This window comes from Bacillota bacterium, assembly GCA_012839765.1.
In the GTDB taxonomy this organism is placed as follows: Bacteria; Bacillota; Limnochordia; order DUMW01; family DUMW01; genus DUMW01.
Window position 1 is genome coordinate 1 of record DUMW01000088.1, and the last position, 103363, is coordinate 103363.

Below are 103363 nucleotides of genomic sequence, written 5' to 3' on the forward strand. Positions count from 1 at the left end.
TACGCAGGCAGGACTTCTTCCGGGGGGATGTCGAACTTCTTCAACAGACTGCTGACCGAGGGTAGCAGTTTCTGACTTCCAAATATTGGAGATGGAGCTCTCCCCCACTTATGCTTGACTCACTCGGCGTCCTAACATTGTTTGCATGCTGATCTCCTTTGTGGTATCATGCTCATATAAACTTTTCAGGAAGCCTTACGTCCAGTGCAGAGGTGATATGCTGTGGATAACCCGGCGGTTTTTGACGAGTATGTGGTGATTAAGGCGCTGGAAGACGGAGTGACGATCATCGGCCTTACTCGGGGCAAAGATACGAAGTTTCATCATACGGAGAAGCTGGACAAAGGTGAAGTAATGATCGCTCAGTTTACGGAGCATACCTCGGCCATCAAGATTCGCGGCCGCGCCGAAGTTTTGACCAGGCATGGTAAGGTGCAGTCGGATTGACGCTGCCGAATTCCATGGTTATGGCAAACCTCGACTAGTTTCCTAGATGCTGGTGAGCGAGGTGTGGTAATGTTGAAAGACCTGTTTCGGAGCCGGCCCAGGTACGTTACGGTTAGAAGCCAAGCGAATTCCCAACCGAAGGAGCTGGAACGGAAGAATAACGAACAGTCCCTTTGGGTGCGCTGTGACGACTGTGGTGAGCTGCTTTACCAAAAGGAAGTCGCGAAGAATCTGTACGTGTGTCCGAAGTGTGGTTATCATTTTCGGATCAGCGCGGCCATGCGCATCGAGCAGTTGCTAGATCCCGATACCTTCCAGGAGATCAACGCGGATATCGTTTCTGGTGATCCCCTCAGCTTTCCCTTTTACAAAGAGAAGTTGACCAAATCCCGCGAGCGCACCAAGCTCAACGAGGCGGTGGTAACCGGTGAAGCCAAGATTGGTGGTTACCCGGTGATGTTTGGTGTGATCGACTTTGAGTTTATGGGTGGATCCATGGGTTCTGCGGTGGGGGAGAAGATTTGTCGTCTGTTTGAACGGGCCTTGGAGACCCGTTACCCCGTTGTCATGGTTTCCGCAGGCGGCGGTGGAGCGCGGATGCAGGAAGGTATCTTGTCCCTGATGCAGATGGCCAAGACGAGCCAAGCCGTCGGCAAAGTCCTCGATGCCGGCATTCCCTATTTCTCTGTTCTTACACATCCCACCATGGGAGGTATTTACGCCTCTTTTGCATCCCTTGCGGATATTATTATCGCTGAACCGAAGGCCTTAATTGGGTTTGCAGGTCCGCGGGTGGTGGAGGAGACCATCCGCCAGAAGTTGCCCCCGGGTTTTCAGACGGCGGAGTTTGCCATGGAAAACGGGATGATCGATCTCATCGTCGAACGTAAGGACCTGCGTGAAACATTGATCAAGCTGCTGGGGATGCATCAGTGTCGGGAGGTTTGAAGTGATTGATAAACGGTATCTTCGAGTGGGAAAAACCCCTTGTGGAGCTGGAAGAGAGAATCCAAGAGTTGCGGACGTTCACGAAGGAAAGAGAAATTGACTTCTCCCGGGAGATTGAGTCCCTGGAACAGAAGGCCGATGCCTTAAGGCGGGAGATCTTCGCCGATCTGAAACCCTGGCAGCGGGTGTTAATCGCTCGGCATAACAGGCGTCCCACAACGTTGGATTATATAGAGTATATGATTGACGATTTTGTCGAATTGCATGGGGACCGGGTCTATCGGGATGATCAGGCCATCGTTGGTGGTGTTGGTTATCTGGATGGGATCCCGGTGACCGTAATTGGCCCCCAAAAGGGGCGGAATACCAAAGAGAACATTCAGCGCAATTTCGGTTTACCCCATCCTGAGGGGTATCGGAAGGCCCTGCGCCTGATGAAGCAGGCGGCTAAGTTCCGCAGGCCCATCCTGAGCCTTATTGATGTGGTGGGTGCCTATCCTGGCATTGAGGCGGAAAGGCGGGGCCAAGGGGTGATCATTGCGGAGAATATTCGGCAGATGTCGGTGCTACCCACCCCCATCATCTGTGTGATTACCGGGGAAGGGGGCAGCGGTGGTGCCTTGGCCATCGGAGTGGGAGACCGCTTACTTATGCAGGAGTACGCCTGGTATTCCGTATGTTCTCCAGAAATGTGCGCTACCATCCTCTGGAAGGACGCAGGCCGGGCTGCGGAGGCTGCCGAGTCCCTCTGTTTGACTTCCCATGATCTGAAAAGACTGGGCATTATTGATCAGATTGTACCGGAGCCCTTGGGGGGTGCCCACAAGGATCCGAAGGCAGCCAGTGACCTGTTGAAGGCAGTAATTAAAGAACAATTGGAAGGATTAATGAAGCTGGATCCGGAGACACTGGTAGAGCAACGGCTAAACAAGTTCCGGCGGATCGGTAAGTTCTACTTGGAAGGTAAGGATGTGGAATAACCGGAGGGACCAGGAAAGAAGGATAGCGGGTGCTACTGCGCTTAGCACTGGTATTCATCACGGTTCCCCTCGTGGAGCTTGCGCTCTTGGTTCAGCTGGGGCGATACATTGGCCTAGGTCATACCCTGGGTTTGGTGATTATTACGGGTATTGTCGGTGGTTATGTGGCTAAACAGCAAGGGCTACAGACCATCGCCAGGATAAGACGGGAGATTGCCGCCGGTCACGTGCCTACAGCCCAGCTTTGGGATGGTTTGTTTATCCTAATTGGTGGGCTTTTGCTAATAACTCCGGGGATTTTGACCGATTTGCTTGGTTTCCTGCTGCTCATGCCCAATATACGCCAGAAAGTCAAGGAAGTGGTGTTCCGTCGGATCCAAAGGTGGATAGGGGACCGATGGTGGGTGATTCTCCACTAGGGGGCAGTGTTGGATTTAAGAAATTGTTGAGGCGGAGCCTTGTTTCTGGAGGTGTTGAACAAGTCGATCGGAGAGCCCGTGAGTATTGGATAGTAACCACGGGACTGATGCCGATCATCCCAAGTGAAGTAAAGATTTGCTTACAAAAAACGACGGATTGGTCTTGCGGTACTCGTACATTTGTGGTAATATTACAACGTGACGTGCCGAAGTGGCGGAATTGGCAGACGCGCGCGACTCAAAATCGCGTGAGGCGACCCCTCGTGAGGGTTCGACTCCCTCCTTCGGCACCATTTTTTTGCCCTTTTCCTGCCCTTGAGGTGGGCATCTGTACATCACTCCCCCTTCCTATCACCAATGGTTGTTTCCTTGATTACCTTAAATACCAATCTCTAAACTTCGATCGGGGTAATCGACCTGCGCCATTCTGTTCGAGCGGTGCCATCTCGCCAGTATCCTTCCGCTTTTGCATCTCCTGTCTAATTTTGTCCGGGTGGTTCTCAACAGTGTAAGTAAGTCGCCGGTGATCGAATACTGGGCGAACAACGGGCGATTCAGCGATGCTGGAGCATCAGCATGACTTTTCGGATAAGGTACCGGCACCGAAAGAAGCCGATCGCCTGGAATGGGTCGGACCCGCTACATCATTGTCCTATCTTCCAATTTCTGGGTATACTATGGACGAAGCCCCTACGATGGGCACTGGACGAAATTGATGATTGTCGTCTAGGCCCACTTTGTTTGTGTATACCCATAGACCTCATCCTGGGCCCACGGGAAAACGGACAGCGCCTTCTCGCCGTTGTCAAACCATTTGGTGAGGGATGGACCTTGAACCATCGGGAGATCTGGCCGATATGGGAGATGAGACCAATAGTGTGTATCCCACCAATCTCCCAAGGACTAGTCTCTTGCCCGCCGCTGTGCGCAAGTGGCAGCTGCTAGCTTTGGTGCCTTCCAGGTATAGGCATCCAGGAACGGTTCTTCGTAGATCAAGGCTTTTTGCAATCAATAGATGTGGTCCTTTCAATTACTTCAAAAGGCTAGGAATAGAGGGCGGAGGCATACCAGGAGGAAGGTAACTCGGACAGTGGACGGGGTTCCGGATCCTAGGATAGAACTGTCAGCTCCCCTTAGAAAACCTGGTTAAGGGCAAATGTTGAAGAGAGCCATCGGTAGAGAAACACGAGGGTGAGGAGTCTGCGGACTCCTCTTTTTTGTTTTCGAGACAGCCGGGGGGTTCCCATAGCGCTGACCTCTTGTTGGGCTTAGGTGGCTATAAGAGTAATCCCTTATGTTCAGGGCTTTTGGTTGCAACGAGTTTTGGCCTGGCTACGAGCGCACGGAAGCGAGGGTCTCAAACAGGCTCTTAGCAAGTAATCTACCTTTTGAACCATATCCCTTTGCTGGGGTCCTAAGTATTGAGCTGCCCCCCCTACCTGTCAGTTTCGACTTCGAACTGTGGATGGATAACTACGAATTGTTCGCCGCCTGCGCGGAGGACTACATCCCTGTCCGCCCCATTTCCGAACGACTGAACACTCTCTTTGAGCAGGAGGAGGGGCTGATGTGCCTCAGTCCCGCCGGGGAGTTATTCCACCAGCATTTCTATGTGAATTACACCCAACAAAGACATGTTCTACTTCCCGAAGCGGCGGAAAAGAAGCTGGGGATCAGCTACGAGGACAAGAATTCGGGCAAGCATCGGGGGCTGGAAGACTATCTGAATCGCATCCTGGAAGTGCCCTATGTGAAAAAGATCTATACCCATTATTACAATCCCGATCTACCATCGAGGAACAGTTTTCGCCGGTCCACTAAGGAACCCATCTCCCAGGTGGAAGGCACCTATTCCGACGGTAAGGCCACTACGGTCTTTGATGTGGTGACTACCGCCACCACCGAAGCCCACCTGCGGGCGATCATGATCGATCTGTATTCCCGCTTCGTGGAGGGGGCCTAGGATGTCTTTGTCGAAGGAGTTGGAGGAAGGACTGGCCAAGTTTACCTTCGCCCGCTTGCAGTTTACCCTGGTTTTCCTGGAGGAGGCTAGTCTTCCGCCGTTCAAGGGGAATGTGTTTCGCAGTGGCCTGGGGATGATTTTGCGCCGCCTTGCCTGTCTGAAACCAAGACAGGAAGAGTGCCACAGTTGCAGTCGCAACCAGGATTGCATCTACTGTTACATCTTTAACACCCTACCGCCGGAGGACAGTGAGATCTTCACCGGTTGCAATGAGATCCCCCGGCCCTTCGTGATCTCCGTTACCGATTCCCGCACTGTCATTCCCAAAGACGGGATCCTGCAATTTGATTTGACCCTCATCGGGAAGGCCACCGAAAGCCTGCCCTATTTCATCATCGCGTTTCAGCAGCTGGGGGAGCTGGGGATTGGAAAAGGACGGAGCAAGTATAAGATCCGGAGAGTGTCTGACAAGACGGGGGATGTTTACACCGACGAATCTCCCTTCCTGCGAAAACCGGTGATAGGGGGAATCACCATGGGGCCAAAGACGTGCACGGGCCTCCAATTGGCGTTTGAAACACCCCTGCGGCTGCGGTACCAGGGGGAGATTGTCCGGGTGCCGGAATTCCATATCATTCTCCGCAATCTCCTGCGGCGGTTATCCCTGCTTACTTACTTCCACCTGGGTTACCAGCTGGACGTGGACTTCTCCCGGTTGATTGAACGGGCACAGGAAGTAAGGTTGGTCCGCGATGACACCAGTTGGTGTACCTTGCAGCGCTACTCCAGAAGACAAAACCAGTCTGTATCTCTCAGTGGCTTTACGGGACGGGCGGAATACCTAGGGGAGCTGGGGCAGTTTTTGCCCGTCTTGGCTTTGGGCCAGGAGGTCCATGTGGGCAAATCCACGGTGATCGGCCTTGGCAAATACCGAATGGGCCTTGTGGGATAAAAAAGGGCACCTGTGGGCCTGGGAATCTTCCGTTTAAGTGGTTCTATCCTGGGTAGACTATGAAAGGATAGACCCTCGGTTGGAGGCCTGAAGGAGGTGCCAAGGTGGCAATCTGGAGATGCACCAGTTGTGGTTGTGAACGGTCTGGCAAAAAACCGGCTAAATGCCCAGACTGTAATCTAAGGGATACGTTCATCCGCACGAAGAACAAGTAGCTAGCGACCTCCTCCGCCCCTTTTGGGGTGGAGGAGGTCAACTTTTCACAGGCTGCACCTAAGCGGCTCCGTTGAAGAAAAAAGAAGCCCCTTTCGGTATTTCTATCCTATTCTGCCCAGTCTCCAGTGGACATACCACATATAGTGTTCTAAAATGGGACTGTATACTACATATTGTGTGTTTGGGGGCGTTGTTGCTGTGCTACAGTTGTCGGGAAATGCCATCAGAGTATTGGAACGGCGTTATTTGAAGAAGGTGGACAACGAAGTGGTGGAGACACCGGAGGAGCTTTTCCGCCGGGTGGCGGATAATATCGCCGGTGTGGAACAGACTGTATATGGAGCCAGCCCAGAAGAGACCAAGCAGTTGAGCCAGCGGTTTTATGACTTGATGAGCTCCCTGGATTTTCTGCCTAACTCACCTACACTGATGAACGCGGGCAGGGAGTTGCAGCAGCTTTCCGCCTGTTTTGTTTTGCCTATAGAAGACTCCATGGAGAGCATCTTCGAGACGCTGAAGAACACTGCTTTGGTCCACAAAACCGGTGGAGGGACGGGTTTTAGCTTTTCGCGGCTGCGCCCCCGCAATGATATCGTGGCCACCACTGGCGGTGTGGCCAGCGGTCCTGTTTCATTCTTGAAGGTCTTTGATGCTAGCACCCAGGCGGTAAAGCAGGGCGGCACCCGCCGGGGAGCTAACATGGGAATCCTGCGCTGTGATCATCCGGACATTATGGAGTTTATCACCTGCAAACGGGATAATGAGGATATTACCAACTTCAACCTTTCCGTCGGTATCACCGAAAAGTTCATGGAAGCGGTGAAGGCCGATGAAGAATATCCCCTGATCAATCCCCGCAGCGGCAACGTGGTTAGAATGGTTCGGGCCCGGGAGGTCTTCGACCTTATCGTGGAAATGGCCTGGAATAACGGGGAACCGGGGATCGTCTTTTTGGACCGGATCAATAGGGATAACCCTACCCCCCATCTCGGTGAGATCGAAAGTACCAATCCCTGTGGCGAGCAGCCCTTGTTGCCTAACGAATCCTGTAACCTGGGTTCCATTAACCTCTCCCACATGGTGAAGGATGGCGCCATCGATTGGGACAAACTCCGGGAAACGGTGCATCTAGCGGTTCACTTCTTGGATAACGTCATCGATGCCAACAAGTATCCCTTGGAGCAGATCGAAAAGATGACCAAGGGCAATCGCAAGATTGGCCTTGGGGTAATGGGTTTTGCGGAGATGTTGATTTACCTGGGGATCCCCTATGATTCCGAGGAGTCTGTAAAGACCGCTCGGGAGGTGATGCGGTTTATCCGGGAGGAGGGGCGGAAGGCCTCCTGTGCTTTGGCGGAAAAGCGCGGTGTCTTCCCCAACTTCAAGGGCAGTATCTATGATACCGCCGGTGGCCCGCGCCTGCGCAATGCTACCATTACCACCATCGCCCCCACGGGGACCATCAGCATCATCGCCAATACCTCCAGCGGCATCGAACCTTTGTTTGCCCTGGCCTTCACTCGACATGTGATGGACAACGAACAACTGACGGAAGTCAACGATGTCTTTGCCGAGTACATGAAACAGGCGGGGCTTTACAGCAAGGAACTCATTGAAGAGGTGGCCAAGACGGGATCTCTTAAGGGCATCGACGGGGTTCCCGAAGAGATTAAGCGGCTGTTTGTCACCGCCCATGACATTTCTCCCGAGTGGCATATCCGGGTGCAGGCTGCTTTCCAGGAGTTTACCGATAATGCGGTCAGTAAGACTGTGAACTTCGCCAACGAAGCCACCCGGGAGGATATCCGGAAGGCCTTTGTTTTAGCCTATGAACTGGGATGCAAAGGAGTGACGGTGTACCGCAGTGGCAGCCGAGAATCGGAGGTCCTGGTTAAGGGAAAGGGTAAGAAGGAGGAGCCAAAACCCGCGACCACCACAACCAAGGCCCGGCCCCGGAAACGGCCCAGCGTGACTGTGGGACGGACGGAGAAGATCCGTACCGGTTGTGGGAATCTGTATGTGACCATCAACCGGGATGAGGAGGGGATCTGCGAAGTCTTTACCGCCATTGGAAAGGCCGGTGGTTGTGCGGCTGCCCTGTCGGAGGCGGTGGCCCGGTTGGTGTCCTTGGCCTTGCGGGCCGGGGTGGAGCCTCGGGAGATTTACGCGCAGCTGCGGAGTATTCGCTGTCCCAATCCGGCCTGGGAGGGTTCCACGCCGGTGCTATCCTGTCCCGATGCCATTGCCATTGTGCTCCATCACTACTTAGAGGACTGTGGCGCCGAGGAGGCTGCTGCCAGTAACATGCAGGACGTGGATAACCGTATGGGGGCCTGCCCCGAATGCGGCGGCCATGTAAAACATGAAAGTGGTTGTGTAAGCTGCATGACCTGCGGCTACACCAAATGTGGATGAGAAAAAGGGCCAGGGAACTATCCCTGGCCTTCCCTTTAGATAACTCCCAGACGGGACAGGAGGGCGGTGGCCAAGTGTAGCTTGGCGAAGTCACCGACGGCCTCCCAGTCCTGGTTTACCGCGGCCTTTACCATCTCTTCGGGAAGTTCAAGCTGTTCACCTAAGTGGGTGTAGATTTCTGTGCGGGCGGCCTGTTCCAGGCTTTCCCAGTCTTGGTTCCGTAGATGCTGTACCTCTTCGTCGGAGAAACCCAGCCCCGCCAGTTCATTGAAGAGATTCTGGGATAGATTACTGGCCATGCCCGTCAAAGCTTTGTCCCAATTCCCCTGGACCAGTTCGTTAAGCTGGGTGGGAGTTAATACTCCACGGGTCATGCCCGAGACCCGGCTCAAAAGATCCTGGGGAGTGATGATCCCGAAGGCCTTGATGACTTTCGTCTGTCCAAACAGATCCTCGATAATGTAGATCTTGTCTTGGTTGCGCAGGTTCTGGACATCGGTCTGCACGTTGTTGCGGTAGATCACCGTCTTGGGAGAAAGCTGCACCTGGATCTCCTCATTTTGCCGGGTGAGCACTGTCATTAAGCCTTGGTCCTGGTCCATGGCGATGATCTCACCATAGATGGGCCGCAGATGCATGATGCCACTGAGCATTGCGGCGGCTTCCGCCCTGGTGAGCACCTGGTCCGGAGCAAAGCGACCGACGAAGGTCGGGGGAAGGTACCCCAACACATCGGCGATGCGCGCCTGGCGGTAGACGGGATCCTCCGGCTTAAGATCGATGAATAGGGGGATATCCTGCGCGGTGTCCGTCTCCTCCGCCAGACCCAGTCGGAAACATTCATTGATCATGGTTACCGCTTCCTTTCGGGTTACCGGATCGAAGGGACGAAACTGGGGCTCATCGGCACTGAGCAGCTCCTCTTGGACCAAACCACCAATTAGGTAATGTGCCTGGTGTTCCTTTGTGTCGGTGAAGCTGCTGGTGTTAGCCGGTGCCACCTGCAAAACCCGGGCAATGGCTCCCGCCAGATCCCCCCGGTTTATGGGTGCATCGGGCTGGAAATTCCCTTGGGCATCGGTGGTTAAGATCTCCGCCTCAAGGACCTGGGTGATATACATCCTAGCCCAATGATCCTGATAGTCCCCCCACGGGCCAGGCGCAGCCTGGGCTAAGGGACTGGCTAACAGGAACAATATACAAAAAAGAAACAGGGTCCGCTTGCGCACTCCTGAACACTCCCTCTTTTCGGATTCAAACTAATCACATAATTCAGTATAGCATAGCAAAATCCTTCGAGTACATTCCGTCAGGCTAGTGCCTTTGTGCCAGGACCACCAGCTTCGGGAGGTGTTACCTTTCTTAGGTAAGCCCCGGTTCTATCAAGGGAAGGGGATGTTTGGTATAATAGGTACAAACAACAGAGAGGATTAATATATATGGCGGAAGCAAGAACCAAGAAGCGTCTCATGCTCATTGATGGACATAGCCTGATCCACCGGGCCTATTACGCCCTGCCGCCCCTTACCACCAGTCAAGGGGTGCCCACTAACGCAGTCTATGGCTTTACGCGGATGTTGTGGCGCCTTTTGGAGGAACACAAGCCCGATGCCATTGCCGTGGCCTTCGATCACCATGGACCCACCTTCCGGCACGAGGCCTTTGAGGATTATAAGGCCCAGCGGAAACCCATGCCCGACGATCTCAAACCCCAGATCGAGCTTACCAAGGAAGTGGTGACCAACTTCGGGATTCCCATTTTCGAGCTCAGTGGATACGAAGCCGACGATCTTATCGGCACCATGGCCAAAAGGGCCAGTGCCGAGGATTTTGAAGTCTTCGTGGTGACCGGGGATCGGGACTGTCTGCAGTTAGTGAACGAACAGGTGACCGCCCTTCTAACCCGCCGAGGGATCACCGATCTGGAAACCCTAGACCCCGAGGGGGTTAAGGAGAAGACCGGAGTCTACCCCAAACAGATACCGGATCTGAAAGGCCTCATGGGGGATCCCAGTGATAATATCCCCGGGGTGCGGGGGATCGGGGAGAAGACCGCGGTTACATTGCTCCAGCAGTACCCTTGTATCGAGGAAATCCTGGAGCACCGGGAGGAGTTTTCGCCCCGGGTGGCCAAGGCCTTAGCGGAGCAGGGGGATCTAGCTCGGTTGAGCAAGGAACTTGCCACCATCGATACCGATGTGCCCTTGGATTTGGACCTCCAAGCTTGCTGCTGGCAAGGTGAACCGGATTATGAGCGCCTGCGGACCTTGTTTACGCGTCTTGAGTTCAAGGGCTTATTGGAGCAGTTGCCTCCACTGCCCACAGCTTCCCAGACCAGTTTGTTTGTCGCCACCCCCACCCCTACGATCCAGGTCCTCACTTCCCCCGCAGAGAAGGCCCAGGCGGCAGTAGACCTCCTGAAGGCGGAGGAACTTTGCCTAGATCTCCTCTGGCAGCCCTGGCCCCAAAGGGCCCTGTGGGATAGTTACGTGGCGGGGATCTCCTTGGGCACCGACAACACCGCCTATTTCTGTCCCCTGGATACTAACCAGGCGTTGGAAGCACAGCTGGGGCCCTTGGGCGAGGTTCTAGCCCGGCACCAGGGGGTGAAATATTGCCATGACCTTAAGAGCATTTTACTCATCACCCACGAACAGGGGATAGGACTGGCCGGAGATTTTTGGGACTTAATGGTGGCCGGATATCTCTGTAACCCAGGGACCAACGATTACGACCTTTTCCAGTTGGGCGACCGGTTCTGCGGGCAGTATCACGTGCCGCCCCAGGCTCCCCTGTGGGAGTTATCTTCTGAGGCTTTAGCCACCTATGCCGGAGAGCGGATGGCCACCATCCAGGCGTTGGCTCAGTGCTTGCCCAAGGAGTTGGACCGCCTGGAGATGACCGGGCTTTTCCAAGAGATTGAGATGCCCCTCGTGGAGGTTTTGGGGAAGATGGAACGGGCGGGTATTCGTTTGGATGTGGATTTCCTCGGGGAGCTCTCCCGCCAGATGGAGGGACAGCTTGCACAATTGACGGAGGAGATCTATGCCCTGTCCGGAGGGCCCTTCAACTTAAACTCACCGAAGCAGTTGGCGGAGGTCCTCTTTGAACGATTAGGTCTGCCGGTCTTAAAGAAGACCAAGACAGGTCCCTCTACCAGCCATGAGGTCTTAGTGGAGTTGGCCCAGCACCACAAAATCGCGGAGCTGTTGGTGGAATACCGGAAGCTGGCGAAACTAAAGTCGACATATATAGACGCTTTGCCCCAGCTGGTGGATCCTAAAACCCAGCGGGTGCACACCAGTTTCAACCAGGTGGTGACGGCCACCGGCAGGCTAAGCAGTGCTAATCCCAATCTGCAGAACATCCCGGTGCGCACCCCCGAGGGGCGGGAAATCCGGCGGGCTTTTGTGCCCCAGGGTCCCGGGAGAGTATTCCTTACCGCGGACTATTCCCAGATTGAACTGCGGGTCTTAGCCCATATGTCCCAGGATGAAACCCTAATCCACGCTTTCCAGGAGGACCAGGACATCCACCGGCGTACCGCGGCGGAGATCTGGGAAGTGCCGTTGGAGGCGGTGACCTCCGTGATGCGGGAACAGGCCAAGGCGATCAATTTCGGGATTGTATATGGGATCTCCAGTTTTGGTCTGGCCCAGAATACGGGTCTTTCCCGCAAGGAGGCGGGAGAATTCATCGAGCGCTATTTCGCCAAATACCCGGGAGTGAAGCAGTACATGGACCGGACCATTGAAGGGGCCAGGGAAAGGGGATTTGTGCGGACCCTCTTCGGACGGATCCGTTTCCTGGAGGGGATCAAGAGCCGCAATTACACCACCCGCTCCTTTGCGGAGCGCATGGCCATGAACACTCCCATCCAAGGCTCCGCGGCGGATATCATCAAACTGGCGATGATTGAGCTATCCCGGGCTCTTGAGTCCGTAAGTCTACCTGCAGAGATGCTGTTGCAGGTCCACGACGAGCTGGTCTTTGATGTGGAGGCAGAGGCGGTGGGGGAGCTGGCCCGGCTGGTGAAGAGAATCATGGAGAATGTGGTCTCTTTGGCGGTGCCCTTGAAGGTGGAACTTCAGGTGGGTACCAGCTGGGCCGATACCGAGCCCTTTGCGATCTAGGAAGGTGGGGGAACGTGCCGGAATTACCAGAAGTGGAGACCATAGTGCGGGGAATCCGGCCCCGGTTAGTGGGTCGGCGGATCACTGGGGTAGCGGTCCTGGATCCGAAGATCCTGCAGAATATATCACCTGACAAGCTGGAAGAAAAGATAACGGGGCGGGTCTTCTGCAATGTGGCCCGTCGGGGAAAATATCTGATCTTTGGCTTTGCCCAAGGGGGCTGTTTGATCCTACACCTGCGGATGACCGGACAGGCTATCGTCTCCGATCCCGATGTGCCCAGAGAGAAGCATTTGCGGTTTTGTCTGAGACTGTCTGACGGAAAGGAACTACGTTTAGTGGATCTGCGGCGTTTTGCTACTTTACACTGGGTTCCTGCGGGGATGCGGGCCCGGGATTGTGCCACTGGGGGATTTGTGGACCTAGGCTGTGAGCCTTTGAGTCGGTCCTTCACCCTCGACAGGCTTAAAGCCTTGTTGGGGCGGCGGACCACCCAGATCAAGGCCTTCCTGCTGGACCAACGTCATCTGGCGGGACTGGGGAATATCTATGCCGATGAAGTGTTGCATCGGGCTGGGATCCACCCCCAGACCCGGGTCTGTGACCTATCGGAGGAATCCATCGAAGCTCTCTATCGTTCCATCCAGACAGTATTAAATGAAGGGATCCTCCACCGCGGGACGAGCGTCTCCGATTACGTGGATGGATCGGGACAACCGGGGGAGTATCAGAAGCTATTGCGGGTTTACGGCCGGGAGGGAGAGCCGTGCCGAAGTTGCGGGACGCTGATTGCCCGGACCAAAGTGGGGGGGCGGGGTACCTATTTCTGTCCCCAATGTCAGCGGGAAAGATCCTAGGCAGGAATTTTGAGGATGTTGGTGGAATAAGAATGCAACAGCAGGGGGTAAGCTCATGCTTGTGGTCGGGTTGACCGGGGGTATCGCGTCAGGCAAAAGCACAGTGGCAAATCACTTGAGGAGCCTGGGCGCATACGTCGTGGATTGTGATCGCATTGCCCGCCAGGTGGTGGAACCGGGGAAGCCAGCCCTCGCGGCCATCGTGGAGGAATTTGGTCCGGAGATGTTGCAGGGGGACGGTAGTCTGAATAGAAGAAGGCTCGGTGAGCTAGTGTTTCGGGAGCCGGACCTTCGACGGCGGTTGGAGGAGATCACCCACCCTTACATCCTAGCTCGGATGGATCAGGAGATCGCCAAGCATGCCGATGGGTCGGATGTCCCGGTGATCGTGGATGTCCCCTTGCTTTATGAGCAGAATCTGGCCGGTCGGTTTGACCGAGTAATTGTGGTTTATGCTCCGGAATCCCTGCAGCTTGAGCGTTTGATGCGGCGGGATGGACTGAGTCGGGATGAGGCCTGGCGGCGGATCCGGGCCCAGATGCCCATGGAGGAAAAGCGACAGCTTGCTGATTATGTCCTCGACAACCGCGGGGGACTGGAGGCTTTGAAAACCCAGGTAGAAACTCTATGGAAGGAGTTAAAGCTCATTGCGCATCGCACTCATTGCCCACGATCGAAAGAAGGATGAAATGGTTGCCTTTGTACAGGCCCATCAGAAAGTATTTGCCCAGTGTCAGTTGGTGGCCACCGGGACCACCGGTCGGATCATTCAGGAGAAAACGGGACTGATGGTGGAACGGATGTGTTCCGGTCCTTTGGGAGGGGACCAGCAGATTGGCGCGGGGGTAGCCAGCGGAACCATCCAGGCGGTGATCTTTCTGCGGGATCCCCTCACCGCCCAGCCCCACGAACCGGATATCACCGCACTGTTAAGGGTTTGTGACGTACATAATGTGCCCTTGGCCACTAACCGGGCCACCGCGGATTTGGTGGTGGATGCTATCCGGGTACGTCTGCAGATCCAATAGGGGGGCTGGTCCTTGGCAGAGGGACGACGTTCCCGGGCGGGATGGTTTCTGCTTATTTTCTTGATCCTGGTGCTGGTTTTGGGTCAAGTCCGGTGGTTTTTACAGAAGCTTTATCCCATCACTTATGTGGACGAGATCGGTTATCATGCTTGGCAGAGGGGCGTAGATCCCTTCTTGGTCTATGCGGTGATGTATGTGGAAAGCCGCCTCATCCCCCAGGCGGTCTCCCACCGGGGAGCCCGGGGGCTGATGCAGATTATGCCCGATACGGCCCGCTGGATCGCCAAGGAGATGGGTATAGAGGATTTCCATGAGGATATGTTGTCCGATCCCGGCATAAACATTTCTATGGGGACATGGTACTTGGGGAGTTTGTACCGGGAGTTTGGGGCCGACGATGTGATCGTGCTTGCCGCGTACAACGCCGGTCGGGGGAACGTGGCCCGGTGGCTAGAGGAGGCGGTCTGGTCGGGGAAGGTGACCGACGTGGAACAGATTCCCTTCCCGGAGACCAGGGAGTATGTCCAGCGGGTGCTGCGGATCCGGGATTGGTACCGGTATATCTACGGCGGCCAGTGGCCCAGGCGCAACGGGGGAGGGGAAATGGCGACATGGGGGTTTTGAGACGCGGAAAAAAAAGGTCGTTCCGTTTGAAACGGTGCCTGTTCAGCCTGGGGATTCCCCTCTTGGTCCTTTTCCCTTGGTCGGTGGTAGCCCAAAATGTGGTGAAGGTGGGAATGGAGCAGATCCCCAGTTCCTTTGATCCCTTTGGCGCATATACTGGTGCAGAAGCGGCTTTTTTTGAACTCTTTTTCGACAGTCTCTACCGCTTAGGGCCCGGCGGGAGTCTGATTCCCTGGTTAGCTGCGGAGGAACCGCACATTTTGGAGGTGGGGAATCAGCTGCAGATGGTGATCCCCTTGCGATCCGGAGTGCGTTGGCATGATGGGAATAGCTTTACTGTCGAAGATGTGTTGTATACCTTCCAGGAGATCTATTTGAACCCCCAGCATCCCCGCAGCAGTCTGTGGCGGACGGCGGTGTTGGGGGCGGAAGCCACAGGAACCGATGAAATCTCGCTGGTGATCAACGGAGAACGGATGTTGTATGTCTTCGAACTGTTGTGTCGGCCCCTTTTCCCCCAGGGTTTTGCCCAAGGGGGCCCCGTGCCGGTCCAGGATTTGGTGGGCACCGGACCATTCCTTTTCAATGACCGGTTGGGCGACGGTTACTTGACGGTCCGGCGGAACTGGTGGTATCATGCCCAAGGTTGGCAGATCGAGGGAGGCAGCGTGGGGCCACATCTATCAGGACTGTTGTTCAAGGCGGTACCAGCGGCTGGTGTCGAGGAAGCCTTCCAACGGAAGGACATTGATCTTTTCCTGGGTACCGCCCAGTTGGATCCGGCGAGAGCCTATTGGATCAGTTGTGCCGATGGGATACGGCTGCTTGCCTTCAACCTGCGGCGCAACCCGGGAGGGGATCGTGCCTTTCGGCGGGCAATTGCAGCCGTGACCGGCCAGTTACTGGCGGAATTGGGGGACTTAGGTCCATCCCCGATTCCCTTTGCCAGGCCCGAAGAGCCGGCCCGGAACATTTTAGCCCAGGCCGGTTACACCTGGGATGAAGCAGGTTCCCTGATCTTTCCCAACGGAAGCCCCTTGCCGGAGTTGCGACTGGTGGTGCTGGCCGGTGAGAAGGACTTTTGGCGTCGGTTTTTTGCCCAAGGCTTGCGGGAGAAGCTGGCGGAACTGGGTGTAAAGGTGGAACTTACGGAGGGCGATACGGCCTCTTTACTAGAGACCGTCTTTTTGCATTATGACTATGATTTGTTAATATATGGATGGCAGATTTCACAAGGGTTTCCTGTTCACTTGGTCGAATTACTTTATTCAGGGACAGCAGGGCAGTTTGGACCTAACATCAGTGGTTTCGCCCATCCAGAGTATGATTTTCACGTTGCAAAGCTCCTTGCGGCGGATTCCTTAGGGGAGATCTCAGCCCAAGCCGGGGAGCTTGTGCGGATTGTAGCGGAGGAATTGCCTTTGCTCCCTTTGTTCTTTAATGAGGACGGGTTCATACATAGCAAGGATTCGTCTGTCCGCAGGTATTTCAATTTTGCAGGAGGCTTTTGGTCCTTTGCCGGCTTTCATTTTGCCCCCTAGGGGGCGATGAATAAACCCCTGGCAAAGATGGCATCCTAGGTAAGAATGTGTGAGGAGTTAAATTCCGGTAAGTGGCTGCCTGACTTGAGGACCATGACCTCGTAGGGAGGATGAAATTTTTGGCCTGGCGAAAAGCACAGCTGACCCCCCTGGTGGGGTTGATGCTGGTTTTTGGTTTGCTTGTAGGGATTGCTTATGGAGTTGATGGTCGTGTCTTGGAACGGGGCATGAAGGGTTCCGATGTCTTGGAGCTGCAAAGGCAGTTGGCGGAACTGGGCTATGGGGTGAAACCCGACGGCGTTTTCGGCCCTGAGACCGAGCGGGCAGTGAAGCAGTTTCAAGCGGATTTCAATTTGACCGTTGATGGGATCGTCGGACCCAAGACCTTTGCGGTCTTGGGAGAAGTACAAAGATATATCGAATATGTGGTGAAGCCGGGAGATACCCTCTGGGATTTGGCCCGGGAGTTTCAGACCACGGTGGAGGCCATCAAGGCCCGGAACAACCTGAGAAGTGACCGGATCGTGGTGGGTCAGGTGTTGAAGATCGATCGCTCCTTTGCCGGTGGCGAGGTCTCCGATTTGGTCTATGTGGTCAGTCGCGGCGATAATCTTTATAACATCGCTAAGCAGTACAATACCACCGTCGATGCCCTGATCTCAGTGAATAACATTAAGAACCCCAATGTGCTGCCGGTGGGGAAGACCTTGATCATTCCGGGCATTGCCAGCGGGGGAACGCGGAAGCTGCAGATGATCTGGCCGGTGACCGGGAGGATCTCGTCGGACTTTGGGCGGCGGATTCACCCCATCCGCAAGGTGGAGGACTTCCACAGCGGAATCGATATCGCGGTTCCCACGGGAACCCGGGTGCGGGCCGCAGCCGATGGTGTGGTGACCTTCAGCGGCTGGATGGGTGGCTTTGGGTATACGGTGGTGATCGATCACGGTGATGGGGTCGAGACCCTCTATGCCCACAACTCTCAGCTGCAGGTTTCGGTGGGCACCAAAGTGAAACAGGGGGATACCATTGCCCTCAGTGGCAACACCGGCACCAGCACCGGTCCCCATTTACACTTTTCCATCAAGGTGGACGGGGAATATGTGGACCCGGCCAACTGGTTGATGAATTAGGTAAAGAGAGCTTGCGTTGTTTTCTCGGGCTCCGGGTTTGATGAGTTTGCTTCTTCGGAGCCCTAAAGGTTGACAATATTATATCTTGGCTGTATAATCAGTGTTGTAACGCCCGGGTGGCGGAATTGGCAGACGCGCACGGTTGAGGGCCGTGTGGTTCACACCGTACGAGTTCAAATCTCGTCCCGGGCACCATTTTTTCATAGGGAGTGGCGCCGGCGATGAAACAAGGACACGTGAGAACATTAGTTGGTTCGCTGGTCGACGACTTCGCCCCTAGTTGCGGCAAGTGTCATGCCTCTTGCCAATCGGCATGCAAGACCTCCTGCACTGTAGGAAATCAGGTGTGCCGGCGGAAGGAAGAACGGATTCGTCGTTCTACCGGGCGACGGAGTCTGGCGGGGTAAGTCGCTAAAGTACTTAGATTCTTACGAAGAAGAGGGATTGACCCTCTTTTTTTTATGCCAAATTGGGAGGAAGTACGATGAGAAATGTCCACCTGTTTCAATTGGGGGCCGGTCAGTTTAAACGGCAAGTGGCCGTAGATGGTACCACCGGGGCCATCCATCTGCTAGATGAAAAGGCCTACGCCTTGGCTCAGGATTGGCTGCAAGGGAAGCCCTTGCCCGACTCCCCCGCAGGCAGGGAATTGCAGACCCTTGTGGCCGAAGGGGTGCTGGGTGCACCGGTGGACCCCGTGGACACAAGATTGCAGCAGCTTTTGACCACACAGGCCCAGGGCGGGATCAAGGCCTTGTGTTTGAATGTGGCCCACGATTGTAACTTGGCGTGCCGCTATTGTTTTGCCAATCGGGGCCATCTTACCCCTGGTAAGCGCCTGATGGATGAAAGGACCGCCCAGGAGGCGGTGGAGTTTCTCCTGGCCCACAGCAAAGACCGGAACCCGGTGGAGGTGGATTTCTTCGGGGGTGAGCCCTTACTCAACTGGGATGTGGTGGCGAAGACCATCCTCTTCGGGGAAAGGGCCGCCGCAAAGGCCGGGAAAGAGCTCTTGTTTACCTTGACCACCAATGGCTGGGATCTGGATGCGGAACGTATTGCCTTCCTAAAGGATCATCGGGTGGCCTTAGTGTTGAGTCTTGACGGGCGGAGGGAAGTGAACGACCGGATGCGGCGCCGGGGCCAGGAGTCGGTCTATGACCGGGTGGTGCCGCGGTTTAGGCAGTTGGCCGCGGCGGTGGGGGAAGAGAACTACTATCTGCGGGGTACCTATACGGCACAGAACCTGGATTTTCTCGAAGACGTCAAACATTTGCTGGAGCTTGGCTTTCGGAACCTCTCCCTGGAGCCGGTGGTGTTGCCCGAGGACCATCCGGTGGCCTTAACCGAAGAACACCTGGCCCAGGTGCGGGATGAGTACCAACGGCTGGCAGAACACTATCTGGAACACGCGCTCAAAGGCGAGCCTTACCGCTTTTTCCACTTTGAGCTGGATCTGGAGGGGGGAAGCTGCGTGAGCAAGCGGGTGAGCGGTTGTGCCGCGGGCACCGAATATTTTGCTGTAGCGCCCGCAGGAGAGCTTTACCCCTGTCACCAATTGGTGGGCCAGCGGGAATTCCTCCTGGGCAGTGTGACCCAAGGGATTACCCGGCCCGATATCGGAGGATCGATGGCGGCCTGCAACATTCTTACCAAGGAAGAATGCAAGCAGTGTTGGGCCCGGTTCTATTGCGGCGGTGGCTGTCATGCTAGCGCGTGGAATTATAACAGGAATTTGGAACGGCCCCATGGATTGAGCTGTAAGCTACAGCAGCTGCGGCTGGAATATGCCATCTATGTACAGGCCATCTTGGCCGAGGCGGGGATTGTCGGTCACGGAGACCGATTCCGTTAAAAAGAAGGGCATAGGCGAAAGCCTATGCCCTTCATCGATCCCCGGGGTTTAGTAGTCCATCTCCGGGGTGCTATTGTTCTTCTCCTTCTCAGGGATGTCAGAGACCAAAGCCTCGGTGGTTAGTACCATGCTGGCGATGGACGCCGCATTCTGCAGAGCGCTCCGGGTTACCTTCACCGGATCGACGATACCCGCCTTCATGAGATCCTCATAGGTCTCCTTTAAAGCATTGAACCCAATGTTGCCCTGGGCCTTCTTCACTTCCTCCACCACTAAGGAGCCTTCGAGGCCGGCATTGGTGGCAATCATGCGCAAAGGTTCGGTCAGGGCCTTCTTCACGATGTTGGCGCCAACCAGCTCATCTCCGGACAGCTGCAAGGTGTCGATGACGTCCATAGCCCGGATGAGGGCAGTGCCTCCACCTGCGACGATTCCTTCTTCTACCGCCGCGCGGGTCGCGTTGACCGCGTCCTCGATCCGATGCTTCTTCTCCTTCAGCTCAGTTTCGGTGGCCGCACCCACGTTGATTACCGCCACACCACCGGCCAGCTTGGCCAGGCGCTCCTGGAGCTTCTCCCGATCGTAGTCGGAGTCGGTTTCCTCAATCTGCCGCTTGATCTGCTCGATCCGGCCGGCTACGGCTTCGCTGGAACCCTTACCTTCCACGATGGTGGTGTTTTCCTTCTCCACGACTACCCGACGGCACTGGCCCAGCATGTCGAGGGTGACATTCTCCAGCTTGGTGCCGAGATCCTCGGAGATGAAGACGCCGCCGGTCAGGATGGCGATGTCTTCCATCATGGCTTTGCGCCGATCACCGAAGCCCGGAGCCTTCACCGCGCAGACGTTGAGGGTACCCCGGAGCTTGTTGACCACTAGGGTAGCCAAGGCTTCCCCTTCCACGTCCTCGGCAATGATGAGCAACGGACGGCCCGCCTGGACCACTTTCTCCAGTACCGGCAACAGTTCGGTGACATTGGAGATCTTCTTCTCAAACAGGAGGATATAGGGTTCCTCCAAGACCGCTTCCATGGCCTCAGTGTTGGTGACGAAGTAGGGGGAGATATATCCCTTGTCGAACTCCATACCTTCGACGAATTCCACGGTGGTCTCGGTGCCCTTGGCCTCTTCCACGGTGATGACGCCGTCTTTGCCCACCTTGTCCATGGCCTCGGCAATCAGTTTTCCGATTTCAGGATCGTTACCCGAGATACCAGCCACATGCTCGATATCCTGCTTGGTCTCCACGGCCACCGCGGCTTTCCTCATCTGGTCCACCACAGCCTCCACGGCCTTGTCGATACCCCGCTTGATCTCAATGGGGTTCGCACCGGCAGCCACGTTCTTCAGACCTTCCAGGACCATGGCCTGGGCCAATACCGTCGCGGTGGTGGTACCGTCGCCGGCCACATCATTGGTCTTGGAAGCCACTTCTTTACAGAGCTGGGCACCCATGTTGGCGTAGGGATCCTTCAGTTCGATTTCCTTCGCGACGGTCACGCCATCCTTGGTGATCAGGGGAGTGCTGTACTTCTTGTCGATGACTACGTTCCGTCCCTTGGGACCGAGGGTAACCTTCACCGCGTTGGCGACAGCATTTACTCCCTCCTCCAAAGCTTTGCGTGCCTCTATGTTAAAAGCCAGTTGCTTTGCCATCAATTCCGACCTCCCTTTTAGCCTTCACATCATTAGTTAGTCTTTACTGCCAGGATGTCACTTTCCTTAAGGATGAGGTATTCCTCACCGTCGATCTTTACCTCAGTTCCGCCGTACTTGGCGTAGATAACGACGTCGTTCACCTTGACGTCAATGGGGATCACTTTGCCGGAATCGGTTACGCGTCCGGGTCCAACGGCGATAACCGTTCCCTGTTGGGGCTTTTCCTTAGCCGTATCGGGAATGACAATGCCGCCTACAGTCTTCTCTTCTTGCTCTAGGGGTTTCACAACCACCCTGTCGGCTAAAGGTTTGATCATGAAGTTCCCTCCTTAAGTGATGTGGATCATACGCCGATGATTATTAGCACTCACGGCCTGTGAGTGCTACCAAGTTTAATATAACCAATTTTCCCAGAATGTCAAGGGGTTAACAGCCAAAAACTCCTATGGAGTCAAGCATTGACATCCCGGGTAGGGCCTGCGGCCCCCAATGATGCTGAAGTAATAATCGACTATCACGGGAAATCTGGTACAGAGGGCATAGGTAAACTGCGGCCGCCAGTGGATGAGCTTCGACAGCACCTCCGCAGACCGCAGGATCCTCCGTACCACCCCGGCCATCTTCCGTTGGTAATCCCCGAAGGAGAAGTCGCCGTCTTCATTGGCCCGCACCACCGCTTCACCCGCGGCCTTTCCGCTGTAGATCCCGTAGAGGATGCCCTCTCCCGACAAGGGATCGGCCAACTGTCCTGCATCACCGACCAACAGCACCCGCCCATGGACGAGCGGTGCTTGTCCGGTGTGGCCCACTAAAGGATGGGCCCACAATTTCAACGGAGCGGGTCGAATACCTAGAAGTTCTAAAAACCGGTCGAAGGACGGCCGCACCTGGGCTTTATATTTAGGGTCCATGGTACCGGCCCCACAGGAAATGTATTCCCTCTTCGGAAAGCACCAGGCGTAGCCACCGGGCGGATGGCCGAACCAGACGATGGGGCGGGCGGCCAGTGAACGGTATTGGGGTTCCAAGGGGATTTCCGCATGAATACTGATTCCTGGGGGTTTCAATTGAAAAACTCGGCGACTGAGACCCTGCCCCCCATCCGCGGCGATCACCACCTTAGCGGTGAAGGTGCCTGCCGAGGTGTAGACCCGCACTCCCGCGGGCTCCTGCTCCCAATGGGTGGCCCGGGTCTCCTCCAGGATGGTGGCCCCCGCTTCCTGGGCTTTTCGCGCCAAAAAGGCATCGAATTGGTCCCGCATCACCAAAGAGGCCACTGGCTGATCCCAACTGCGGATGAGCCGCTGATCCTGATGTCGCAGATCGACACTGGTGATCTCATGGCAGATGAGGTGTGTGATATCCAGATCCAGTAGTTTGTGGGCGGCCCCGGAGATGGCCCCGGCACAGGGCTTGTACCGGCCGATGGACTGCTTCTCCAACCCCAGGACTTTCAGTCCCGCCTGGGCCATGGTGCGCAGTGCCGTGCTACCCGCTGGACCACATCCAATAACAATTGCATCATACACTCTCCGCTGGTTTTCCTCTCCCTAGGGAGGAAAGACCCTGCCTCCTTTCATTATGTTCAGCACCACCCACGGGACACCCATTACCCAGATAGTATCCCCGTTGGTGGAAAATCTATGTTTCTACAAATAATTATACCCTAACATTGTCTGGTCAGGAGGATTCGCACTCGGTGCCCAGGACCTAAGGGTCATAAATCCCCCTTTGGGGGGCAGATTAAGAAGGCACACTAATATAAGGAGGTCTATCGATGCACTACGGCGATGTGTTCATTGACGGTAGGATCGCGATCAGCCCCTTGCCTGTGTCCTCGGGAAAGCGGGCCAAGATTAAGTACAAGGGTCTTTTGGCCACCTCTGGCGCCACGGAACTGTACATGCACTGTGGCTATGGTTCCGATTGGTACCACCCGATGGAGATACCCATGGAACGAGTGGGTGAGCAGGTCTGGGAGGGCCAAGTGGAGATCCGTGGTGGTGACGTCCTTAATGTGTGCTTCCGGGACAGTGCCCAAAACTGGGATAACAACCATGGGCTAAACTGGTCCCTACCCATTTCCTAGATGGCGATGGGTTCTTGGCAGTTGGCATCCTGGGGGTGCCAACTGCCGGTCAGTGTAGTAATCCGTTTAACCCAGTTGCTTGGAGAGGAAGTCCGCCGCTGTCTCACAAAGCTTTTGCTCTAAGGAAGAAACCTCCTTGTCCTCGGACAATAGCATCACAGCACCTACCAGGTCCCCGCCGTGGATAATCGGGGCGATGACCACATGGGGGACGCTGTAGTCGTCGACAATGGGAAAGTCCGCGTCGTTGGTGACCAAAGTCCGGCGTTCTTCGATCAGTCTTTCCACATCGGAACTGAGGCTTTTGCCCATAAACTGCTTCTTGGAACCGCCCGCCACCGCGATGACTTCGTCACGGTCAGCGATCATGGTCAACAGACCTGTGGACTCAAAGAGGGAATCGGCATATTCCTGGGCAAACTCGTCCAGATCCGCGATGGGTGAATACTTCTTGAAGATGATTTCTCCCTCGCGGTCGGTGAAGATCTCCAGGGCGTCGTTTTCTCGGATCCGCAAGGTCCTGCGGATTTCCATCGGGATTACGATCCGACCCAGACTGTCAATGCGTCGTACAATACCCGTTGCTTTCATGTCTATGTCCTCGCTCCTTCTTGCCTAGATTGTTGGACCGCCAACAGGATGATGGCATCGTCCTGGGATCGGTCAAGTTGCTTATTTAATTGTGCTTCCAGCTGAGCTAGCTGGTTGACTTGTTCTGGGCTCAGTTTGGCAAACTCAAATCCATTTGGTTTTTCCATCTTCATCACCCCGCTTAGGTAGTTATAGTTTTTCACATTGTGCCCGGTATATTCACTCTTCACTAAAGCTGGCTTGACTTTCTTCCTGGTAATTGCCCCAGGGTTAGGATTCCTGCACAGGGTTGGGAATAAACAGGGGATTGGGCAAGGGGGAGGAGGACATAAAAAAAGAGGCTACTGGTTTTTCCAATAGCCCCAGAGTGCCTGCAATGGACAAACCTACAGTGCACGTTCAATACGATCGCTTTTGATGCAGGTGGTGCAGACGTATTTCCGCACAGGGCGACCTTCGGCCATGATTCTAATCCGTTGCAGGTTGGCCTTGACCTTCCGTTTGGTCTTCACGTTGGAATGGCTGACATTAAAGCCACTGGTCGTGCCCTTACCGCATACATAACAATTTCGGCCCATGTTCTCACTCCCTTTGGCTCCGCCGTACGTCACAAAAAATACAAACAGATCTTATCACAGGGGCTTTCCTTTGACAAGGGCAAAGCATTGGTTCCGGGGAAAACTTTACGATAATCCCCTCCCTTAGCAAAGGGAAGCCCCCTTGCCATTCTTAGGGAGCCAGCCGGCTTAGTTCCCTTTTTACATCTATTTGAAAGCTTCTCCCTTTGCACCTGCCGGCTTTCCACCGGGCCTTGGGAGACTGGTTAAATCTGGTGACAATATACGGGGCTGCTATCCCCTAAATCTCGTTGACGAACCCCTTTTCATCTGGTAGACTTTGGGTTGAATTCCTGGGAGTTCAGTGGGTTTACAGGTTCAACCGACGCCGCCATCATTCAGAAAACTTATGGGGGAAAGGATTATGCTGGGAACCATTACAGAACAGGTAATGGCGAAAATCCATGAGACCAGTGCAGCCGATTGTCGACTTGTCTTGTTGGTAGGACCCGATGATGCTGCGAACACGAAGGTTTTGAAGGCGATCAAAGAGAAGACTAATGCACCGTTGGTCAATGTCAGTGAGGAATTAAGTGAAAGACTATTGGGTTTTGGTGAACGTCAAAGGATCGCTTATGTCCCCCGTTTTCTCGACGATATCCTCAGTCGGTTAGACAGTGATTTGATCCTCTTGGATCAGACCCATATCCTCTTTGACGCTTTTCTGCGGCAGGATCCTGTGGGTTTGTTCCAGAAGGTGGCGAAAACCTGGCAGGTGGTGGCCACTTGGCCCGGTGTAATCCAGGAGGGTTACCTCACCTATTCCACCCCGGGAAATCTGGATTACCGGAGTTACCCCTTGGATGATTTGGTCTACGTGGAAATGGTGCAGGAGAAATAGCATAGGGTAGAAGATCCAATGGTTAAAGAGGGCTGCAGTGGACAAGCCCTCTTTTTTTACTGCGTCCGGTACAGAGACTATCTATGGGGCGAAAGCTCCTGCGGTAGCTCTTGGTTCACCGTGGGATTTGCAGGAAGTGACCTCCGGCGCGACGAACAGAGACTACACCGGGGGCTAGCCAACTGGTCAAACTGGTGAACCGTCGTATAGGGAAGGGCAATATTTGGGTAAGGGGAATTAGGGGCTTTCTCCCACGGCATTTTAAATACTTGGAGGCAGGATATTGATGTTTTCTTCTGATTCCGCAAATGGGTCAACGGATCCCAAAAAGAGGCTACAAAGTTACTTACAAGATTCCCTTTTCCGGCAACGGGAGGGGTTTCCCCATGGTTCTAGCGGGGATATCTTGGCCCTATCGGATCCGCCCCACTTTACCCTCTGTCCTAATCCCTTTTTGCAGGAGTTCTTGGCGGAACGTAGCAACGGGTTAGATTCCACCTACCACCGGCAGCCCTACCGAAAGAACGTCGCGGAGGGGAAGAACGACACCCTATACCGGGCCCACTCCTATCACACGAAGATCCCCTACAAAGCCATCATGCATTATATCCTCCACTATACAGAGCCAGGTGATGTGGTCCTGGATGGCTTTGCCGGTTCCGGGATGACGGGCCTTGCGGCCCAACTCTGTCAGGATGCCCGGGTGGTGGCCTCCCTGGGTTACCAGGTGGATGAAGAGGGAGCAATTCGTACCAAAGAAGGGGACTTTGTCTCCCAACTGGGGCCCCGCTGGGCGATACTAAACGATCTTTCCCCCGCGGCTACTTTTATTAGCTACCACTATAACCGCCCCGACCGGGATTTTGCTCCCCAGGCCCGGGAGCTCCTTCGGGAGGTGAAAGCCCAGGTGGGCTGGATGTACGAGACCCGGCACAGGGATGGCCAGACCAAGGGTTGGATCAATTACGTGATCTGGTCCGACGTGTTTACCTGTCCCGTCTGCAAGGAGGAGCTTGTTTTCTGGGAGGAGGCGGTGGATGCGAACAGCCGGCGGATTCTGCAGTCCTTCCCCTGTAAAGGGTGCGGCAGTTCTCTGTCGAAGCGGGCCCTAGTACCGGTGTTGGAAGAGAAATATGACGAAGCCTTAGGCCAGTACGTTACCCAGGCGAAGCAGGTGCCGGTCTTGATCAATTACAGTGTGCAAGGCCAGCGCTATGAGAAAGTACCCGATGCAGAGGATCTCCAGTTGCTCGGGGCCATTGAGGCTTGGGAGTGCCCCTACTGGTATCCCACGGATCCCTTACCCGCAGGGTACAGTACCCGCCAGCCCCAAAGGTCCCATGGTCTTACCCATATCCACCATTTTTACTACAAACGGGCCGTGGTGACCTTGGCGGCCTTTGCCCAGTTGGCCCGGGAAAAATGTATCGATGCCCTGTGGCTGATCACCGCGGTGGCCGAAGGGGCCTCCCGCCTGAACCGGGAACGGCCCTGGGGGATGCCCAGCAAACTCTCGGGCACTTTGTACGTTAGTTCCCTCACCAGGGAGATCAACGTCTTGGATTTCATCGAGCGCAAAATCCAGCGCTATCCCCAAAGTGGCCTCGACACCTCCCATGTCTTCTGTCAGTGTGGTTCCACGACGGATCTTGGCTTGCCAGACCTTTCGGTGGACTATATCTTCACCGATCCTCCCTTTGGGGGGAATATTATGTATTCGGAGCTCAATTTCCTCTGGGAGGCGTGGCTGCGGGTCTTTACCAATAATGGACCCGAGGCCATCGAAAACGCGATGCAAGGCAAGGGGCGAGAGGAATACCGGGATCTGATGACCCGGTGCTTTCGGGAATACTACCGGGTTTTGAAGCCGGGCCGGTGGATTACCATCGTCTTTCATAACTCGCACAACGAAGTGTGGCACGTCCTACAGCAAGCCCTTAAGGAGGCGGGGTTCATCATCGCAGATGTCAGTGTCCTGGACAAAAAACAGGGGAGCTTCAAGCAGGTGACCGGGGAGCGGGTCTTAAAGGAGAATTTGGTGGTCTCGGCTCAAAAACCCTGGGAGGGCGCCCTGTCCGCAAGGGAACTGGAACGGAAGGAAGCGCCCTGGGTGTGGCAGGTGGTAGATGCCTATCTTGCCCGGTTGCCGGTGTACAAGGAGGGTGAGCAGTTAGCCGATGATCCCCAGAGAAAACCCCAGCGAATATACGATCAACTGGTGGCCTATTGTCTGGAACGGAACATCATTGTGCCTATGTCGGTCCGGGAGTTCTATACGGGTTTGGAGGAGCGGTACTACCGGGAGAAAGATATGTATTTTCTTTCCTCCCCGGGGGAAGGGGCCTAGAATCCTTGAGGCTGTAGGGCTCCAGTACCTTTGCTTTACAACATCCCTTTGTGTGATAAAATAACTGTTAAGGGGCCGCTTTTTCTTTACTGGGGGTACCGACGATGCGTATAACCAAGGAAACCTCTATCTTTGATGCACTGCAGTCGCACCCGCAGGCCAGGGACGTCTTTGCGGAGTTCGGAATGGACTGTCTAGGTTGTATGGGAGTGGGGGAAAGTATAGAAAGCGGTGCGCGGATGCACGGTGTTGATGTTGATCTGTTAGTGGAACGTTTGAATCAGTTGCTACTTGACACCGAGTAACCTGCCTAGGAGGTATAAAACAGTGAATGCTTCTTTTAGCACAGGACTTGGCCAAGTGTATGTTAACGAACAAGTGATCAGGGCCGTCGCCGGAAGAGCGGCCACAGAATGCTATGGTATCGTGGGCATGTCTTCGAAGACTGTGCAGGATGGCATAGCGGAACTTTTGGGTTTCGAACAAGTGGACCGAGGAGTGGGCATCAAGGTCGACCAGGATCAAGTCACCGTTGATCTGCATATCATTGTGCAATATGGTGTTCGGATTTCCGAGGTGGCCAACAATGTACGCTCTAAGGTGAAGTATGCCATTGAAACCTTGCTAGGCCTTAAGGTTGCTTGTGTGAACATTCATGTGGAAGGTGTGCACGTGACCAAAGCGGAGACACTGGGCTAACACTTAAATAGGAACAAAGGAGAACAAGGTTGTGGAAGGGAAACTTACCGGTAAGCAGTTTCGCAAGCTGCTTTATGCGGCGATTCTTGCGCTTTCGGAACGGAAAGATGAAGTAGATGCGTTAAACGTGTTTCCTGTCCCCGACGGGGACACGGGCACTAACATGTTTTTGACCCTCTATGCCGCGGGTTTGGAAGTGGAAAAGGCCCGTACCGACGTCCTTTTCGAGGTGGCTCAGATTGCCGCCCGGGGAGCCCTGATGGGGGCGCGGGGTAACTCGGGAGTGATCCTCAGCCAGCTGATCCGGGGATTTGCCAATGGATTGGGCCGAAAGCTCGAGGCGGATTCCAACGATCTGGCCCTGGCTTTAATCTCTGCCTCCCGACAGGCTCAGCAAGCGGTGATGAAGCCGGTGGAAGGGACCATGTTGACCGTGGCCAGAACGATGGCCCAGGAGGCAAGGAAAGCCGCCAAGACCGGCAGTGTTTTTGAATTCCTGAAGGCTACCTGTCGCACTGCCGAAGAGGCCCTGGCTAAGACCCCCGAACAGTTGCCGGTGTTGAAACAGGCCGGCGTGGTGGACGCGGGGGGCGCGGGTTTGGTGGTGATTTGGCAGGGGGCTTTGTCTGCCTGGGATCGGGAGGATGACCTGGACTTGCGTAGTCTGGAGAATATGGCCCCCCGCAGTGAGCCCACCACGGCGGCACCGGGAGTGCCCGCGGTAAAAGAGGAAGAGATCTCCGGTGGCAAGTATTGTACAGAGTTGTTGCTTTTCGGCCAGGGGATGGACGAGAAGCGGGTTCGGAAGGTCCTTTCGGAATATGGTGACTCGGTTCTAGTGGTGGGTGATGGTAAGGCCTTGAAGATCCACATCCATACCGATTACCCCGGTAAGGTTTTAAACTACTGCGGTCTGTTGGGGGATATGCGTTCCATCAAGATCGACAACATGCTGGAGCAAAACCAACAGTTCGTCCATCAGGGCAACGGTGTCCTGCCCCAGAAACGTACCGGCGTGGTGGCGGTGGCGGTGGGCGAAGGTTTCGAGGAGCTGTTCCGCAGTCTGGGTGTGGACGTAATCGTCACCGGTGGTCAGACCATGAATCCCTCCACCGAGGATCTGGTGGAGGCGGTGAACCGGGTGGAGGCGGAATCGGTCATCATTCTTCCCAATAACAAGAACATCATTGCCACTGCCAAACAGGTGGTAGACCTGGTGGATAAGACGGTGAAGGTGGTACCCAGTCGCACTGTTCCCCAAGGTATCATAAGTATGGTTAATTTTGATCCGGCGGAGGATGTAAATCAGAACCTGCAGAACCTGGAGGCGGTGATCCCCGGGATCAAGAATGGAGAGGTTACCTACGCCATCCGCAGTCTAGAAGTGGACGGTTTCTCGGTGAAGGAGAATGATATCATCGGGCTATGGAATGGTAAACTCAGCGCCGTAAGCTCCGATGTTAACGAAACTCTGCTTAAGTTGGTGGAGCAGATGGTGGAGGAGGACGATGAGATCCTGAGCCTGTATTACGGCAGTGACGTCACCCAGGAGCAGGCGGAGGAGGCCTGTGCCCGGATCGAGGAGCTTTACCCGGATCTTGAAGTGGAATTATACTATGGAGGACAACCCCTGTATTATTACCTGCTTGCCATTGAGTAAGCCAAGAATGGAGGACGCCTATGGCCATCCGCATATTTACCGACAGTTCAGCGGATCTTCCCCGGGAACTAATGGAAAAGTACCAGATCGTCGCGGTACCCTTGAAGATCCGCTTTGGCGATGAGGAATATCGGGACGGGGTGGATCTAACGGTCCCGCAGTTTTACGAGAAGTTGTTGAGTAGTCCCGTGATGCCCTCCACATCCCAGCCTTCCCCGGGGGATTTCGTCGAGGCCTACACTGCCCACAGCGAGCCGGGGGACACTATTATCTCCATTCAGTTATCCAGTGAGCTGAGTGGTACCTACCAGTCGGCTAATCTTGCCGCGTCGATGGTGGAAGACCGGGAGGTCGTGGTGGTGGACGGCCGGCAGGCTTCCAGCGGCACTGGGATGCTGGTTTTGGCTGCGGCGGAAGCAGCGGCCCAGGGAAAGGGCAAAGACGAGATCGTGGAGATGGTCCAGCGGATCACCAACAACATGACAGTATATTTCATCGTGGGGACCTTGGAGTATCTTCACAAGAATGGGCGCATTGGGAAGGCGGCGAGCCTAGTGGGCAGCATGTTGAAGATTAAGCCCATTTTGCGCATCGCCGAAGGCATCGTGCAGCCCCACGCCAAGGCCCGGGGGACCAAGCGAGCCGTCAATCAGATGATCCAGGAAGTGGCTGGAGAAATGGCCCAGTTCCAGAAGGAACCGGTGGTCTTCGTGGTATACACCAACGATGAAAAGGGCGCCAAGGATTTGGCGGCCCAGTTGGTGGAGGAGACCCGTTGTCCTGAACCCACCATCTCCCAGGTGGGACCGGTTATCGGTAGTCATACGGGTCCCGATACCTTTGGGATCCTGGTTTACGATTCGGCGTTGTTGGATTAGGAAAATGAAAGCGGCGGAATGCATCCGCCGCTTGTGGGAGAGGAGAAACCGGAGGAAGGACTGTTGCCTATGAACAAAGGCAATGTACTTCCAATTCTGGGGAGGGTTTTGCCTCTTTCCATTTCATAGTCTGGTATGGTTATGCCCAGAATATACATGGTGGAACTTGGAAATTACCGGTAGCTTTGGCACTTGCGGGAACAGGAAGGGAGGGAAACCGAGCCGTGCCCGGCACGGACTTGGTATCCGTTTGTTGCGCATCATCGGAGGTTCACTGAAGGGCCGCACAGTCAAAAGCCCGAAGGGGACAGGCACCCGTCCCACCACGGATCGGGTGCGGGAAGCGATTTTCAACATCATCGCCCCCTATATCCCCGACTGTGTTTTTCTTGACCTTTTCGCCGGATCCGGGGCCATCGGGATCGAGGCCCTGAGTCGGGGGGCGAGGCAGGTGGTCTTCGTGGAGAAATCCCGGCGGGCGGCCTTGGGGATCAAAGGCAGCCTGGCGGAATTGGGGCTAGTGGCCCAGGCGGAAGTGATTACCGGTGATGTGTGGACCTGGATCCCGAAACTGGCGGGTTTTGACCTGGTTTTTGCCGATCCCCCCTTCGATCAGGGTCATGTGCCGCGGCTTTTGGAAGCGGTCCGGACCAGTGGGGTGTTAAAGCCCGGCGGTTTACTCGTCATTGAACATAGTCAAAGGGAGTCACCCGGCGGGGATCTGCCGGGTCTGGCCTTGTTCCGGCAGCGGAAGTATGGTTCCACTAAGGTGTCGGTGTTTGGAAAAGAGGAGAAGGAATCATGAGAGTGGCAATCTGTCCTGGGAGTTTTGACCCAGTAACCTATGGACACTTGGATGTAATTCGGCGGGCGACGAAGATCTTCGACCAAGTCTACGTAACGATCTTGAATAACCCGGCCAAGAGGACCCTTTTTACGGTGGAGGAACGATTGGAGTTTTTGCGTAGGGCGACAGCGGACTTGGGAAACATCACCTGCGAGTATTTCGATGGGCTGTTGGTGGACTATGCCCGCCAAAAGAATGCGGTGGCCATGGTGCGGGGACTGCGGGCCGTGTCGGATTTTGAAGCCGAGTTCAAGATGGCTTCGATGAATCGGAATCTCAATCCCGATGTGGAGACAGTCTTCATGATGACCAGTGGGGAATATGCCTTTTTGTCTTCCAGTATCGTGCGGGAAGTGGCTAGTTACGGCGGTGATGTAAGCAATTGGGTGCCCAGCTACGTGGCCGAGGCACTGAAGGTCAAGTTGCGCGAACGCAGACAAGAAGAGAGGGACCGCCAGTCATGAGTAAAATGGAGCTGTTCATCCTGTTGGATCGACTTGATAATCTCTGCAACAGCGCCCCCCGGGTACCGATGACCGATCGGGTGCTCATCGATTACAAGGAACTACGGGAACTGGTGGATGGCCTGCGGCTCAGTCTCCCGAAGGAGGTCAAACAGGTCCAGGAGATCGTCAAGTCGGGCAAAGAAGTGCACCAGCAGGTGCGCGCGGAGGCCGACGGGATTATCTCCAGGGCTAAACAGGAGGCCGAGCGCCTGGTTCAAGAAACCGAAGTGTACAAGCGGGCCCAGCAGGAGGCAGAGAAAACCCTCCGGGAAGCGAAGAAGAAGGCCGCGGAGATCTGTGCTGGGGCCGATGAGTATGCGGCGTCGATCCTGGCCAATCTGGCCGAGTCCCTGAACAAGACCATGGCCCAGCTGGAAAAGACCCTGGCCCAGGTGGAACGGGGTCAACAGGAATTGGCCAAGGCGAAGCAGCAGCAGCAGGTTAATCCCTAGGCATCCTAACCCGGAACCAGACGAAGGAGAACCCCTTTAACCCCAAAGCCAACAGGATTAATCCCAAGGGGATGAGGAGGAACCAACAGGCCTGACCCGTTGCGGTCAGCAGGCGGCTCAAGGGGTGGAGGGCAAAACTGGTATCCTGGGTGACGGTGGGTACCACCAACAACCTGCTGACCAGCGGAAGCCCCGGACCCAGTAAGAAGAGAGTGGTAATCACCGCCAGGATGCTGTGGATCCCCCGGGCGATCATGAAGGGATACAGGCGGACATCGGTCCCGTAGAGCATGCTGGCCACCTGGGCGTGGACCGAAAGACCACCCCAGGCAATGATGGCACTGATGGCCGTAATCCGCTCGATGAGGGAGGCGGCAGCTTGGCTTGCCATCCGGGAACCGATGGTCACCTCAAAGGTACCACTGACCAGGGCGGGAATAATGCTCTCGTTGAACCCGAGGGGGCGCAGGATAAAGGTTAAGATGGTGCCGAGAAGGTCCACCACTCCCATCAGGGAGAGGATCCGCAGGAGCACGGAGAAGATTACAATGCAACCGCCAACGAAAAAGGCCGAGGAGAAGGCGTCTTTGACAGCATCCCCCAAAAGTTGACCGAAGGACCGGCCATCCGCGGTCCTGGCCCGGTACAGTTCACGCAGGCCCCGGGCGAAGATGTTTTCTTTCCGTAGATTCTTAGGGGGCCTTTCATCCTTAGGACCATGAAAACGCATGATGAAGCCCACCATGATCATTGACAAGTAATGGGCAAGGAGCAGAATGATCCCCAATTGCGGCATACCCAACATGCCCACCGCGACGGCCCCGGTAACAAACAGGGGGGAGGCGGTATTGGAGATGGTTACCAACCGTTCTGCTTCCGCTTGGGAACAGAGGTTTTCCCGGCGGAGGCGGCCGGTGAGCTTAGCCCCGATGGGGTATCCCGAGGCTAGACCCATGGCCATGGCAAAACCTCCAGTGCCGGGGACGGCAAAGAGGGGCCGCATGAGGGGCTCCAACAAGACGCCCATGAAATGGACGACACCCAGTCCCATCAAGATCTCGGTCAAGGCAAAGAAGGGCAACAGGGCCGGCAGGACCACCGTGGCCCAAAGCTCTAATCCTGAAAAGGAAGCTTGGAAGGCAGCTTCCGGGTAGCGGATCACAAAGATGGTCAAGATGATCGCCACCAGCGCCATGCCATAGGCGGTCAGTTTTTTCCGACGCAATGATTTCATGGGGATTACTCCTTTTGGACAGCTTTACGATGCATCCCTTTGCTAGATAAATATTAGCCTGACGGTGGGTTTATGCATGGTCCTGGGGGGGCAAAAGCGGCCGGAAATGAAAAGCGAAGTTTTCTGATCCCACTTATTTTGGAGGCAGACGATCCATGGGCGGGCAACGCAAGAAGTTGGGTTTAGCTTTGGGTTCCGGCTCTTGCCGGGGGCTGGCTCATATCGGTGTACTGCAGGTTTTGGTGGAAAACCAGGTCCCCATTGACTATATCGCCGGTTGCAGCATGGGAGCGTTGGTGGGGGTCCTCCATGCTTCTACCTTAGATCCCCACCTACTGGCGAAGCTGGCCGACAGCTTGCGAATGGAGCATTTGTTGGACATGCGGGTGCCGCGGCAAGGGTTTATCCGGGGTGAGCGGATTCTGACTATGCTGCGCTTGTTGACCAAACAGAAGAAACTGGAGGAGCTGGAACTTCCCGTTTGGGTGGTGGCCACGGATATTCAGACCGGGGAGCTGGTGATCTTGAAAGAGGGCAGTGCCGCGGATGCGGTGCGGGCAAGTATCTCCATCCCTGGGATCTTCGTCCCCCATCGGGTGGGTGGTCGGCTTTTGGTGGATGGGGCAGTTCTGGAGCGATTGCCCTCCCAGATAGTCCGGGATATGGGGGCCGATGTGGTGGTGGCGGTCAACGTCAGTCCCACTTTCCACAGTGTCACCGCCCAGAACCCCACCCGCACCCTGGTGGATATTATCGCCCAGACTACGGAGATCATGGGAAAGGAATTGTTCAAGATGAAGATTAACCCTGCGGACCTGATCCTGTTGCCACCGGTTTGGGATATTGGTCCGGCGGAGTTAGAGCGGGCGGCGGAAGCCATTGACGCAGGACGTCAGGCTGCTCTGCAGGCCTTGCCCGCCATTAAAGAGCTATTGGCAACCTAGGAGGTAGGCAATGCGCAAATTAATATCGGTTATCCTCACCATCTTCCTGCTTTGCCCCGGGGGTGCTACCGGCAAAGCGGCGGGGGAGTACGCGGAAAATGTCTTGGTCCAGCATTGGTTGATCACCCTGGGCTATCTGGACGGCGTCCCCACGGGCACCATTGATGAGCGGACCACCCAGGCCATCGAAAGTTTCCAACAGGAGCGGGGGCTGCAGGTCAGCGGAGAGATTAATGAGCAAACCCGGTTTCTGCTACGAACCATGGCCACACCAGGTCAATCTATTATCCACCGGGTCAAGGAACGGGAGAGTATGTGGGATATTTCCCGGATGTATGGGATGACTGTTGCCGCCCTTGCGGAGATCAACGGGATCAAGAACCCATCTTTGATCCGTATCGGTCAGGAGTTGGTGATCCCCGCAAACATCCCGGTGGACTCCGACCAGATCCTCCTAGCTACCTTCGAGGAACTGGATTCTCTAATTCCCCACGGCAGCACCTTTGTGCTGGTGGATGCCCAAAGGGAACTGGCGGTGAACCTGGTGCGTTATCACGGGCATTTTCATATCGATGCGGAGCCTTTGACCGCGGAGGATACGGAAACCCTAAAGGACATCTACGACGGCAAATGGGAAGATTACCCCCGGCCCGGATGGTTGCTCATTGACGGCAAAAGATATGCCGTCGGATACTCGGGTTTTCCGCGGGGCAGCTTTTCCATCTATGACAATGGCTTTGCAGGCCACCTATGCATACACCCGCTGGGCGGCAAGTCCCACGCCACCGGTGCCATTGACCAAGGATTTCAACGGGCGGTGCTCAGGGCCTGTGGCTATGAAGTACCCTAACGAGGGATCATTCCCTTCGTTACCTCCATTCGACAGGGATGGAGGTTTTTCTTTGGTTTCACCTGGTTCTTCCCTTTCCAAAGATATCACGCAAAAAGACTGGACACGTCCCTGCGGAGCCACGTACTACGGATCTTTTGCCCCTCGCCTAAATTTTCTCAAGAAGATTTTCAATCATCGGCAGGAGTTCTCTCTTGGGTGGAGAATAGGGATCATACAATCAAAACGTTTTGATTTTGACCGGACAAGGAACGTTGGCATCGAAAAGGTGTACCGAGGATTTCTCCATGTGGGTGCCCCGGAGGACAGTCCCTGGGAAGGGGGGAGGGCCGCCAAAGGACCGCGGGTGTGGAAGAGGCATAGGACAGAGCGATGGCAGGGAAGAACTGGCTGAATGGGTCGAACAGGGTGAACAAAGGAAAGGGCAAAGCCTAGATATTCCTGGAAAGGGGACTAACTAATGAAGCGGGTAAGTCTTGTATTGGTGTGTTTGTTAGTGTTTTCCGGTCTTGCTGTCGCGGCGGAGGTCTCCCTGCTGTCCTTGGGGGACGCCCCAGGCCAGTGGGAGGTTTCCATTGGAAAAGGGGCCCTCGATGGTGCCATCAAGGCTATGGAGCAGGAAGGCGAGGCGGGGGTGGAAATGTTCTACAGCCATCCGGCACAGTCAGGCTTTGACTACATCGACTACAACTACATCCCGCAATCACCGTTGAATGTGCTACTGAAGACCATCAGGGTCAGGATCGATTTGCCCGCTGACCCGGATCAATACCTGGAGCTTTTCCTTTACGATGCTTCCGGTGGGGTCTGCTCCTTCACTTTCCCCACGGGCCAAGACAAGGTTGAAACCTTTACCCTGCGGAACTGGGACTTCCAGGTGTGGACCGGGGGCTTCAACTTCACCGAAGTGACCTTAATCCGTTTCCGAAGCATCGGTGATGCAGGTACAAAGGCCACCACCGGTCGTTATGTTCTTTACGAACTCGGCTTGGTGGACTGAGCAACGGGAAGTGGTGGGTGCGTAATACAGGCATCCCGAGACTGCGTCGTTTTTCTGAAAGACCGAAGAAACAGATACATACATCCGGGTGGGGTATGGTGGTTGACGCCTCACCCCTTGGGGGGGACTGGTTTGTTTACGCGGTTGTCTTGTGGGCTATTGCTTCTTTTGCTCCTTGCTCTGCCGGGTCTGACGTCCGCTTCGGAGTTGGTGACCATCATCTATATGGATCACCTGGTGCCGCAGCAAGCTAAGGCCCTGGAGCCTATATTTGAAAAGGCCCGGGCGGAGATCGGTGTGGACGTTCAGTTAATTTACACCAGCTATGGGGAGTTTTTAGACAAACTGGTGGCGATGGTGATCTCCGGTAACGCCCCGGATCTGATCAATGCCACCAACTCCAGTGTGTTTCTAGTGGAGGAGGGCATCCTCGGGGGGATGGATGAGTATCTCCAAACCGGGGAAATCACCCGGACCATTCATCCTCCTGCTTTGGAGGCCCTTACCTGGCGGGGTGAATTGTTCGGGATCCCCTTTGCGGTAAACACCTGGTTGCAGGGTTACAATCGCTTCATGTTCGATGATGCGGGCTTAACCTATCCGCCAGGGGAGTGGGATGCTTCCTATTGGACCTGGCAGGACTATTTTGACGTGGCCAAGAAGCTCACGCTGGATCTCAACAACGACGGTACCATCGATCAGTGGGGAGTGGCCATGCTGCCGGAGATGCATTGGTTGCCTTACTGGTGGGGGGATACCCTGCTGGAAGAAGGCGCAAAGACCCTTCGGGTCACTCCTGCGGTGGTGGAGGCCATTCAGTTCTTCGCCGATTACGGGCCCACCGTGATGAGCACCGGAAGCCTGGTGGGTGGTACTGCCGCCATGACAGGCTTTGGTTCCTGGGTAACCATCGATTACGCCAAACAATTGCCCGACTTTGATCTGGCCCCTAATCCCCGAGGAACCATCGCCTGGGCACCGGCCCATGTGGATGGGTTGACTATTCTGCGGCAAAGTGAGCAGAAGGAGGCCGCATGGCGGTTTATCACCTGGTTGGTGAACGATCCGGAAAATTTGAAAATGTACAACCTGGCCCGCCACGGCTACGGCACCTTGTCGGCTTACATGGGGGATCAATATCCCTTGGATTATGCCGCGGCCTATCCCGAGTTTCAGCTCCGGTGGCAGGTGCTTATGGATGCCACCATGTACTTGGGTAAAGATGTGGCCATGTATAATGCCAGTTGGCAGGAGATCAGCCCGATCCTGAGCTTTGCCTGGTCCCAAATCTTCGGTGGCCAAAGCTCAGCCGCCACCATGTTGGAACAGCTGCGGCCGAGCATGGATTTCTTGCTGCGACAGTGAAGGATAACTCGATAATCAAGAAAGGAAGCGGTGAAAACATGTACAAGGGAAAAGCTATTTACCAATTGACTTTCATCCTGTTGGGACTTTTGGTTGCCGCCTGTGTGCCCATTGGACTGGAGGACCAACCGGAGCGGTGGGCCCTTGTCATTGAGGACGGGCGGATTCCTTCCCTTTGGGAAGTGTCGGTGGCGGCAGGAGCCCTCGATGGCAGTGTGGAAGTATATTACGACGAGACCACCCAAAAGCACAGTCTTAAACTTAATTACCATCATTCCGAAGCCGCTGGTTTTAACTACATCGATTACACACGACCTGTGGATTTGGATCTGGAGAACAAGGAAATAGAGATGGTTGTCCATACTCCCCAAGATCCGAATGCCTATTTATCCTTTACGATCTAAACGACCGGCACGCGATCCGTGATTTGGAAGGAAACGGTCACTGGCAAACCATTCGGTTGGGCAACGGCGATGTCCAAGAGGTCGCGGTGGGCTTTGACTGGTCCCGGGTGAAACTGATCCGGTTCCGCTCCATCGGCGATGCAGGACAAGAGGCTACCCAGGGGGCGTATTTGGTAGACAGTATCATTGTGCTGGGCTCATTCCAAGAGAAGTAGGAGGTGTCCCGGAAGCAGGGTTGGTAGCCCGGCTTTTGTGGAGGCCCCAGAAACTGTTTTCCGGCCCAAGGGCGGTCGCTGGTCGACGGCCTTTGGGCCCACCATCACGGAAGAACGGAGAGGATGGGACCCATGGGTAGGTTTTCCACAGGAATCATAATGGTCTTGACCTTCGTCTTGAGCCTGGGCGCCGGAAGCGCCCATGGTCAGTTATTGGATCTGTTGCCCCCTTATCTTGGCGAACAAAGGGAAATCATCGATGATTTCACCGGTGATATGGACCGCTGGTCCCATTCCCCGAATGTCACCTTGCGTAAGACATTGCAAGAACGGCCGGGTGCCGTCTCTTTGCAGGTGGACTATCTGTTTACCCCCCAAGCCCGGGAGATGACCCTGGAGGTGGAACTGGACTCCCTAGTGGAGGCCTTCCACTGGCAGCGGCAAGATCTGGTGGTGAGTCCGGCAAGCTGGTCCGCCGGCGTGGGGGCCAAGGCCACCGGGGGAAGTGTCTCCTCCCATCTTTGGGGGGACCGGGAGGTAGCCTCCTTCAACTTTCAGCATTCCTCGAGCCAAAGCTTCGATTACATCGATTATTACGTCGAGCTTGCGCCCCAGGACTTTACCGACAAGCTCCTAGGTCTTAGTATCAATCGTCCGGCCACCGACGATGCCTATTTGGAGCTTTATCTGGTAGACAGTGGTAACCGCAAGGCTTCCTACACCTTTCCCAAAGGCTCTGGCGCCTGGGAAGAGGTGACCTTGGCCAACCGGGACTTTCATTGCTGGGACCCGGCCTTCGATTTTTCCCAAGTACGGCAGCTCATCTTCCGTTCCATCGGTGATATCAGTGCTCGGCCGGTGGAGGGGGCCTATCTTGTTGATGGGGTGTTCCTGAAGTGGACCGATGGGGATCTTATGGTGAACGTTGTGCCCCGGGGAGAACGGCTAAGGTTTTACCTGAAGGGGGACGGGTCCCACAATCTGCTGCGGGTGCTGTGCTATGACGTACTCCGACAGGCGTGGATCGAACAAGCCCGGATTCCCTTGGACTTTTCCGGTTGGAAGCATATCGAGATCCCCGCCAACAACCCCTTCTATTTCTATTACAACACCGTCTCGGCCTTGCGCTTTTCCATTAGCCAAAGGGGCGACGACCTCCTCCAGGCGGGACGGGTGATTATTGGGGACCTGATGTTTGTCAATTACGAACCGGTGGCTGTGCCCCTACCGGAGAAGACGGCTCCCCAGCCCGTCTTCCTTTCCTGGGGGACTCCCAACTTGACCCAGCTGGAAGTGGGAGCCAAGATAGGGGTCAATGCCCACTGTGTACCGATGCCCTTTACCGCTGGGAATGTCTATCAGACCGAAAGTGCTGTCCTGAATCTACTTCCCTTGTTGGAACGGTCCCACGGTCTTGGCTTGCTTACGGGACTTCACTTTTACAACAACCCGTCGGCCCTTTTTGCCCGCCGGTACCGGGACTGGTTCCCCCTCAACGGGGAAGGGGTTTCTTATTACGATTACTATCCCGGTGGGAGTTTTCTTTCCCTGTGGCATCCTGAGGTTCAGGAGCTTTGGAAGCAACATATCAAGGAAACCCTGGCCCAGCTGCGGGCTAACGGTGCCCTGGACCTCATTGATCTTGTCATGATCTCACCGGGGGAAGAGGGGCAGCTGGGTTACCAGTGGGATCATATATGGGCCTTCGATCCCTATGCCCAGGAGGCCTATCGGGAGTATCTTCGGACCTTCTATGATCATGACATAGACAGATTGAACGCGGATTGGGTCACGGACTACAGGGATTTCGACCACATCGTCCCACCCCAGGATTACTATCCAGACCGGGAACACTGGGTGTTTCAGGAGTTTTATCGGTACAGTATGCTTAAGTGGTGTGTTCAGCTGGCCTCCGCGGTCAAGGAGGTCTATGAGCCCCAGTACTGGTTGTTCCTTACCCACACCGCGGCAGGCTATCCCCAACGATATTTCGCCGGTCGCTACCCCCACTATTACGTGGAAAACCTCCGGCGCCTGGGGGTGCTAGACATCGCCAACATCTCGGCCCTGGACTGGCACGGTGTGGAGGATATCACCTACATCAAAAGCTTTGGTGTGTGTCCCGTGGCGGAGATTGATGTGCGGCCTACCCCGGAGCGGCTACAGTGGACCTTTGAACAGGCCCTAACCTACGGCTTCACCGGGGTCTATATCGGTATTCTAGAGAACCTAAGTGTCGGTACAGAACTTTCGGCGGTGGGCAAGATGTGTGAAACGCTCATTTTGGAGTATGCCCCCTCCTTCTAAAGCCAGGGAGTGGGGAAGTCTTCGGGGGTGAAACCGAAGCAGGTCTGCGGGGTCACCCCCGCAGGGATTTAGTGGATGTTTAAGGAGACAGAAAAAGCAGGTATGGTGACCATTAAAGATGTGGCAAGGAAGGCCGGTGTTTCTCCCAGCACTGTCTCCCATGCCTTCAGTGGGAAGCGGAAGATTAGTGCAGAGGTGAAGGAGCGGATCTTTCGGATCGCCCGGGAGCTGAATTACGAGCCCAATGCGGCGGCTACCAGCCTTGTGACCAAGAAAACGGAGAATATCGGGATGTGTGTTTCGTCCTTTTCTTCCTCGGTGGGGGCCTTTGTGCAGAAGCTGTCCGAGGGCATCGCGACGGAACTGGCGAAAGCCGGCTATAGGCTTCTTTTGATGACAAGACCCGCGGGTACCGCTGAGGAGGAATACTACGAAAACATCAACAGCGATAAAGCGGTGGATGGGATTATCCTTACGGATCCGAACGTCCAGGACAAGTATTTAGCTAATCTTTTGGACCGGAAAATGCCGTTGGTGGTGTTGGGCCGGCCGAAAATTCCCTATAGATACCACGTGGACAACGATAACGTAGAAGTGGTGCTGCTCGCCCTCTCCCATCTAGCCCAACTGGGCCATCGGCGGGTGGCCTTCATCAACGGCCCCCCGGAGATGACTGTTAGTGAGGACCGCCTGGCGGGGTACCACCGGGGAACGCAGCGGTTGGGTTTAGAGATAGATGGCGGGTTGATGAAACATGGGGACTTCACCTCCGAAGGAGGCTACGCCGCTATGGCGGAACTTTTACAGGGAGAGCGGCAGTTTACCGCGGTGGTAGCAGCCAATGACGCCATGGCGATCGGAGCCATTAAGGCCCTGCGGGCCGCGGGGTTACGGGTGCCGGAGGAGGTCAGCGTGGTGGGGATCAACAACGATTCCATCTCCGAACTTTTTGATCCGCCCCTTACCACCGTGGACATCCAGACCGTGGCCCTGGGGCAGGGGGCAGCCCGGATGCTGTTAGCCTTACTGGCAGGGGATACTCCAGAGGCTCCCCAAGTTGTGCCAAGCAAACTGATCGTACGGGGATCGACCCGTAGGTTATCTTAGTAAAGAAGGGTGTGTTAGGCTGATGGCTGATGGCAAACTCCTGAATTCTGTACCGGACAAAGTGCTTGATGATGTGATTAATCTCACCGGGGACTTTGCACATCTTGGGGGCTGGGAATATACGGACCGTTGTGACCTGAAGGTGGTCTGCGACGACGATGAGCGGGGGCGGGTGCTGGAAGTGACCTATACCCTGACCGAAGCAGAGGAGATCCACGTGACCTTGCCCTTTGCAGAGACCTGTACCCCTGGCCGGGAACGGCTCCGTTTCTGGCTACGGGGTGACCATTCGGGGAATGTCCTGAATGTAGCCTGCTGGGACCGGACCGCGGGCCAGTGGTTGTGCCAGGCCACCATCCCTCTGGATTTTTCCGCCTGGCGGCACATTGAGATCGGCGCGAGTAACCCCATTTACCATTTCCATCGGGACATCACTGCCTTTCGTTTCTCCCTCCAACGGGGGGACGGGGCGGTTACCTCCGGCAGTATCCGGTTTTCTCCCATGGAGCTGGTTTCACCCCGGCTGATCCCTGGTAACATCCCCGGGAGCAACCCGCCAAGGGACCCCTTGTTTCTTTCTTGGGGTGTGGCGGCACCCGAGGAGATCGCCCAGGCGGCAAAGATCGGGGTGAATATGCACTGTGTTCCCATCGAGTTTCCCACTTCCCTGGCCAAGACGCGCCTGGCCACCGTCAAAGAGGTGGTCGTTCGGTGCCGGGAGCAGGGGATGAAGGTGGGCCTGCACTTTTACAACAACCCCACCGCCGAATTTGCCCAATACCACCAGGAACTGTTCCCTCTCAACGAAGAAGGGGTTTCCTATTACGACTACTATCCCGGGGGAAGCAGTCTGTCCCTATGGCATCCCTATGTGCGCAAGCTTTGGCGGGACCACATTGCCACTGTACTGCGGTGGTTGGCAGAGGAAGGGGTGCTGGAAGAGATCGACGTGGTGATGCTTTCCCCCGGTGAGGAGGGGGAAGTGAGCTACCAGTGGGATCATATCTGGGCCTTCGATCCATATGCCACCGCGGCATACCAGGACTACTTGCGTCGCTGTTACCCCCAGATCCATCACTTGAATGCCGACTGGGGCACGGGCTACAACGCCTTCGAGGAAATTGCTCCCCCCAGCAGATATTACCCCCACCGGGCCTGCTGGGTGTTTCAGGACTTTTACCGTTGGTCCATGCTGCTTTGGTGTGTGGAGCTGGCGGAGGTGGTGCAAAGCTTTGCCCCGGGACGGGAGTACCTGTGGCTTACCCATAGCTACGACACCTATCCCCTACGGTTTAACTCCGCCCGCTACCCCTACTTTTACATCGAGAATCTGAAGAAGTTGGGCCTCATCCATTATGCTAACATCGCGGCCTCGGATTGGCAGAGTGTGGAGGACATGGAGCACCTCACAAGGTTGGGGGTCAACCTGATTGCCGAAATCGACGTGGTTCCTACCCCGGAGCGACTGGCCTGGACCTTTGCCCAGGCGAAAAAGTATCTGTGCAACGGAGTTTACGTGGGGGTCCTGGATAATCTTTCCCAGGATAGCACCCTAACCGAGGTGGGCCGTTTATGTGCTGAACTGATCCGGGACTTCCGGGACCATCTGGGTGCCCAGTAGTCTCCAGATCATACCGCAGGGAGCTTGATCGCACAGCAATTGATATGCGGATCTTTTATGGGGGTGCAGCTTGGCATGGAATGGAAGGAAGATTGGGCAGCCGCAAAGGAGCAACTGACAGATTGGTGGCAGGGTAAGGGTTTTGTGATCAGTGTCTTTGCACCCAGGGAGAAACCCAGAGAGAATGTGCCCCGGCCCAACCCGCCGGCCTCCCTGGAGGAGAGGTGGCTTGATCCGGGGTATCGGGTACAGCAGGCGGAATATGAGATGTCTAGGACCTACTACGGCGGGGGCGCCTTCCCCTACTTCGACACCCACATCGGTCCTGGGAACCTGGCTACCTTTATTGGTTCGGTGCCGCGGTTTTCCCCCATCACCGTGTGGTTTGAACCCTGTTCGTGGAGACTGGCCGACGATGTGCCCTGTACCTTCACTCCGGACAACTATTGGTTTATCCGGCAAAGGGAAATCCTTCTCCACGGGGTAAAGAAAAGCAGTGGCCGGTATCTGGTGGGGATGCCCGATCTCATCGAGAACATCGATACCCTAGTGTCGCTTTACGGTGTAGAGGAGATGCTCCTGGGCCTAGTGGAGCATCCGGAGATCATTAAGCGCCGGCTTCGGGAGATCAACCAAATCTATGCCACCGTTTTCGATTTGTTCTATGAAGAAATCAAGGATGAAGACCAGGGCAATGCCTATTGTGCCTTCAAAATCTGGGGTCCGGGGAAGACCGCAAAGGTGCAGTGCGACACTGCGGCCATGTTCTCCCGGGATATGTTTGCAGAGTTTGTGGTACCCTTTCTGAAAGAACAGTGCCAAGCCCTGGATTTCTCCCTTTTCCATCTGGATGGCACCCACTGTCTGGTGCATCTGGAGGAGTTGCTTCGCATTGAGGAGCTAAACGCGATCGAATGGACCCCCCGGTACGGTGTGGAAGGGGGCGGGGATCCCGTTTGGTATGGTCTTTATCGTAAGATTTTGGAGGGGGGTAAAGGGGTCCAGGCCATTGGGGTGAAGCCCGGGGAGGTGATCCCCCTGTTGAACGCAGTGGGTACCAACGGTGTGTTTATGCTAGTAAATGCCTCTTCGGAACAGGAGGCCAAGGAGCTACTGCATACCGTCCAGCGGCGGTTTCGCCGGTAGTTGGGGTGAATCTGTTGGGGTCGATCCTGGAACCTTCACAGCCGGAGGTTGCAGGCAGGACTTGCTTGGCTGCGAGGGGAATAGTATAATGGGATTGTTTTTGGCAGGGTTGCTCAGTCCCTTTGCTGCTGTTATAATAACGTAGATATGTACATTTGGTGGGCCCGCGCAGCTTGCTAGGCAGATCAGGGAAGGGTGACAGACTTGAAAATCAGTGTCGCACCTATCTTACACGAACGGGGTGCCAAGCTTCCGGTTGATCAGTGGATCAAGGTGCCTGCTTCCTTCATCGTAGATGGCAGCGAAGAAACCATTGAGGTGCATCTAGCAGGGACTCTGACAAACACCGGCAACAGTTTTGTTTTTTCCGGTACCGTTACTGCCGAGGTTCCTGTGCAATGCCATCGGTGTTTACGGACCTTCGTTCTGCCGGTGCAGGTCAACGCGGTGGAGGAGTTTCGTCGCCGCCCGCCCGGTACCGAGCCCCCGGAGGATACGGAGGATGCCGTGGACAAGGAGGCCGATGCCTACAGTTTTGCCGGCACCACCGTGGATTTCGAACACCTGGTGAGGGAATACCTGGTTTTGGCGATGCCCATTAAGACCGTATGTTCCCCGGAGTGCCGGGGTATCTGTCGGCAGTGCGGGCAGGAGCTTAATACAGGTGACTGCCAATGCCAAGACGAGGATATAGATCCAAGATTTGCCATGCTTAGTGAACTACTGGACAAAATGAAAGATAAGTAAAGAAAGGTGGGAAACCCGCAAGGGGTAGGATATGGCGTTACCAAAAAGAAGGCATTCAAAGGCAAGGGTAAGGACCCGGCGTAATTCGGTCCGGGCGAAGGTGTTGAACCTGGTGGAGTGCCCGCAATGTCATAAGCTCCGTTTACCCCATCGGGCCTGTGGCAACTGTGGCACCTACAAGGGCAGACAGGTAATCGAGCTCGATGAAGAGTAATCATATTTGGTAAAAAAAGAAGGCTGTGTGGCCTTCTTTTTTTACGCAGTTTATACCGGGCCCTTTGCTTCCAGGTGAACTTGCACCCTTGACGGGACAAGACCTAGACAGGTATCCTAAAAAGGGAGCATAGAATGTGGGGAGTACCCCGGTGGAGAGGTTAAGATGGGACGTGACAAGTTAATCCTGATCTGTTACAGCGTAATGATCCTATGTGTCATCAGTCTTCTGGTCCTTCTTCTATATTTGCCTCACTTATCTAGCGCCAATCGGTTTTGGGACGAAAGCCTTGATCCCCTCCTGAGGGGTCTTACCTATCTGCTTACCTTGGGTGTGATCCTTCCGCCCTTGCTAGTAGCCCATATTAAGCGGCGGGGGAATAATCTTAAGAAGTAATCCATGGGATTTTCCACCGAGACCCGACGACACGTCCGCGACGGCCGTTTCCCATCATGGGGGAAGGGCCTCTTTTTTTTTTTTATTCGGCCAAGTGTTTTGTCCCGCTAAGGAGCTTTGCATCGAGCAATGGTGGCCCTTGGCGGTAAAAACCGGTGTCAAGGAAAAGTTCCCCCCCTTGCTTGCAGGAATAACCCCGGGTAGAATAGAATTATTAGTATCAGGTGTTAATACCTCCCCATAAAGGCGCACAGGTTGCTCCGGCAACCTGGGGGCCCTACGGGAGGGGAGGAAGAAGGCTGGAAGAAAGGGCCAAAGGTATGAAGAAGGCAGAGCGACAACGCTGCTTGCAAAAGATATTTGCTGAGGAGATCTTTGTCACCGACGAGGAGCTAGCCAAGCGCTTCGGCGTTAGTGTGCAGACCATCCGCTTGGATCGGATGCAGCTGGGTGTACCGGAACTGCGGGTGCGGGTGCAGCGTCTGGCGGAGACGGCTTCCCGGAATTTGAAGGCGTTAACCACCGAAGAGTTCATCGGTCAACCGGTGGAATTGGAGTTGGGGAAACGGGGCAAATCCCTGTTGGAGACCACATGGGCCATGGGTTTTGAACGCACCGGGATTGTCCGGGGGCACCACATCTTCGCCCAGGCCAACTCCCTGGCGGTGGCCCTCATCGATGCTCCCATCGCCCTCACCGGCAGTGCGGTGGTGAAGTTCACTGCTCCTGTGCGGGTCGGGGACAAGATCATCGCCATTGCCCAGGTGAAGAGTACCGATGGGAAGAAGGCGACGGTGGCGGTGGAGAGTTTCGTCCATGAACGGAAGGTTTTCGAAGGCGATTTTGTCATCTTTGGCAAAGAGGCCCTTTAACAGGCCCGGGCAAGCAGCTTAGGGGGTAGTGGTTGTTGAAGATAGTTCTCGATGCAATGGGCGGGGATTATGCCCCGCAAGAACAGGTGAAGGGAGCCATCCTGGCGACCAAACAGCTGGGGATCGAGACGATCCTTGTGGGCCGTAGATCGGTCCTTGAGCCTTTGTTGGCAGAGCACGGTGCCGATGGGAGAGTTAGCATCGAAGATGCCCCCGATGTGGTGGACATGGGGGAGGCTCCCCTGAAGGCGGTTCGCAGTAAACCCAATTCTTCTTTGATGGTGGCGGCCAGGTTGGTGAAAGAAGGCCAGGCCGCCGGTTTGGTCAGTTGTGGCAATACGGGGGCCACCATGGCTGCCGCCTTGTTTTCTTGGGGACGGATCCCGGGGATCGAACGGCCGGCCTTGGGTACCGTCATGCCCACGGTGAAGGGAGCCAGCGTCCTTTTGGATGTGGGGGCCAACGCGGAGAACCGTCCCCAGCACCTGTTGCAGTTTGGGATTATGGGTGCGTTGTATAGCCAACAGGTCTTGGGGGTGGAAAACCCCACGGTGGGTCTTTTAAATGTGGGAGAAGAGCCTGGCAAGGGGAATACTTTAGTTAAGGAAGCCTATGGGCTTCTGGCCGACAGTGGATTGAACTTCATCGGCAATGTGGAAGGACATCAGTTTTTCGCCGGGCAATGCGACGTGGTGGTCTGTGATGGGTTTACGGGGAATATTGTGCTGAAGTCCGCAGAAGGGCTTGCCCAGGGGATTTTCTCCATCCTGAAGGAAGAACTCACCGGCAGTCTCCGGGCGAAGCTGGGGGCTTTGTTGGCTAAGCCTGCCTTCAAGGGTTTGAAGCAGAAACTGGACTACACCGAATATGGCGGTGCCCCCCTGTTGGGGCTGAACGGAATCTGCATCGTCTCCCACGGGCGTTCCGATGCCAAAGCGGTGATGAACGCCCTGCGGGTGGCCAAGCAGACCGCGGCGGGGAACTTGCCCCAATTAATCACGCGTTATGTGGAAGAGAAGGTGGAGCAATGAAAGAGAAACGTTCCGCCGGGATTCTGGGTACAGGACGCTACGTCCCGGAGCGGGTCCTTACCAATCACGATTTGGAGAAGATGGTGGACACCAGCGATGAGTGGATTGTGACCCGGACCGGTATCAAGGAGCGACGGATTGCGGCACCGGATCAGGCCAGCTCTGATCTGGGTTTGGCCGCCGCCCAGGCGGCCCTGGCCGATGCGAACATCAGTGCCGAACAGTTGGATTTGGTGGTGGTGGCCACGGTGACCCCGGACCACGCCTTTCCCTCCACCGCCTCCATCATCCAGCATAAACTGGGAGCCGTTAATGCCGGCGCCTATGATCTTTCCGCCGGATGTTCCGGATTTGTCTATGCCCTGTGTACTGCCGCCGCCATGATCCAGTCGGGTGCCATGGATTATGTCCTGGTGGTGGGGGCCGAGACCCTAAGCAAGATCGTGGACTGGACCGACCGGAGTACCTGTGTGCTTTTTGGCGATGGGGCCGGCGCGGTGGTATTGGGTCCTGTGGGCTCAGGTTATGGACTGGTCAGTTCGGTTTTGGGCAGTGACGGTTCCGGTGCGGAGCTGTTGTGTGTGGCTGCGGGGGGCTCCCGGCGACCGGCCTCCCCACAGACGGTGGAAGCCAAACAGCATTTCCTGTCTATGCACGGTAATGAAGTCTTCAAATTTGCGGTCCGGATCATGGATGAGGCCTCCAATTTGGTGTTGGCCAAGGCGGGATTATCCTCCCAGGATGTAGATCTGTTTATCCCTCACCAGGCGAATATCCGCATTATTGAGGCTGCGGCCAAGCGGTTGGGGCTACCCATGGAGCGGGTCTATGTGAACGTGGATGCCTACGGCAACACCAGTGCCGCCTCCATCCCCATCGCCCTGGATGAAGCCCACAAGCAGGGCCTTATCCGGGGGGATTCCTACACTTTGTTGGTGGGTTTTGGGGCGGGCCTTACGTGGGCGGCGGCCATATTACGTTGGGAATAAAGGTGGTGGGAGAAGGACGATGAGCATAGCATTCCTGTTCCCTGGCCAAGGGAGTCAAAGGGTGGGCATGGGGCGGGAACTGGTGCAGGCAAGCCCCAGGGCCCAGGAGATCTTTTCCCAGGCCGCCGAGGTTTTGGATTTCCCGGTACAGGACCTTTGTTTTGCGGGCCCCCAAGAAGAGTTGAACCAGACCCGCTACACCCAGCCGGCCCTTCTCACGGTGGAGGTGGCCTGTCTGCGGTTCCTGGAGGAACAGGGTATAAGACCCAACCTGGTGGCGGGGCATAGCCTGGGGGAATATGCGGCGTTAGTGGCTGCAGGTGCCCTGGATTTTCCCCAGTGCCTGGGTCTTGTGGCTAAGCGGGCCCGGCTTATGGAGGCGGCGGCCGCGGGAAGCATGGCTGCAGTCTTGGGTTTGGAAGCCTCCAAGATCGAGGAGATCTGTAGCAGCATAGGGCCAGTGTGGCCTGCCAACTACAACTGTCCTGGGCAGGTGGTCATCTCCGGCCAGGCGGAGGCGGTGCAGGAGGCCTCCCGGCGGATGGTAGAGCAGGGAGCCAAACGGGTGATTCCCTTAGCGGTGAGCGGGCCTTTCCATTCCCCCTTGATGGAACCTGCTGCCCAGGAGTTTGCCGCCTATGTCGCCAAAACCACCCTGCAAAGGGCGGATATCCCGGTGGTGGGCAATGTGACCGCCGGGCCCCTGCAGGAGCCGGAGGAGTTGGCCAGGGAACTGGTGACCCAGATCCACTCTCCGGTGCAGTGGGAGCAGTCCATCCGCTATATGCTGGATCAGGGGGTGCGGGTCTTTGTGGAGGTGGGCCCGGGCCAAGTGTTGGCCGGGCTGGTCCGCCGCATTGATCGAAGGGCCGAGGTCTACTCGGTGGAGACCCCCGCCGACGCAGACAAACTGCTTGATTCGCAGAAAGGGGATGTAGTAATATGATACTGACTGGCAGGGTGGCACTAGTTACCGGAGGCACCCGCGGCATTGGCAAAGCCATTACCGAGGCTTTGTTGCAGGCAGGTTGCCAGGTGGCCATCTGTGGCCGGAACGCAAAGCAGCTTGCCGAAACCGTCCAGGAGTTTGCCGCCACCTACCACCAGCAGATCCTAGGCTTCCCGGTTGACGTCACCGATTGGGACAGTGTGGAGCAACTGGTCGCCAAGGTGGAAGGGGAATGGAAAGCGGTGGATATCCTGGTGAATAATGCTGGCATCACCCAGGACAGTCTATTGTTACGGATGACCGCCGCCCAGTGGCAACAGGTCATCGATGTGAACCTCACAGGAGTCTTTAATTGCAGCAAAGCGGTGTTGCGGGGGATGGTCAAAAGGCGTTACGGAAGGATCATTAACATAACCTCGGTGGTCGGACGGATGGGGAATGCAGGACAAGCCAATTACGCGGCTGCCAAGGCGGGCGTGATTGGCTTTACTAAGAGTTTGGCCCGGGAAGTGGCAAGCCGTGGGATTACCGTTAATGCCATCGCCCCGGGGTTTATTGAATCCGCGATGACGGACCAGCTCACCGAGGAGCAAAAGAAGCGTCTCACGGACCAGATTCCCATGCAACGGACCGGACAACCAGTCGACGTGGCCAATGCAGTCTTGTTTCTTGCCTCCGACCTGAGTGCCTATATCACCGGTCAAGTTTTGAACGTCGACGGTGGGCTGCTGATGAACTAAGAGTGTTATTAAGGGGAGGTGAACCTATTGGACCTGTTTGAACAAGTGAAGGAAATCATTGTCGAGCAGTTGGGCATTGAGGAGGATGCAGTAACCCCGGAAGCTTCCTTTACCGAGGATTTACATGCCGATTCCCTCGACATTGTGGAGTTAATCATGGCCTTTGAGGATGCGTTCAACATCGAGATCTCCGATGAGGATGCGGAGAAGATCAAAATCGTGCAGGACGTGGTCGACTACCTGAGTGAGTACGCTTAATCCTAAGTGGTCCGCTGGTCACAGCGGACCACAGCCCGGCCTTATTCTTTATTTTATATCATTCAACCCTCTTAGTCAGACTTATTAGGATTTTCTCATTCAGGTGGAACTTGTAGAGACTTGATTCACCACTTGGGGGTGAAGCCTTTGCGACGCAGAGTAGTAGTAACCGGCTTAGGGGCGGTCACATCCCTAGGGATTGGCGTCGAAGCCTTTTGGCAAGCAATTCTGGCCGGAAAATCCGGCATCAAGCGCATAGATTCCATTGATATCAGCGACCTACCTACGAAGATTGGGGCGGAGGTTACTGCTTTTGACCCGGAACAGTTCATGTCCCGGAAGGACGCCCGCCGGATGGATCGGTACACCCAGTTTGCGGTGGCGGCCACGCAGCTGGCCTTGGAGGATGCGGGTCTGGAGATCACCGACGAGATCTCCGAGCGGGCGGGGGTGCTCATCGGTTCCGGCATCGGGGGCATCCAAACCCTCGAAGAGCAGTATATGGTCCTTTTGGAGAAGGGTCCCTCCCGGGTGAGTCCCTTTTTCGTGCCCATGATGATCCCCAACATGGCCTCGGGCCAGGTGTCCATCATGTTCAACTGTAAAGGGCCCAACCTCACCACCGTCACCGCCTGTGCCTCGAGCAGCCACTCCATTGGTGATGCTTTCAAGATCATCGAACGGGGCGATGCGGATATCATGATCACCGGCGGTTCCGAGGCGGCTTTGACCCGGTTGGCCATGGCTGGTTTTTGCGCTGCCCGGACCATGTCCACCCGCAATGATGATCCCGAAGGAGCCAGCCGGCCCTTCGACAAGGACCGGGATGGTTTCGTCCTGGGGGAAGGGGCGGGGATTCTTATTCTGGAAGAATTGGAGCACGCCCAAAGACGGGGGGCCCGCATTTACGGCGAGATTGCCGGCTATGGACTCACTTCCGATGCCTACCATATTACGGCGCCGGAGCCCTCGGGAGCCGGGGCGGCCCGAGCCATGCGGTTGGCCCTGGCCGACGCGGGGATCTCCATCGAGGATGTGCAGTATATCAACGCCCATGGCACCTCCACGGAGCTCAATGATGCCATCGAGACCTTAGCCATCAAAAACGTTTTCGGTGACCGGGCCTATGACCTGATGGTCAGCTCTACCAAGTCCATGACGGGCCACCTGTTGGGGGCCGCGGGGGGCATCGAGGCTATCGTCTGCCAGAAGGTCTTAGCGGAGCAAGTGGTGCCGCCCACCATCAATTACACCACCAAGGATCCCGATTGTGACCTGGATTATGTACCCAACGAAGCCCGCCCCGCCCAGGTGGAGGTGGCCTTGAGCAACTCCTTCGGCTTCGGCGGTCACAATGCGGTCCTGGTCTTCAAACGGTACAAAGGGTGACGGTCCTTGGCACGACACCGCGCTGACCTGGGCAAACTAGAAGAGAGTTTGCAGTACAAGTTCAAGGACCGGCGGCTGTTGCTCCAGGCCTTGACCCACAGCTCCTACCGCTATGAGACTGGCCAAGTCCAGGACAATGAACGATTGGAGTTTTTGGGGGATACGGTGTTGGATCTGGTGATCAGCGAGTATTTATACCAACGGTTCCCCGACAGCAACGAAGGGGTCCTGGCCAAGGCCCGGGCTAGCCTCGTCTGTGCTAAGAATCTGGCCCGCCATGCGGTGGAGTTGTCCCTGGGGAAATACCTGTTATTGGGCCGGGGAGAGGAGAAAAACGGCGGCCGGCGCCGGGCCTCCATCCTGGCCGATGCCTTCGAGGCGGTGATCGCCGCTATCTACCTTGATGGTGGGTATGAGGCCTGCCGACGGGTGGTGATGGGTATTTTCCAGGCGGATTTTCCCGCCGAACTGAGCAAACAGGAGTTACTAGACTCCAAAAGTGCCCTGCAGGAATATACCCAGGTTCATTACCATACTTCTCCCGAGTATCAACTGAAGTCCATGTGGGGACCGGATCATGCCCGACAGTACCGCGTGGCGGCCTATGTGAAGGGCCAGATGGTGGGGGAGGGTATCGGCAAAAGTCGGAAAGCCGCGGAACAGGCGGCGGCCCTGCAGGCTTGGCAGACCATTGGTCAGTGGTCGAAGCATTTTATGTAACTAGTATTGACGAATGAGGCCAACGACGCGGCCGAACACGGTCAGCTCCGCCAGGGCGATGTGCAGGGCTGAACCAGGATGTTGGGGAGGGATCAGGAGGAGGGATTCCTCCCTTGCATAAACATGGCCTAGGAGGTTTCCCCGGTCGATGCAGCTGACCAGGATCAAGTCCCCATCCACCCAGTCCTGCTTGGGGTCGACGATCAACAGATCATGTTCCTGGATCCCGGGCTGATACCGGCTAGAATCCACCACTAGGGCATACCCTTCGGTACTGATGGCGATGGGGCTGGGCACGAAGGAGCGGGGCCGCTCTCCGGTGGTGGACGGGCCTACGAATCGGGAAAAATGACCCACGATGGGAATACTCCGCCGGACATATTCCCCCTGGTCTCTAGCCACTGGGATCCGCTGCAAGGGATCCTCGGGGGGTGGGAAATTGCCGGTGAGCACCGCCTGACGGAAATCTACAATACCTTTGAAGCCCGCCTTCCGTAGCCAGTAATAGACAGACTTCGACTGGGCATAGCCCATCCGTTCGGTGATCTCCTGGGCGGTGGCTGTGGGATTGTGCATGATGATCCGGGCCATTTTGTGCAGCATGTCACGGTCGGTCAATGTGCTTCAGCTCCGTTGGATACCGATCAAACCCTGATGGGCCAAGGGATTTTGTCCCTAGATAAGTAATGTTAGGTTACCAGGCCATCTACACCTTTACCCAAAAAGGGTAAACTTGCGCAAAACTGCCCTTCTTTGAACCGACAACAACGGGAAAACGTAGACCAGCCGCCCGTTGGAAGAATACATAAAATGGGTAACAGTCTCTCGCAAACACCAGGCATACAGTGGCAAGACAAGCATATATATGTACAAAGGTGTAAAAGGAGGCGACGGGATGCGGGCAGATGAGCATCAAGCGCGGGATCTGGCTTTGGTGGAAAAGGTGCAACGGGGGGACAAACAGGCCGCCGAGGAATTGGTCTGCCGTTACACCGGCTTAGTCCGTCACATCGTGACCCGGTATCACACCCCCTTCCACGACTTCGACGATCTGTGCCAAGAAGGTTTCATCGGTCTTCTGGGCGCGGCCAAGCGCTATCGCCCACAGGCCTTCTCGGTGAAATTCAGCTCCTTTGCCTATCTTTGCGTGCTCCGCAAGATCTACAGTGTGCTGAAAAGTAGCAATAACAATAAGCATCGGTTGTTGAACGGTGCTGTGTCGTTGTCCGAGTACACCAACGACGATCAGAATAGGACCCTGGGTGATCTTGTGCCCCTGGAGGGACCAGATCCCGAGGAGATGGTCATCGAAAAATCGGTGGCGGAGAACCTGCGGCGCCTGCTTAGCAATCATCTGTCGGCATTGGAATACCGGGTGACGATGCTGGTTTTGGATGGCTACACCTACAGTGAGATCAGCGCAGCCTTAAACCTGGAGTTGAAAACGGTAGACAACGCCCGGACCCGCTCCTGGTCCAAACTACGGCGCTTGGTCCACAACTACGGCTCGCTTTTAAGTCCCCACATTCCCACCCAGGTTCGCCGAAGGGCGGATCTAGAGCTTTGGGCCCGCTGAAAAAGCCCCTGCCCCGGTGCCAGACCAGAGCACATATGGTAAAATGAAGATGATTTGTAACTAGGGGGCGGGCAGGACAGGGATGTATCTTAAATACCTGGAATTGGTCGGCTTTAAATCCTTCGGAAAACGGGTGCGCATGGTCTTCGAACCCGGTCTTATTGCCATTGTGGGCCCGAACGGTAGCGGTAAGAGCAACGTGGTGGACGCCATCCGTTGGGTCCTGGGGGAACAGAGCATGAAGAACCTCCGGGGGGATCAGCTGGATGATGTGATCTTTGCGGGGACCAAAGAGGCCCGTCCCTTAGGTAAAGCGAAAGTGGAACTTACTTTAGATAACAGCAGTGGCCTTCTGCCGGTGGAGTTTGCCGAAGTCTCCGTCTCTCGGACGGTGTACCGCAACGGAGATAGCGAGTTTGCCATCAATCGGCAAAGTTGTCGCTTGCGGGATATCCAGGAGCTGTTTTTGGGTACGGGCCTGGGCCGGGACGGCTACGGGATCATCGGCCAGGGCCAGGTGGACGCCTTCTTGGCCGCCAGCAGCACCGAACGCCGTCTCGTGCTGGAGGAAGTGGCGGGTATTAGCCTCTACCAGCGCAAGAAGGCCGAAGCCCTCAGGCGCCTGGAACAGACTGCCTCCACCCTGGTGCGGGTGCAGGACCTACTAGGGGAATTGAGCCGCCAATTGGAGCCGCTGCGCACCGAGGCCGAGCGGGCCCGGGAGTATGCCCGACTCCAGGAGGAACTCACCAAGCTGGAACTGCAGATTGCCCGGACTCGGATCGAACAGTACCGGGGCGAGGAAGGGAAGCTCAAAGAGCAACTGGCCGCGGCCAAGGCCCAATTGGACCAAGTCCTGGGAAAGCTTTCGCAACTGAAGCAGTCCCGGGAGCAGATCAAAGAAAGGGCAGAGGAACTGGCTTCTACCTACGAAAGCCACCGGACCCGTCTATATGAGCTGCGCACTGCTTTGGAGAAAAATGCCGCCGCGCTCCTCATGGTAGAGGAACGTCAGGAACGCTATGGCGAAGAACAGGCGGCCCAAAGAGAAGGGGTCACCCGGGCCCAGGTTCGTCGCGAAGAGCTCACCGCCTGTTTGCAGGCGGTGGAAGAACGGCAACAGACCCTGGAAGTCACCCAAAGGGAGCTTGTGGCGAAGAAGGAGGAAATCAGTGTCCAGCGGCAGGGGCGTCAGCGGGACCTTGCGGCACTGGAAAGGCAGCTGGAAGAAGGACAACACCAGTTAACCCAGTATGCTAACCAGGTGGCGGTGTTGCAAGAGAAGCTCCAGACGGCCCAGGCGAGCCAGGCGGAAAAACAGGCCCACTTGGACAAGCTCCAGGCCCAGGAAGGGGAACTGGCCCGGGAACTGGAAAGGGCCCAGGCGCGCTTGGCCCAGTGGCGACAAAACCTGGTGGACAAAGAGGCAAAACTTGCGGACACCGAAAACTCCGTTGCCCACCAAACCCAGCTGATCCAGGGGGGCGAGGCCACCCTGGTCTCCCTGCAGGCCGGGCTTGCGAAAAGCCGGGAGGATCTGCAGAGGGTCCGGGCTCAGCAGCGGACTTTGCTTGATCTACAGGAATCCAGCTATTTCCAAGGGGTACGTAGTGTCCTGAAGGCAAGGCTCCCGGGAATTATCGGTACCGTGGGGGAGCTTTTGACGGTGCCCGCGGAATACGAGTTGGCTTTGGAAGTGGCCTTGGGGAACAATATTCAGGACATTGTGGTGGAACATATGGAGGCGGCCCTCGGGGCCATCGATTACCTGAAAAAGCGTCGGGGCGGACGGGCCACCTTCCTGCCCCTAGATGTATTACAACCGGAAGGGCCCCTCCGGGTGGAGAGTTTTCCTGGCCTGGTGGGGATCGCCGCGGATCTGGTGGAGATCGATCCCCAGTACCAGGTGGTGGCCCAACATCTGTTGGGCCGGGTGTTGATCGTAGAAAGGCTGGAGGATGCCCAGCCGGTCCTGGAACGCCTAAAACGGCGGCCGCGCATTGTGACCCTCGATGGTGATTTTATCAGCCCTAGCGGTTCCATCACCGGGGGGACCCCCCGGAAGGAACGTTCTGGCCTTTTAGCCCGCCGCCGGCGGCTGGTGGAGACCCAGCGGGAACTGGCGGAACTCACCAATACCATTAACCAGCTGGAGATCCAGCGGAAGGAACAGGAAGAGATACTGCGCCAGCAGCGGGACCAGAATGAGGCCCTACGGGCCCGCCGGGAAGAGTTGCTTTTGGCCGTTCAGGCGGCCCAGCATGAGGTCCGGTCCGCCCAGGAACACGTAGATCGGGTGGAGGAGCAGCTGGCTAAACAAAGGTCCGAACGGGAAAGTTGGGAGGAACAGGAGTCTTTGCTGGCTTCTTCCTTTGCCGCCTATCGGCGGGAGCTGGCCCAAGTGACCGAGGCCCACGCAGGGCTCTTGGAGAGACTAGAAGCCGCCAAGACGGCCCAACAAGAATTGCGACGGGTGCTGGAGGGACTGGAGCGGGAGTTCACCGCCGTGGCGGTGGAACTGGCCAAAGTGGACGAAGGGTTGAAAAAGGTCCGGCAGGACCGGGAACGCTACAACAAGGAGCTGGAAGCCTTAGGCCAGGAGATCGCGGACCGTCACCGGGCCTTGGCGCAACTGGCTGCGGAACTGGAAAAGGCCCAGGGAGCCAAGGAAGAGCACCAAGGCCGCAGAATAAAGCTACAGGAAGAAGAGGCGGCCACCGGAAACCTCCTAGAAGAGCTTTCGGGACAACAGGAGAAACTAGGCCAGGAGGCAAAGGTGCTGGATGATCAGATCCAGGCCGCGGAGCAGGAGGCGGCCCAGCTTGAACAGTGGACCAACAAGTTGACCTTTAACCTGCGGGAAGTCTCTTTGCGGCTAGAGCAGCTTAAGGAGGAGTTGGGGGAGAAGTACGGGCTCTCCCTGGAAGAGGTGACAAAGCATCCGCCCCTGGAGGGCGCCCTGGACCAGGCCCGGACCCAGGTCAGCCGGCTGCGGGCCCAACTGCGGGAGCTAGGTACTGTGGATCCCAGCAGCATCCAACGGTATGAGGAGACCCAGGAACGCTATGAGTTTCTCAGTGCCCAGTACCGGGATTTGCTCGACGCCCGGGGGGCCATTGAAAAACTGATCCAGCGGATCCAAAGGGAGTGTGAGGTCCGCTTCCAGAAGACCTTTGAGCAGGTGAAGAAGGAGTTCAGCAAGACCTTTCGGCAGTTGTTCAACGGAGGGACCGCGGAGCTGCGCCTGGTGGAGTTAGAAGAGGGCGGAACTAAGGGTTTGGAGCTTTACGTCAGCCCGCCGGGTAAACGGGTGCAGAATATCAATTTGTTATCCGGGGGTGAGCGGGCCTTGACAGGGATTGCCTTCTTGATGAGTGTCCTGCGGGTACGTCCCACTCCCTTCTGCATCCTCGATGAGATCGATGCCGCTTTGGACGAAGCGAATCTGGAGCGCTTCATCCGGCTAGTGCGGGAGATGGCAGACAAGATCCAGTTTCTAGTGATCACCCACCGTCCCGCCACCATGGAGGCCGCGGACATTGTCTACGGAGTCACCATGCAGGAATCGGGGATCTCCAAGGTGATCTCCCTGCGGATGACGGAAGCCGTATCATGATTTATGTACAAAAGGAGAAGGACCAATGCTGAAACGACTATTTGGCAGAACCAAGGTGGAGGAGCCCACCCAGGAAGTGGTGGAGGAAAAGGAAGTCCCTAAGAAACCCGTAGAGAAAAAGGAAGGCTTCTTCAGCCGGCTGCGCTCTGGCCTCAGCAAGACCAGGGCGGGTTTGGTAGGGAAGGTGGAACAGATCCTCGGGGCCTACCAGAAGATCGATGAGGAGCTTTACGAAGAACTGGAAGAGGCCCTGATCATGGCCGACGTAGGGGTGAACACCACCCTGAAGCTGATGGAGGAATTGCGGGAGAAGGTCAAGGAGCAGAAGATCACTGAACCTAAGGCCCTGAAGGGATTGCTCCAGGAGTCCTTGGTGGAACTTTTGGGCAGTCAGACCGCGCCCTTGGCCAAAAACGAACAAGGCACCACCGTCTATTTAGTGGTGGGGGTGAACGGTTCCGGCAAGACCACCAGTATTGGGAAGTTAGCGGCCCAGCTTAAGGAGGGAGGAAATAGTGTGCTTTTGTGCGCTGCGGACACCTTCCGGGCGGCGGCCATCGATCAGCTGGAGGAGTGGTCGAACCGGGTGGGGGTGCCCATCATCAAACACCAGGCGGGGGCTGATCCCGCTGCGGTGGTCTACGATGGGATCCAGGCGGCCAAGTCCCGGGGGGTGGATTATCTGATCGTGGATACCGCCGGGCGCTTGCACACCCAGAAGAACTTGATGCAGGAGCTGGCCAAGATCGAGCGGGTCCTGGAACGGGAACTGGGGACGAAACCCCATGAAGTATTATTGGTGGTGGACGGGACTACCGGCCAAAATGCCCTGTCCCAGGCCAAGCTCTTCGCCCAGTCGGTGCATTTATCGGGGATTGTGCTTACCAAACTGGACGGCACTGCCCGGGGTGGTATTGTGGTCTCCATTGCCGATGAGTTGGGGATTCCGGTTAAACTGATCGGTGTGGGGGAGGCGGTTGGAGACTTACAGGAGTTTCGGCCCCAGGCCTTCGTGGAGGCCCTGTTTGCCACTGAGGAGGAATAAAAAAGGTGGGGACTTGCCCCACCTTTCTTGCGTGACAATCGGGTGTTACGTGATAATCCGGGTGCTGATGATATTGGAATTGGCCACTAACAAATCCCGCTGGACGAATTCGCTGACCTTCACGAAAAGATCCACCACGACCCGCACCGATAGGGAAGTGGGGGAGAGCAGTTCGGTGATCACCTCGGAGCTGAGGAGTCGGTGTTGGATATCGATCTCCATGTCATCGGGGGAAAGGCCAGGAAGCTCCAATACCGTTTCGAAGGGGAGGTCGGCAGCTTCATGGCGGACCGTATCGGTCTCATCCACATAGAAGATCTGCAGATGGATGTCTCCCTGGGTCACGACCTTGTTGCAGAAGATGGAGTGTTCCAGATCCTCCAGCTCCACATCCACTCGGAAAACCTTGATCGCGGGTGATGCCAAACCTACAGTAGCGCTTTCCACAATCTGCGCGATCTTATCGCCAATGACCCGCAACAGCTTGAAGCGCTCGATAGCATAGGGCGCACGTTTAAACTTCTTGCGTCTTACGGGCCAGAAGTCCTTGTCCCTACCGGGGCAAAAGGTCTTTGTCTTGTAATCCATCGGGCAATTCCTCCTTTCTTGCCACTGCAATATATCTATATGAATCGGCCTTGGAGGTTGCACTAGCCAAGGGGTCCCAAAAAGGCTCTTGAATTGCTCCCAGCCCAGCGGGTCCAATTTCCCACCATGTCCCGTTGACATCCCCCGGGTCTGCGGGTATACTACTGCTGTAAAGGGCCATCACTTAACAGCGGAATTCATATTCGTCTCGGGGTGTGAATTCGTGGAGAAAACACTAGAGCAGACCCTGCTATTTGATTTTTACGATGAACTGCTCACGGACAAGCAAAGAGAGATCTTTCGGCTGTATTACCACGAAGACCTGTCCTTCGGGGAGATCGCGGAGATGTTTCACATCAGCCGGCAAGGCGTCTACGATATTCTCAAGCGGGCCAAAGGACAGATCTTAGAATTGGAAGGGAAGTTGAAGTTAGTACAGCGGTACCGACATAACCAGCGGGTCAAGGAACGGATGTTGGTGAGCCTACAGCAGTTGACGGACCTACTTCACGATCGGGAGGCGGAAGTCCCCAGGGATCTTTATGAGACCGTGGAGCGGACCTTAGAGCAGCTGCAGGAAGATATTCGTTCCGTGGATGCGGACCAGGAAAGGGGCGGTTAAGTGTTTGAAGGACTGGCAGAAAAACTCCAAGCCACTTTAGGCAAGCTACGCTCCCGGGGTCGGCTCAGCGAGCAAGATGTGGAGACCGCCCTACGGGAAGTGCGGTTGGCTCTGTTGGAGGCTGACGTCAACTACAAAGTGGTGCGGTCCTTTACCAGTCGGGTGAAGGAGCGGGCGGTGGGCGAGGAAGTGATGAAAAGCCTGACTCCCGCACAGCAGGTGGTGAAAATTGTCCATGACGAGCTCCGGATCCTGCTGGGTGGAGAGGAGAAGGGCCTGCAGTTGTCCGGGAATCCAGCGGTGTTGATGCTGGTGGGACTGCAGGGTTCCGGTAAGACCACCTCCTCAGCGAAACTGGCCCTGCACCTGAAGAAGAAGGGGAAGAAGCCCCTGCTGGTGGCCGCAGACGTCTATCGACCGGCTGCGGTGAAGCAGCTGCAGGTGCTAGGTGAACAGCTGAACGTGGGTGTCTTCAGTATGGGTACGGACCATGATCCCGTGGACATTGCCAAGGCGGGACTCAGCCATGCCCAGTCCCACGGGTACGATGTGGTCCTTTGTGATACCGCCGGCCGGTTGCATGTGGACGCGCAGATGATGGAGGAACTGGTCCGGATCAAGGAGGCCCTGAACCCTGCGGAGATCCTCTTTGTGGCCGATGCCATGACCGGGCAGGACGCTGTTAATGTGGCCGCAACCTTCAACGAGCAGCTGGATATTACCGGCATTATTCTCACCAAGCTCGATGGTGATGCCCGGGGCGGGGCGGCCCTCTCCATTAAAGAGGTGACCGGTAAGCCCATTAAGTTTGTGGGGATGGGGGAGAAGGCCGATGCCCTGGAGGTCTTCCACCCGGACCGGGTAGCGTCCCGGATCCTGGGGATGGGGGATGTCTTGAGCCTCATCGAGAAGGCGGAGGCGGCCATCAGCGAGGAGGAGGCCCGCCGGCTCGGGGAACGGATCCTCACCGCCCAGTTCACCCTGGAGGATTTCCTCGAGCAGCTGCAGCAGATTAAGAAGATGGGTCCCTTGGACCAGCTGCTGGGGATGATCCCTGGGTTTTCCCAGGCCAAGCGCCTGCAGGGCTTTGAGGTGGATGAAAAGCAGATGAAATCCATCGAGGCCATTATCCAGTCGATGACGCCCGCCGAGCGGAACAACCCTGAGATCATCGACGGAAGCCGGCGCAAGCGCATCGCCGCAGGCAGTGGGACCACGGTGCAGGATGTGAATCGTCTGCTCAAACAGTTCAAACAGACGAAGCAGATGATGAAGCAGTTGGGGGCCCTAGAGAAGGGTAAAAAACCCCGGGGAAAGATGCGTGCATTTTTCCAGTAGATCAAATCAATGTATATTAAGGAGTGAACAGCTTGGCAGCAAGAATTAGATTGCGCAGAATGGGTGCGAAGAAGAGACCATACTACCGCCTGGTGGTGACCGACTCCGCGAAGGCTCCGCAGGGTAGCTACATCGAGGCCATCGGCCATTACGATCCCATTGCGGAACCCGCGCAGATTAACATCGATGAGGAGAAGGCCATCGATTGGCTCATGAAAGGGGCGAAACCTTCCGACACCGCCCGCCGCTTGCTGGAGAAATCCGGAGTGATGCAGCGGTTTAAAGAGTTAAGAAAGGCTTAAGTGACAGAGGGGTAGAGGGGGATGGACAAAGTGAAGGAACTAGTGGAGACAATCGCAAAGGCATTGGTAGACCAGCCCGATGAGGTGCGGGTCAATCCTGTGGCTGGCGAGAAATCGGTGATCCTGGAACTTACGGTAGCCCCCGAAGACATGGGTAAGGTGATTGGCAAGCAGGGACGGATCGCCAAGGCGATTCGGACCGTGGTGAAAGCAGCCGCGTCCAAGGAAGACAAGACCTACCATGTGGAGATCATCGACTAGGTAGGTGCGACGGAGGGTAGCCAAGTTGAGTAACGACGAGCTCATCGCCATCGGGGTGGTCACCAGGCCCCACGGCATCAACGGGGAGCTGCGGGTGAAGGTCTTGACCGACTTTCCCGATCGCTACTCCCTTCTGGAGCGGGTGTACCTGACCAAAGGGGAGAGAATTGAGGCGTTCCCGGTGGAACGGGTCAGGGAACACCAGGGGGACCAGTTGTTGCAGCTGGCGGGGATCGACACCCTCGATGAGGCGAATGTGTGGCGGACGGCCTACGTCAAGATCCCCAAGGAAGAGCTGGTGCCCTTGCCCGAGGGGAGTTACTACGTCTTCGAGTTGATCGGATGTACGGTGGTTACCGACACGGGGGAGAAGATCGGTGAGTTGGTGGATGTGCTGACCACCGCGGCCAACGATGTTTATGTGGTGAAGGGCAAGAAACAGGAGATTCTGTTGCCGGCCATCAGGGATGTGGTCAGGGACTTCGATCTTTCCACAGGGACCATTACCGTCCGCCTGCTTCCCGGGCTTGTAGATTGATGGAGCGTGTGGTGATGCTGTGAAGATTGATATTCTGACCCTGTTTCCCGAGATGTTTACAGGGCCCTTTGACCATAGTATGATTAAGCGGGCCAGGGAAGCGGAGATCGTGGAGATTCAGCTGTGGAACATCCGGGACTTCGCCCAGGATAAGCATCGTATGACCGATGATTATCCCTACGGTGGTGGGGCGGGGATGGTCATGAAGCCGGAACCCATCGTCTACGGCCTGCAGCATGTCTGCGCAAAACGGGCGGATCTGGAGCGGGAGACTGTGCTGATGTCGCCCCAAGGCCAGGTCTTTTCCCAGGACATCGCCCGGGAACTGGCCCGCAAAGAGCACCTGGTACTCATCTGTGGCCATTACGAAGGCGTGGACGAACGGGTTTATGAATATATTGACCGTGAGATTTCCATTGGGGACTATGTCCTCACCGGGGGAGAGCTTCCCGCGATGGTGGTGGTGGATGTGGTGTGCCGCCTGTTGCCCGGAGTTTTGGGCAGCGGACCAGCGGCGGCCTTAGACGACTCCATTGCCCATGGGTTATTGGAGTATCCCCAGTATACCCGACCCAGGGAATTTGCCGGGCGCGCGGTGCCTGAGATCTTGCTGAGTGGCCATCATGCCAAGATCGAAGCCTGGCGGCGGAAGGAGTCCCTGCGGAGAACGTTGCTGAAACGACCGGATCTTTTGGAGAAAGCCGATTTACAGGAAGAGGATTTCAGACTTCTGGAAGAGATACGCCAGGAAGAAGGGTTAAGTTAGACATAAGCAGGGAGTGAGTAGATTGGAATTGATTAGAGCCATTGAACAGGAACAGCTGCGAGAGGATATACCGGAATTCCGACCGGGAGACACCGTGCGGGTGCACCTGCGCGTTGTGGAAGGCGAACGGGAACGGATCCAGGTTTTTGAAGGTGTGGTAATCAAGCGCCGGGGCGGCGGCTTGCGGGAGACCTTCACCGTCCGGAAGATCAGCCAAGGTATCGGTGTGGAGCGGACGTTGCCGTTGCATTCTCCGCGCATTGCCAAGATCGAGGTTGTACGCCTGGGTAAGGTACGTCGGGCCAAACTGTACTACCTCCGGTCCAGACGTGGTAAGGCGGCCCGGATCAAGGAAAGGAGATAGGTGATACCGTGGGACAGGTGGAGAAATCGGAGTTAATGGAGTTTATCGAAGCTCTAGTCATTGCGGTTGCCCTGGGTCTGTTTATCGTGATCTTCATCGTCCAGTCCTTCTTGGTGCAGGGACAATCGATGGAACAGACCTTGACCGACGGACAGCGCCTCTTTGTGGATAAACTCACCTATCGATTTCGAGATCCCCAGCGGGGGGAGATCGTGGTATTCAAATACCCCAGCAATCCCTCCCGGAAGTTCATCAAACGGGTGATCGGGATTCCGGGTGATGTGGTGGCGATCCGGGATAATGTGCTTTACCTGAACGGAGTGCCCTTGGAGGAAGATTACATCATCGGGCCCACCCGGGGGATGTATGGCGCGCCCACCTTTGGTCCCCAAACGGTTCCCGAAGGCTGTTACTTTGTCCTCGGTGACAACCGGACCAACAGTGACGACAGCCGGTATCCCGACGTGGGGATGGTGAAACGGGAATTGATCGTCGGCAGGGCAATCATCAGCTATTGGCCACCTTCCCGGTTAGGTTTGATACGAATTCCCGAGATTTTCAAGGAAATGGAAGAAAAGCAGCAGTAGGGTGGGTAGCCGGGTGGTTACCCCCTACTTTTGTTTTCCGGAATCGAGGTTGGTCCCTTGGAGCTTAGTGTCATTGAACATGAGTACTTTCAAGCGGGTATGCGGTACATAGTGGGGGTGGACGAGGCGGGCCGGGGTCCCTTGGCGGGCCCCGTGGTGGCCGCCGCCGTCTGCTTGCCTCCGCAGGCAAATCTCCCTGGGGTACAGGATTCCAAGACCCTCACCGCGGCCCGACGGGAGGTTTTGTATGACCAAATCCGTAACCAGGCCCTGGCCGTGGGTTTAGGGGTGGTTTGGCCCGAGGTCATCGATCGGATCAACATTCTCCAAGCCACCCACCGGGCCATGGTAGAGGCGGTGGTGGACAGTGGAGTACAGCCCGATCTTCTCTTGGTGGACGGACTGTGGGTCTCTAGGCTGGATATGGCCCCCCAGGTTGCCCTGGTGAAGGGGGATGCCCTGTGTCTTTCCATCGCCGCGGCCTCCATCGTGGCCAAGGTGGAACGGGATCGGATCATGGTCGCCTTGGACCAAGAATACCCGGGCTACGGGTTTAGTAAACACAAGGGTTACCCCACCAAGGAGCATATCGCGGCGATTCAGGCTTTAGGCCTTTGCCCCCAACACCGCCGCACCTTCTGCCAACAGCTCCAACAGACCACCCTGGACCTTAGCTCCTAGCCTCTTTTTGTACCTGTAGTCCCACCAGATACAGGAAGGTGGGGGTGACACTGACCAGTAAAGTGGCGGCACTCACCACCCCGGAATCGTTGACCAGGAAGGTAACAAAGGTACTGATCACTGCCGCCTTGATCCCCGCTGCAATGTGAGGGTGTTGTTTTGCCAAGGTCTGGAAGATTGCCGGGGGTCGGATCATGAGTAGCCCAGTCACCCCCAAACAAACCAGCAGCACCTGGCTCCAAATGGTGTAGCGGACCAGCTTCAGGTTGGTGTTCAGTTTCCGAAGGATGGTACTGGCGACCACTTTGAAGTCCCCTTGGAGTAGACTATAGGCGAAGCGGCCGAAATGGGATGCGCCCTCCTGTCCCAACAGGGCATCCACCAGTCCCATAAAGCCCAACAGACCCCCAGTAGCCAAGAGCGCCAGCACTAGATGTTTCCATTGGAAACGGCCCCACCTTAGGAAACAAAGGAGTAATACCCCGCCCATGGCCGCGGTGATGGCCCCGCCCGTATTGGCCCCCAAATTGGGGGCGGCAATGGCGAAGGCCGAAAGCCCCAGGATGCCCACCACCCCATACCAAAGAAGGGGGAGTGGAAATTTGTCTTTACCTCTTTCCAAGAGCAAAGCACAGCCCAGTAGGGAAGTACCCACCAGCACCCCCATGTATTCATTACCAATGCCATAAAAGCGCGCCCCACCGATAAAATCATAGCCCAGGGGAGAATAGGGAAAATGGACCCCTTGGACAAGGATCTCCACCCAGAGGGCCACGGTGGTCAAAAGATGGATGAACAAAAAGGGATCGAGGGGATGGGCCCGAAACCCACTGGCCACCAGGGTCACAAATCCGGCGGAAAGACAGATGAAAAGAAGATGCGCCGGGATACCCGTCAAAGGGAGAAGACTGACCAAGAGTAAGGCTAAGGGGATCGCCGCGATCACCAACAGCAACACCCGAAAGGCCCACAGGACCCACCCCGTCAAAAGGTGGATCAAAAGGAGTAACGTATACAGGGAAAAGGTGCCGATGACCAGACCAATGAAGAATCTAATCAGAGTGGCCCGATGCAGGTTCATGGTGCGAGCCCGTTCCTTCATATTGATCAGGACCGACATTTTGTCCGGTGGTGCCGGTTTTGGTGTGATGGTCAATCCCACCACCTCCTTGGGCACCGGTAGATCCAGGAAGGCCAGGATGGTGCTGGTGAGATCATAGTTGGCCACCAAACCTTCCCGCCGGGTGGTGGGGGAAAAGATGATTGCCTCTTCCCAACCGGGTCCGGCCACAATGACCGGCGAGAGGGACGGCTCCTCCCGCGGGACTAGACTGGGTAGAACCAAAAGGGTATTGGGGGGGAGAGCATCCCATAGCTGCTGGACAAACTGGTCCAGGCGCCTCAGGCTGAGATGGAGAAGTTCCCGGAAACGCTCTGGGGAAATCTGCTGCTGGGTGGCCATCAGCCGCACCAGATCCCCCGGTTCCACCACCAAAAGACTTGTCTCCTCCAGCAGGTCTAGGCAGGCTCCCAGGAGTCTTTCATAGTCGGTGCGGTAAAGGTAGGGCCAGGTCGGGTCCCCAAGGAGTACGTCCCGCAACTGTCCCCGGGGAGTGACGCCGGTGTCGTCGGTGGTGATGAGGACATGGGCCCGTTGCCGTTGGGTGCCCACATCTGCGTTGCCTACCACTGCGCTAACGAGGCCATGGTCCCGGAGGGTCTGCCCCAGGGCGAAGGGGGCCACCGGATAGGGCAGCAAAGCCCCTTGACCGCTGGTCTGGGCGATGAAGGGCAAGAGCACTTCCCCCGCGGGCAGTCCTCCCTGGAGAGAGGTCCAAAGCTCTTCGGCAGTGATCCCTCCCACCGACTCCCTTCTTTCCAGGGCCAGTTCCGCCTGGGGGCCGGTGCGCATGCGGCTTCCTGCCGCCAAAGTTCCGTAGGCATTGGGCAGGTTTAACGTTCCGCCTGTACGGTTATTGATTAGTCCTGCGGTATACTGGTTGGCCAGCTGCCAAAGGGTTGGTGTCTCTGCGGGGGTGATATCCTCAATGTCAACGAAACTGAGAAGTACAACCACCACCTGTTCCCCCCGGACAAGGGCCCCGGGACACAAGAGTATCAGCGTCAAAACCACACCGACGATCCGTTTTGCCATGGATAAATCACCTCAAAAGGGCCCGATAGATCCCTTCTTGGGCTTGTACGGCCCTAGACACACTGAACAGGGCCTGTTGCCTGTGGCGAGCCTTGGCGGCCAACGCCCAAAAGGGCCTAGGATCCTGCAAAAACTCCCCGATTCTTTGGCTTAAGCTTTCCACATCCTGGGCGGGAACCAGGGTGCCGCAGTTTCCGTAATCTAGGGCCTGGGGAATGCCCCCCACCGCAGTGGCGATGATGGGGACTCCCCAGGACATGGCTTCCAGCAAAGTAAGGGGCAGACCCTCTTGGTGGGAGGGGAGGACCACCAAGTCGGCGGTCCGCCAAAACCGGGACATATCTTCCACATAACCCCACCACCGCAGCCGGTGATCCAGTTTCAACTGGCGCCCTAGTTCCTGGTAGGTTTCCAGGGCTGGACCGCTGCCGGCCAAGTCCACCACGTACGGCGGGGGACAGGACCCTTCCAACTGGGCGAGGGCTTGGAGGAAGGTCTCGATTCCCTTTCCCGGCAGCATCCGGGAAGCCACCAGGATCTTTGCCATCTCTTGTCCCCCAGGACTACGGGCCGGTTGGGATTCCACGCCCCACAGGAGAACCTCCACCGGGCCTAAAGGGGCTAGCATCTGCCCGAGGGGTGGGGACACCGCAATGAATTGCCGGTACCGGGGCAGCACCCGCTGGGTGAACCGAAAGACCCAAAGATCCCGGGGCGAGAGCATGTTGTGTAGGGTGGCTACCTTGGGCACCCCTAGCCCCCAGGTGGCCAGTTGGGTTAGGACACAGGCCTGGTACCCGTGGCTGTGGATCAGCTGGGGCCGAAGGTCCTGAATGGACCGACGCAGTTGGCCCGCGGCCAAAAGGGGGCGCCGGTAATCCGCAGTCAAGTACTCTGCTCCCCTGGTGTGAACCTCTGCGGCCAGGGCGGGATCCTCGGGACCGAAGACCGTGTGCCGAAAGATTTCCCTGGTGCTATGGGCCAAGAGGTCTAGGATATATTTGCGCATGCCGCCGGCCACGGGGCGGATGACCTGCAAAATGTGATACCTTTCTCCATTCATGATCATAGTATTACCAGCAGTGGTTATTCTTAAGCCCTTTTCCGAGGGGAAGCTTGTGGTTTTTGGCACATTGTCCGGCAGGGTTAGCTTCGGGCAATCTGGCGTAAGCTAAGGCTGACCAACAACAACTCGGAGGTAGAAAGGGGTAATTGTCGTGTTACCGGGCGTCACCCAAGCGCGGATGTATACTTGTCCCATCTGTCATGCTAGCGCCCCCCATTTTGTCAAGGGTAAGCGGGGGGAGACCTGGGGGTTGGAATGTAGTAATTGCCTTTGTGGCTCCCTGGTCAACGAGCGGGATCTAGAGCATTACGAACTGCAGTGGGAAGAGGAACTACGGGAGATCCTAGAGGGTCTCAGTAAAGAATTTGAAACCGATGACGACTGAGCCCTGCTCTGTCCGGAAATTCCAAGGAGGGAAAGAAGGAAAACCGCACTCCTATGGACAATGATTTAGACACGGGGTGATCTCGGGCCGATTGTAGCGTTTGACACTAACTTGTATTTCCCCAGCCTTCTGATATAATCGGTAAGGAAAATGTACTGGTAAGTGATTCCAAAGGCGCTGGAGTCTCGGTGCTGCGGCAACGCTACAATTTGCCTGTAAAGGGGTGGCGGAGGATGAGCAGGAAAGTCATCGAAATTGTCATGAACATGATCGAATATGCATTAATGGATAATGAGGACAGCGACGGCATCGATATGGTCCAGGACCTGATCAAGCAAGGCTATGCCATGGAAGACATTGATACAGCCTTTCAGTTTGTGTTAAGTCTTCCAGAGATCCTTAAGGAGAAGATGCAACGGCGTGAGGTGGTCGACTGTCACGGCGATGCCATCCGGGTTTTGTCGCCCCAGGAGCGGGCCAAACTCAGGGAAGATGCCCAGGAATGGTTGTTGAGACTATATAGCGCAAAGCTCCTTACCCCTGATGAATTCGAGGCGATTCTGACCGAAGTAGATATCCTGGAGCTGGAGGAAGTGGGGGTGCGGGAACTGAAGTGGATCCTCAGCCAAGTGGTGGAGGATGAAGGCCGTGCGATTTTGCTGGCCACCACCCCCGTCTTCGGGCCCGGCTCCAAGGATAAGATTCTTGGTCAGTTAAACTGACAGTTTTTGTGCCAGTTTTGGAGGTGGCAGTGTGTCGAAATCGCTGGTTATCGTGGAATCCCCAGCGAAGGCCAGGACCATTAGTAAGTTCCTGGGTAGAAACTATGTGGTCAAAGCATCCCAAGGTAATGTTCGTGACCTGCCCCGCAGTCAGCTGGGGGTTGACATAGAGAACGGATATACGCCCAAGTACATTACCATCCGCGGGCGGGGTCCGATCTTGCAAGAACTGCGGAAGACCCAAAAACAAGTAGATCGGGTACTACTGGCCACAGACCCCGACCGGGAAGGGGAAGCTATTTCCTGGCATCTGGCCCAGGTTTTGAATCTAGACCCGAATGAGCCCATCCGCATTGAGTTCCATGAGATTACCAAACAGGCGGTCCAGGAGGCCTTGAAACATCCCCGACAGGTGGATCAAAAACGGGTGGATGCCCAGCAGGCCCGTCGGGTCCTCGATCGCTTGGTGGGCTATAAGCTGAGTCCGCTGTTGTGGGCAAAAGTCAGAAAAGGTCTCAGTGCCGGACGGGTGCAGTCGGTGGCAGTCCGGCTGATCTGTGATCGGGAGGCGGAGATTGAACAGTTTGTCCCCGAGGAATATTGGAACATTACCGCCCATTTTCTCCGCAAGGATGGGCAAAAGTTCCAAGCCCAACTGCGCCGCAAGGCGGGGAAAAAGTTTGAGATGAAGGACGAGGCCGCGGCCAAGCAGGTCCTCGTAGACTTGGAGAAGGCAGAGTACATCGTGACCGCGGTGAAGTCCCGGCAGCGGCAGCGCAAACCCGCCGCGCCCTACACCACCAGTACTCTGCAACAGGACGCTTCCACGCGACTGGGCTTTGGGGCTCAGAAAACCATGCTCATTGCCCAACAGCTCTATGAGGGTTTGGAATTGGGTAGTGCCGGTTCTGTTGGTCTAGTGACCTATATCCGGACCGACTCCACCCGGGTGGCGGAGCAGGCCCAAAGGGAAGCGGCGAACCTGATCAAGAACCTTTACGGACCGGAATACGTTCCAAAGACGCCGCCGGTATACAAATCCCGGGCAACAGCCCAGGGGGCCCACGAGGCCATTCGGCCCACCAGTGTGGAGTTGTTGCCGGACCAGGTGAAAGAATACTTGAGCCGGGATCAGTATCGGCTGTACAAACTGATTTGGGAGCGGTTTGTGGCCAGTCAGATGGCTCCCGCACTCTTCGATGTGCTGTCGGTGGATATTGAGGCGAAGGACTACATGTTCCGAGCCACCGGATCCACCCTGCGCTTTGCGGGCTTTACCAAGGCTTTGAGCAACTACACCTTTACCGAGGAGATCCTGCCTCCCTTGGAAGAGGGAGAAAAGCTAAAATGCACGAAGCTGGAGCCAGAGCAACATTTCACCAGTCCGCCGCCCCGGTATACGGAGGCGATGCTGGTAAAAACCCTGGAAGAGTTAGGAATTGGTCGGCCTAGCACCTATGCCACCATCATCCAGACCATCCAGAAGCGGGGATACGTCGTCTTGGAGGAAAAACGGTTTGTGCCCACGGAATTGGGGCAGATCGTGGTTTCGATCCTCACGGAACACTTTCCCGATATCGTCGATGTGGAGTTTACGGCCCAGATGGAAGAGAAACTAGACGCCATCGAACTGGATAAGGCCAATTGGATCCAGGTGATCGATGAGTTTTACCAGCCCTTTGAGGAGTCGCTCCAACGGGCCATGGGGGCCATTGAGGAAGTGGAGCTAGCCGACGAGGTGACCGACGAGATCTGCGAAAACTGCGGCCGGAACATGGTGATTAAGCACGGTCGCTTTGGTCCCTTCTTGGCTTGTCCGGGTTTCCCTGAGTGTCGTAATACGAAGCCCTTGCTTGAGGAGATCGGCGTCAATTGTCCCAATTGCGGTGGAAAGATCGTAAAGCGGCGGAGCAAGCGGGGACGGCAGTTTTTTGGCTGTGCTAATTATCCGGATTGTGACTTTACCAGTTGGGCTGAGCCCACCGGGGAGAAATGTCCGGCGTGCGGTGACATCCTCGTCAAACGGCAGCAGAAGGGCGAGACCTACGTGATCTGCAACAACAAGGAGTGTAAGTACCGGCCCTAGGGTGGGAACGTTAAGTGGATAGCTACATCGATCAGTTCATCCAATACTTGCAGGTGGAGCGCAACTATAGTCCCCATACCATCGCCGCCTACGCCCGGGATGTGGGAGACTTTCATGACTTTGTTTTGAAGTGGTTTGACGGCAAAAAGGTGGATCCGCAACAGCTCGATCCCCAACTGCTTCGTTGGTATCTGGCCTCCCTGTGGCGACAGGATTTGAGCAAGACCACTATTGGTAGGAAACTGGCCGCCCTCCGTGCCTTTTTTACCTTTCTGTTCATCAGGGGGATCGTCCGGGAAAACCCCACCCGCCAAATCGCCCGGCCGAAGACCGAGCGGCCCCTGCCCTCGGTCCTAAAGGACAGTGAACTGGCTGTGTTAATCGACTCCTGCGACGACACCCCCCTGGGTCAGCGGGATCGCGCTATCCTAGAGCTATTCTACGGCTCCGGGATCCGCTTGAGGGAACTAGCGGGTCTGCGGTTGACCGATGTAGACCTGGGGCAAAAGCAATTACGGGTGTTCGGCAAAGGGCGCAAGGAGCGGTTGGCCCTCTTTGGGCGTCAAGCCGCGGAGGCGTTAGAGCGATATATCAACCATGGCCGCAAGGAGCTCTTGGTTAAGGGACATCAAGAGACCACGGCGCTTTTCTTGAATTACCGGGGAGGAGAATTATCGCCGCGGGGGATCCAAAAGATCGTGAAGAATCGGGCCCAGGCTGCCTTAGCCCGGAGCGACGTTTCACCCCATACCCTAAGGCACTCCTGTGCCACCCAGCTTTTGATGGGTGGTTGTGATCTGCGGAGTGTCCAGGAACTATTGGGGCATGAAAAGCTGTCCACCACCCAGAACTACACCCGGGTGGATCGGAATCATCTGAAATTGGTGCATAACCTGGCTCACCCGCGCCGATAGGGAGGGATCCCAGTGCTGAATATTCATGGTACCACCATTGTGGCGGTGAAAAGGGACGGTGCCGCGGCCATCGCCGGTGATGGTCAGGTCACCTTCGGTGAAAAGATGATCATGAAGCATAAGGCGAAGAAAGTGCGGCGCCTTTACCAAGGGAAGGTTCTGGCAGGTTTTGCGGGCACCGCCGCCGATGCCTTTACCCTCTTTGACAAGTTCGAAGCGAAGTTGGAACAATACCACGGCAACTTGACCAGGGCCGCGGTGGAACTGGCGAAGGAGTGGCGTACTGATCGCATGTTGCGCCAGCTGGAGGCCCTTCTGGTGGTGATGGACCGGGAGCGTTTATTTGTTATCTCGGGGACCGGGGAAATCATTGAGCCCGATGATGACTTTGTGGCCATTGGTTCTGGGGGCCCCTTTGCCCAGGCGGCGTGCCAGGCGTTGTATCGATATACGGATTTGTCTGCCGCGGAGATAGCGAAGGAGGCCATCCGGATCGCTGCCAGCATCTGCGTCTACACCAATGAGTATATCACTGTGGAAGAGCTGTCAGGAGGCGCGTAAAGATGGAACTTACCCCGAAGGAAATCGTGGCCGAACTGGATAAGTACATTGTGGGCCAGGAAAGTGCCAAAAAGGCAGTGGCCATCGCGTTGCGGAATCGATACCGGCGTCTAAAGCTTCCCGAAGAGTTGGCCGATGAAGTGGTGCCGAAGAACATCCTGATGATTGGACCCACTGGGGTGGGGAAGACGGAGATCGCCCGGCGCCTGTCCAAATTGGCCAATGCACCCTTTATCAAAGTGGAAGCTACCAAGTTTACCGAGGTTGGCTATGTGGGGCGGGATGTGGAGTCGATGATCCGGGATCTGGTCCGGGTTAGCATCCAAATGGTGGAGACGGAGAAGATGGCCCAGGTGGAGGAGAAGGCCCAGGTTGCCGCGGAGGAGCGGCTGTTAGACCTGTTGGTACCCAGCTCCCGGCCCAAACGCCCCCGTACTCCCTTTGATGCTTTGCTGCAGTTGTCGGGACGAGAGGGTAGTCCCCAGGAGACGGTGGAAGCAGAGGCCCAGGAGGATCCTGGAAGACTGCGGGAGCAAATGCGTGCCAGGCTGCAGAATGGGGAATTGGAGGAGCACCTGGTGGAGCTGGAGACAGAGGATCGTTCCCTGCCGGTCTTTGAGATTTTCACCGAGTCAGGGGTGGAGGAACTGGGTGTCAACTTCCAGGATGTCCTCGGAGATATGCTTCCCAAACGTAAAGTTAAAAGACGACTCCCGGTGAAAAAGGCCCGGCAATTGCTTCTTCAGGAGGAAGCCCGGAAATTGCTGGACCAGGATGAAGTGGTGGCCGAAGCCATCAACCGGGTGGAAACAGCAGGCATCGTCTTCCTTGATGAGATAGACAAGATCGCCCATACGGGCCCCACCCACGGTCCCGATGTCTCTCGGGAAGGGGTGCAAAGGGATATCCTGCCCGTGGTAGAAGGCTCTACAGTGATGACCAAGTGGGGTCCGGTGCGGACGGATCATATCCTGTTCATTGCCGCCGGTGCCTTTCACGTGGCCAAACCATCGGACCTGATTCCCGAACTGCAGGGACGGTTCCCCATCCGGGTGGAACTGTCTAGCCTGAGCGAAGAGGATTTTGTCCGGATTCTGACCGAACCCAAGAATGCTTTGATCAGGCAGTATCAGGCCCTATTGGCCACCGAAGGGGTGACGGTGGAGTTTACTGAGGAGGCCATCCGCCATATCGCGTATATCGCCCGGCTTGTCAACGAGCGCACCGAGGACATTGGCGCCCGGCGTCTGCATACCATCATGGAAAAACTACTGGAGGATTTATCCTTTGCTGCTCCTGAATTGAACGGTCAGAGGGTGACTATTACGAAGGAATATGTTCAGGAGAAACTGGGGGATATTGTTGAGGATCACGACTTGAGCCGGTATGTTTTGTGAAAATTAAGCCCAAGGCAGTAACCTTGGGCTTGATTTTGCGTGCCCAGCGCGTGTATTAGGGCGAGAGTCTCGAAGGGCGAAGGTAGCGGTAGCTGTAGCTGAACACAAGGGTGTCCACGGTGGGGTGGAATCTGAAGGAAGTGGGCGGCAAACCTCCGGCCCGACGAACAGGAACCAAAGTCCTTGCTAGCGAAGGCTGCCGAGAGTAAAGCAAATGCTCTTCATTCTGCTTAGCGCTGCTCAGCCGGAAGACCCAGTGCTCTTGCTTTCGTCGAGCTTAAACCCATCAATCGGAGGCTCCATAAACCAGGGGATCTGGGGATCCCTTTGGATGTGGCACTCTTCTTCCATCCGATGTAGCGCCTTTTTATACGTGTCCAGATACAGGTCGGAGCCGCCTTGGGATCACGAGGATAGGACTTCGGAAAGCTTGAGGATAGATACTCAGTCGTTGCCTCTGTGGAGAACCATCGGAATTGAGAAGTCGGTTGGTAGCGCCGTCAATCTGCCGGTGTTCCTCAAGGAACTTGAACATGCGAAACAGGCTGCCGGAAACCGGTTCCGTATCCCTATTGGTTACTAAGATGTAAGTGGGTGCAAAGGTTAGAGTCTCGTCAACGGCGAGGTTAAATCCCACCGCGGGGCCTTGGTTTTTGGGATTCGCCACCGTGAAGGTACGAGGATGAAACCTGGTGATCCGTTTTAAGGTGTCATCCCCCGAAGCGTTGTCCACGACTACAGGCCTGATGTTCAGACTAAAATCTCTCACTTCCCGTTCCACCGCTTCTAAAAGCCTGCGCACTAACTCCGGCGTTCTGTAGGTGACAACGGCTGTAGCTATATCCACCAAGGCTTAATCCCCACTCTCACGGCAAATTCGCCTTCTGCGTTCAAAAAGGAGTTTTTCAACCATCGGAAAAGTCCTTCAACAATCACGCTAAGATCCAGGTTGCCCGTTCATAGGCTTGAAACGTGGGGCAGTCTGTCTAAGACTTCTGGAACTGAGCAGGAAAAGCGTTAGGCCTGGTGAACTGCCGGGGTACTTACGGTGGTGAGAGGGGACGGGGTTTAACCGCCCCCTTTTACTCAATCTAACCGCGGGTTGATTTTGGGTTGCTGACCCTTGCGGACTCGAGGGCCGCAAGCCGGTCTACATAGCGGGACACGGTCTTGTATACCACGAAGGTTACCACCGAGTTGATACCCGCCTTCAGCAAGTTGAAGGGGATGATGGTGGGCACAAGCATGGACACCACCACTTCCCTGGGTTTCCCGAGAAAATGGACGGTGAAAATGAGGTTCAAGGGGATCATGACCAATGTCTTGGCCAAGGAACCTAGGATTAAAGCGATGAGGGCGCCTACCCGTGTGCGCTGGAACTGGTAGTACAACCCTGCCACCACCGCGAAACTACCGGTGGCGATGATGTGCATCAAGATTCCGATCCAGTCACTACTGGCAGAGACCGTCAACCCTTGGATCACTGACACCACGATGGTGAGTAGTACACCACTAACCGGTCCGAAGAGGAAAGTGGCAATTAAGATGGGTACGTCCGCCATGTCGTATTCCAGGAACGGTGCCCAAGGAAAGAGGGGAAAACGCACTAAGTACATGAGGACGACGGAGATCGCGGCCAGCATGGCCAGGGTTGCCATTTGGTGGACTGACATGACTTTCTTCACTGCACATACCTCCATGCTCAAATAATTCTGATGCTGGAGGGCAAAAAAATTGCCCCTCTTCGGGGGGCAAAAAGAAGCAGCGATATGTTGGAATTCCGCTTCTTCCATCCGGACTATACCGTCGGCACCGGGTTCTAACCGGTTCAGCTTACGCTCGCGGGCTCATCAGCTCTTTGGCTGCTTCACCGCCGGTGGGGACTTTCACCCCGCCCCGAAGCATCAAGTATATTATATGGGGACTAGGGCGCGGGGTCAAGGGTCTTATCCCGGTTCATAAGCAAATTGAACCCGGATCGCCCAGGGGGCGATTAGGAGTGCCTTTTGCCGGAAAAACGATGCCCGTGGATTCGTTTCAGAGAGATTGTGCAGTAAACCAGTTGATGTGTGAGAGCAACGGCGACCTCTTTGCGGCCAATAAGACTGCCCCGGGCAGACAGCTTTCTTCCCTGTACAAAGGGCGGTTTCAGACAAGCAAATTGTGAAGGAGGAATACCCTTGTTTCCCGCAGCATTGCTAATCATGGTAGGTTACAGGCTGTTGTCCTTTTCGGAAGGCCTGGGCAGCTTTCAGGAAACGGGTTGCAACACCGGCCGAGGAGTTGAAATAGACATAGGCTAAGCTTGCTACCACATTTCCCTGTTGATATCCCCCCACGTGTTCTTGTCCCTCACTGTCTTTGGCCCGGTAGAGTCCCGGCGTAAGATCCGAGTCTTCCACACGCATTTGGTGGAATTCCTGTCCGCGCATGATGGTTCCCGCCGGACCGAAGATAGAATTCTGTTGGGTGGTCAACTCCAGATAGCGGATTTGCAAATAATCCGCATCCAGGACGAAATCCATTGGCAACACACCGCTCATTTGATAAGTGCTGCCCCTAAAGTCTCGTAAGGAACGTCCCAGGTAAAGCAAAGCACTACACTCGGCATAGATCGGCATACCTTGTACCGCAGCCTGACGCAGTTGCGCCGCTAACTTCTTGTTTTCCGCTAGTTGGGAGGCGAAGGGCGGGAGATAGCCGCCTCCCAGGTATACCGCGTGGGTATTCGGTGGTAAGGGATCGCCTGCAACTGGTGAAAACTCCACGATCTCAAACCCAACGGCCTGCAATGCCGCTAGATTCTCTGCGTAGTAGAAGCAGAAGGCGGCATCCTTTGTCACCGCCAGGCGGGTCCGTGGAACGTGAACTTGGGCAGGGGTAGGCTGGTAGGTCTGCTTGGTCCTTTGGCCTATGGAAGTTCCAAAGATTCTCTCCACATCCATCTGCTCAGCCACGGAACGAAGGTTCTCCTGTTCGATGCCTTCGCTATCGTGCGACGGGGTAACTAAGCCCAGGGTGCCTTCGGCCACCCGCAGATGGGGATCGTCACAGATGACGGATAATACCCGGTTCCAGCGTTCGTTGCCAATGCCCTCCTTGATTAGGTTGGCGTGGACCAGGCTTCCTCGCCGGCCGCAGCGGTTGAGGATAAAGCCCGCAATTTGCACCTCGGGATCGAAGGAGTCCAACCCATCCATGAGGGCACCGGCGGTACGGGTCATGCCATAGACATCGATGACCACAACGACGGGGACGTTGAGGATCCTGGCCAGATGGGCGGCACTACCCTCATCGGTCCCCTTGGCGCCGTCGAACAGGGCGCCCATACCCTCGATCACCGCCACGTCGGCGTCTGCAGTCCAGCGGGCAAAGACCTTCCGAATCTCAGCTTCTCCCATCATCCAAAGATCCAGGTTCACCGAGGGTCGGCCTACGATTGCGGTGTGATACATGGGATCGATGAAATCGGGGCCAATCTTAAAGGGCTGGACCACCAGTCCTCTTTCTTTCAGGGCAACAAGCAAAGCACGGGTAACGGTGGTCTTCCCCGCACCACTGTGGGTAGCGGAGATGATTACGGTGGGTGTCTGATTTTGCTCTTGCATGTTCTTCATCCCCAACAGCTTATTGGTTGCCCGCCGGGATACCGGGCCATGGAAACCCAGTTCTTGTTTTGCGGGCGGGATACACCGTCTATGTTTTGATATACCCGGCAGGCTTGATACTCCGGGTACATTGTAGAGTCCGCAAAGCGGTGTGTCAACCTGACAAGGCTCTATGGTGAAGGAGTGGCTTCTTTTTCACCGAACTGTAGAAGCAGAAATATAAGCTATGGCAGGGAAGGAGAAGTACATATGGTTTTGGAAGAGCTACAGGCGCGCCAGCTGCCTCCGGTGCTTTTGCCTGGGACTACGGCGGAGAATTGGTCTGCACGGCGTGAGGAGCTGGTGAACCTATTTAGGGAACATGTCTACGGGTTTGCGCCACCACCTCCCCAAAGGGTGCAGGGTGTGGTTGTCCAGGTTGAAAGGAGAGCTTGGGCGGGAAAGGCAGAGCACAGGGAGATCTCCTTGCAGTTTGAAACCCCCAAGGGACTCTTTTCCTTCCCGGTGCATCTGGTTTTGCCCTATTCCGCTGAAAGACTGCCCCTGGGAGTGTACATTGCCTTCGAGAGGTATCCCTGCGGCAAGTATGGTCCTATTGAGGAGATCGTGGATAGTGGTTATGCTATTGCCACTTTCTGTTACCAGGATGTGAGCAGAGACTGTGAGGATAACTTCACTTCAGGACTGGCGGCCATGTATCCTCGCAGTGATGTGCCCAATGAATGGGGGAAGATCTCCCTGTGGGCCTGGGCCGCCAGCCGAGTGCTGGATTATGCCCTAACCCTGGAGGAGGTGGATCCCTATCGGGTCTTCAGCGTGGGCCATTCCCGCTTGGGGAAGACTTCCCTGTGGGCGGCGGCTCAGGATGAGCGTTTTCGTGCCGCAGTGGTGAACAACTCCGGCTGTAGTGGTGCGGCGATTACCCGGGGGAAGGTGGGTGAAAGGATCGCGGATATCGTTCGGGCTTTCCCCTATTGGTTCTGTCGGAACTATCATCAATACCGAGGGCGGGAAGAGGAATTGCCGGTGGATCAGCATCAGCTGGTGGCTGCTGTGGCTCCCCGACTTGTGTATATCTCCAGCGCCGAGGAGGATACCTGGGCGGATCCTAGAAGCGAATTTCTTGCTGCGGTGGCAGCCAGTGACGCTTACGAGCTTTTGGGTTTGCAAGGGCTTGTGTATCCAAACCGGTTCCCTGAGCCGGGGGATTTCTTCCACGAAGGCAGGATCGGGTATCATCTGCGATCGGGGACCCATTTTCTCAGTCGTGAGGACTGGCAGCAGTTTTTCAAATATCTGGACCGACATCTGGTCTGACAGACAAAGATCTTTGGCTCTGCGCGGAGGCGGCGCGCAAGAGTGCCTCCCAAGTGAAGGTCTTGCCTTGTATGGATTACATGCCCCAAACAGGGGAGGATTTTCTCCGCAGTCTGTGGGCCGATGAGGCTTTGCGTAATCACCTCAATCTTTTGAGGGTTGGTGATCGTCTGGTTATCATGGCCTGTGGAACCCATCGTATGGCTCAGAACCCTTAATTTGGAATTGACACCGTCCATGACCCTTACCCTTTCCAGAAGCAACGAGGCCCGACAGGATGTCACCCTGTTCGTAGCAAACAGTTGTCGGTTGGACAGTGGTTCCATATAGTGGCCACCTTTGATGGGCGGAGCATGGCGCTGTACGTGAACGGCGAACTGGATGGACAACCGGTGCAGGTTTCGGATCTGCAGACCGATGAGCATACCACAATAGGTTTCTCCAAACAGAAGGGTCAGTATTCTAACGGTGATATGGGTCGAATCCGGGTGCTGCAACGGGCCATGGCGGCTTCTGAGGTGCAGGTGGAGTACCAGTTGTTCCGCGCGACCTTTCCCTGAAGGGATTTTAATGGAGGCAGTCTTTTCCTTGCCCGAAGATGGGCCTTTCGGCTTGTGGAAGAGCTGGGAGTGCTGCCTCCTTTCCTAGACCTTAGCGGTTATTGTCCGTCGCCTATGGGCAGTCGAATCACAAAGGTGGCCCCCTGGAGGGGCTTGTTGTATGCCCAGATCATACCTCCGTGCAGTTCCACGAATTTCTTGGCGATGGTTAGACCCAACCCTGGGCTTGTGGAGCTGCGGGAACGATCCAGGGTTCCCTTGTGGAAGGGCTGGAAGATCCGTTGTTCGTCACCGGGGGGGATTCCCGGTCCCTCATCGGATACCGCAAGTTCCAAGTAAGGTCCTTCCCTCTTCCAGTCCACTACCACCGTGCCGCCGGGAGGTGAGTGGAGGATCGCGTTTTCCAAGAGATTGTACAATACCCTGCCGATCTTTTCTGGATCGAGGAAGAGCCTTGGCAGCTGCTCCATATCCTCCACGCTGATCGATACATCCCTTTCCTTCAACATTGGCTCCAATAGCACCGTATTCTGATCGACCAATTCCCCCAGGGAAACCTGGACCCGGTTCAACTGTGTACTTTCCATATCCAGCCGGGCTACCTCTAAAAGGGTGGAGGTCAGGGCGATTAGATGCAGGACTTGGGAGTACATCGCATCTATGTGTTTCGCCAGTTCCTCCGGGTCAGTAATCAGCTGATCCTTGATGGCTTGCAGCAGGCCTCGCAAAACCGTCAGAGGGGTGCGCAGATCGTGGGAGATACTGGCGAAGAACTCCCTTTGGCTTGCTTCAAAGCGATGTTGCTGGCTGATATCCGACAACAACACCACCGCGCCCTTGGCTACTTTATCCGGAGCCTGCAGGGGGGAGGCCGTGATCTGGAAAGTGCGGTTGTTCTGCAACTGTAACCTTTGCCGTTGGATGGTTCCCTTTTCAATGGTGGCCTCGATGATGGAGATGACCTCCTTGTCCCGGAGGGTCAAGAACAGCTCCGTGCTTCGACAGCGGTCAAGGGTTTGGGTGTGGTCCCACGGTAGACCCAGGGCGCTGGCGGCCTCGTGATTGTACAGGGCCTCTTCTTGCTGCAGATCAATGCTCAGCACCCCTTCGGACATGTGCGCAATGATTGATTCCGTTCGTTGCTTTTCTTCGGAGAGGCTGGAGAATAGCCGAGCCAGCTCCCGGGACATGTTATTCACACCCTGGGCCAACAGGCCTATTTCCCCCCTGTCCGGACAACTGATTTGGGCGCCCAGCTGACCTCGACCAATGGCCTGGACGGTGTTGCTGATGGCCACCAAGGGCTTAGTCAGCCGGCGGGACATGAACCAGGCCACCACCAGGACAATACACAAGACCGGGGGCAAGGCCAGTAAAGCCAGTTTGCGCACCGTTTGTTTTACCAGGGCGTCAATCTCTTGCATCGGTGTGAACAACAGCACATGGGATGCGGTCCCCCAGGGCAGTTCAATAGGTCCAGTGGGCTGTGCTACCACCATCATCGGAGAACGAAAGCCTTCGCCGAATTGACGCTGGACCTGGGTGGTGTTTTGGATGAGCCGCCGCCGACTTGTCTCCGACAGGGACTGATTGATCCTCTGTACTACCGAGGCGGTGAGCACCTTTCCCTGGGAGTTCACTACCCAGATCTCCGCACCGGAAACACCGTGGAGACTACGTAGCAATGCGGTACTGGCCCCTGCTCCTTCGGTGGCGAGGACCTCAGCGATCCGAGAACCCATATTGGCCAGCTGTTCCTGACGTTTCTGCAGGAAAATCTGGGCGAAGAACGTGGGGAACAGGGCCAGGATCAACAAAAGGGTGACGAGAACCACCACCAGATGGCTAACAAAGGTCTTACCAAAAATGGAATTCATTGCTCCACCTCGAATCTATAGCCAATTCCCCGGACGGTCTTGATGTAGTCGCAACCCGGCAAGGCTTCCTGGAGTTTGTCCCGGATGGACTTGATGTGTACATCCACTCTTCTGAGCCCCTCGTCGGGGTCCTCAAAGGGCCAAAGCCGCTGGAAAATCTGCCGTCGGCTAATGACCTGGTTCCGGTTCATGGCCAGGTACCAGAGTAGTTCGAATTCCTTGGGCGTCATGGGGATTACCCCGCGCTCGGTACTCACCTTACGTTGGGTGTAGTTTAGGGTCAAACCCGGCAATCGAATGACTTCCTCCGGCGGGGACTTCGGAGTCGCTCGCCGCAGTACCGATTGCACCCGGGCTACCACTTCCTGGGGGTTAAAGGGCTTGATGATATAATCGTCGGCACCCATGGCCAGTCCCTTGATGCGGTCCTCATAGGCGGTCTTGGCGGTAAGCATGATCACCGGTAGGTCCGACTTGTTCCGAATTCTCCTACAGATCTCCTCGCCGGGTATACCGGGGAGCATGAGGTCAAGAAGAACGAGATCCCACGGCTCTTCCAGCATCTTTAAAGCCGAAGGTCCATCGCCCACACAATGTACCTCAAAGCCCGCACGGGTCAAGTATAGACGGATCACTTCACATACGGCCCAGTTGTCTTCCACAACCAGGATGCGACGCATCGACGCTCCTCCCATGTGTTTTTTTTGAATCAATTCTTCTTGATTTGGGGGGCTTCCTCCTTTACCGGTTGAAATGTACATTCTTAACAGTTTCTTAAAATACCCTTGGTAAGATTCTAGTTGAAAACCATCAGGGAGGAGGATGTCTGTGAGGAAGTTGGCCTTAATACTTACTGTGATCATGCTTGTTGGGGGAGTGGTAAGTGCTTCTGCGAATGAGGTTCAGCGTCTGCAACTGGAAAACCGGATACTCTTTGCTCTGAACAATCTGGCAGAGACACCGGAAGAATTGCAGGAACTGTTGGATCTGTTGGAAGAGGTACAAACCGCCCGGGAAAGCTCCCAGGAGCAACTTGCCGAGTTACTGCGGGAACAGCAGGAACTGCTAAGACGTGGAGAAGTGGAGGCTGCCCGGGAGTTGACGGAGAGAATCCAGGAGGTCCAAAGGGAGAGTGTGGAGGCTTGGCACCGGCTGACCGAAAAGCTCAAGGAGCAGGTGACCAAGAAGCATCCCGCAGTAAGCAAGACTCCGGAATTCAAAGATTCCCGACTGTTGCCCCAACGCGTCTGGTCTATGACTCCAGTCTTGCCCCGGGTGCAGCCTCGGGTCCAGTCTCGGGTCCAGCCTGATGTGGTCCCCAGGGCACCGGTGGTGCGGCAACGGTCGTTAGACACTGACTGGCAATGGTTTGAAGGCTTTAAGGATAGTCCGACGCTGCAGCGGCTTTGGCCCAATTGGGGCTGGGATCAGCCAACTATCCTGCGGCGTTCGCCGGATCATCCCTCGGTGCTGGGGCCGCGGACTGGTGGGGGCAGGGGCATCCTAAGGTTTCCCACCTTCGGGAGTTTTCGGGCTATCCGGTGATCGGTAACCAAATCCAACGGGTATTGTAAATGCTTCGGTCAGTGGGAAGTTTTCTCCCACTGACCTATTTTTTTACTGCCCTTTTTGTTGCTAGTCTGCAGCCCCGTACACTCTCGGTCTTGGTCCCCTTTTTGGTTTTCCCCGGTCCTTGTACTGTCTTTCCCTTGGGCTATAATGGAAGCAGGGTCCTCGCCAGGGTTAGACAGAAAAACCGGAAGGGGAGTAAGTCTATGCACACCATCAGGTTGCCGGAACGAATGACCTCAAAGGAGCGGGTTCGGCGGGTCTTTGAGCACAGGGAACCGGATCGGGTGCCAATTAACTATGCGGCCAACCCGGGGATCGACCGTAAACTCAAAGCCCATTTTGGCTTGGCTCCGGATGACCACGAAGGCTTGCTTCAGGTTCTTGGTGTGGATTTTCGGGGTGTCGGTGCAGCGTACATTGGTCCCCGGTTGCATGAGCCCGTGGAGGGCCGATACGTCTGTCCCCTCTGGGGAGTTCGCAGCCGTTGGGTAGAATACGGTGAGAGTGGTTACATGGACTATTGCGATTTCCCCCTAAAGGATGCCGACGTAGCTACCATCGATGCCTGGCCCATGCCCTCGCCTGAGGATTATGACTATGCCTCCGTAGTGGAACTTTGTGAACGCTACAAAGACTACGCAATTTACATCGGCGGTCCGGGGATCGGGGACTTCATTAATTTCAGCGGGAGGCTACGGGGGATGGAAGAGGTGCTCATAGGCCTCATCACCCGGGAACCGGCCCAGTTGCGGCTGATGGACCGGAAGCTTGAAATCGACCTGGAAGTGACACGCCGTACTCTGGAGGCCGCCCAAGGAAAAGTGGATCTTCTTTGGATTGGCGAGGATTTAGGCACCCAGATCGGCCCTATGATCAGCAGGGAGCTTTTCCTGGAACAGATTTTGCCGCGTCATCAAAAGCTGATCGAACAGGCATCGCCGAACAAGTGGGCTACGCCAATGGCCGTTGGGCCCTAGTTACATGGTTAGTTTTCAGAAGCTCACTGTTGCATTGAAACGGAGATCAATAACGGCCGAGAAGTCTAGCGAATTGGGTTAAGAATAATGCATACTCTTCTAACCGGCCCGGAGGTATAAAGTTGGAAACGACGTATTTAGAGAGTGAGGCAAGATAACGATGGGAGGGTCTATGGTGCAGTCGGGAAATAAGAAGATGTTTGAGTGCTACGTCAACAACTGGATCTTCGGTGAAGCTCCTTTGGCCGAGGTTTTCCAGAGGATTGCCGGCATCGGTTTCGATGGGGTGGAACTGATGGGTGAGCCCGCCTTGTATGACGGGAAGGAAGTGGCCCAGTTAGCTGGGGACTTTGGGCTTAAGGTTATCTCCCTGTGCGGGATGCACCCCGGTCCATCACCCGATGATCTACGTGCCCTGGGTCATCCGGACGCGAAAGAAAGACAGCGGGCGGTAGATTATGTAAAAGCCTGCATCGATCTAGCGGTGGAGGTGCAGGCTCGTAGTGTGTTGGTGGTGCCCAGTCTCGTCGGACAACCCACCTATTTTTCCTCCCGGGAGGAGGATTGGCAGAGAGTGGTGGATTCCCTGGCCAAATGTGCTGAGTATGCCGCATCCCAAGGGATCCTAATCACCATCGAACCCATCAACCGGTACGAAGTGTCTTTGGTGAACACCATCGGTGACGCCATCCGGATGGCAGAAGCGGTGAACAGTCCCCAGGTACGGGTGATGGGGGATACCTTCCACATGCAGATGGAGGAAGGAGACGGCATTCCCGCGGCCATCCGCCGGGCCGGTGGCTATTGGCTCCAGCATATTCACTTTGCGGATAACACCCGGGTGGCCCCCGGTTTGGGTACACTACCTTGGCGAGAGATCATTCGGGCCCTGAAGGAGATTGATTACCAAGGGGCCATTTCCTTTGAACCGTTGCCCCGGTGGGCAAGTCCCTACGATGTGAAGCAGGGGCGGTTTTCCCGGGAGGAATTGGACGAAAACCTGCGGTTTGGCCTTGAGTATATAAGACTGATGCAGGAGATTGTCGCTACCGAGAATCCCGATTAAGGTGTGAGGTAAACATCGGTAGGTCAAACAGGCTGGATGGGAATCGGATTGCATTGGGTGGTTGTCTCGAGGGAGGGGGAAGACGCGGGTTCTCCCTCTTCCCTTCGACCTGTCTTTGTGGTTCACGATTGTTTCTGGGCCTCCTGATGAAAAGGGCTATCCTGAATCTTCGTTAGCCAAAGCTACCTGGTACCATCCTGGACGGTGTTATCAGGGACCTGAAATCCTATTATTCCAGGCGTTGCGAAGGGATTTCCAGCTGTCAGGATTTTATTGTAATCCTACCCTCTTTGTGATATACTACTTAACGGTGTAAATACGCACGCCTTGTGACCCTGTTGGGGGTGCCCTTCGGGCGGGGTGCCAACTGGGGAAGAACAAGGCGGAGGCTAAACCAACTGGAGAAAGGAGGTGGACGAGATGGCGATAGTTGGCATGAAGCAACTACTGGAAGCCGGCGTTCACTTCGGTCATCAGACGAGACGATGGAATCCCAAGATGAAGGAATATATCTTCACCGAACGCAATGGGATTTACATCATAGACCTACAGAAAACCGTCAAGAAGATTGAAGAGGCGTACAATTTCGTAAGAGATGTCGTTGCCGACGGTGGCACCGTGTTGTTTGTGGGTACCAAGAAGCAAGCCCAGCAGACGGTGGTGGAAGAGGCCACCCGGTGCGGGATGTTTTACGTCAATGAACGTTGGTTGGGTGGAATGCTGACAAACTTCCAGACCATCCGCAGCCGGATCGATTATATGGTCAAGCTGGAGAAGATGGAAGAGGATGGGTCCTTTGCTGTGCGGCCCAAGAAGGAAGTTTTAGATCTGGTGAACACCCGGACGAAACTGCAGCGTTTCCTGAACGGGATCCGGAATATGTACGAGTTGCCGGACGTAGTGTTTGTCATTGACCCGCGGAAAGAGAAGATCGCGGTGGCGGAGGCACGCAAGCTCGGAATTCCTGTGGTGGCGATCGTGGATACTAACTGTGATCCCGACGAGGTAGATTACGTGATCCCGGGGAACGATGATGCCATTCGGGCCATCCGGTTACTGACCAGCGTCATTGCTGATGCGGTATTGGAAGGCAAGGAAGGTTTCCAGGATACTCAACTCGAAGAAGACCAGGTTAGCCCGGAGCCTGAAGTTGAGGTCGTGGAAGTAACCGAGGACATGTTCCAAGGTGAGCAGGACGAGGCTGCAAGTGTCCTCGAAGAGTAGTTCAAAGAACAAAAGGCCCGGGCGATGCATTGTCGTCACGGGCTTTTTTTGTGAGGAGGCTCATAGACATGGCAGTTACAGCGCAAATGGTCAAGGAATTGCGAGAGAAGACCGGGGCAGGGATGATGGACTGCAAGAAGGCCCTTTTGTCCGCCGACGGTGATATGGAAAAGGCGATCCAGATCCTGCGGGAGAAGGGCTTGGCCGATGCGGCGAAGAAGGCCGGTCGTGCCGCAGCTGAGGGTGTCGTCGATGCTTATATTCACATGGGTGGCCGGATCGGGGTGCTGATCGAAGTCAACTGTGAGACAGACTTTGTGGCCAAGACCGAGGATTTTCAGCAGTTTGTGAAGGATATGGCCATGCAGGTGGCGGCATCTAGTCCCAAATATGTAAGCCGGGATGAAGTGCCCGAAGAGGTGCTGGCCAAGGAGCGGGAGATCTACCGGAATGCTGCCCTCAACGAAGGCAAACCGGAGAAGATCCTCGATCGCATTGTGGAAGGCAGATTGGAGAAATTCTTTAAAGAAGTGTGTCTCCTGGAGCAACCCTTTATTAAGGACCCCGATGTGACGGTGGAAGAGGTACAAAAGGCCCTGGTGGCCAAGCTGGGCGAGAACATCTCTGTACGCCGGTTTGTGCGTTGGGAACGGGGCGAAGGACTGGAGAAGCGGGAGTGTAATTTAGCTGAGGAAGTGAAGGCGCAGCTGGAAGGAAAATAACTACCGGGAGTTGAAACCATGAAGAATCCAGCTTACCGTCGTGTTCTTCTGAAGCTGAGCGGAGAGGCGCTCGCGGGCGCCTCTGGCACCGGCCTTGATCTGGACGTGGTGAATTTCATTGCCAAGGAGATCCACAAGGTGGTGCAAATTGGCGTGGAGATCGCGGTGGTGGTCGGTGGCGGTAATATCTGGCGGGGAGCTCCCGCTTCTGCCCGGGGGATGGATCGTGTCACAGCTGATTACATGGGTATGTTGGGGACTGTGATTAATGCCTTGGCTTTGCAGGATGCCCTGGAGAACCTGGGAGTGGAGACCCGGGTACAGACGGCCATTGAGATGCGGGAAGTGGCCGAGCCGTATATTCGCCGACGGGCCATCCGCCATCTGGAGAAGGGTCGCGTGGTGATCTTTGCCTCGGGCACAGGGAACCCATACTTTTCCACCGATACCACGGCGGCGCTGCGAGCGGCGGAGATCGAGGCCGAGATGATCCTCATGGCCAAAAAGGGCGTTGATGGAGTGTATTCTTCGGATCCCCGGTATGACGCGGAGGCTGTCCTGTTGAAGGAGTTAGATCACATGGACATGCTTCAACGGGGCCTAAAGGTGATGGATGCCACAGCGGCTTCCCTGTGTATGGACAACAAGATTCCCATTATGGTATTCAACTTTAATGTAGAGGATAACATTATCCGTGCCGTCCTTGGCGAAAGGATCGGTACACTCGTGGGAGGGAAGGCGAATGGATAGTAACAGCATACTTAATGAGGCCCAAAAGAAGATGGAAGGTGTAATCGAAGCTTTGAAGCGGGAGTTTGCTTCGGTGCGCACCGGACGGGCCAATCCTGCTTTGCTGGACCGAGTCATGGTGGACTATTACGGCGTACCTACACCTTTGAACCAGCTTGCCAACGTGAGCGCCCCGGAGCCACAGCTGTTGGTGCTTCAGCCCTATGATAAGACCGCCATGGCGGATATTGAGAAAGCCATCCTCAAAGCCGATCTGGGATTGACGCCCTCCAATGACGGTAATGTGATCCGCATTGCCATTCCCCCGTTGACCCAGGAACGGCGGAAGGAGCTGGCGAAGCTGGTGGCCAAGGAGGCCGAAGATAAGCGGGTGGCGGTCAGGCACATCCGTCGCGATGCCAACACGAGGATCAAAGCTTTGGAGAAGGACGGCGAGTTGCCGGAGGATGAAAGTCGGAAGCTGCAAGATGATGTGCAGAAGTTGACCGACAAATTCATCGAAGAGATCGACAGCATTCTGGAAAAGAAGCAACAGGAGCTTATGGAGATCTAATGGATTTTTCCTTCGTAGGCATGAAACTGGAGGATGCACAAAGGATGATGGCCGCCTGTACCGGGCGGCATCCTGTTATTATTCAGGTGACGCGACCTCCCAAAGGGGAGCATAGCCCGGGGGTTTTGCGGGTGGTGGCCCAACGGGAGGAGGAAGACCGCATTGTCCTGGTGTGTGCCCATGAGATGGAAGTATAACCCCTTTGGGCCCTTTGTGCATACCCCGGACTAAGGAGCAAAGACTGGTGGCAAGGGTTGTGTGCTATCCTCCGGGAGAGGGGGTGGAGGGCGGGGTCTGTCCTGGCGCAGGATGGATGTCGCCCCCGGAGATATGAAGTCATGGTGGAAGCGGTTGATGCCGCCTCTCCAACGGAAAAAGCCTGAGAATATCCCTACACATGTGGCAGTGATTATGGACGGCAATGGCCGGTGGGCGGTGGGCCGGGGCCTTTCCCGGACCGAAGGCCATCGCATGGGCGTGCAGTCCCTACGACAGTTGGTGGAGACCGCAGGGGAGCTCGGGATCAAGTATCTAACAGTTTACGCCTTTTCCACGGAGAACTGGGGTCGGCCCCAGGAGGAAGTGGAAGCCCTCTTGAATCTACTTCAGGAGTCTTTAAACGAATACTTGCCGGAATTGGTCGAAAATAATGTACGGGTGCGGGTGATCGGGCGCCGGGATGACTTGGACTCTTCCCTCCGGGAATGCTTGGAGCGGGCGGAGCGGGAAACAGCTCACAACGATGCTCTGTTTTTGAATATCGCCTTCAATTACGGTGGTCGGGCGGAACTGGTGGATGGGATTTGTGCCATTGTGCAAAGGGCTCTAACCGGCGAGATCTCCCCTGGGGAGATCGACGAAGAGCTCATTGAAGAGCACCTGTACCTACGGGGACAACCGGCTCCGGACCTGTTGATTCGCACCGGCGGGGAGCACCGGGTCAGCAATTTCCTCCTGTGGCATATAGCTTACACAGAGTTTTACGTAACCCCTGTGCCGTGGCCGGAGTTCGGACCTCGGGATTTGTACCGGGCCATCGAATCCTACAGCCGACGGCAGCGACGCTTTGGCCAGCTTTAGGGTTGTGCCGCAATTTTCAAAAGGGAGGTGAGCGGCTCCCTTTGTGAGCCGTGCAAGATGCAGCTGGGCGATGGACAACTTTCCAGAAGAATTATCACCGCGGTTGTGGGTGTGCCCATCCTGTTGGGGTTGTATTACGTAGGGGGCTGGCCCTTGTTCTTCTTGTTGGTGGGGTTGATCGTGATTGCCGCCGACGAGCTTGGTCAGATGTTTGACAAACTAAGTGTTGCGCCCAGCCGGGCGGACCTCATTTTCGGTGGCCTAACCCTGCTTCTCGGAGCATATATTAGTACCATTAACAAAGAATATGGTACCGTCGGTGGCGCGGTGGTGACCGTACTTTTGGCTGCCTTTGCCATCAAAGAGATGGTGAAGGGTACGAAATTCTCCCCGGAACGGGTGGCCTTAGCCTTGTTCGGTAGTATCTACGTGGGCCTGTTTTCCTACTTGTGGCTCTTGCGGGCCTTCGGGGACGGTAGCCGTTACCTGATCACCCTGGTATTACTGATTTGGGCCCAGGACATCGGTGCCTATTTCATCGGCCTTACCTTAGGCAAACGTCCCTTGGCTCCCACCATCAGTCCGAAGAAGACCTGGGAGGGGGCTTTGGGGGGCCTGGCCTGTGGTGTGTTGGTGGCTGGCTTGGTGGGTCTGTTTTGGCATATGGGGGGCATCGGTTTCCTTTTGGGGCTGGTGGCCGGTATCGCAGGACAGATCGGTGATCTGGTGGAATCAGCATTGAAGCGGGCCGCTGGTGTCAAGGATTCGGGTTCATTGCTACCGGGACACGGGGGAGTATTGGATCGGTTCGACAGTCTTATCTTTGCTGCGCCCCTTGCCTATCTGTTGGTGACGGTGCTTTTGGGGTGAACCGCCTATGCACCGGGCACAGAAAGCTGTTGCCCTCATTTTTGCCATTGCCCTTCTGATCGTTGTTCTCCTCAAATTGTTTTTTGCTTATCTGGCCCCCTTTATCTGTGGGGGCCTTATTGCTTTAGTCATCGATCCACTGGTGGGACATCTCGAGCAGCGGGGAGTCGGTCGCAACGTCGCGGTGACCCTAGTTCTCGTGGCCTTGGGCCTTGTTTTGGCCCTGGGGCTGGTCAGTGCTTTGACCCACCTGTCCGGCGAGCTTTTGGGCCTTCAGGCCCGACTGGAACTGCAGCGGGAGCTTATCATTCAGTACGATCAGTGGTCTATATTTTTCGAGAAATTCTTAAAAGGACTCCCTCCGCAAGTTGCAGAAGTAATAACGAAGCAGTTGGCCGCCCTTAACCTGAAGCTACAGGAGTTAGCCCAAGAGGCGCTGTTGTCTTTGGGGGGCCTGCCCCAGTTTCTTTTCGGTCTGATGATGGCCCTTTTCAGTGCCTACTTCCTCAGTCGGGACAAAAGGGACTTTGTCCGGTGGTTGTTTTTGGTGCTCCCGGAAAGCTGGCAGGGCTATGTTGTGCAGATCAAGGGGGAAGTGCTCAGCGGCGTTTTGGGTTATTTGCGGGCCCAGGTGGTGATTCTGCTTCTTTCCACCGCAGTCAGTGTCGCGGGGTTGCACCTGCTAGGTATTAACTACGCTTGGGTCTTGGGCATACTAACGGGGGTACTGGAGTTTCTGCCGGTGGTTGGTCCGGGAGTTGTCTATTTACCCTTAATCATTTATCATGTAGGGCGGGGGCAGGCACTGCTGAGCATTGCCTTGGGAGTTAACCTGGCAGTTATTGTTTTGCTTCGGCAGTTGGTGGAGCCCCAGCTTTTGGGTCGTTCCACGGGGGTTCATCCCTTGTTGTTTGCCGCCTCACTGTACTTGGGTTTGGCCATCTACGGCTCTGTGGGCCTGTTTTTAGGCCCCATGTTGTTACTTATACTTCGGGCGGTTTGTACCGTGATTTTGGTGCCAAACTTCCATATGTAAGGAAGGAGTCAGTTCCTTGGGCAAAAGGATCGCGATCCTGGGATCCACCGGTTCCATCGGGCGTCAAGCCTTAAAGGTCATCGACCAGATCGGTGGCTTTGAAGTGGTGGCCCTGACGGCGGGGCGCAACGTGGAGTTGATGTCCCAGCAGGTGAGAAAATACCGGCCGCAGTTGGCGGTGATGGGTGATGCCAAGGGCGCCCAGGCCCTGAAGGAAAACCTGGGTTTCACCTCCACCGAAATCCTCTACGGTGAAGAAGGACTGCTGGCCGCGGCCAGCCTCACCCCCTTGGATCTGTGTCTGGTGGCGGTGGTGGGCGCGGTGGGGATTCGACCCACGCTGGCGGCCATCGATCAGGGTACCCATATCGCGCTGGCCAACAAAGAGACCTTGGTGGCCGCCGGTTCCATCGTCATGGAACGGGCCCGCCGGCGGGGTGTAAAGATTTTACCGGTGGACTCGGAACATAGTGCCATCTTCCAATGCTTGCAGGGCTCGGCGCCGGAGGAAGTGGCGCGGGTCATCCTTACCGCCTCCGGGGGACCCTTCTTTGGACTAGGGCCGGAGCAACTGGAAAGGGTGACGTCCCAGCAGGCTTTGCGTCATCCCAACTGGACCATGGGGCAAAAGATTACCATCGATTCCGCCACGCTGGTGAACAAAGGGCTGGAGGTTATCGAGGCCTGTTGGCTTTTTGGCCTATCCTTGGATCAGGTGGAGGTGGTGGTCCACCGCCAAAGCATCGTCCACAGCCTGGTCCAGTTCCGGGACGGTTCGGTACTGGCCCAGCTAGGCCTGCCGGATATGGCGGTACCCATTCAATATGCTTTGACCTATCCCCAGCGGGTGGGGGCTGACCGGCCGGTTTTATCACTTACGGAGGTGGGGCAGCTTACCTTTGAAGAGGTGGATCACGGGACTTTTCCCGCGATTAAGCTTGCCGAAGCCGCCTTCCGGGTCGGAGGTACCATGCCCGCGGTGTATAATGCGGCCAATGAAGTTGCGGTGTATTCATTTCTCGGGGGAAAATGTTCTTTGCCCAGCATCACCCGGGCGATCCAGGCGGCCATGGAGGCCCATGAAGTGGTACCGGACTGTGGGCTGGAAGATATCCTGGCTGCGGATCAATGGGCGCGTAGCTTTGTGGAAAGCCTGCTCGGAAAAGAGGTAGACCGATGAATTTACTTGCAATCCCCAGCGTCTTTGGCAATCTGCTCATTACCGTAGTGGCCTTTGTGGTCGTCTTTGGACTGTTGGTCTTTTTCCATGAGTTTGGTCACTTCCTGCTGGCCAAGTTGAACGGGGTGTTAGTCTATGAATTCGCCCTGGGCTTCGGGCCGAAATTGTTGTCCTGGAAGCGCAAAGAAACCCGTTATTCGTTGCGGGTCGTTCCCTTGGGAGGGTTCGTAAGGATCGCGGGCATGGAGGAGGAGCTGAATGAAGAGGAAAAACCCCTGCCCATCCCACCGGGGCGCAGCTTTGAGGACAAGGGATACTTAGGCAAACTGAGCATCATTGCCGCTGGTCCCCTGATGAATTTTGTTCTGACGGCCCTGCTGATGACCATTGTATCCTTTGGGCTTACGGAATGGCCCCCGCTGGTTACCTACGTGGAACCCCAGGAGCCGGCTTACCTTGCTGGTATGCAGGAGGGGGACCGCATCCTTTCGATCAATGGCCAAAGGATCACCAAAGAAGGACAAGTCAGTGAGTTGATTGGCGATGCCGGTACCGACCCCATTATTGTCGGGATCGAACGGGACGGGGAGTTTCTGGAGCTGGAGGTGAACCCCAGGACCACCGAAGGGGGGGTGCGGATAGGAATTCATTATTTGGAAAGGATCCGCACGCGCCCTTGGGAGGCGATTCGCTACGGGGTAGAGATTACCTGGGCTCTGATTAAGCTTACCGTGTGGGGGATCGGGCAGATGATTACCGGTGGTATCCCCGCGGATGTGGCAGGTCCCATCGGGATGTTCACCATGACCGGGGAATATGCCCAGCAGGGGATCCCGGAGCTTTTGTGGTTTACCGCTTTGCTCAGCGTCAATCTGGGTCTGTTTAATCTGTTACCCATTCCGATCCTGGACGGCGGACATATTGTCTTCATTACCCTCGAGCGGCTGCGGGGGAAGAAACTTGAGCCCAAATACCAGAACACCGCCATGTTGGTGGGCCTGTTCCTGTTGGTTCTGCTGATGATCTACGCCACGGTGTCGGATATCGGGCGGATTGTACGCTAGGGGGAAGGATCATGACGACCCAGGTTCCCAGGGAAAAAACCCGCCGGGTTTATGTGGGGGATGTCCCCATTGGGGGTGGCGCTCCCATTTCTGTGCAGAGCATGTGCAACACTAACACCGCGGATGTGGAGGCCATCTTGGCCCAGATCCGGGAGGTGGCGGCCCTCGGTTGTGATATTATCCGGGTTGCCGTACCGGATAAGAAGGCCCTGGCAGCCTTGCCTACCATTGTAAGGGAGAGTCCCTTGCCGGTGGTGGCGGACATCCACTTTCAGTGGGAGCTGGCCATGGGGGCCATTGCCGCGGGGGTAGCGAAATTGCGGCTGAACCCAGGCAACATCAACGACCCCAAGCGGGTGAAGGATATTGCGGCCGCGGCCCGAGAAAGGGGGATCCCCATCCGGATCGGGGTGAACTCAGGTTCCGTGGCCAAGGAGTTTCTCGATGAAGCCGGACGTCCCACGGCCCAGGGCCTAGTGGCCAGTGCCCTTGGCCATGTCTCTTTGTTGGAGGCGGTGGGGTTTGAGGATATTGTGATTTCCATCAAGGCCACTTCCGTGGATCTGCTGTTGACCGCGAACTTGGAGTTGTCCCGGAAAGTGGATTATCCCTTGCATTTGGGATTGACGGAGGCCGGGTTGTTTCCCGCAGGGGCCATTCGGTCCGCAGCGGCCCTGGGTGCTTTGTTATCCCGGGGGATTGGCGATACGGTGCGGGTCTCCCTTACGGGAGACTTAGGCAACGAGGTCCGGGTGGCCCATTGGGTCTTGGAGGCCTTAGGCCTGCGGCAGACCCGACCTATTGTGATCTCCTGTCCCACCTGTGGGCGGTGTAAACTACCGCTCGAGGCTATTGCGCGGGAGGTAGAGGCCCGCACCGCACATTTGACCAAGCCCCTCAAGATCGCGGTGATGGGTTGTGAGGTCAACGGCCCCGGGGAGGCCCGGGGAGCAGATATCGGTATTGCCGGGGGCGACGGATGTGGCTTTTTGTTTCGCGAGGGACAAGCCATTCGGAAAGTGTCCCTCGGGGAAATGGTGGATGTACTGGTTGAGGAGGCCGAAAGAATGGCCAGGGAGAACGGAGGGTTATTATGTTAATGTCAAGACTACTTGCACCGACACTGCGGGAGGTGCCCGCCGAAGCGGAGATTCCCAGTCACCGGCTGATGCTCCGGGCGGGATTGATCCGCAAGAGTGCCAGTGGAATCTATACTTATCTGCCCTTGGGGCTGAAGGTCTTACAGAAGATTATGCAGATTATCCGGGAGGAGATGAATGCGGCGGGAGGTCAGGAGCTTCTGCTGCCCATCATTCAACCGGCGGAACTGTGGTTTGCCACCGGACGGTGGGATGATTACGGCGCGGAAATGTTTAAGCTCAAGGATCGCCATGATCGCCAGTTTTGCCTGGGGCCCACCCACGAGGAGATTATCACGGCCTTGGCCAAGGCGGAGATCAGCTCCTACCGGCAGATGCCGCTGTTGTTGTATCAGATTCAGAATAAATACCGGGATGAGATCCGTCCGCGCTTCGGCGTCATTCGGGGCCGGGAATTCATCATGAAGGATCTTTATTCCTTCGATCAGGACGAGGCGGGCTTGGAAGAGAGTTATCGGAAGATGTACGATGCCTATACCCGGATCTTTACCCGTTGTGGCCTTGATACCCGGCCAGTGGATGCGGATCCCGGTGCCATTGGGGGCTCGGGGACCCATGAATTTATGGTGCTTGCGGACTCCGGCGAGGCGGAGCTGGTGATCTGCCAGTCCTGTGACTATGCGGCCAATGTGGAGATCGCGCCGGCCGCGGCCTGTCCCGGCACTGGGGAAGAACCACGGCCCATGGAAGCGGTGGAAACACCGGCGATGCACACGGTGGACCAGGTGACGGAGTTTTTGCAGGTGCCGGCCTCGAAACTGATAAAGACCTTGCTTTATCTGGCCGATGGACAACCGGTGGCGGTGCTGGTGCGGGGGGATCATGAGTGTAACGAGGTGAAGCTGAAGCGGTATCTGGGTTGTACTACCCTTGAGCTGGCCGACGAGGCCACCATTGCAGAGGTCTCCCAGGGTCCCAAGGGCTTCACGGGTCCCGTGGGACTCCAGGTGCGCCTGATCGCCGACCACAGTGTGATGAATATGACCAACGCGGTTACCGGCGCTAACCGGAAGGACACCCATCTGATCAATGTGAACCCGGGGCGGGACTTCACCACCGAAGAGGTGGCAGATCTGCGAGTGGTCACGGTGGAGGATCCTTGTCCCAAGTGCCAGGGCAAGCTGCAGCTGTGTCGGGGGATCGAGGTGGGTCAGGTTTTCAAACTGGGTACCAAGTATTCCGCGGCCCTGAAGGCCACCTTTACCGATGAGAATGGCGAAGAGCGCCCCATTGTCATGGGTTGCTACGGGATCGGTGTTAGCCGAACCATGGCTGCTATTATTGAGCAGAACTACGATGAGGACGGGATCATCTGGCCCATGTCGGTGGCTCCCTACCAGGTGGTCATTGTGCCCATTAAGTACAATGAAGAAGAGCAACGGGCCGTGGCAGACGAGCTAGAGAGAAACTTGACCGCGGCGGGGATCTCCGTAGTGTTGGATGATCGGGACGAACGGCCCGGGGTTAAGTTTAAGGATGCGGATCTAATTGGGTTCCCCATTCGGATCACCATCGGTCCCAAGGGCCTGGCGGCGGGAAATGTGGAGATCAGTAGACGGGACGGAAGCTTCAGGGAGGATGTGAAGTTGGAGCAGGCCACCGAGGTTGTAGTCAATCTGGTGCAGGAGGCCATGGGGGCTCTGGAGCCGAAATAGATAGGAGAAGCTGGTGACAATAATGGACGTAGTCGTCATCATCCCCGCGTACAACGAAGGGGGTACCGTCCGGCAGGTGGTGGAAGCCGCCCGTAGCTGTCCGCTGGTGGATGAAGTGGTGGTGGTCAGCGATGGGTCAACGGATCGGACCGTGGCGGAAGCCACCGCGGCCGGCGCCCGGGTGATTGCTTTGTCGGAAAACCAGGGGAAGGGTGCCGCCATGTATGCGGGGCTGCAGGCCACCTCGCAGGAAGTGATTCTCTTTCTGGACGGTGACCTGTTGGGCTTGACGCCGAGACACGTAGAAAAGCTGCTACAGCCCATCTTGGAGGAACGGGCCGACATGGCCGTAGGAATCTTTGACACGGGGCGGGTCTGTACCGACTTGGCCCAAAGGATCGCCCCCCACTTATCCGGGCAGCGGGCCCTGCGGCGCAGTGCCCTTGCCGGGGCCCCCGGATTTCAGGAGGCGGGCTTTGGGGTGGAGACCTTAATTACCCAGTATGCCCGGGAGATGGGATGGCGGGTGGTTACCATTTCCCTGAAGCATGTGTCCCACCGCCTGAAGGAGGAAAAACAAGGCTTCCTAAAGGGTCTGTGTACCCGTTTCTCCATGTATCGGGAGATCTTGAAAGTGGTGTTTTCCCGCGGACATTAGTCTGTACTCTCGGAACTTCCACTAGTCCTGAGGACCTTTCTGTCCTATTTTCTATTCGAAAGAGGGATTACAGTGCGGTATTGCATTCGTCCAGATGATAAATGCTCTAGGTTAAGTGCGTTCCTGAAGCAAGTCAACGGGGAGCTACCCCTGGGGGATTTGGACGACGTCCGCATTATTAAGGTTGACGTGGATCTGGCCAATTGTCGCTGGACTTTGCACCTGGATCAAAACTTGGATCAGGTGATTCTAGATCGGCTCCAGAACCTGCATGAATGTATTCCGGGGCTGAAGGAGATCCATTTTTGCTGTGACCCGGCCCCGCAGGATGAGACAGACCCCTATATGCAGTTGGTGCTGCAGCAACGGGCGAAACTACAGGAGCAGCGCCCGGAAAACGGTACGGCTAAACCAAAACAGGAGAACAATGTGATCAAAGGGCGCAAGGTCGCTCAACCACCCGTTCCCATCCGGCAGTTGGGCGAACCCGGTGAGTCGGTGGTGATCAAAGGGGAACTCATGTCCCTGGAAAGTAGGGTGATCCGCCGGGGGGGTAGCCTCCTGATTATGGACTTCACCGACTATACCGATTCCATCACCGCTAAGCTCTTCGTCGACGATGAGGATCAGATCGCGGAGAAAATGGTGGTGGGCAACTGGTATGTGCTCCGGGGGGACTTGGAGATTGACCGGTACAGCCAGGAGCTTTGCCTGACCGTACGGGATGTATCCGTTGGGGAGGCACCGGAAGTCCGGGATGAGGCGGAGGTAAAACGTGTGGAGCTCCATCTGCACTCCCGGATGAGTGCCATGGACAGTGTGGTGGACCTGCAGACCGCAGTCAAACAGGCGGCGAAGTGGGGACATCCTGCAATCGCCGTTACCGATCACGGTTGTGTCCAAGCCTTCCCCGAAGCCTATAACGCCGGCAAGAAGAACGGGATCAAGATCATCTACGGGGTGGAAGGGTACTTGACCGATTCCGAAGAACCCGAAGCCCCCACGTACCATATTGTCCTCCTGGTGCAAAACCAAAAGGGGTTGAAAAACCTCTATGAACTCATTTCGATCAGTCATATCGAGCACTTTTACCGTCATCCTCGGATTTTGCGCCGGGAACTGGACAAACGTCGGGAAGGTTTGCTTTTGGGCTCCGCCTGTGAAGCTGGCGAACTGATGCAGGCCCTCATCCATAAGGCCCCCTATGAAAGACTTAAGGAGATTGCTCGGTATTATGATTACTTGGAAATCCAACCTTTAGGCAACAATGAATTTCTTATCGGTTCTCCCCAAGTGCCCACTCGGGAAACCCTCATGGATTTGAACCGCACGGTGGTGAAGCTGGGGGATGAATTGGGGCTTCCGGTGGTGGCTACCGGGGACGTTCATTTCCTGCGGCCCCATGACGAGGTATACCGGCGGATTTTGATGGCGGGCCAGGGGTATGGGGATGCGGAACGGCAGGCTCCCCTGTACCTGCGTACCACCGCCGAAATGTTGGCGGAGTTTGCGTATCTGGGGGATCGGGCGGAGGAAGTGGTGATCCACAATCCCCGGCGGATCGCCGACAGCATCGAAGAACTGCGTCCTGTTCCCGCAGGGCTTCACCCGCCCAAGATGCCCGAGGCGGAGGAACTGGTTCCCAAGATGAGCTACGAAAGGGCCCGGGCCCTATACGGGGAGGATTTGCCGGAGATTGTGGCCGCCCGCTTGGACAAGGAACTGAAGGCCATCGTGGGCAACGGCTACGCGGCCTTGTACTGGATCGCCCACTTGCTTACCCGCAAATCCATGGAGGAGGGCTATTTGGTGGGGTCCCGGGGTTCGGTAGGCTCGTCCTTTGTGGCCACCATGTGCGGGATCACCGAGGTGAACCCCCTGCCGCCCCATTATCGGTGCCCGCAGTGCAAACATTCCCAGTTCATCACCGATGGGAGCGTAGCCTGTGGGGTGGATCTGCCCCGGCAGGATTGTCCCCGGTGCGGTACCCCCCTCGATCGCGACGGCTTTGATATCCCCTTTGAGGTGTTCTTGGGGTTTGAAGGGGACAAGGTGCCGGATATCGACCTCAACTTCTCCGGGGAGTGTCAGGCGGCTATCCATGCCTACACCGAAGAGCTGTTCGGTAAGGAGCAGGTCTTCCGGGCGGGGACCATCAGCACCCTGGCGGAACGGACGGCCTATGGTTTTGTCAAGAATTACTTGGACAGCAAAGGGATAGTCGCCCGTAATGCGGAGATCAACCGGCTGGTGCGCGGTTGCTCCGGTGTCCGGCGGACCACAGGACAGCATCCCGGGGGGATGGTGGTGATCCCCGTGGGTTGCAGTGTCTGTGAGTTCACGCCGGTGCAGTATCCGGCTAACGACCGGAACAGTGGGACGATCACCACCCACTTTGACTTCCACTCCATCGATGAGACTTTGGTGAAGTTGGATATCCTGGGCCATGATGACCCGACGGTGCTGCGGATGTTGCAGGACATGACCGGTGTCGATCCCTTGCAGATCCCTTTGGATGACCCGGACACCATGAGTATCTTTTCCGGGGTAGAGGCCCTCAAGGTGCGGCCCGAGGACATTGGGGAAGAGGTGGGGACCATCGGGATCCCCGAGTTTGGTACCCGGTTTGTGCGGGGGATGCTGAAGGAAACCCGGCCCAAGACCTTTGGGGATCTGGTGCGTATATCGGGCTTTTCCCATGGTACCGACGTGTGGGCTAACAACGCCCAGGATCTGATCAAAAACGGGATTGCCACTTTGGAGGAGGCCATTGCCACCCGCGACGACATTATGCTTTATCTCATCCAGCGGGGTCTACCCTCCAAGCACGCCTTTACCATTATGGAGCAAGTGCGGAAGGGCCGGGGGTTGAAGCCGGAGGACATCGAGGCGATGAAAGCCAAGGAGGTTCCCCAGTGGTATATCGAGTCCTGTCAAAAGATCAGCTACATGTTCCCCAAGGCCCACGCGGTGGCCTACGTGATGATGTCCTTCCGCATCGCCTACTTCAAGGTCCATCACCCTGACGCCTTCTATGCCGCGTATTTCACCACCAAGGCCGAGGAGTTCGACGCGGATCTGATCCTGGCGGGACCCGACCAGATGCGCCGGGTGATCCAAAAGGTGGAGAACAACTGGGCCGATGCCACCGCGAAGGACAAAAGCGTAGCGTCCATCTTGGAGGTGGCTCTAGAGGCCATGGCCCGGGGGATACGGTTTTTGCCGGTGGATCTATATCGGTCCGATGCTACCAAGTTCCGGGTGGTGGAGCCCAACACTCTGCTGCCGCCTTTAATTGGTTTACAGGGTCTAGGCAAGAACGCGGCGGAAAACATCGTCCAGGCTCGCTGCCAGCCCTTTACCTCCATCGAGGATTTCAAGGAGCGGACCGGGGCCAGTAAGACGGTCATCGAAACCCTCATGGAGCACGGTTGTCTGGAAGGTCTGCCTTCCACTGACCAAATGCAGCTGTTTTAACTTCTAGGTTGTCCCCCCTGTGGCATAGGATGCAACAGGGGGGATGAACTTATGTCCAACTACCTGCGTTTCCAACGGGAGATCCTACCGATTTTGGCCCCGAGCCTTCGGAAGCTTATTGCCTCTTTGCCCCAAAACCTGGTGGGTGCCCTAGAGGAGCTGCGCCTGCGGGCCCTGCGGCCCTTGGGGGTGGTTTGTAACCGCGGTGATGGCTTTTTGCAGGCAAGTGGAAGGATTGTAAGCGAGCCCGAAAGGGGATACATGGTAACTAGGGAGGAACTGGCCACCACTGTGGAGCTTATCAGCCAGCACTCCCTTTATGCCTATGTGGAGGAAATGCGCCACGGCTATATCACCATCCCTGGCGGACACCGGGTGGGTCTGTGCGGCCGGACGGTGGTGGAGGAGCGTCGGGTGGTGCTCTTGAGGGATATCCAGTCTTTGAATATTCGCATCTCCCGTCAGGTGCTAGGAGCGGCGGATTCGGTGATGGAACACATCCTTGGACCCTGTGGTCGAATCTGCAGTACGCTGATCTTATCACCACCGGGCTGTGGAAAGACCACCTTGCTGCGGGACATCGCCCGCCAATTGAGTCGGGGGATACCGCGCTTGGGTTTTCCCGGTGTCCAGGTGGCGGTGGTGGATGAACGGTCGGAGATCGGTGGCTGCTACCAGGGGGTGCCCCAAAACGACCTAGGGCCCCGTACCGATGTGCTGGACGGCTGCCCCAAAGCCCAGGGGATTATGATGCTGCTCCGTTCGATGGGACCGCGGGTCATCGTCACCGATGAGATCGGCAGCCTGGAGGATGCCCGGGCGATCCAGGAGGCTCTCCTTGGGGGGGTGAGCATCATTACCACGGCCCACGGTTCGGATCTAGAGGAAGTGGTCCGCCGTTTTGACTTAAGCGCCGAATTCCTCACAAAAAGCTTCCAAAAGGTCATCGTCCTGTCCCGCCGCCAAGGCCCGGGGACCATCCAAAAGGTCTTGGAACTGGGGAAATAGGGCCTGCTTTGTATGCGAACCGATAGTAGAAGAAAGCTGGCGGAAAAGGGGAAGGGTAGTTCCGCCAACCTAGATCACCTGCCAGGATTCGGCCTGGCAAGGGGGACAACCGGGTTTAGAAGTGGGTAGCAAGCCACTCCAGGAAGGCGTCGATCACTTCCGGCGCCACTTTCCGGGATGGGTCGTTATATTCAGCGAGATTAAACTCCTCGGTGGCGGGCATGAACAGGTGATCTAGCCGGGGAAACTCCACCAGCTTCACCCGGGTGTTGCCCGCAGTCTGGAGGGCTTGTGCCAGGGCCCGGGTATCTTCCACGGGCACCTGGGCATCCCACTGTCCGTGCAGGATCAACACCGGCACCGTGACCCTTTGGATCTCCTCGAGGGGCGTGAAGGAAAAGTGCTCTTGGAAGTAGGGGGCGTAGTAGGGAGTACCGAGAAACTCGATCCAGTCGCTGCCCTCCCGCAAAGCTGCGTAGAACTGGGCTTGGATGGCGAGATTGGCTTGGATTTGTTCCTCCGTTAGGCCCATCTGTTGTCCTGCCAACGCCACTTGATAGTCAATGATCTCATGGAGGGGCCGGGCCGGTGCCGCCAGCAACACCACCCCCGCCACATCATCCCGTCGGGCCGCCACCATGGGTACCAGCACGCCCCCCTCACTGTGCCCCACCAGGATCACTTGTTCCACGGAGCTGTTGGCTTTCAAAAAGTCGATGGCAGCACAAAGATCCGCCATGAGTTCACTGGGGGTGTGGGCCGCAAGGTTAGGATCCTGGTCACCCACACCGCGTTTGTCATACCGTAAAGAAGCAAAGCCCTGGGCGAAGGCTGCCTCCGCCAGTTGCTTGTACAGGTCTGTCCTTACGTTCCCGAAGTTGCCGTTCCGATCCACACTGCCGGAACCGTGCATAAAAATGACCCCGTAGCGGGGCGCAGTCTCCTCGGGCACAAGCAAGGTGCCCGGTAGGCGGATCTCCCCGCTGGGGATGGTGACTTCTAAGCCTAGCTGTGGTTCTGCTTCCACACTGAGCCGGATGCCCTGCTGGACCCTTACTTCCACCCCTTGGGTGGGGATAGTCAGCCGCAGGATCTGTCGAGTCTCCGGATTTACCCAGAGATTCACCCCCACACCGGCTTCGGGGGAAGATGCAAAGAGATGATAGCATTCCACGAACCAGTCA

The 103363-nt window shown here is 56.1% G+C and carries 104 protein-coding genes, 2 tRNA genes and 1 riboswitch; of the genes, 88 read left to right on the forward strand and 18 right to left on the reverse strand.

Annotated features, from left to right (window positions below):
- Window positions 1–222: 222 nt before the first annotated feature.
- The 8 genes from mtrB (at window position 223) to GXX57_08685 (ending at window position 8340) form a co-directional block, all read left to right on the forward strand.
- A complete protein-coding gene (gene mtrB / locus GXX57_08650; GenBank protein HHV44714.1) occupies window positions 223–447 on the forward strand; it encodes a trp RNA-binding attenuation protein MtrB in 225 nt (74 codons plus the stop codon).
- Between the two features lie 69 nt (window positions 448–516).
- Window positions 517–1395 (forward strand): acetyl-CoA carboxylase carboxyltransferase subunit beta, encoded by an 879-nt coding sequence (locus tag GXX57_08655; GenBank protein ID HHV44715.1) that lies wholly within the window; start codon window positions 517–519, stop codon window positions 1393–1395.
- A gap of 8 nt (window positions 1396–1403) precedes the next feature.
- A complete protein-coding gene (locus tag GXX57_08660; protein ID HHV44716.1) occupies window positions 1404–2375 on the forward strand; it encodes an acetyl-CoA carboxylase carboxyltransferase subunit alpha in 972 nt (323 codons plus the stop codon).
- Between the two features lie 29 nt (window positions 2376–2404).
- Window positions 2405–2794 carry an FxsA family protein gene (locus GXX57_08665; protein HHV44717.1) on the forward strand — a complete coding sequence of 130 codons (390 nt, stop codon included), beginning with the start codon at window positions 2405–2407 and terminating at the stop codon, window positions 2792–2794.
- A gap of 205 nt (window positions 2795–2999) precedes the next feature.
- Window positions 3000–3087 (forward strand) — tRNA-Leu (locus GXX57_08670).
- A gap of 1172 nt (window positions 3088–4259) precedes the next feature.
- Complete coding sequence (locus GXX57_08675) at window positions 4260–4757, forward strand: hypothetical protein (GenBank protein ID HHV44718.1); 498 nt, start codon at window positions 4260–4262, stop codon at window positions 4755–4757.
- A gap of 1 nt (window position 4758) precedes the next feature.
- Entirely contained in the window at window positions 4759–5709 is a 951-nt protein-coding gene (locus GXX57_08680; protein HHV44719.1) for a CRISPR system precrRNA processing endoribonuclease RAMP protein Cas6, read from the forward strand.
- A 369-nt stretch (window positions 5710–6078) separates the two neighbouring features.
- A complete protein-coding gene (locus GXX57_08685) occupies window positions 6079–8340 on the forward strand; it encodes a vitamin B12-dependent ribonucleotide reductase (GenBank protein ID HHV44720.1) in 2262 nt (753 codons plus the stop codon).
- A 35-nt stretch (window positions 8341–8375) separates the two neighbouring features.
- Here GXX57_08685 and GXX57_08690 read toward each other — a convergent pair whose 3' ends face one another.
- Window positions 8376–9569 (reverse strand): S-layer homology domain-containing protein, encoded by a 1194-nt coding sequence (locus GXX57_08690; GenBank protein ID HHV44721.1) that lies wholly within the window; start codon window positions 9567–9569, stop codon window positions 8376–8378.
- Window positions 9570–9809: 240 nt separating this feature from the next.
- Between GXX57_08690 and polA the strand changes: the two genes are divergently transcribed.
- From polA to scfB, 10 genes are all read left to right on the forward strand, one after another.
- Window positions 9810–12473 carry a DNA polymerase I gene (gene polA, locus GXX57_08695; protein HHV44722.1) on the forward strand — a complete coding sequence of 888 codons (2664 nt, stop codon included), beginning with the start codon at window positions 9810–9812 and terminating at the stop codon, window positions 12471–12473.
- Window positions 12474–12487: 14 nt separating this feature from the next.
- Window positions 12488–13330, forward strand: coding sequence for a DNA-formamidopyrimidine glycosylase (mutM, locus tag GXX57_08700; protein HHV44723.1), 843 nt, complete (start codon window positions 12488–12490; stop codon window positions 13328–13330).
- 55 nt (window positions 13331–13385) lie between these two features.
- Window positions 13386–14018 carry a dephospho-CoA kinase gene (locus GXX57_08705; protein HHV44724.1) on the forward strand — a complete coding sequence of 211 codons (633 nt, stop codon included), beginning with the start codon at window positions 13386–13388 and terminating at the stop codon, window positions 14016–14018.
- A gap of 1 nt (window position 14019) precedes the next feature.
- Complete coding sequence (gene mgsA / locus GXX57_08710; protein HHV44725.1) at window positions 14020–14358, forward strand: methylglyoxal synthase; 339 nt, start codon at window positions 14020–14022, stop codon at window positions 14356–14358.
- Between the two features lie 12 nt (window positions 14359–14370).
- Window positions 14371–14982 carry a lytic transglycosylase domain-containing protein gene (locus GXX57_08715; protein ID HHV44726.1) on the forward strand — a complete coding sequence of 204 codons (612 nt, stop codon included), beginning with the start codon at window positions 14371–14373 and terminating at the stop codon, window positions 14980–14982.
- A 26-nt stretch (window positions 14983–15008) separates the two neighbouring features.
- The gene (locus GXX57_08720) at window positions 15009–16523 is read left to right on the forward strand and encodes an ABC transporter substrate-binding protein (GenBank protein HHV44727.1); all 1515 of its coding nucleotides are present in this window, start codon (window positions 15009–15011) and stop codon (window positions 16521–16523) included.
- 119 nt (window positions 16524–16642) lie between these two features.
- Window positions 16643–17656: a peptidoglycan DD-metalloendopeptidase family protein gene (locus GXX57_08725; GenBank protein HHV44728.1), complete on the forward strand. Its 1014-nt coding sequence runs from the start codon at window positions 16643–16645 to the stop codon at window positions 17654–17656.
- A 110-nt stretch (window positions 17657–17766) separates the two neighbouring features.
- Window positions 17767–17851 (forward strand) — tRNA-Leu (locus GXX57_08730).
- Window positions 17852–17877: 26 nt separating this feature from the next.
- Window positions 17878–18063 (forward strand): six-cysteine peptide SCIFF, encoded by a 186-nt coding sequence (scfA, locus tag GXX57_08735; GenBank protein ID HHV44729.1) that lies wholly within the window; start codon window positions 17878–17880, stop codon window positions 18061–18063.
- 77 nt (window positions 18064–18140) lie between these two features.
- Complete coding sequence (gene scfB / locus GXX57_08740; GenBank protein HHV44730.1) at window positions 18141–19511, forward strand: thioether cross-link-forming SCIFF peptide maturase; 1371 nt, start codon at window positions 18141–18143, stop codon at window positions 19509–19511.
- A 48-nt stretch (window positions 19512–19559) separates the two neighbouring features.
- On the opposite strand, the gene groL is transcribed toward scfB, so the two are convergent.
- The 3 genes from groL to GXX57_08755 form a co-directional block, all read right to left on the reverse strand.
- Complete coding sequence (gene groL, locus GXX57_08745; GenBank protein ID HHV44731.1) at window positions 19560–21167, reverse strand: chaperonin GroEL; 1608 nt, start codon at window positions 21165–21167, stop codon at window positions 19560–19562.
- Window positions 21168–21199: 32 nt separating this feature from the next.
- Window positions 21200–21487 carry a co-chaperone GroES gene (locus GXX57_08750; GenBank protein ID HHV44732.1) on the reverse strand — a complete coding sequence of 96 codons (288 nt, stop codon included), beginning with the start codon at window positions 21485–21487 and terminating at the stop codon, window positions 21200–21202.
- 126 nt (window positions 21488–21613) lie between these two features.
- Window positions 21614–22699, reverse strand: coding sequence for a geranylgeranyl reductase family protein (locus GXX57_08755; GenBank protein HHV44733.1), 1086 nt, complete (start codon window positions 22697–22699; stop codon window positions 21614–21616).
- Between the two features lie 248 nt (window positions 22700–22947).
- Between GXX57_08755 and GXX57_08760 the strand changes: the two genes are divergently transcribed.
- On the forward strand, window positions 22948–23259 hold the full coding sequence (locus GXX57_08760) for a carbohydrate-binding protein (GenBank protein ID HHV44734.1): 312 nt from the start codon (window positions 22948–22950) through the stop codon (window positions 23257–23259).
- Between the two features lie 66 nt (window positions 23260–23325).
- On the opposite strand, the gene GXX57_08765 is transcribed toward GXX57_08760, so the two are convergent.
- From GXX57_08765 to GXX57_08775, 3 genes are all read right to left on the reverse strand, one after another.
- Complete coding sequence (locus GXX57_08765) at window positions 23326–23850, reverse strand: AbrB/MazE/SpoVT family DNA-binding domain-containing protein (protein HHV44735.1); 525 nt, start codon at window positions 23848–23850, stop codon at window positions 23326–23328.
- A 2-nt stretch (window positions 23851–23852) separates the two neighbouring features.
- Window positions 23853–24017, reverse strand: a complete 165-nt coding sequence (locus GXX57_08770; GenBank protein ID HHV44736.1) for a hypothetical protein — start codon at window positions 24015–24017, stop codon at window positions 23853–23855.
- A gap of 219 nt (window positions 24018–24236) precedes the next feature.
- Complete coding sequence (locus tag GXX57_08775; GenBank protein HHV44737.1) at window positions 24237–24428, reverse strand: 50S ribosomal protein L28; 192 nt, start codon at window positions 24426–24428, stop codon at window positions 24237–24239.
- Window positions 24429–24831: 403 nt separating this feature from the next.
- On the opposite strand from GXX57_08775, the gene brxF reads away from it, so the two are divergent.
- From brxF to GXX57_08820, 9 genes are all read left to right on the forward strand, one after another.
- Window positions 24832–25308, forward strand: coding sequence for a BREX-3 system P-loop-containing protein BrxF (brxF, locus tag GXX57_08780; protein HHV44738.1), 477 nt, complete (start codon window positions 24832–24834; stop codon window positions 25306–25308).
- 406 nt (window positions 25309–25714) lie between these two features.
- On the forward strand, window positions 25715–27655 hold the full coding sequence (locus GXX57_08785) for a DNA methylase (protein HHV44739.1): 1941 nt from the start codon (window positions 25715–25717) through the stop codon (window positions 27653–27655).
- A gap of 104 nt (window positions 27656–27759) precedes the next feature.
- Window positions 27760–27960, forward strand: a complete 201-nt coding sequence (locus GXX57_08790) for a DUF1858 domain-containing protein (protein HHV44740.1) — start codon at window positions 27760–27762, stop codon at window positions 27958–27960.
- Between the two features lie 22 nt (window positions 27961–27982).
- Complete coding sequence (locus GXX57_08795) at window positions 27983–28354, forward strand: Asp23/Gls24 family envelope stress response protein (protein ID HHV44741.1); 372 nt, start codon at window positions 27983–27985, stop codon at window positions 28352–28354.
- A 31-nt stretch (window positions 28355–28385) separates the two neighbouring features.
- Window positions 28386–30014, forward strand: coding sequence for a DAK2 domain-containing protein (locus GXX57_08800; GenBank protein ID HHV44742.1), 1629 nt, complete (start codon window positions 28386–28388; stop codon window positions 30012–30014).
- A gap of 20 nt (window positions 30015–30034) precedes the next feature.
- On the forward strand, window positions 30035–30892 hold the full coding sequence (locus tag GXX57_08805) for a DegV family protein (GenBank protein HHV44743.1): 858 nt from the start codon (window positions 30035–30037) through the stop codon (window positions 30890–30892).
- A gap of 253 nt (window positions 30893–31145) precedes the next feature.
- Window positions 31146–31697 carry a 16S rRNA (guanine(966)-N(2))-methyltransferase RsmD gene (gene rsmD, locus GXX57_08810; GenBank protein HHV44744.1) on the forward strand — a complete coding sequence of 184 codons (552 nt, stop codon included), beginning with the start codon at window positions 31146–31148 and terminating at the stop codon, window positions 31695–31697.
- Window positions 31691–32203, forward strand: a complete 513-nt coding sequence (coaD, locus tag GXX57_08815) for a pantetheine-phosphate adenylyltransferase (protein HHV44745.1) — start codon at window positions 31691–31693, stop codon at window positions 32201–32203. Before rsmD ends, coaD begins: the two co-directional genes overlap by 7 nt.
- Entirely contained in the window at window positions 32200–32697 is a 498-nt protein-coding gene (locus tag GXX57_08820; GenBank protein ID HHV44746.1) for a hypothetical protein, read from the forward strand. The genes coaD and GXX57_08820 overlap by 4 nt, the downstream gene beginning before the upstream one ends.
- Here GXX57_08820 and ylbJ read toward each other — a convergent pair.
- A complete protein-coding gene (ylbJ, locus tag GXX57_08825) occupies window positions 32687–33931 on the reverse strand; it encodes a sporulation integral membrane protein YlbJ (GenBank protein ID HHV44747.1) in 1245 nt (414 codons plus the stop codon). The two genes, GXX57_08820 and ylbJ, sit on opposite strands and share 11 nt — an antisense overlap.
- Window positions 33932–34086: 155 nt before the next feature.
- Between ylbJ and GXX57_08830 the strand changes: the two genes are divergently transcribed.
- The 21 genes from GXX57_08830 to rnc all read left to right on the forward strand — a co-directional run bounded on the left by GXX57_08830 (window position 34087) and on the right by rnc (window position 53195).
- A complete protein-coding gene (locus GXX57_08830; GenBank protein ID HHV44748.1) occupies window positions 34087–34875 on the forward strand; it encodes a patatin family protein in 789 nt (262 codons plus the stop codon).
- Between the two features lie 10 nt (window positions 34876–34885).
- The gene (locus GXX57_08835) at window positions 34886–35725 is read left to right on the forward strand and encodes a LysM peptidoglycan-binding domain-containing protein (GenBank protein ID HHV44749.1); all 840 of its coding nucleotides are present in this window, start codon (window positions 34886–34888) and stop codon (window positions 35723–35725) included.
- 460 nt (window positions 35726–36185) lie between these two features.
- The gene (locus GXX57_08840; GenBank protein HHV44750.1) at window positions 36186–36725 is read left to right on the forward strand and encodes a hypothetical protein; all 540 of its coding nucleotides are present in this window, start codon (window positions 36186–36188) and stop codon (window positions 36723–36725) included.
- Between the two features lie 132 nt (window positions 36726–36857).
- Complete coding sequence (locus tag GXX57_08845; GenBank protein ID HHV44751.1) at window positions 36858–38090, forward strand: extracellular solute-binding protein; 1233 nt, start codon at window positions 36858–36860, stop codon at window positions 38088–38090.
- Window positions 38091–38128: 38 nt separating this feature from the next.
- Entirely contained in the window at window positions 38129–38494 is a 366-nt protein-coding gene (locus GXX57_08850; GenBank protein ID HHV44752.1) for a hypothetical protein, read from the forward strand.
- A gap of 56 nt (window positions 38495–38550) precedes the next feature.
- The gene (locus tag GXX57_08855) at window positions 38551–38709 is read left to right on the forward strand and encodes a hypothetical protein (GenBank protein HHV44753.1); all 159 of its coding nucleotides are present in this window, start codon (window positions 38551–38553) and stop codon (window positions 38707–38709) included.
- A gap of 132 nt (window positions 38710–38841) precedes the next feature.
- Complete coding sequence (locus GXX57_08860; protein ID HHV44754.1) at window positions 38842–41016, forward strand: hypothetical protein; 2175 nt, start codon at window positions 38842–38844, stop codon at window positions 41014–41016.
- 75 nt (window positions 41017–41091) lie between these two features.
- Window positions 41092–42123 (forward strand): LacI family transcriptional regulator, encoded by a 1032-nt coding sequence (locus GXX57_08865; GenBank protein HHV44755.1) that lies wholly within the window; start codon window positions 41092–41094, stop codon window positions 42121–42123.
- Window positions 42124–42145: 22 nt separating this feature from the next.
- On the forward strand, window positions 42146–43744 hold the full coding sequence (locus tag GXX57_08870) for a hypothetical protein (protein HHV44756.1): 1599 nt from the start codon (window positions 42146–42148) through the stop codon (window positions 43742–43744).
- Between the two features lie 75 nt (window positions 43745–43819).
- The gene (locus GXX57_08875; protein ID HHV44757.1) at window positions 43820–44890 is read left to right on the forward strand and encodes a hypothetical protein; all 1071 of its coding nucleotides are present in this window, start codon (window positions 43820–43822) and stop codon (window positions 44888–44890) included.
- A 195-nt stretch (window positions 44891–45085) separates the two neighbouring features.
- Window positions 45086–45637, forward strand: coding sequence for a DUF177 domain-containing protein (locus GXX57_08880; GenBank protein ID HHV44758.1), 552 nt, complete (start codon window positions 45086–45088; stop codon window positions 45635–45637).
- A 31-nt stretch (window positions 45638–45668) separates the two neighbouring features.
- The gene (rpmF, locus tag GXX57_08885) at window positions 45669–45851 is read left to right on the forward strand and encodes a 50S ribosomal protein L32 (GenBank protein ID HHV44759.1); all 183 of its coding nucleotides are present in this window, start codon (window positions 45669–45671) and stop codon (window positions 45849–45851) included.
- Between the two features lie 165 nt (window positions 45852–46016).
- Window positions 46017–46247, forward strand: coding sequence for a hypothetical protein (locus tag GXX57_08890; protein HHV44760.1), 231 nt, complete (start codon window positions 46017–46019; stop codon window positions 46245–46247).
- 320 nt (window positions 46248–46567) lie between these two features.
- Window positions 46568–47119, forward strand: coding sequence for a transcription factor FapR (gene fapR, locus GXX57_08895; protein ID HHV44761.1), 552 nt, complete (start codon window positions 46568–46570; stop codon window positions 47117–47119).
- Between the two features lie 32 nt (window positions 47120–47151).
- Window positions 47152–48150, forward strand: coding sequence for a phosphate acyltransferase PlsX (plsX, locus tag GXX57_08900; protein HHV44762.1), 999 nt, complete (start codon window positions 47152–47154; stop codon window positions 48148–48150).
- Window positions 48147–49139, forward strand: coding sequence for a ketoacyl-ACP synthase III (locus GXX57_08905; GenBank protein ID HHV44763.1), 993 nt, complete (start codon window positions 48147–48149; stop codon window positions 49137–49139). The genes plsX and GXX57_08905 overlap by 4 nt, the downstream gene beginning before the upstream one ends.
- A 19-nt stretch (window positions 49140–49158) precedes the next feature.
- On the forward strand, window positions 49159–50085 hold the full coding sequence (gene fabD, locus GXX57_08910; protein HHV44764.1) for an ACP S-malonyltransferase: 927 nt from the start codon (window positions 49159–49161) through the stop codon (window positions 50083–50085).
- On the forward strand, window positions 50082–50828 hold the full coding sequence (gene fabG, locus GXX57_08915; protein HHV44765.1) for a 3-oxoacyl-[acyl-carrier-protein] reductase: 747 nt from the start codon (window positions 50082–50084) through the stop codon (window positions 50826–50828). The genes fabD and fabG overlap by 4 nt, the downstream gene beginning before the upstream one ends.
- Before the next feature lie 27 nt (window positions 50829–50855).
- Window positions 50856–51086, forward strand: a complete 231-nt coding sequence (acpP, locus tag GXX57_08920; GenBank protein HHV44766.1) for an acyl carrier protein — start codon at window positions 50856–50858, stop codon at window positions 51084–51086.
- A 147-nt stretch (window positions 51087–51233) separates the two neighbouring features.
- Window positions 51234–52475 (forward strand): beta-ketoacyl-ACP synthase II, encoded by a 1242-nt coding sequence (gene fabF / locus GXX57_08925; GenBank protein ID HHV44767.1) that lies wholly within the window; start codon window positions 51234–51236, stop codon window positions 52473–52475.
- A 27-nt stretch (window positions 52476–52502) separates the two neighbouring features.
- Complete coding sequence (rnc, locus tag GXX57_08930; GenBank protein HHV44768.1) at window positions 52503–53195, forward strand: ribonuclease III; 693 nt, start codon at window positions 52503–52505, stop codon at window positions 53193–53195.
- Here rnc and GXX57_08935 read toward each other — a convergent pair whose 3' ends face one another.
- A complete protein-coding gene (locus GXX57_08935; protein HHV44769.1) occupies window positions 53196–53813 on the reverse strand; it encodes a hypothetical protein in 618 nt (205 codons plus the stop codon). It abuts the gene before it with no gap.
- Window positions 53814–54090: 277 nt separating this feature from the next.
- Between GXX57_08935 and GXX57_08940 the strand changes: the two genes are divergently transcribed.
- From GXX57_08940 to ftsY, 3 genes are all read left to right on the forward strand, one after another.
- Window positions 54091–54771: a sigma-70 family RNA polymerase sigma factor gene (locus tag GXX57_08940; protein HHV44770.1), complete on the forward strand. Its 681-nt coding sequence runs from the start codon at window positions 54091–54093 to the stop codon at window positions 54769–54771.
- A gap of 82 nt (window positions 54772–54853) precedes the next feature.
- On the forward strand, window positions 54854–58387 hold the full coding sequence (gene smc, locus GXX57_08945) for a chromosome segregation protein SMC (GenBank protein HHV44771.1): 3534 nt from the start codon (window positions 54854–54856) through the stop codon (window positions 58385–58387).
- Between the two features lie 25 nt (window positions 58388–58412).
- Window positions 58413–59432, forward strand: a complete 1020-nt coding sequence (ftsY, locus tag GXX57_08950) for a signal recognition particle-docking protein FtsY (protein ID HHV44772.1) — start codon at window positions 58413–58415, stop codon at window positions 59430–59432.
- Between the two features lie 45 nt (window positions 59433–59477).
- On the opposite strand, the gene GXX57_08955 is transcribed toward ftsY, so the two are convergent.
- Complete coding sequence (locus GXX57_08955) at window positions 59478–60020, reverse strand: DUF3794 domain-containing protein (protein HHV44773.1); 543 nt, start codon at window positions 60018–60020, stop codon at window positions 59478–59480.
- A gap of 223 nt (window positions 60021–60243) precedes the next feature.
- On the opposite strand from GXX57_08955, the gene GXX57_08960 reads away from it, so the two are divergent.
- The 9 genes from GXX57_08960 (at window position 60244) to GXX57_09000 (ending at window position 65479) form a co-directional block, all read left to right on the forward strand.
- On the forward strand, window positions 60244–60642 hold the full coding sequence (locus tag GXX57_08960) for a YlxM family DNA-binding protein (protein ID HHV44774.1): 399 nt from the start codon (window positions 60244–60246) through the stop codon (window positions 60640–60642).
- The gene (ffh, locus tag GXX57_08965; protein ID HHV44775.1) at window positions 60643–61980 is read left to right on the forward strand and encodes a signal recognition particle protein; all 1338 of its coding nucleotides are present in this window, start codon (window positions 60643–60645) and stop codon (window positions 61978–61980) included.
- A gap of 32 nt (window positions 61981–62012) precedes the next feature.
- Window positions 62013–62282, forward strand: a complete 270-nt coding sequence (gene rpsP / locus GXX57_08970) for a 30S ribosomal protein S16 (GenBank protein HHV44776.1) — start codon at window positions 62013–62015, stop codon at window positions 62280–62282.
- 30 nt (window positions 62283–62312) lie between these two features.
- Window positions 62313–62543: a KH domain-containing protein gene (locus GXX57_08975; protein HHV44777.1), complete on the forward strand. Its 231-nt coding sequence runs from the start codon at window positions 62313–62315 to the stop codon at window positions 62541–62543.
- Between the two features lie 4 nt (window positions 62544–62547).
- The gene (gene rimM / locus GXX57_08980) at window positions 62548–63081 is read left to right on the forward strand and encodes a 16S rRNA processing protein RimM (protein HHV44778.1); all 534 of its coding nucleotides are present in this window, start codon (window positions 62548–62550) and stop codon (window positions 63079–63081) included.
- Between the two features lie 19 nt (window positions 63082–63100).
- Window positions 63101–63847: a tRNA (guanosine(37)-N1)-methyltransferase TrmD gene (gene trmD, locus GXX57_08985; GenBank protein ID HHV44779.1), complete on the forward strand. Its 747-nt coding sequence runs from the start codon at window positions 63101–63103 to the stop codon at window positions 63845–63847.
- A gap of 22 nt (window positions 63848–63869) precedes the next feature.
- Window positions 63870–64211, forward strand: coding sequence for a 50S ribosomal protein L19 (gene rplS / locus GXX57_08990; protein HHV44780.1), 342 nt, complete (start codon window positions 63870–63872; stop codon window positions 64209–64211).
- Window positions 64212–64246: 35 nt separating this feature from the next.
- On the forward strand, window positions 64247–64798 hold the full coding sequence (lepB, locus tag GXX57_08995; protein HHV44781.1) for a signal peptidase I: 552 nt from the start codon (window positions 64247–64249) through the stop codon (window positions 64796–64798).
- Window positions 64799–64897: 99 nt separating this feature from the next.
- A complete protein-coding gene (locus GXX57_09000) occupies window positions 64898–65479 on the forward strand; it encodes a ribonuclease HII (protein HHV44782.1) in 582 nt (193 codons plus the stop codon).
- Here the strand turns inward: GXX57_09000 and GXX57_09005 are convergent.
- Both GXX57_09005 and GXX57_09010 read right to left on the reverse strand, forming a co-directional pair.
- A complete protein-coding gene (locus tag GXX57_09005; GenBank protein HHV44783.1) occupies window positions 65469–67634 on the reverse strand; it encodes a hypothetical protein in 2166 nt (721 codons plus the stop codon). The genes GXX57_09000 and GXX57_09005 overlap by 11 nt on opposite strands.
- A gap of 7 nt (window positions 67635–67641) precedes the next feature.
- Window positions 67642–68703: a glycosyltransferase family 4 protein gene (locus tag GXX57_09010; GenBank protein ID HHV44784.1), complete on the reverse strand. Its 1062-nt coding sequence runs from the start codon at window positions 68701–68703 to the stop codon at window positions 67642–67644.
- A gap of 148 nt (window positions 68704–68851) precedes the next feature.
- Here GXX57_09010 and GXX57_09015 point away from each other — a divergent pair, with 148 nt between their 5' ends.
- From GXX57_09015 to hslU, 6 genes are all read left to right on the forward strand, one after another.
- Window positions 68852–69085 (forward strand): hypothetical protein, encoded by a 234-nt coding sequence (locus GXX57_09015; protein ID HHV44785.1) that lies wholly within the window; start codon window positions 68852–68854, stop codon window positions 69083–69085.
- A gap of 233 nt (window positions 69086–69318) precedes the next feature.
- Window positions 69319–69807, forward strand: a complete 489-nt coding sequence (locus GXX57_09020; GenBank protein HHV44786.1) for a DUF494 domain-containing protein — start codon at window positions 69319–69321, stop codon at window positions 69805–69807.
- 31 nt (window positions 69808–69838) lie between these two features.
- Window positions 69839–71893 carry a type I DNA topoisomerase gene (topA, locus tag GXX57_09025; GenBank protein HHV44787.1) on the forward strand — a complete coding sequence of 685 codons (2055 nt, stop codon included), beginning with the start codon at window positions 69839–69841 and terminating at the stop codon, window positions 71891–71893.
- Window positions 71894–71907: 14 nt separating this feature from the next.
- Window positions 71908–72807, forward strand: a complete 900-nt coding sequence (locus GXX57_09030; protein HHV44788.1) for a tyrosine recombinase — start codon at window positions 71908–71910, stop codon at window positions 72805–72807.
- 12 nt (window positions 72808–72819) lie between these two features.
- Window positions 72820–73368 carry an ATP-dependent protease subunit HslV gene (gene hslV / locus GXX57_09035; protein ID HHV44789.1) on the forward strand — a complete coding sequence of 183 codons (549 nt, stop codon included), beginning with the start codon at window positions 72820–72822 and terminating at the stop codon, window positions 73366–73368.
- A gap of 2 nt (window positions 73369–73370) precedes the next feature.
- A complete protein-coding gene (gene hslU, locus GXX57_09040) occupies window positions 73371–74765 on the forward strand; it encodes an ATP-dependent protease ATPase subunit HslU (GenBank protein ID HHV44790.1) in 1395 nt (464 codons plus the stop codon).
- 367 nt (window positions 74766–75132) lie between these two features.
- Here the strand turns inward: hslU and GXX57_09045 are convergent, their stop codons facing one another.
- The 3 genes from GXX57_09045 to GXX57_09055 form a co-directional block, all read right to left on the reverse strand.
- Window positions 75133–75612, reverse strand: a complete 480-nt coding sequence (locus GXX57_09045; protein ID HHV44791.1) for a glycosyltransferase — start codon at window positions 75610–75612, stop codon at window positions 75133–75135.
- A gap of 244 nt (window positions 75613–75856) precedes the next feature.
- Window positions 75857–76438 carry an ECF transporter S component gene (locus GXX57_09050; protein HHV44792.1) on the reverse strand — a complete coding sequence of 194 codons (582 nt, stop codon included), beginning with the start codon at window positions 76436–76438 and terminating at the stop codon, window positions 75857–75859.
- A gap of 104 nt (window positions 76439–76542) precedes the next feature.
- Window positions 76543–76673: riboswitch (FMN riboswitch) on the reverse strand.
- A gap of 290 nt (window positions 76674–76963) precedes the next feature.
- Window positions 76964–78373 (reverse strand): cobyrinate a,c-diamide synthase, encoded by a 1410-nt coding sequence (locus tag GXX57_09055; GenBank protein HHV44793.1) that lies wholly within the window; start codon window positions 78371–78373, stop codon window positions 76964–76966.
- A gap of 249 nt (window positions 78374–78622) precedes the next feature.
- On the opposite strand from GXX57_09055, the gene GXX57_09060 reads away from it, so the two are divergent.
- From GXX57_09060 to GXX57_09070, 3 genes are all read left to right on the forward strand, one after another.
- Window positions 78623–79690 carry a hypothetical protein gene (locus GXX57_09060; protein ID HHV44794.1) on the forward strand — a complete coding sequence of 356 codons (1068 nt, stop codon included), beginning with the start codon at window positions 78623–78625 and terminating at the stop codon, window positions 79688–79690.
- 53 nt (window positions 79691–79743) lie between these two features.
- A complete protein-coding gene (locus tag GXX57_09065) occupies window positions 79744–79908 on the forward strand; it encodes a hypothetical protein (protein ID HHV44795.1) in 165 nt (54 codons plus the stop codon).
- A 111-nt stretch (window positions 79909–80019) separates the two neighbouring features.
- Window positions 80020–80250, forward strand: a complete 231-nt coding sequence (locus tag GXX57_09070; GenBank protein HHV44796.1) for a LamG domain-containing protein — start codon at window positions 80020–80022, stop codon at window positions 80248–80250.
- Window positions 80251–80348: 98 nt separating this feature from the next.
- Here GXX57_09070 and GXX57_09075 read toward each other — a convergent pair whose 3' ends face one another.
- On the reverse strand, window positions 80349–82127 hold the full coding sequence (locus GXX57_09075) for a cell wall metabolism sensor histidine kinase WalK (protein HHV44797.1): 1779 nt from the start codon (window positions 82125–82127) through the stop codon (window positions 80349–80351).
- Window positions 82124–82822, reverse strand: coding sequence for a response regulator transcription factor (locus GXX57_09080; GenBank protein HHV44798.1), 699 nt, complete (start codon window positions 82820–82822; stop codon window positions 82124–82126). Before GXX57_09080 ends, GXX57_09075 begins: the two co-directional genes overlap by 4 nt.
- Before the next feature lie 127 nt (window positions 82823–82949).
- Between GXX57_09080 and GXX57_09085 the strand changes: the two genes are divergently transcribed.
- The 18 genes from GXX57_09085 (at window position 82950) to spoIIIAA (ending at window position 102179) form a co-directional block, all read left to right on the forward strand.
- The gene (locus GXX57_09085) at window positions 82950–83672 is read left to right on the forward strand and encodes a flagellar protein FlgN (protein ID HHV44799.1); all 723 of its coding nucleotides are present in this window, start codon (window positions 82950–82952) and stop codon (window positions 83670–83672) included.
- A 230-nt stretch (window positions 83673–83902) separates the two neighbouring features.
- A complete protein-coding gene (locus tag GXX57_09090) occupies window positions 83903–84676 on the forward strand; it encodes a hypothetical protein (protein ID HHV44800.1) in 774 nt (257 codons plus the stop codon).
- Window positions 84677–84851: 175 nt separating this feature from the next.
- Window positions 84852–85742 carry a sugar phosphate isomerase/epimerase gene (locus tag GXX57_09095; protein HHV44801.1) on the forward strand — a complete coding sequence of 297 codons (891 nt, stop codon included), beginning with the start codon at window positions 84852–84854 and terminating at the stop codon, window positions 85740–85742.
- A 420-nt stretch (window positions 85743–86162) separates the two neighbouring features.
- Entirely contained in the window at window positions 86163–86966 is an 804-nt protein-coding gene (gene rpsB, locus GXX57_09100) for a 30S ribosomal protein S2 (GenBank protein HHV44802.1), read from the forward strand.
- Between the two features lie 68 nt (window positions 86967–87034).
- Entirely contained in the window at window positions 87035–87688 is a 654-nt protein-coding gene (gene tsf / locus GXX57_09105) for a translation elongation factor Ts (protein ID HHV44803.1), read from the forward strand.
- A gap of 18 nt (window positions 87689–87706) precedes the next feature.
- Window positions 87707–88438, forward strand: coding sequence for a UMP kinase (locus GXX57_09110; GenBank protein HHV44804.1), 732 nt, complete (start codon window positions 87707–87709; stop codon window positions 88436–88438).
- Window positions 88431–88991 (forward strand): ribosome recycling factor, encoded by a 561-nt coding sequence (gene frr, locus GXX57_09115; GenBank protein HHV44805.1) that lies wholly within the window; start codon window positions 88431–88433, stop codon window positions 88989–88991. Before GXX57_09110 ends, frr begins: the two co-directional genes overlap by 8 nt.
- A complete protein-coding gene (locus GXX57_09120) occupies window positions 88991–89188 on the forward strand; it encodes a hypothetical protein (GenBank protein HHV44806.1) in 198 nt (65 codons plus the stop codon). Before frr ends, GXX57_09120 begins: the two co-directional genes overlap by 1 nt.
- A gap of 112 nt (window positions 89189–89300) precedes the next feature.
- On the forward strand, window positions 89301–90071 hold the full coding sequence (locus GXX57_09125) for an isoprenyl transferase (GenBank protein ID HHV44807.1): 771 nt from the start codon (window positions 89301–89303) through the stop codon (window positions 90069–90071).
- A 57-nt stretch (window positions 90072–90128) separates the two neighbouring features.
- A complete protein-coding gene (locus tag GXX57_09130) occupies window positions 90129–90941 on the forward strand; it encodes a phosphatidate cytidylyltransferase (GenBank protein ID HHV44808.1) in 813 nt (270 codons plus the stop codon).
- Window positions 90942–90948: 7 nt separating this feature from the next.
- Window positions 90949–91977 carry an AI-2E family transporter gene (locus GXX57_09135; protein HHV44809.1) on the forward strand — a complete coding sequence of 343 codons (1029 nt, stop codon included), beginning with the start codon at window positions 90949–90951 and terminating at the stop codon, window positions 91975–91977.
- Between the two features lie 16 nt (window positions 91978–91993).
- Entirely contained in the window at window positions 91994–93157 is a 1164-nt protein-coding gene (locus tag GXX57_09140; GenBank protein HHV44810.1) for a 1-deoxy-D-xylulose-5-phosphate reductoisomerase, read from the forward strand.
- The gene (gene rseP / locus GXX57_09145; protein ID HHV44811.1) at window positions 93154–94221 is read left to right on the forward strand and encodes an RIP metalloprotease RseP; all 1068 of its coding nucleotides are present in this window, start codon (window positions 93154–93156) and stop codon (window positions 94219–94221) included. Before GXX57_09140 ends, rseP begins: the two co-directional genes overlap by 4 nt.
- 11 nt (window positions 94222–94232) lie before the next feature.
- On the forward strand, window positions 94233–95321 hold the full coding sequence (gene ispG, locus GXX57_09150) for a flavodoxin-dependent (E)-4-hydroxy-3-methylbut-2-enyl-diphosphate synthase (protein HHV44812.1): 1089 nt from the start codon (window positions 94233–94235) through the stop codon (window positions 95319–95321).
- Window positions 95315–97036: a proline--tRNA ligase gene (locus GXX57_09155; GenBank protein ID HHV44813.1), complete on the forward strand. Its 1722-nt coding sequence runs from the start codon at window positions 95315–95317 to the stop codon at window positions 97034–97036. Before ispG ends, GXX57_09155 begins: the two co-directional genes overlap by 7 nt.
- A 22-nt stretch (window positions 97037–97058) precedes the next feature.
- Window positions 97059–97694 carry a glycosyltransferase family 2 protein gene (locus tag GXX57_09160; protein HHV44814.1) on the forward strand — a complete coding sequence of 212 codons (636 nt, stop codon included), beginning with the start codon at window positions 97059–97061 and terminating at the stop codon, window positions 97692–97694.
- Window positions 97695–98039: 345 nt separating this feature from the next.
- Window positions 98040–101171 carry a PolC-type DNA polymerase III gene (locus GXX57_09165; GenBank protein ID HHV44815.1) on the forward strand — a complete coding sequence of 1044 codons (3132 nt, stop codon included), beginning with the start codon at window positions 98040–98042 and terminating at the stop codon, window positions 101169–101171.
- 51 nt (window positions 101172–101222) lie between these two features.
- On the forward strand, window positions 101223–102179 hold the full coding sequence (gene spoIIIAA, locus GXX57_09170; GenBank protein ID HHV44816.1) for a stage III sporulation protein AA: 957 nt from the start codon (window positions 101223–101225) through the stop codon (window positions 102177–102179).
- Window positions 102180–102294: 115 nt separating this feature from the next.
- On the opposite strand, the gene GXX57_09175 is transcribed toward spoIIIAA, so the two are convergent.
- A complete protein-coding gene (locus GXX57_09175) occupies window positions 102295–103305 on the reverse strand; it encodes an alpha/beta fold hydrolase (GenBank protein HHV44817.1) in 1011 nt (336 codons plus the stop codon).
- Window positions 103306–103363: the final 58 nt, after the last annotated feature.

What these genes read in the sequence shown, in the direction of transcription:
- GXX57_09050 (HHV44792.1), bottom strand. Translation starts at nt 76,438, where the DNA reads ATGTCAGTCCACCAAATGGCAACCCTGGCCATGCTGGCCGCGATCTCC.
- brxF (HHV44738.1), top strand. Translation starts at nt 24,832, where the DNA reads ATGCTGGGAACCATTACAGAACAGGTAATGGCGAAAATCCATGAGACC.
- GXX57_09020 (HHV44786.1), top strand. Translation starts at nt 69,319, where the DNA reads ATGAGCAGGAAAGTCATCGAAATTGTCATGAACATGATCGAATATGCA.
- GXX57_08675 (HHV44718.1), top strand. Translation starts at nt 4,260, where the DNA reads ATGGATAACTACGAATTGTTCGCCGCCTGCGCGGAGGACTACATCCCT.
- GXX57_09160 (HHV44814.1), top strand. Translation starts at nt 97,059, where the DNA reads ATGGACGTAGTCGTCATCATCCCCGCGTACAACGAAGGGGGTACCGTC.
- GXX57_08820 (HHV44746.1), top strand. Translation starts at nt 32,200, where the DNA reads ATGAGTAAAATGGAGCTGTTCATCCTGTTGGATCGACTTGATAATCTC.
- GXX57_08680 (HHV44719.1), top strand. Translation starts at nt 4,759, where the DNA reads ATGTCTTTGTCGAAGGAGTTGGAGGAAGGACTGGCCAAGTTTACCTTC.
- tsf (HHV44803.1), top strand. Translation starts at nt 87,035, where the DNA reads ATGGCAGTTACAGCGCAAATGGTCAAGGAATTGCGAGAGAAGACCGGG.
- GXX57_08955 (HHV44773.1), bottom strand. Translation starts at nt 60,020, where the DNA reads ATGGATTACAAGACAAAGACCTTTTGCCCCGGTAGGGACAAGGACTTC.
- GXX57_08775 (HHV44737.1), bottom strand. Translation starts at nt 24,428, where the DNA reads ATGGGCCGAAATTGTTATGTATGCGGTAAGGGCACGACCAGTGGCTTT.
- GXX57_08940 (HHV44770.1), top strand. Translation starts at nt 54,091, where the DNA reads ATGCGGGCAGATGAGCATCAAGCGCGGGATCTGGCTTTGGTGGAAAAG.
- spoIIIAA (HHV44816.1), top strand. Translation starts at nt 101,223, where the DNA reads ATGTCCAACTACCTGCGTTTCCAACGGGAGATCCTACCGATTTTGGCC.
- GXX57_09000 (HHV44782.1), top strand. Translation starts at nt 64,898, where the DNA reads ATGCGGTACATAGTGGGGGTGGACGAGGCGGGCCGGGGTCCCTTGGCG.
- scfA (HHV44729.1), top strand. Translation starts at nt 17,878, where the DNA reads ATGAAACAAGGACACGTGAGAACATTAGTTGGTTCGCTGGTCGACGAC.
- groL (HHV44731.1), bottom strand. Translation starts at nt 21,167, where the DNA reads ATGGCAAAGCAACTGGCTTTTAACATAGAGGCACGCAAAGCTTTGGAG.
- GXX57_08870 (HHV44756.1), top strand. Translation starts at nt 42,146, where the DNA reads ATGGCTGATGGCAAACTCCTGAATTCTGTACCGGACAAAGTGCTTGAT.
- GXX57_08685 (HHV44720.1), top strand. Translation starts at nt 6,079, where the DNA reads ATGGGACTGTATACTACATATTGTGTGTTTGGGGGCGTTGTTGCTGTG.
- GXX57_08770 (HHV44736.1), bottom strand. Translation starts at nt 24,017, where the DNA reads ATGGAAAAACCAAATGGATTTGAGTTTGCCAAACTGAGCCCAGAACAA.
- GXX57_09155 (HHV44813.1), top strand. Translation starts at nt 95,315, where the DNA reads ATGTTAATGTCAAGACTACTTGCACCGACACTGCGGGAGGTGCCCGCC.
- GXX57_08760 (HHV44734.1), top strand. Translation starts at nt 22,948, where the DNA reads ATGCACTACGGCGATGTGTTCATTGACGGTAGGATCGCGATCAGCCCC.
- mgsA (HHV44725.1), top strand. Translation starts at nt 14,020, where the DNA reads ATGGTTGCCTTTGTACAGGCCCATCAGAAAGTATTTGCCCAGTGTCAG.
- GXX57_09080 (HHV44798.1), bottom strand. Translation starts at nt 82,822, where the DNA reads ATGGGAGGAGCGTCGATGCGTCGCATCCTGGTTGTGGAAGACAACTGG.
- GXX57_09110 (HHV44804.1), top strand. Translation starts at nt 87,707, where the DNA reads ATGAAGAATCCAGCTTACCGTCGTGTTCTTCTGAAGCTGAGCGGAGAG.
- GXX57_08705 (HHV44724.1), top strand. Translation starts at nt 13,386, where the DNA reads ATGCTTGTGGTCGGGTTGACCGGGGGTATCGCGTCAGGCAAAAGCACA.
- GXX57_09075 (HHV44797.1), bottom strand. Translation starts at nt 82,127, where the DNA reads ATGAATTCCATTTTTGGTAAGACCTTTGTTAGCCATCTGGTGGTGGTT.
- GXX57_08860 (HHV44754.1), top strand. Translation starts at nt 38,842, where the DNA reads ATGGGTAGGTTTTCCACAGGAATCATAATGGTCTTGACCTTCGTCTTG.
- polA (HHV44722.1), top strand. Translation starts at nt 9,810, where the DNA reads ATGCTCATTGATGGACATAGCCTGATCCACCGGGCCTATTACGCCCTG.
- frr (HHV44805.1), top strand. Translation starts at nt 88,431, where the DNA reads ATGGATAGTAACAGCATACTTAATGAGGCCCAAAAGAAGATGGAAGGT.
- rpsB (HHV44802.1), top strand. Translation starts at nt 86,163, where the DNA reads ATGGCGATAGTTGGCATGAAGCAACTACTGGAAGCCGGCGTTCACTTC.
- rseP (HHV44811.1), top strand. Translation starts at nt 93,154, where the DNA reads ATGAATTTACTTGCAATCCCCAGCGTCTTTGGCAATCTGCTCATTACC.
- scfB (HHV44730.1), top strand. Translation starts at nt 18,141, where the DNA reads ATGAGAAATGTCCACCTGTTTCAATTGGGGGCCGGTCAGTTTAAACGG.
- GXX57_09005 (HHV44783.1), bottom strand. Translation starts at nt 67,634, where the DNA reads ATGGCAAAACGGATCGTCGGTGTGGTTTTGACGCTGATACTCTTGTGT.
- GXX57_08790 (HHV44740.1), top strand. Translation starts at nt 27,760, where the DNA reads ATGCGTATAACCAAGGAAACCTCTATCTTTGATGCACTGCAGTCGCAC.
- GXX57_09090 (HHV44800.1), top strand. Translation starts at nt 83,903, where the DNA reads ATGCACACCATCAGGTTGCCGGAACGAATGACCTCAAAGGAGCGGGTT.
- ftsY (HHV44772.1), top strand. Translation starts at nt 58,413, where the DNA reads ATGCTGAAACGACTATTTGGCAGAACCAAGGTGGAGGAGCCCACCCAG.
- GXX57_09060 (HHV44794.1), top strand. Translation starts at nt 78,623, where the DNA reads ATGGTTTTGGAAGAGCTACAGGCGCGCCAGCTGCCTCCGGTGCTTTTG.
- GXX57_08835 (HHV44749.1), top strand. Translation starts at nt 34,886, where the DNA reads ATGCGCAAATTAATATCGGTTATCCTCACCATCTTCCTGCTTTGCCCC.
- GXX57_08865 (HHV44755.1), top strand. Translation starts at nt 41,092, where the DNA reads ATGTTTAAGGAGACAGAAAAAGCAGGTATGGTGACCATTAAAGATGTG.
- GXX57_08830 (HHV44748.1), top strand. Translation starts at nt 34,087, where the DNA reads ATGGGCGGGCAACGCAAGAAGTTGGGTTTAGCTTTGGGTTCCGGCTCT.
- GXX57_09010 (HHV44784.1), bottom strand. Translation starts at nt 68,703, where the DNA reads ATGATCATGAATGGAGAAAGGTATCACATTTTGCAGGTCATCCGCCCC.
- GXX57_08805 (HHV44743.1), top strand. Translation starts at nt 30,035, where the DNA reads ATGGCCATCCGCATATTTACCGACAGTTCAGCGGATCTTCCCCGGGAA.
- hslU (HHV44790.1), top strand. Translation starts at nt 73,371, where the DNA reads ATGGAACTTACCCCGAAGGAAATCGTGGCCGAACTGGATAAGTACATT.
- smc (HHV44771.1), top strand. Translation starts at nt 54,854, where the DNA reads ATGTATCTTAAATACCTGGAATTGGTCGGCTTTAAATCCTTCGGAAAA.
- rpmF (HHV44759.1), top strand. Translation starts at nt 45,669, where the DNA reads ATGGCGTTACCAAAAAGAAGGCATTCAAAGGCAAGGGTAAGGACCCGG.
- fapR (HHV44761.1), top strand. Translation starts at nt 46,568, where the DNA reads ATGAAGAAGGCAGAGCGACAACGCTGCTTGCAAAAGATATTTGCTGAG.
- fabG (HHV44765.1), top strand. Translation starts at nt 50,082, where the DNA reads ATGATACTGACTGGCAGGGTGGCACTAGTTACCGGAGGCACCCGCGGC.
- GXX57_09085 (HHV44799.1), top strand. Translation starts at nt 82,950, where the DNA reads ATGTCTGTGAGGAAGTTGGCCTTAATACTTACTGTGATCATGCTTGTT.
- GXX57_08850 (HHV44752.1), top strand. Translation starts at nt 38,129, where the DNA reads ATGTACAAGGGAAAAGCTATTTACCAATTGACTTTCATCCTGTTGGGA.
- GXX57_08905 (HHV44763.1), top strand. Translation starts at nt 48,147, where the DNA reads ATGAAAGAGAAACGTTCCGCCGGGATTCTGGGTACAGGACGCTACGTC.
- GXX57_08840 (HHV44750.1), top strand. Translation starts at nt 36,186, where the DNA reads ATGAAGCGGGTAAGTCTTGTATTGGTGTGTTTGTTAGTGTTTTCCGGT.
- fabD (HHV44764.1), top strand. Translation starts at nt 49,159, where the DNA reads ATGAGCATAGCATTCCTGTTCCCTGGCCAAGGGAGTCAAAGGGTGGGC.
- GXX57_09120 (HHV44806.1), top strand. Translation starts at nt 88,991, where the DNA reads ATGGATTTTTCCTTCGTAGGCATGAAACTGGAGGATGCACAAAGGATG.
- GXX57_09130 (HHV44808.1), top strand. Translation starts at nt 90,129, where the DNA reads ATGCAGCTGGGCGATGGACAACTTTCCAGAAGAATTATCACCGCGGTT.
- GXX57_09165 (HHV44815.1), top strand. Translation starts at nt 98,040, where the DNA reads ATGCAGTTGGTGCTGCAGCAACGGGCGAAACTACAGGAGCAGCGCCCG.
- GXX57_09125 (HHV44807.1), top strand. Translation starts at nt 89,301, where the DNA reads ATGGATGTCGCCCCCGGAGATATGAAGTCATGGTGGAAGCGGTTGATG.
- GXX57_09135 (HHV44809.1), top strand. Translation starts at nt 90,949, where the DNA reads ATGCACCGGGCACAGAAAGCTGTTGCCCTCATTTTTGCCATTGCCCTT.
- GXX57_08655 (HHV44715.1), top strand. Translation starts at nt 517, where the DNA reads ATGTTGAAAGACCTGTTTCGGAGCCGGCCCAGGTACGTTACGGTTAGA.
- ylbJ (HHV44747.1), bottom strand. Translation starts at nt 33,931, where the DNA reads ATGAAATCATTGCGTCGGAAAAAACTGACCGCCTATGGCATGGCGCTG.
- GXX57_08890 (HHV44760.1), top strand. Translation starts at nt 46,017, where the DNA reads ATGGGACGTGACAAGTTAATCCTGATCTGTTACAGCGTAATGATCCTA.
- GXX57_08765 (HHV44735.1), bottom strand. Translation starts at nt 23,850, where the DNA reads ATGAAAGCAACGGGTATTGTACGACGCATTGACAGTCTGGGTCGGATC.
- GXX57_09055 (HHV44793.1), bottom strand. Translation starts at nt 78,373, where the DNA reads ATGCAAGAGCAAAATCAGACACCCACCGTAATCATCTCCGCTACCCAC.
- GXX57_08875 (HHV44757.1), top strand. Translation starts at nt 43,820, where the DNA reads ATGGAATGGAAGGAAGATTGGGCAGCCGCAAAGGAGCAACTGACAGAT.
- GXX57_08750 (HHV44732.1), bottom strand. Translation starts at nt 21,487, where the DNA reads ATGATCAAACCTTTAGCCGACAGGGTGGTTGTGAAACCCCTAGAGCAA.
- lepB (HHV44781.1), top strand. Translation starts at nt 64,247, where the DNA reads ATGGAGTTTATCGAAGCTCTAGTCATTGCGGTTGCCCTGGGTCTGTTT.
- ispG (HHV44812.1), top strand. Translation starts at nt 94,233, where the DNA reads ATGACGACCCAGGTTCCCAGGGAAAAAACCCGCCGGGTTTATGTGGGG.